At 71.3% G+C, this 115343-nt stretch carries 77 protein-coding genes and 8 pseudogenes (1 of these 85 running past the window's edge); 55 read left to right on the top strand and 30 right to left on the bottom strand.

The genetic code is table 11. The features are described 5' to 3' along the window. Positions 1-209 (top strand): annotated as a pseudogene (locus ABD339_RS00005) (MFS transporter); the annotation flags it as partial. Between the two features lie 490 nt (positions 210-699). Here the strand turns inward: ABD339_RS00005 and ABD339_RS00010 are convergent. The 3 genes and pseudogenes from ABD339_RS00010 to ABD339_RS33665 form a co-directional block, all read right to left on the bottom strand. After that, a complete protein-coding gene (locus tag ABD339_RS00010; RefSeq protein WP_344560811.1) occupies positions 700-1437 on the bottom strand; it encodes a DUF4232 domain-containing protein in 738 nt (245 codons plus the stop codon). A 189-nt stretch (positions 1438-1626) separates the two neighbouring features. Next, entirely contained in the window at positions 1627-3936 is a 2310-nt protein-coding gene (locus ABD339_RS00015; protein WP_344560812.1) for a prolyl oligopeptidase family serine peptidase, read from the bottom strand. Between the two features lie 257 nt (positions 3937-4193). Next, a pseudogene (locus tag ABD339_RS33665) lies at positions 4194-5125 on the bottom strand (LysR family transcriptional regulator). 327 nt (positions 5126-5452) lie between these two features. Here ABD339_RS33665 and ABD339_RS00030 point away from each other — a divergent pair. The 3 genes from ABD339_RS00030 to ABD339_RS00040 all read left to right on the top strand — a co-directional run bounded on the left by ABD339_RS00030 (position 5453) and on the right by ABD339_RS00040 (position 9478). After that, positions 5453-6250 (top strand): enoyl-CoA hydratase/isomerase family protein, encoded by a 798-nt coding sequence (locus ABD339_RS00030; RefSeq protein WP_344560815.1) that lies wholly within the window; start codon positions 5453-5455, stop codon positions 6248-6250. Positions 6251-6413: 163 nt separating this feature from the next. Further along, positions 6414-8081 carry an acetate--CoA ligase gene (locus ABD339_RS00035; protein ID WP_344560816.1) on the top strand — a complete coding sequence of 556 codons (1668 nt, stop codon included), beginning with the start codon at positions 6414-6416 and terminating at the stop codon, positions 8079-8081. Then, positions 8078-9478, top strand: a complete 1401-nt coding sequence (locus ABD339_RS00040; protein ID WP_344560818.1) for an MFS transporter — start codon at positions 8078-8080, stop codon at positions 9476-9478. The genes ABD339_RS00035 and ABD339_RS00040 overlap by 4 nt, the downstream gene beginning before the upstream one ends. Here the strand turns inward: ABD339_RS00040 and snpA are convergent. The 3 genes from snpA to ABD339_RS00055 all read right to left on the bottom strand — a co-directional run bounded on the left by snpA (position 9450) and on the right by ABD339_RS00055 (position 12734). After that, complete coding sequence (gene snpA, locus ABD339_RS00045; protein ID WP_344560820.1) at positions 9450-10121, bottom strand: snapalysin; 672 nt, start codon at positions 10119-10121, stop codon at positions 9450-9452. The genes ABD339_RS00040 and snpA overlap by 29 nt on opposite strands. Before the next feature lie 132 nt (positions 10122-10253). After that, the gene (locus ABD339_RS00050) at positions 10254-11792 is read right to left on the bottom strand and encodes a carboxylesterase/lipase family protein (protein WP_344560822.1); all 1539 of its coding nucleotides are present in this window, start codon (positions 11790-11792) and stop codon (positions 10254-10256) included. 30 nt (positions 11793-11822) lie between these two features. After that, on the bottom strand, positions 11823-12734 hold the full coding sequence (locus ABD339_RS00055) for an MBL fold metallo-hydrolase (protein ID WP_344560823.1): 912 nt from the start codon (positions 12732-12734) through the stop codon (positions 11823-11825). A gap of 79 nt (positions 12735-12813) precedes the next feature. Here ABD339_RS00055 and ABD339_RS34005 point away from each other — a divergent pair. The 4 genes and pseudogenes from ABD339_RS34005 to ABD339_RS00075 all read left to right on the top strand — a co-directional run. Next, positions 12814-13230 (top strand): annotated as a pseudogene (locus ABD339_RS34005) (ATP-binding protein); the annotation flags it as partial. A 71-nt stretch (positions 13231-13301) separates the two neighbouring features. Next, a pseudogene (locus ABD339_RS00065) lies at positions 13302-14588 on the top strand (helix-turn-helix transcriptional regulator); the annotation flags it as partial. Positions 14589-14813: 225 nt separating this feature from the next. Further along, positions 14814-16985, top strand: a complete 2172-nt coding sequence (locus tag ABD339_RS00070) for a hypothetical protein (protein WP_344560825.1) — start codon at positions 14814-14816, stop codon at positions 16983-16985. 5 nt (positions 16986-16990) lie between these two features. Continuing rightward, positions 16991-18631 carry an ABC transporter substrate-binding protein gene (locus ABD339_RS00075; protein WP_344560826.1) on the top strand — a complete coding sequence of 547 codons (1641 nt, stop codon included), beginning with the start codon at positions 16991-16993 and terminating at the stop codon, positions 18629-18631. Positions 18632-18747: 116 nt separating this feature from the next. Here the strand turns inward: ABD339_RS00075 and ABD339_RS00080 are convergent, their stop codons facing one another. The 5 genes from ABD339_RS00080 to ABD339_RS00100 form a co-directional block, all read right to left on the bottom strand. After that, entirely contained in the window at positions 18748-21645 is a 2898-nt protein-coding gene (locus tag ABD339_RS00080) for an NHLP bacteriocin export ABC transporter permease/ATPase subunit (protein WP_344560827.1), read from the bottom strand. 28 nt (positions 21646-21673) lie between these two features. Further along, on the bottom strand, positions 21674-23815 hold the full coding sequence (locus ABD339_RS00085; protein WP_344560828.1) for an NHLP family bacteriocin export ABC transporter peptidase/permease/ATPase subunit: 2142 nt from the start codon (positions 23813-23815) through the stop codon (positions 21674-21676). 209 nt (positions 23816-24024) lie between these two features. Beyond that, positions 24025-24831 carry a DUF2118 domain-containing protein gene (locus ABD339_RS00090; RefSeq protein ID WP_344560829.1) on the bottom strand — a complete coding sequence of 269 codons (807 nt, stop codon included), beginning with the start codon at positions 24829-24831 and terminating at the stop codon, positions 24025-24027. 206 nt (positions 24832-25037) lie between these two features. Next, on the bottom strand, positions 25038-25232 hold the full coding sequence (locus ABD339_RS00095; RefSeq protein ID WP_344560830.1) for a hypothetical protein: 195 nt from the start codon (positions 25230-25232) through the stop codon (positions 25038-25040). 507 nt (positions 25233-25739) lie between these two features. Next, positions 25740-26297 carry a hypothetical protein gene (locus ABD339_RS00100; protein ID WP_344560832.1) on the bottom strand — a complete coding sequence of 186 codons (558 nt, stop codon included), beginning with the start codon at positions 26295-26297 and terminating at the stop codon, positions 25740-25742. Between the two features lie 203 nt (positions 26298-26500). Here ABD339_RS00100 and ABD339_RS00105 point away from each other — a divergent pair, with 203 nt between their 5' ends. After that, on the top strand, positions 26501-27082 hold the full coding sequence (locus tag ABD339_RS00105) for a hypothetical protein (protein WP_344560833.1): 582 nt from the start codon (positions 26501-26503) through the stop codon (positions 27080-27082). Between the two features lie 91 nt (positions 27083-27173). Here the strand turns inward: ABD339_RS00105 and ABD339_RS00110 are convergent, their stop codons facing one another. The 6 genes and pseudogenes from ABD339_RS00110 to ABD339_RS00130 all read right to left on the bottom strand — a co-directional run bounded on the left by ABD339_RS00110 (position 27174) and on the right by ABD339_RS00130 (position 33816). Beyond that, positions 27174-27533 carry a VOC family protein gene (locus ABD339_RS00110; RefSeq protein WP_344560834.1) on the bottom strand — a complete coding sequence of 120 codons (360 nt, stop codon included), beginning with the start codon at positions 27531-27533 and terminating at the stop codon, positions 27174-27176. Between the two features lie 247 nt (positions 27534-27780). Further along, complete coding sequence (locus ABD339_RS00115; protein ID WP_344560835.1) at positions 27781-30261, bottom strand: ATP-binding cassette domain-containing protein; 2481 nt, start codon at positions 30259-30261, stop codon at positions 27781-27783. 136 nt (positions 30262-30397) lie between these two features. Then, positions 30398-30814, bottom strand: a complete 417-nt coding sequence (locus ABD339_RS00120) for a VOC family protein (RefSeq protein WP_344560836.1) — start codon at positions 30812-30814, stop codon at positions 30398-30400. A 214-nt stretch (positions 30815-31028) separates the two neighbouring features. After that, a pseudogene (locus ABD339_RS00125) lies at positions 31029-32768 on the bottom strand (AfsR/SARP family transcriptional regulator); the annotation flags it as partial. A 558-nt stretch (positions 32769-33326) separates the two neighbouring features. Continuing rightward, a pseudogene (locus ABD339_RS33670) lies at positions 33327-33539 on the bottom strand (helix-turn-helix domain-containing protein); the annotation flags it as partial. Positions 33540-33552: 13 nt separating this feature from the next. Next, positions 33553-33816, bottom strand: a complete 264-nt coding sequence (locus ABD339_RS00130) for a hypothetical protein (RefSeq protein ID WP_344560838.1) — start codon at positions 33814-33816, stop codon at positions 33553-33555. A 565-nt stretch (positions 33817-34381) separates the two neighbouring features. Between ABD339_RS00130 and ABD339_RS00135 the strand changes: the two genes are divergently transcribed. After that, complete coding sequence (locus ABD339_RS00135) at positions 34382-35134, top strand: YqjF family protein (RefSeq protein WP_344560840.1); 753 nt, start codon at positions 34382-34384, stop codon at positions 35132-35134. A gap of 51 nt (positions 35135-35185) precedes the next feature. Here the strand turns inward: ABD339_RS00135 and ABD339_RS00140 are convergent, their stop codons facing one another. Next, positions 35186-36127, bottom strand: coding sequence for an MBL fold metallo-hydrolase (locus tag ABD339_RS00140; protein WP_344560841.1), 942 nt, complete (start codon positions 36125-36127; stop codon positions 35186-35188). Between the two features lie 282 nt (positions 36128-36409). Further along, entirely contained in the window at positions 36410-37774 is a 1365-nt protein-coding gene (locus ABD339_RS00145; protein WP_344560842.1) for an aspartate aminotransferase family protein, read from the bottom strand. An 88-nt stretch (positions 37775-37862) separates the two neighbouring features. Here ABD339_RS00145 and ABD339_RS00150 point away from each other — a divergent pair, with 88 nt between their 5' ends. Continuing rightward, positions 37863-38771, top strand: a complete 909-nt coding sequence (locus ABD339_RS00150) for a LysR family transcriptional regulator (RefSeq protein WP_344560843.1) — start codon at positions 37863-37865, stop codon at positions 38769-38771. Positions 38772-38814: 43 nt separating this feature from the next. On the opposite strand, the gene ABD339_RS00155 is transcribed toward ABD339_RS00150, so the two are convergent. Beyond that, positions 38815-39480, bottom strand: a complete 666-nt coding sequence (locus tag ABD339_RS00155) for a serine hydrolase (RefSeq protein WP_344560844.1) — start codon at positions 39478-39480, stop codon at positions 38815-38817. On the opposite strand from ABD339_RS00155, the gene ABD339_RS00160 reads away from it, so the two are divergent. From ABD339_RS00160 to ABD339_RS00175, 4 genes are all read left to right on the top strand, one after another. Then, on the top strand, positions 39468-39965 hold the full coding sequence (locus ABD339_RS00160) for a hypothetical protein (RefSeq protein ID WP_344560845.1): 498 nt from the start codon (positions 39468-39470) through the stop codon (positions 39963-39965). The two genes, ABD339_RS00155 and ABD339_RS00160, sit on opposite strands and share 13 nt — an antisense overlap. Then, positions 39857-40675 carry a thiamine pyrophosphate-dependent enzyme gene (locus ABD339_RS00165; protein ID WP_344560846.1) on the top strand — a complete coding sequence of 273 codons (819 nt, stop codon included), beginning with the start codon at positions 39857-39859 and terminating at the stop codon, positions 40673-40675. Before ABD339_RS00160 ends, ABD339_RS00165 begins: the two co-directional genes overlap by 109 nt. Positions 40676-40894: 219 nt before the next feature. Beyond that, positions 40895-41776, top strand: coding sequence for an ATP-grasp domain-containing protein (locus ABD339_RS00170; protein ID WP_344560847.1), 882 nt, complete (start codon positions 40895-40897; stop codon positions 41774-41776). Between the two features lie 431 nt (positions 41777-42207). Continuing rightward, the gene (locus tag ABD339_RS00175) at positions 42208-43197 is read left to right on the top strand and encodes a LuxR C-terminal-related transcriptional regulator (RefSeq protein WP_344560848.1); all 990 of its coding nucleotides are present in this window, start codon (positions 42208-42210) and stop codon (positions 43195-43197) included. A 140-nt stretch (positions 43198-43337) separates the two neighbouring features. Here the strand turns inward: ABD339_RS00175 and ABD339_RS00180 are convergent, their stop codons facing one another. Then, positions 43338-44768, bottom strand: a complete 1431-nt coding sequence (locus tag ABD339_RS00180; RefSeq protein WP_344560850.1) for an NAD(P)/FAD-dependent oxidoreductase — start codon at positions 44766-44768, stop codon at positions 43338-43340. Between the two features lie 618 nt (positions 44769-45386). On the opposite strand from ABD339_RS00180, the gene ABD339_RS00185 reads away from it, so the two are divergent. From ABD339_RS00185 to ABD339_RS00240, 12 genes are all read left to right on the top strand, one after another. Further along, positions 45387-46082, top strand: a complete 696-nt coding sequence (locus tag ABD339_RS00185; RefSeq protein ID WP_344560852.1) for a 2OG-Fe dioxygenase family protein — start codon at positions 45387-45389, stop codon at positions 46080-46082. Then, a complete protein-coding gene (locus ABD339_RS00190) occupies positions 46079-47077 on the top strand; it encodes an AurF N-oxygenase family protein (protein WP_344560854.1) in 999 nt (332 codons plus the stop codon). The genes ABD339_RS00185 and ABD339_RS00190 overlap by 4 nt, the downstream gene beginning before the upstream one ends. Before the next feature lie 65 nt (positions 47078-47142). Beyond that, positions 47143-48531 (top strand): FAD-binding oxidoreductase, encoded by a 1389-nt coding sequence (locus ABD339_RS00195; protein WP_344560856.1) that lies wholly within the window; start codon positions 47143-47145, stop codon positions 48529-48531. After that, the gene (locus ABD339_RS00200) at positions 48512-49747 is read left to right on the top strand and encodes an ATP-grasp domain-containing protein (protein ID WP_344560858.1); all 1236 of its coding nucleotides are present in this window, start codon (positions 48512-48514) and stop codon (positions 49745-49747) included. Before ABD339_RS00195 ends, ABD339_RS00200 begins: the two co-directional genes overlap by 20 nt. A gap of 260 nt (positions 49748-50007) precedes the next feature. Continuing rightward, positions 50008-51330, top strand: a complete 1323-nt coding sequence (locus tag ABD339_RS00205) for a preATP grasp domain-containing protein (RefSeq protein WP_344560859.1) — start codon at positions 50008-50010, stop codon at positions 51328-51330. Between the two features lie 116 nt (positions 51331-51446). After that, the gene (dpgA, locus tag ABD339_RS00210; protein ID WP_344560861.1) at positions 51447-52583 is read left to right on the top strand and encodes a 3,5-dihydroxyphenylacetyl-CoA synthase DpgA; all 1137 of its coding nucleotides are present in this window, start codon (positions 51447-51449) and stop codon (positions 52581-52583) included. A 23-nt stretch (positions 52584-52606) separates the two neighbouring features. Then, entirely contained in the window at positions 52607-53485 is an 879-nt protein-coding gene (locus tag ABD339_RS00215; protein WP_344560863.1) for an enoyl-CoA hydratase-related protein, read from the top strand. A 20-nt stretch (positions 53486-53505) separates the two neighbouring features. After that, complete coding sequence (gene dpgC, locus ABD339_RS00220) at positions 53506-54897, top strand: (3,5-dihydroxyphenyl)acetyl-CoA 1,2-dioxygenase DpgC (RefSeq protein ID WP_344560864.1); 1392 nt, start codon at positions 53506-53508, stop codon at positions 54895-54897. Then, positions 54894-56243: an aminotransferase-like domain-containing protein gene (locus ABD339_RS00225; RefSeq protein ID WP_344560866.1), complete on the top strand. Its 1350-nt coding sequence runs from the start codon at positions 54894-54896 to the stop codon at positions 56241-56243. The genes dpgC and ABD339_RS00225 overlap by 4 nt, the downstream gene beginning before the upstream one ends. Before the next feature lie 163 nt (positions 56244-56406). Further along, positions 56407-57456: a methyltransferase gene (locus ABD339_RS00230; RefSeq protein WP_344560868.1), complete on the top strand. Its 1050-nt coding sequence runs from the start codon at positions 56407-56409 to the stop codon at positions 57454-57456. Positions 57457-57469: 13 nt separating this feature from the next. Next, a complete protein-coding gene (locus ABD339_RS00235) occupies positions 57470-58435 on the top strand; it encodes an LLM class flavin-dependent oxidoreductase (RefSeq protein WP_344560870.1) in 966 nt (321 codons plus the stop codon). 84 nt (positions 58436-58519) lie between these two features. Continuing rightward, a complete protein-coding gene (locus tag ABD339_RS00240; protein ID WP_344560872.1) occupies positions 58520-59890 on the top strand; it encodes an MFS transporter in 1371 nt (456 codons plus the stop codon). Positions 59891-60073: 183 nt separating this feature from the next. Here ABD339_RS00240 and ABD339_RS00245 read toward each other — a convergent pair whose 3' ends face one another. Further along, positions 60074-60544 carry a hypothetical protein gene (locus ABD339_RS00245; protein WP_344560874.1) on the bottom strand — a complete coding sequence of 157 codons (471 nt, stop codon included), beginning with the start codon at positions 60542-60544 and terminating at the stop codon, positions 60074-60076. A gap of 921 nt (positions 60545-61465) precedes the next feature. Between ABD339_RS00245 and ABD339_RS00250 the strand changes: the two genes are divergently transcribed. The 14 genes and pseudogenes from ABD339_RS00250 to ABD339_RS00315 all read left to right on the top strand — a co-directional run bounded on the left by ABD339_RS00250 (position 61466) and on the right by ABD339_RS00315 (position 84843). After that, a complete protein-coding gene (locus ABD339_RS00250) occupies positions 61466-66034 on the top strand; it encodes an acyltransferase domain-containing protein (protein WP_344560876.1) in 4569 nt (1522 codons plus the stop codon). Then, a complete protein-coding gene (locus tag ABD339_RS00255; RefSeq protein WP_344560878.1) occupies positions 66031-69558 on the top strand; it encodes a non-ribosomal peptide synthetase in 3528 nt (1175 codons plus the stop codon). The genes ABD339_RS00250 and ABD339_RS00255 overlap by 4 nt, the downstream gene beginning before the upstream one ends. Positions 69559-69680: 122 nt before the next feature. After that, entirely contained in the window at positions 69681-70646 is a 966-nt protein-coding gene (locus tag ABD339_RS00260) for a thioesterase domain-containing protein (RefSeq protein WP_344560880.1), read from the top strand. 105 nt (positions 70647-70751) lie between these two features. Continuing rightward, positions 70752-70877 (top strand): annotated as a pseudogene (locus ABD339_RS00265) (GNAT family N-acetyltransferase); the annotation flags it as partial. A 255-nt stretch (positions 70878-71132) separates the two neighbouring features. Further along, positions 71133-72728 (top strand): TIGR02677 family protein, encoded by a 1596-nt coding sequence (locus ABD339_RS00270; protein WP_344560882.1) that lies wholly within the window; start codon positions 71133-71135, stop codon positions 72726-72728. Next, positions 72725-73969: a TIGR02678 family protein gene (locus ABD339_RS00275; protein ID WP_344560884.1), complete on the top strand. Its 1245-nt coding sequence runs from the start codon at positions 72725-72727 to the stop codon at positions 73967-73969. The genes ABD339_RS00270 and ABD339_RS00275 overlap by 4 nt, the downstream gene beginning before the upstream one ends. Before the next feature lie 145 nt (positions 73970-74114). Then, a complete protein-coding gene (locus ABD339_RS00280) occupies positions 74115-78227 on the top strand; it encodes a TIGR02680 family protein (RefSeq protein ID WP_344560886.1) in 4113 nt (1370 codons plus the stop codon). Beyond that, complete coding sequence (locus ABD339_RS00285) at positions 78224-79459, top strand: TIGR02679 family protein (RefSeq protein ID WP_344560888.1); 1236 nt, start codon at positions 78224-78226, stop codon at positions 79457-79459. The genes ABD339_RS00280 and ABD339_RS00285 overlap by 4 nt, the downstream gene beginning before the upstream one ends. A gap of 286 nt (positions 79460-79745) precedes the next feature. Further along, positions 79746-80420 (top strand): rhodanese-like domain-containing protein, encoded by a 675-nt coding sequence (locus ABD339_RS00290; RefSeq protein ID WP_344560890.1) that lies wholly within the window; start codon positions 79746-79748, stop codon positions 80418-80420. Positions 80421-80572: 152 nt separating this feature from the next. Further along, on the top strand, positions 80573-81268 hold the full coding sequence (locus ABD339_RS00295; protein ID WP_344560892.1) for an alpha/beta fold hydrolase: 696 nt from the start codon (positions 80573-80575) through the stop codon (positions 81266-81268). 303 nt (positions 81269-81571) lie between these two features. Next, positions 81572-81865: a putative quinol monooxygenase gene (locus tag ABD339_RS00300; protein WP_344560894.1), complete on the top strand. Its 294-nt coding sequence runs from the start codon at positions 81572-81574 to the stop codon at positions 81863-81865. A gap of 435 nt (positions 81866-82300) precedes the next feature. Then, entirely contained in the window at positions 82301-83677 is a 1377-nt protein-coding gene (locus ABD339_RS00305; RefSeq protein ID WP_344560896.1) for an MBL fold metallo-hydrolase, read from the top strand. A 39-nt stretch (positions 83678-83716) separates the two neighbouring features. Continuing rightward, positions 83717-84079: a rhodanese-like domain-containing protein gene (locus ABD339_RS00310; RefSeq protein WP_344560897.1), complete on the top strand. Its 363-nt coding sequence runs from the start codon at positions 83717-83719 to the stop codon at positions 84077-84079. Continuing rightward, the gene (locus tag ABD339_RS00315; RefSeq protein WP_344560899.1) at positions 84076-84843 is read left to right on the top strand and encodes a sulfite exporter TauE/SafE family protein; all 768 of its coding nucleotides are present in this window, start codon (positions 84076-84078) and stop codon (positions 84841-84843) included. The genes ABD339_RS00310 and ABD339_RS00315 overlap by 4 nt, the downstream gene beginning before the upstream one ends. Before the next feature lie 22 nt (positions 84844-84865). On the opposite strand, the gene ABD339_RS00320 is transcribed toward ABD339_RS00315, so the two are convergent. Continuing rightward, on the bottom strand, positions 84866-85147 hold the full coding sequence (locus ABD339_RS00320; RefSeq protein WP_010358257.1) for a metal-sensitive transcriptional regulator: 282 nt from the start codon (positions 85145-85147) through the stop codon (positions 84866-84868). Positions 85148-85224: 77 nt separating this feature from the next. On the opposite strand from ABD339_RS00320, the gene ABD339_RS00325 reads away from it, so the two are divergent. From ABD339_RS00325 to ABD339_RS00335, 3 genes and pseudogenes are all read left to right on the top strand, one after another. After that, positions 85225-85794: a rhodanese-like domain-containing protein gene (locus tag ABD339_RS00325; RefSeq protein ID WP_344560901.1), complete on the top strand. Its 570-nt coding sequence runs from the start codon at positions 85225-85227 to the stop codon at positions 85792-85794. Between the two features lie 128 nt (positions 85795-85922). After that, positions 85923-86738: an SDR family NAD(P)-dependent oxidoreductase gene (locus ABD339_RS00330; RefSeq protein WP_344560903.1), complete on the top strand. Its 816-nt coding sequence runs from the start codon at positions 85923-85925 to the stop codon at positions 86736-86738. A gap of 103 nt (positions 86739-86841) precedes the next feature. Then, positions 86842-87369: pseudogene (locus tag ABD339_RS00335) on the top strand (aldehyde dehydrogenase family protein); the annotation flags it as partial. 101 nt (positions 87370-87470) lie between these two features. On the opposite strand, the gene ABD339_RS00340 reads toward ABD339_RS00335, so the two are convergent. The 4 genes from ABD339_RS00340 to ABD339_RS00355 all read right to left on the bottom strand — a co-directional run bounded on the left by ABD339_RS00340 (position 87471) and on the right by ABD339_RS00355 (position 91207). Beyond that, the gene (locus ABD339_RS00340) at positions 87471-88646 is read right to left on the bottom strand and encodes an MAB_1171c family putative transporter (protein WP_344560905.1); all 1176 of its coding nucleotides are present in this window, start codon (positions 88644-88646) and stop codon (positions 87471-87473) included. Next, positions 88636-89157: a hypothetical protein gene (locus ABD339_RS00345; RefSeq protein WP_344560906.1), complete on the bottom strand. Its 522-nt coding sequence runs from the start codon at positions 89155-89157 to the stop codon at positions 88636-88638. Before ABD339_RS00345 ends, ABD339_RS00340 begins: the two co-directional genes overlap by 11 nt. A 120-nt stretch (positions 89158-89277) precedes the next feature. Beyond that, positions 89278-89760 (bottom strand): hypothetical protein, encoded by a 483-nt coding sequence (locus ABD339_RS00350; RefSeq protein WP_344560907.1) that lies wholly within the window; start codon positions 89758-89760, stop codon positions 89278-89280. A 121-nt stretch (positions 89761-89881) separates the two neighbouring features. Then, positions 89882-91207 (bottom strand): MFS transporter, encoded by a 1326-nt coding sequence (locus ABD339_RS00355; RefSeq protein WP_344560908.1) that lies wholly within the window; start codon positions 91205-91207, stop codon positions 89882-89884. Positions 91208-92684: 1477 nt separating this feature from the next. Between ABD339_RS00355 and ABD339_RS00365 the strand changes: the two genes are divergently transcribed. After that, a complete protein-coding gene (locus ABD339_RS00365; RefSeq protein WP_344560909.1) occupies positions 92685-93650 on the top strand; it encodes a ParB/RepB/Spo0J family partition protein in 966 nt (321 codons plus the stop codon). A 278-nt stretch (positions 93651-93928) separates the two neighbouring features. Here ABD339_RS00365 and vanY-N read toward each other — a convergent pair whose 3' ends face one another. Beyond that, the gene (gene vanY-N, locus ABD339_RS00370) at positions 93929-94480 is read right to left on the bottom strand and encodes a D,D-peptidase/D,D-carboxypeptidase VanY-N (RefSeq protein WP_344560910.1); all 552 of its coding nucleotides are present in this window, start codon (positions 94478-94480) and stop codon (positions 93929-93931) included. Between the two features lie 88 nt (positions 94481-94568). Here vanY-N and ABD339_RS00375 point away from each other — a divergent pair, with 88 nt between their 5' ends. After that, positions 94569-95264, top strand: coding sequence for a response regulator transcription factor (locus ABD339_RS00375; protein ID WP_344560911.1), 696 nt, complete (start codon positions 94569-94571; stop codon positions 95262-95264). Continuing rightward, a complete protein-coding gene (locus ABD339_RS00380; protein ID WP_344560912.1) occupies positions 95239-96378 on the top strand; it encodes a sensor histidine kinase in 1140 nt (379 codons plus the stop codon). Before ABD339_RS00375 ends, ABD339_RS00380 begins: the two co-directional genes overlap by 26 nt. Before the next feature lie 185 nt (positions 96379-96563). Here ABD339_RS00380 and ABD339_RS00385 read toward each other — a convergent pair whose 3' ends face one another. Together ABD339_RS00385 and ABD339_RS00390 are read right to left on the bottom strand one after the other, a co-directional pair. Then, positions 96564-97685: a lipid II:glycine glycyltransferase FemX gene (locus ABD339_RS00385; protein ID WP_344560913.1), complete on the bottom strand. Its 1122-nt coding sequence runs from the start codon at positions 97683-97685 to the stop codon at positions 96564-96566. 10 nt (positions 97686-97695) lie between these two features. Then, positions 97696-99078, bottom strand: a complete 1383-nt coding sequence (locus ABD339_RS00390) for a UDP-N-acetylmuramoyl-tripeptide--D-alanyl-D-alanine ligase (protein WP_344560914.1) — start codon at positions 99076-99078, stop codon at positions 97696-97698. Positions 99079-99592: 514 nt separating this feature from the next. Here ABD339_RS00390 and ABD339_RS00395 point away from each other — a divergent pair. The 8 genes from ABD339_RS00395 to ABD339_RS00430 form a co-directional block, all read left to right on the top strand. Continuing rightward, positions 99593-100627 (top strand): D-isomer specific 2-hydroxyacid dehydrogenase family protein, encoded by a 1035-nt coding sequence (locus ABD339_RS00395; protein WP_344560915.1) that lies wholly within the window; start codon positions 99593-99595, stop codon positions 100625-100627. Then, entirely contained in the window at positions 100624-101664 is a 1041-nt protein-coding gene (vanA, locus tag ABD339_RS00400; protein WP_344560917.1) for a D-alanine--(R)-lactate ligase, read from the top strand. The genes ABD339_RS00395 and vanA overlap by 4 nt, the downstream gene beginning before the upstream one ends. Continuing rightward, a complete protein-coding gene (vanX, locus tag ABD339_RS00405) occupies positions 101661-102269 on the top strand; it encodes a D-Ala-D-Ala dipeptidase VanX (RefSeq protein ID WP_344560920.1) in 609 nt (202 codons plus the stop codon). The genes vanA and vanX overlap by 4 nt, the downstream gene beginning before the upstream one ends. A gap of 58 nt (positions 102270-102327) precedes the next feature. Continuing rightward, positions 102328-102912 carry a peptidase gene (locus ABD339_RS00410; RefSeq protein WP_344560921.1) on the top strand — a complete coding sequence of 195 codons (585 nt, stop codon included), beginning with the start codon at positions 102328-102330 and terminating at the stop codon, positions 102910-102912. Positions 102913-103590: 678 nt separating this feature from the next. After that, positions 103591-104676: a methyltransferase domain-containing protein gene (locus tag ABD339_RS00415; protein ID WP_344560923.1), complete on the top strand. Its 1086-nt coding sequence runs from the start codon at positions 103591-103593 to the stop codon at positions 104674-104676. A gap of 133 nt (positions 104677-104809) precedes the next feature. After that, on the top strand, positions 104810-105085 hold the full coding sequence (locus tag ABD339_RS00420) for a hypothetical protein (RefSeq protein WP_344560925.1): 276 nt from the start codon (positions 104810-104812) through the stop codon (positions 105083-105085). A gap of 285 nt (positions 105086-105370) precedes the next feature. Beyond that, complete coding sequence (locus ABD339_RS00425) at positions 105371-107314, top strand: ABC transporter ATP-binding protein (protein ID WP_344561568.1); 1944 nt, start codon at positions 105371-105373, stop codon at positions 107312-107314. Continuing rightward, a protein-coding gene (locus ABD339_RS00430) for an amino acid adenylation domain-containing protein (RefSeq protein WP_344560927.1) crosses the window boundary here: on the top strand, positions 107311-115343 show its 5' portion. Its footprint extends 1429 nt past the window's final position; only the first 8033 of its 9462 coding nucleotides appear in the window; it begins with the start codon at positions 107311-107313; its stop codon lies beyond the right edge, outside the window. Before ABD339_RS00425 ends, ABD339_RS00430 begins: the two co-directional genes overlap by 4 nt.

The raw sequence follows: 115343 nt of genomic DNA on the forward strand, positions 1-115343 counted from the left end.
TCATCGGCGTCGTCCTCGCCCAGCTGACCACCACCACAGGCGGCCACACCTTCACCTCCGAAAACGGCTTCCGCACCGGACTGCTCATCGGCTGCGGCGTCGCCCTGGTCGCCGCCGCCATCGCGACCGTCATCCCGTCTGCCCGCCACGGCGCACCCGACTCCGAGGAGCACGAGGCGCTGCCCGCGCCGGCGGGGGCGGGGGTCTGAGGGGAGGGCTTCGGCGTGCGAGTCTGACTTCGGGGCCGGGCACGGGAGGCGGGCTCTCCTTGCCCAGAGGGCTCTCGCCTCGCCCAGAGGGCTCCCGGGAGTTCCCGACGAAGAGACCCGGCCTCTCGATGAGAGGCCGGGTCGGGTCGAGCGCGGCCGGGCGGTAACCGGGGTCGTCTCGTACGGGGGAGGAGACGCGTTCCGGGTGCCGCACGGGGTTGCCGGCCGCGCTCTGACTGAGCCCCCCGCGCACACACCCGGGGCCCGGCCTCCGCCCGTCAGGTCGGGCCGGCGGCAGGTGTGTGCGCGGGGGCGGCAGGGCCCGCCGTCCTCCGGGGCGGTGCGGCGGTGGGCGTTCGTGCGGCCGGGTGGTTCGGTCGGTGGCCGGACGGACGCTGGTCGTCACCGTCGCGTGTGCCCGCGCGGGGGAGGGGCCCTGCCCGTCGGGCACCGGGTGGTCGGCCACGGTGCCGGTTGGGCGCCGGGGCGGTCAGTCGCCGGTGCCGGGGCTGAGGGTGCCGATCTTCGGTACGGACGCCTTGCCGGTGGCGGAGACCGGTCCGCCCTTCCACGCCACCCGGAGGGAGGCGCGCTGGTCGGGCGGGGTGATCAGCGCTGTCTTGGGGGTGACGGTGGGCACGCCCGTCATCTCGGGATTGGTGAAGGAGAGGGGCGCCCAGGCGCTCTTCCCGGCGCCCAGCTTGATGGAACGGGCGTGGCTGGTGCCATCGCGCTCCGGGTCCACGGAGACCTGCTCGTCATCGGCGTTGAGGAAGGCGAAGCCAGGGTAGCCGCGTACGGTGCAGGACTTGCCGGACTTGTTGGTGAGGACCAGCGCGAAGTTCTCCTGCCCGGCGCCGGGGTGGTTCGGGCCGATGGCCGCCTTCAGGTCCTGCGTCGTGCAGCTGCCGGCCTTGCTGGAGCCGAAGTTGGCGCTGGAGGTGCCGCTCTTGGCGGTCAGCGAGTTGGCCTCCTTCGACTCGCCGGCGTGCTGCGAGTCGCCGCCCTGCGTCTTGTGCGCGGACCCCACAGGGGCTGCGTCGCCGCCCGTCCGCTGGGGGCCGGAGGCGTTGCTGTCCTTGCCGCCGCAGCCGACCAGCAGGGCCCCCGCCGCCAGCACCGCCGTGGCGGCTCCGGCGACACGGGCTGCCTTGCGCCGTGAGTGAGCACTGGCGTGTGCCACTCCGGCCCGCTGCTCGGTGATCATGTCGTCGTGGTGCTGTGTCATGGTGACGCTGCTCCCTGCTGTTGCTTCCCCCGTCATCGGGTCGTACATACAGTTCGATGGCGGGTCCGGCGGGAAAGTTCACGGCGATCCGCAGAAACTTTTCGCCTCCTTCCGCCGCCGACGACACCGGGGTACGTCGGGGCGCCGGGGACCTCGGGGCACCGCAGGGAGCAGTACGGGGTGCGAGGGTCAGGCGGCGGGCTTCGGGACGTGACCCTCCTCGCTCAGCGTGCGCCACAAGAAGGTGTGGACCAGGGCTTCGACGAACGCGGCCTGCTTGTGATCGGCGGCGCCCGCGTGGCCGCCGCCGGTGTTCTCGAAGTAGCGGACGGGCAAGCCCAGTTCGCGCATGCGGGCAGCCATCTTCCGGGCATGCCCCGGGTGGACCCGGTCGTCGCGGGTGGAGGTCGTCAGCAGCAGCGGCGGGCAGGCGCGGCCGGCGTCGAGGTGGTGGTACGGCGACCAGCGCAGCAGGTGCGCCCGCTCCTCGGGGTCCTCGGGATCGCCGTACTCGGCCACCCAGGAGGCACCCGCCAAGAGCCGGTGGAAGCGCAGCATGTCCAGCAGCGGCACCTCGGCGACCACCGAGCCGAACAGTTCGGGGTGACGGGTGAGCATGACGCCCATCAGCAGCCCCCCGTTGCTGCCGCCGCTGATGCCGAGCCGCTGCGGCGTCGTGATGCCGCGCGCGGCCAAGTCCCGTGCGACGGCGGCGAAATCCTCGAAGGCGCGCTCCCGGTGGGGGCCGAGGGCCGCCCGGTGCCAGTCGGGCCCGTACTCGGCGCCGCCACGGATGTTCGCCACCACGTAGGCGCCGCCCCGCTCCAGCCATGTCCGGCCGGTCACCGCCGAGTGGGAGGGGGTGAGCGACACCTCGAAGCCGCCGTAGCCGTACAGCAGCGTCGGGACCGGCCCCTCCTGCCGCTCCGGCCCGACCACGAAATACGGCACACGGGTGCCGTCCGCCGACTCCGCGAAGTGCTGCCGTACGCACAGCCCCTCGGTGGAGAAGCGGGCCGGGGCCCGCTTCAGCGTCTCCACGCCGGGCGTACCGGCCACGGCGCGGCGCAGCGCGGAGGGCTGAAGGAAGCCGCTGACGTCGAAGAGGATCTCCTCCGCGCTCTCGCCCTCCTCGTCCGGGGAGGTGGCCAGCACCGAAGCGGTGGACAGCGGCGGTACCTCGCCCAGCGGACTGCGCGACCAGCCGCCTTCTTCTCCGTCGGCCGGTGGGGTGAGCAGGTGGAGCCGGGAGGAGACGTCGGTGAGGGTTTCCAGGACGAGGTGGCGCCGGGTGACGGCGTAGCCGTCCAGTACGGTGTGCGCGTCCGGGGCGAACAGCACCTCGTGCGCCCGCTCGCCCCGCAAGAAGGCGTCGAGGCCGAAGGCCAGCAGCGCCCCGGCGGGCCGCTCCAGCCAGGGCGAGCGCAAGGTGACCAGCAGCCACTCCCGGTGGACCTCGGCCAAGGCGTCCTCGGGCACCTCGATCCGTACGGGGCGGACGGGCCCCGGGGCGTCGTCGTCTTCAACGGCGTACGGCGAGGCGTCCGCTGTGGCCTCCCGCGCGGCGTCCGGTTCGGTCTCCCGCGCGGCGTCCGGTACGGGATCCGCAGGCGCGCCCGTGCTGAGCAGGAAGTGCTCGCTGTGCCAGAAGTCCAGCTGGCGGACGGCCAGATCGCGCGCGAATCCCGGGGTGGAGTCGTGCCAGGCGGTGACGGACACATCCTCGTGCGCGCCTTCGAAGACGAGGGGCGCCTCGGCGAGCGGGGTGCCGCGCCGCCAGCGGCGCACGGTGCGCGGGTAGCCGGCGGCGGTGAGCGACCCTGGGCCGGTGTCGGTGCCGACGAAGAGATGGTCCTCGTCGATCCAGCTCACCGCGCTCTTTGCCTCCGGCAATTGGAAGCCGTCCGGCACGAACGTGCGCTCCTCGATGTCGAACTCCCGCACCACGGTGGCGTCGGCGCCGTCCCGGGAGAGCTTCACCAGGGCCCGCCGCAGGCCCGGCCGCAGCACCGCCGCGCCCGCCCACACCCAGGGCACGTCCTCGGCCGCGGCCAGGGCGTCCACATCGAGCACCGTCTCCCAGCGCGGCTCCGCTGCGCGGTACTGGTCGAGGGTGGTGCGCCGCCACACCCCTCTGACGTGATCGGCGTCGCGCCAGAAGTTGTAGAGGTGCGGGCCTCGGCGCACGACGTACGGGATGCGCGCGGGGTCGCCCAGGACCTCGCGCGCCGCGCTCTCCAGCGCCTCGAACCCGGGATCGGCGGTCAGCTCGGCGAGGGTCTCCGCGTTCCGCTCGCCCACCCAGGCGAGCGCGGCCTCGCTCTCGACCTCTTCCAGCCACAGATACGGGTCCCGCGGGTCTGCGACCCCGGGGTGTGAGACCCGCGGTGGTGAGACCCGCGGTGGTGAGACCCGGGGATCTGCGACCTCGGGGTCCGGGACCTGCGGGGACGAGTGCTGCGGACCGGGGGCCTGCGGGTGCGGGGCGTCGTTCTCCATCACACCTCATTGTGACCCGCGGGCGTTGTCCGGTGCCCTGTCGGCCCCGCCCCGTGGGGTGAGGCGGGTCATCGCAGGCCGGGGGCGTTGTCCGTGGCCGGCTGCCGGTCCTGCCCTGTCCCGCCGATCGGGCATGGACTGCCCCTGTGCGCAAGGAAGGTGACGCGGCGTCAGGTCACGGGAGGCGGCGAGCACGGCGCGGGGTGTTGGCCGTCCGCCGTGGGGTGTGGGTCGGCCGCCATGGGGGTGTGGGCCGTTCACGCGGGGCGTCGGCCGCGTTGGACGTCCGGCGCGAGGCGGTGGCCGGCTGCGGCGAGACCCTCCGACACCGCCTCGACGAACGCGACGATCGCCTCGTTGTGGCGGGTCGGCACCCACACCACCGAGGTCTGCCACGCCAGCGCGGCCCCCTCCAGCGGGCGCCACACCAGGCCGTCGGGCAGCGGCGTCGCCGGGGGCTCGTTCAGGTGGACGCCGCGCCCCGCGAGGACCAGCCCGTGCACGAAGTGGGGGTTGCGCGCGTGCCGGATCGAGCCGGGCAGCAGGCCCTCGTCCCGGCAGATGAGCAGCATGTGGTCGTAGAGGCGGGGCGCCATCGCGCGCGGGAAGATCACCAGTGACGCCCCGTCCAGATCGCGCAGCCGGACCGCGCCGCCGTCCCGCGCCGCGGGGTGGTCGCCGCGCAGGACGACGCCCAGTTCCCGGCGCGCCACCGGGCCCGACTCCAGGCCCACCGTGTCCCCGGGTGGCGTACCACCCCGGCGTCCAGCTCGCCCTCGCGCAGCCGGACCAACTGCTCGTCGGTCGTCAGCTCGTGCAAGTCGATCAGTACATCGGGCACGCGGCGTGCGAAGCCGGCGGTCAGCGTCGGCAGCACGGGCGGCCCCGTGTCCGGCGGGACGCCGACCCGCAGTACGCCCGCCTCGCCGGGCCTGACCCGCCGCATGGCCTCCCGCGCGCTGTCCACTCCGGCCAGCACGGGCCTTACGTGCTCAAGGAGCAGCGCACCGGCCTCGGTGAGCTGGACCCTGGGCCGGGTGCGGTCGAAAAGGCGGACGCCCAGCTCGTTCTCCAGGTCCCGGATCCGCTGCGACAGCGGCGGCTGGGCCATGTGCAACCGCTGCGCCGCCCTGCCGAAGTGCAGCTCCTCCGCCAGTACGGCGAAGTAGCGCAGGTGACGAAGCTCCATGCGCGCACCATATCGCTGCGATATCGCGGACAGTCCCGATTGGTGTTAGCCGGATCACATGCGCGGCTGTTTGCATGGCTGCTGACGGGAAGCCCACCGGCGCTCACTCTCCCGTAACCCCTGTTCCCGCGCACGCTCGCGGCAGTTCGGCAGTTCCCTGCCGCCGCTCCCCCGTGCGCAGCCCATGCGGTACTGCGCCCCGCGTGCGGAGCGACCCCCGTGTACGGAGCGGCCCCCGCGTACGGAGCCGGCCCGCTGCCAGTGCCCGGAGTGCTCCGCCGCTGCGTGCGGAGTGCCCGGGCCCCGCGTACAGAAAGGCATGCCCCCATGACCGATACCCCCACCGTGCTCGTCGCCCGCCATCACGTCGCGGCGGCCGACAGCGAGGTCCATGTCGCCGAGGTGACCCTCAACCGGCCCGACAAGCTGAACGCCTGGACCTCCGGCATGCGCGACAAGCTGGTCGCGGCGCTCGATGAGGCGGGTGCCGACGAGCAGTGCCGTGCCGTCGTGCTCACCGGCGCGGGACGTGCGTTCTGCGCGGGCCAGGACCTGGCGGAGACGGCCGCCATCGACCCGGACGACCATGCCGCGGCCGAAGCGTGGATCGACGACTTCGGCCGCCTCTTCCGCACGGTCCGCGGCCTGGACAAGCCGGTCATCGCCGCCGTCAACGGGGTCGCGGCCGGGTCCGGCTTCCAGTTCGCGCTCCTCGCCGACCTCCGTATCGGCCACGAAGGCGTCCGGATGGGCCAACCGGAGGTGCTCTCCGGTATCCCCAGCATCACCGGCATCTGGGCCATGCGCGGCATCCTCGGCCGCGCGAAGACCGCCGAGTTCGCCCTCACGGGCCGCCTCGTGGACGCCGCCGAGGCACACCGGCTCGGGCTGCTCTCCCGCCTGGTGGAGCCGGAACAGGTCAGGAGCGAGGCGCTGGCCGAGGCGGCGCGCCTCGCGGAACTTCCGCCCGGCGCCGTCGCACTGACCAAGGGCCGCCTGCGCGAACTGGACGACGCGGGGCTCGACGAGGCGATCGAGGCGGCCAAGAAGGTGCACACCGCCGCCTACGCGACGGGGGAGCCGCAGCGCGAGATGGCCCGCTTCCTCGCCGGCCGCCGCCGCTGAACCGGCCCCGGCAGCCCGGTCTCCCCGCCTCCCGGCCTTCCGGTCTCCCGACCGGCTGTCGGTCCGTGCACGACGTACGCCGGAACGCCGCAGGCCCCTGTGCTCGTACACCTGTGCGCCCGCACGCCCCCGCCACCGCACCCGTTCCACCAGGAGGAACCTCATGACCACCAGCGTCACGCCCGCCGACGCGGTCTCCGACGAGGAGGACGCGTACCGCCGTCTCGTGGCGGAGCACCGGTGGGTCGTCCCCGAGCGGTACAACATGGCCGCCGATGTCGCCGACCGGCATCCCGGCGACAAGCTCGCCCTGATCTTCGAGGATCACACCGGACACCGTGAAGAGGTGCGCTGGCAGCGGATACAGGACCGCTCCCGGCAGGTGGCCGCACACCTGCACGCGCTGGGCGTGCGCAAGGGCGACCGGGTGGCCGTGCTGCTGCCCCAGCGCCCCGACACCCCCGCCACCTACCTGGGTGTCCTGCGCACCGGCGCCGTCCTCGTGACCATGTCGCTGCTGTGGGCCGACGAGCCCATCCGCTACCGGCTGGCCGACTCCGGCGCCACCGTGCTGGTCACCGAGAGCGCGGCGCTGGACCGGGCGGAGGGCTTCGGCGGCACCGTGGTCGATGTGGACGACCCGGCGATCGGCGCGCTGCCCCCCGAGTTCGACACCGCCCGCACGGCGCCCGACGATCCCGCCCTGATCTTCTACACGTCCGGGACGACCGGCCCGGCCAAGGGCATCGTGCACGCGCACCGCACCCTGCTCGGGCACAACGAGTTCCGCTACTGCCACGACCTGCGGCCCGGGGACGTGTTCTACGGCGCGGGGGACTGGGCCTGGTCCATGGCCAAGCTCATGGGCCCGCTGCGCGCGGGCGCCGTCCACCTCGTCCACCGCCCGGCAGGGGGCTTCGACCCGGCCGCGCTGCTCGCGGCGATGTCCCGTAACAAGGTCACAACGGCCCTGGTCAACCCCACGTTCCTCCGTAAGATGATGCAGGACGTCCCGGACGCGGGGACGCGGTATCCGCAGTCGCTGCGGGTGGTGTGCTGCTCGAACGAGCCGCTCACCCCCGACCTCATCGAATGGTTCCAGGGCCAGTTCGGCGTGACCCCGCTGGACTACTACGGATCCACCGAGTCCTACCCCTTGCTCGGCAACTTCCCCGGCGTACCGGTCAAGCCCGGCTCCATGGGCCGCCCGCTGCCCGGCTGGGACGTCGCCCTGCTGGACGAGGACGACCGCGAGGTGCCCGCGGGAGCGCCGGGGGAGATCTGCCTGCGGGCCGGCTCCAACCCACAGTTCCCGCTCGGCTACTGGAACCGCCCCGAGGCGTCGGCCGAGAACTTCGGTGCCACCTGGTACCGCACCAAGGACCAGGCCGTCATGGACGAGGACGGGTACTTCTGGTTCCTCGGCCGCACCGATGACGTCATCAAGACGTCCGGATACCGAGTCGGACCCTACGAAGTGGAGGCCGCACTGCGCGGACACCCCGCCGTCGCCGACGCCGGAGTGGTGGGCGTCCCCGATCCGGTGCGCGGCCAGGCCGTCAAGGCGTGGATCGAGCTGGCCCCCGGCCACGAGCCGGGCGACGAGCTGGCCCGGGAGCTGTCGGCCTTCGCCCGCGCGGCGCATTCCCGCTTCGCCTACCCGCGGCTGATCGAGTTCACCGACGAACTCCCGCGCTCGGCCACCGGGAAGATCCAGCGAGCCGCCCTGCGCGCCCGCGACCTGGAAGCGGCCACTTCCGGCGCGTCCGGTACCGGCACGGGCACGGGCACACCGAGCACGAGCACGAGCACGAAGGACGGGCCCAGGTGACGACAGACAGCACACTCCCCGTGCCCGCCTCGCCCAGCGGCGAAGGCTCCGGACCGCTCCGCGAAGGAGCCGGAGCGTCCGGCGGCGGCACGCGTCCCGGTGACGCCCACGCACCCCGCGTACGGCGCAAGGTCGCCCTCGCGACGGCCGTCGGCAACTTCGTCGAGTGGTTCGACTCCGGCGCCTACGCCATCATGTCCGCCACCATCGCGAGCCTGTTCTTCCCGCAGTACGACAAGACCGCTGCCCTCCTGGCCACCTGGGCCGTCTTCGCCGGCGGCTTCATCGCCCGCCCGATCGGCGCCGCCTTCTTCGGCCGCTACGGTGACCGGATCGGACGCAACCGCATGCTCGCGCTGAGCGTGCTGTGCATGAGCGGCTCGACGCTGCTGATCGGCCTGCTGCCCAGTTACGCGACGCTCGGCATCGTCGCGCCCGTCCTGCTCTTCTGCCTGCGCGCCGTACAGGGCTTCTCCACCGGCGGCGAGTACACCGGAGCCTCCGCCTTCATCATGGAGTACGCACCCGAGGGGCGTCGGGCCCGTTACGCGAGCGTCGTGCCGCTGACCGTCGGACTGGCCTCGGTGGCGGGCGCGCTGACCGGGCTGGTGATCACCTCGACGCTCGATGAGAGCGCGCTCAACAGCTGGGGCTGGCGGGTGCCCTTCCTGCTGGCCGGGCCGCTCGGCCTCATCGGTCTCTACCTGCGCAGCCGGATCGAGGACACTCCGGTCTTCCGCGCGATGGAGCAGCGGGAGGCCGTGCAGGAGGCGCCGCTGCGGGAGGCGTGGCGGGTCTGCCGCAAGCAGGTGCTGACGCTCTTCGGCTACAGCATCACCAACGCGGTCGGCTACTACCTCATGAGCAGCTACATGATCGCCTACATGTCGGAGGAGGTCGGCTACACCAAGTCGCAGGCCATGCTGGTCGGCTTCGTGTCCATGCTCGCCTACAGCGCGGCCTGCCCCCTCATGGCAGCCGCCAGCGACCGCTACGGGCGCAGGCCGATGCTGCTGGCCGCCTGCGGCGGCTTCGCCGTCGCCACCCTGCCCGTCTTCTGGCTGATCGGCACCGGGATCGCCGGGGCGCTCGTGGGCACGGCGGTGCTGGCCGTGCTGGTCGCGGTGATCGGCACCTCCAACGTCCCGGCCATGGCCGAGATGTTCCCCGGACAGCTGCGGGCCAGCGGCTCGGCGCTCGGCTACACCGCCGCCTATGTCCTGTTCGGCGGGACGGCGCCGTTCGTCGCCACCGGGCTGGTCACCGCGGTGGGAAGCCCGCTGGCCCCCGGCTTCTATCTGATGGGACTGGCCGTGGTCTCGGCGCTGGTGGTCCTCTTCTCCTTCCGGGAGACCCTGCGGCTGCCGCTCACGCGTACTTCGGTACTGGGCGAGTGACGGCCGCCGCCATCAGGCCGTTGCGCCACAGCTGATCGACCCGGGACCGCTCGCGTGCGTCGGGCTGCGCGTTGGTGCAGGAGGTGCCGGGGCCGTGGCCCGACATCAGCTCGCTGCACGGCCCGGTGTAGTGGTCGGGCAGGCCCAGGACATGGCCGGTCTCGTGGGCGGTGACGCGGGCGGAGTCGTACTGCTGGTTCTGCCGGTAGTCGAGGAAGATGTGGCCCCTGCCGTGGCCGTCGGTGCTGGCGTACGAGCCACGTGAGTCGTTGCCCTCGCGGTAGCTGAAGTCCGCGTTGGCGCCCTCCTGGATCCTGACGTTGCCGACCGAGCTGTTCCAGATCTGCGCGGAGCGGGCTATCTGCGTACGGAAGCTGGGCGCGCTCGCCGCCGAGTAGACGACGGTGACCGCCTGCGCGCCCGGGTGGGCCGCCCGCTTCCGTGCGACCGATGCCCGTACGGCGTCGAAGAACGCCCTGTTGGCCTTGGCCTCCTGCGAGGAGCCGGTGTAGCCGGTATATCCGACGCGTTCGGCGTGGTCCGGCCCGGCCGCGGGGGCGGCGGTGGCCGTGACGGTGGCGGCGGGGAGGACCGCCACGGCGGCGGCGCTCAGTGCGGCGGCCAGGATGCGGGGGTGTCTCATGGGGGGCTCCTTCATCCGTAACGGGAGGGCCGTTCGGTGGGGGAGTGTCGCGGAGCCGGCGCCGCCACGGATGATGCCAACGGCTGATAGGGCAGCGGACATCCCCCCGATGCCCACCCGCCCCACCGCTGGTCAGCTCCAGGCTCGCCCCTCCTCGCCGTGGGGATCGTCCACCTGGTGCCACTCCGCGTCGATGCGCATCGTGGCCCGGCGGTCGGTGTCGTACGGGTCCCAGCCGGGGTCGCCCGTCCTGGCGAAGCGGACCCAGGTCTCGTGGGTGTGGGCGGCGAGGCCCCCGGGAGGCGCCACGGGGCCGAGCAGTCCGCCGGGGCCGCGCAGCGAGGGGAGGTGCGCCAGGTCGAAGACGAAGGGGAGCTCCACCGCGTGGGCGGCGCCGAGTTCCCCGTCCAGGGCCGAGGAGCGCCAGGCGAACTCGTAGCCGAACGTCGCGGACCCGGGGTGGGCGGCGTGCGCGTCGGCCAGTGCCCTGGTGCCCGCTCCGAACAGTGCGTCGCCCAGGATCGCGGACCGCAACTCGCCCCAGGAAGCGCCGGGGCGGGCCGTCCGGTAGGTCTCGATGAGCCGCGCGGGGTCGGGGTGTGAGCGGGCCGCCGTCGCCTCGACGTCCGCCGCCGTCGAGGTGGAGTACCGGCCGACGGGCGCCAGATAGAGGTTGCCCTCCTCGGCGTTGGTGCCGATGAGCAGATCGACGTCGGCACCGGAACCCTCGGCGACGGACGCGGCGGGCTGGGTGTCGAGGACGAGACCGAAGGGGCTGAGCCCGGCCAACGGGTCCCGGTGCGTGGTGGTCCCGAGGTCGAGGCCCGTGAGCGCGCCCGCCGCCTCGACCAGGCGCTCGTCGGAGATCTCCGCGAAGGCGTCGGCACGGGGCCGGACGCCCAGCGCCTGGGCCGCCGCCTCGGTGACCCGGGCGGCCTGCTCGGTGGTGAACGCGCCCAGACCGCTGCCGCTCTGGATGATCGCGCGGTGGAAGCAGCCCGACGCTTCGGGGGTGGCCAGTACGCCGCCGACGAGGGTCGCCCCGGCGGACTGGCCGAAGAGGGTGACGTTCTGAGCGTCACCCCCCAAGGTGGTGACGTTTTCGCGCACCCACCGCAGCGCGGCGACGATGTCGAGCAGACCCCGGTTCGGGGGCGCTCCGGGGAGGTCGAGGAACCCGGCGATGCCCAGCCGGTAGTTGAGGGTGACCAGGACGACGCCGTCGCGGGCGAAGCCGGCGCCGTCGTACAGCGCGGACCGCGTGGACCCGGCGACGAACCCGCCGCCGTGCACGAACACCATGACGGGCAGGCCCCGCCCCCCGCCCCCGCCCACATCCCCGGCCCCGGCCTCGGGCGCCCAGACGTCGAGGGTGAGGTAGTCCTCTCCCGGGCTCCAGCCGGTGCCGAAGTAGGGGGACATGTCCACGCGCCCCAGCGAACGCCCCGACTGCGGTGCGTTGGGCCCCGGGGCGGTGGCGTCCCGTACGCCGTCCCAGGGAGCGTGCGCACGCGGTGGCGCGAAGCGGGCGGCGCCGAGCGGAGGGGCGGCGTAGGGGATGCCGAAGAAGGCGAGGGTCCCGCCCCGGCGCAGGCCCCGGACGGCACCTTGCGCGGTTTCGATGACGACGGTGCCGGGGGTGCCGGCGCTGGAGTGGTGGTGCGAGGTCATGTCTCTCTCCGGTCCGTGGTGGTCGGGGACTCAGTCCCGCTCGGCGTACGCGCTGAAAGGGGCCCAGCCCTTGACGGCGAACGCGCCGCCCTCGCGCACCACTTCCGCCGCGCCGTGCCCGCCCAGATGCGCGGGGACCACGAGCGCGTTGTGGTCGGCGGCCCAGCCCAGCACCTTGCGGCGCGTGGCGCGAGCGCCCGCCGGGTCCTCGCAGAAGCAGCTGTTGGCATCCGGTTCGAGGATCTGCGCCGGGCTGTGCAGCAGGTCGCCGATGAACACCGCGCGGTCCGTCCCGGAGGTCAGGGTCAGCACGGAAGAGCCGGGGGTGTGCCCGGGGGCGGCGTCCAGGCGCAGCGCGGCGTCGATCTGGTGGCTGCCCTCCCACAGCAGCGTCTGCCCGGCCCCGTGCACCGGGGCCACGCTGTCCTCGAAGACATTCTGGTGACCGCCGGCCTCGGGCTTGTGGCCGTTCTCCGGATTCCAGAAATCGAAGTCGTCCTTCGGCATCAGATAGGTGGCGTGGGGAAAGGTGGGGACCCAGTCCTCCCCGTCCAGGAAGGTGTTCCAGCCGACGTGATCGACATGGAGGTGCGTATTGATGACGATGTCCACGTCCTCGGGCCGGACGCCGGCCCGCGCGAGGTTCGCCAGAAAACCGGTATCGAGACGGTGCCAGACCGGCGCGTGCGGGCGCTCCTTGTGGTTGCCCACACCGGTGTCCACGAGAATGGTCTTGCCCTCGCTGCGCAGCAGCCACGTCTGGATGGCGGAATTCACGATATTGGTGTCGGGGTCCAGGAATTCCGGCTTCAGCCAGTCGGCGTTGTCGTCCCACACCTCCTTCGTGGATTCCGGGAAGAAGGTGTGCGGAGTCATGTCCACCGGCCCGTAGTATTCCCGGACCCGGGTGACGCTGACATCGCCGAGTTCTATGCGCTCCACGAGATTCCCTTTCGAAAGAACCGGAAATTTTCCCCGAAAAGAACCGTAGGAGGGGCCTGGACGGCGCGGTATCCGTCACATGACCGCACCTGCGCGCGGGCGCAGGAGGGCGGGGAGCGCGCCGCTTGTAACCTGGGCGGGGCACGGCGCGAGGCGGCCGCCCGCACAAAGCCGTGAGCCGCGATGGACGAACCCGGGAGATTCCGTGGACGAGGAGCGGATCATCGTCGGCCGGGACGCGGAGCTGGCACGTCTGTTCCACGCGGTGGCTGTGCCGTCGGGGGCCGTGTGTTCGTCGGCCGGGCCGTCGGCGGCCGAGCCGGTGGTGGTGCTCGCCGGGGAGGTGGGCACGGGGAAGACCGTGCTGCTGGACTCCACGGTGCGCCGGGCAGCGGCACATGGCACCCGGGTTCTGCGCGCCGAGGGAAGCGAGTCGGAGTCGGGCCTCGCGTTCTCCGCACTGCACCAACTGCTGCGCCCCGCGCGGGCCGACGTGGAGGAGCTTCCGGCGCGACAGCGCGCCGCACTGCACGCCGCCTTCGGTACCGGCGAGGGCACGGTGGCGCCCGCTACTACTCGGGCGAGGACGGCCAACACGCCCGTATCCAGGACCTCTTGGGCCGCCTTCCCGAGGACAGCTCGCACGCCTGGTCGCGCACCTGGGTGCGAGCCGTCTCGGACCCCTTCGCCCGCAGGTCCGAAGTCGCCGCCCTCCTCCCGCAGTTGACCGCCCGGGCCGAGGGACGGCCCGAGCGGCTCACGGCGCTCGGGATCATGGCGTGGCTCCTGGACGAGACCCCGCTGGCCGTCCGCGCCTTCGACGAGGCATTCGACCAGTGGCAGCCGCAGGACCCGCTGCCCGAGGGCCTGGGCGGCGCGGCGGCCTGGGCGTATGTGGAGCGGGGGCGGTGGGCGCGGGCCCGCGAGCTGTGCGCCCGCACCACCGCGGTCGCCTCCTCGGTGGGCCTCGACCACGCCGTGGCGTGCGCGGCGGCGGTGGATGCCACCGTGCTGGCCCTCCAGGGCGACGCGGCTGCGGCGCGCGCCCGCACCGGGGAGGCGCTGGCCCTGATCGACCCGTTGGAGAGCCGTTCCGTGGCCGTCTTCGCCCGTCGCGCGCTCGCCACCGCCGCCGTCGCGGAGGGCGCGTACGAGTCGGCCTACGGCCAACTCCGCCTGGTCTTCACCGCGGAGGGCGCCCCCGTGCACTACCACGCCTCCTACCCGGCGATCGCGGAGCTGGCCGCCGCCGCCGTGCGCTGCGGCCGGCCCGCGGCGGTCCAGGAGGCCGCCGTACTCGTCGAGCGGTGCGCACACGCGCTCGCCGGCAACGCCTCGCCGCGACTGCACGCGCTGCTGGAGCGGGCCCGTGGCCTGCTGGCGGAACCGGCGGAACCGGCGGAAGCGGAGCCGCACTTCCGCGCCGCCTTGGCGGACCCGGCCCTGGAGCACTGGCCCTTCGAGCGGGCCCAGACGCTGCTCGACCTCGCCGAGTGGCTGCGGCGCCGCCGCCGTATCGCGGAGGCGCGGGCGCCGCTCGCCGAGGCGCTGGAGGTCTTCCGGCGGCTGGGCGCACGTCCCTGGGCCGAGCGTGCGCGAGCCGAGGCGCGGGCCGCGGGTCTCGACGTCGCCGGCCCGTCGGCCCCCGACGCGCTCGCCGAACTCTCCCCGCAGCAGCGGCAGATCGTGCGGCTCGCGGCCCGGGGGCTGACCAACCGTGAGATCGGCGAGAGGCTCTTCCTCTCGCCGCGCACGGTCGGCTCCCATCTCTACCGCAGCTTCCCCAAGCTGGGCATCACCGCCCGCGCGCAGCTGCGCGACCTGGTGGACGGCCCCCTCGCGGCCGTCTGCTGACCCGGCGTCAGCCGCCACACTGATAGGGAACGGCCCTCCCGCCCGTCGGACACCGCCCTCCCGCCCGCCCCGCAACTTCCCTACAATGAACAGTTATTCCCCCGAAGAGTGGTTCGTGGTGCACTAATCTTTCCTGGCGCACCGGTCACCGGGCGTCGGCAACCGGAAACAGCCGGTCGCCGCCTGCCCGTTCCCGGGCGGGAGAGCACTCCATGGGGGGAGCCCGTGTGTGAAGAGCTGGGGTTCGAGAAACTGCTCGCTGAGGACGGCTTCTTCGCGAGCCTGCTCGGACGGTCGCCCTCCGGCGCCGGCCGGGATCTGCTGTACGGCCCCGACCTTCCGGTGGTCCTGCTCACCGGCGGTCCCGGCATGGGCAAGGGGCGGCTGCTGCGCGCGGTGCGCGACCGGTTCGCCACCAAGGTGCCGGTGATCTACCTGGACTGCGGTTCGGCCGCGTACGCGGACCGGGCGCAGCCGGAGCCGCGCGCCCGGTCGGCCGCGACGGAGGCCCTGGTCGAGGCGGCCCGCAAGCTGAACACCTGGCAGGGGACGGGCGGCTCGTTCGCCTTCCCCCGCCTCTTCTCGGGGCTCGCGGTGATCGCGACCGGCGTCGCGGAGGGCGGCCCCGAGGCGGTCGCGACGGAGGTCGAACGGTACGAGGAGATCGCCCAGAAGCGGCGCCCGCTGGGCCTGGGGCCGCGCGACTTCTGGAGCGGCGTCGTCCGCGGCACCATCCGCAACCTGCTGACCACCTTGTCGGGAGAACAGCTCGACCCCTACTCGGCGGCCGTGAGCAACGCGCTGCTGGACGCCCTTTTCGGTGGCCTGGCGCCCCGGGGCAGGGTGGAACTGGAGCGGATCTACGGCGCGTACCCCGGCGCGGCCGGTCAGCCCAAGCACGGGCTGAGCAACCTCGCCGCCGACTTCCACGACGGCGGCGACGGGCGTGAGCTGGCGGAGGGCTTCCTCTTCCGGGCGCTGCGCGAGGACCTGGAGGCGGCCTATGCCTCCGCTTCCGGCTGGCTGCGCCGCGTCGGCCGCCCCGGGCTGCTGTTCGACCACGCCGAGACGCCGCTGGGGGAGGGCCTGTTGAGGGCCGCGCTCACCGACCGCAGGAGCGGGCAGCGCGACCGCGTGGTGATCGTGGGCACCACCCGCCGGGCGGACGGCGGCGCCTTCTTGTACGGCGGTCTGCCGTCCCGGGAGGTGGAGCCCCCGATCGAGTTCCGGCCCGCCGACGGTGCCCCGCCCGCTTGGTCCCGCCCCGCCGGCGAAGGTGCCGACCGGGCTCCGCTGGCCGACGGGGCACTGCTGCTGCGGATGCCCTTCCTCACCGGGGACCAGCTGCGCGGCGAGACCGAGCGGCGGCAGACGCGCGCCGAGCCGGAGGGCGGCGCCAACCGCCGCCGCGTGGACGCCGCCGTGGCGCGGCTGAGCGGTGGACGGCCGCACACGGTGATCCGGCTGGCCGCCGCCGCTGCCGCCTTCCGGATGCCCGACGACGCCAACGATCGTGAGGTACTGGCTGCCCCGCTGCGTCTGCCCGGCGACGGCGCCTCCGAACAGCCGGTGGCCGAGGTGCTGCTCCGGGAACTGATCCTGGAGCAGTTGCCGGTGGCGCTGCCGAGCGAGCACCGCGAACAGTGGCTCGACCTGCTCACCCATCTGTCGGTGGCGCACGACGAGGAGTGTGCGGACGTCCTGCTGCGGTACCACCAGTCCGGCCACGTACACCGACTGACGGCACATCAGGTATCCACGCTGCTCACCGAAACCGGATGGCCCAGCTGCGAGCGGCACTTCATCGGGGACTTCGGACTGCGCCAGATGCTGGTGCACCGGCTCTACGGGCTGCGCCCCGGGGCCGCCGCCTGGTACGCCGACCACCACCTGCTGCGGGACCACTACACGACACGCGCCACACCCGACCAGGAGCCGTCGGAGGGCGAGGCGTTCAGCTCGGTGACGGCGCACCGGATGAACCACCACCTCGTCTCCGGCGGCGCGGACGATGTGGCCCGCCACCTGGCGGCCACGCTGCCGGGACGCCCCCAGGAGTGGTGCGCGGAGCTGCTGGAGATCGCCCAGGCGCCCTACCCCGGCGGCGCGGACGCCCGCCGGGAGCGCGCCCAGGGCCTGGTGGCGGCGGAAGGCCCGGCGCTGCGCCGCACCGTCGATCAGCTGCTGCACGCGGTGTGGCTGTGCGAGGAGCGGACCAGGCCGACCGGCCAGGAGACCGCCCGCACCCTCGCCAAGCTGCTGGAACTCCTCTCGATCATGGAGTTCGACGGTGCGGGGCAACTCGGCAGAACGGCAACTCACTGGAGCGGCCTGGCGGCCAACGAACAGCCGCTGCTGCGCTGTGCCTGCACAGAGCGGCTGGGGCGGAGGAGGTAACGGGCATGCCCAAGTGGAAGAAGATCCTCTACGCACTGCTGACCGTGGCGGCGGTGGCCGTGGCGACGTTCGCCATCCGTTCCTTCGTCCTGAAGCCGGACACCTGCGCCGAGGGGGTCGAGCGGATCGACGGGGAGTGCGTCGGCATCAACGGCCAGGGCTACGACTTCGGCACGCCGGAGATCCATGACGTGGCCAAGGCCATCGCCCGCGAGAACAAGAAGCTCGAAAACAAGCCGGACGAGCCGTACGTCACCGTGGCGATGATGCTGCCCCTCCAGTCGGACAAGGCGGCCCTGCGCCGGCAGATGCGCAGCGACCTCCAGGGCGCGTACCTGGGGCAGCGGCAGGCCAACGGCGGCGAGGGGGAGCCGCCGAAGATCCGGCTGGTGCTGGCCAACCCCGGGCGCGCCTACCACCAGCAGGGCAAGGTCGTGGACGCCCTGGTGCGGATGGCCGATTCCTCCAAGGACCGGCTGCGCGCCGTCACGGGCTTCAACCTCAGCCTCGAAGACACGGAGACGGCGGTACAGCGGCTGACGCAGCACAAGATACCCGTGCTCGGCTCCCGCATCAGCGGTGACCTGATCGCGAACAAGGACCGGGCCGACGGGTCGGCCAAGGCGCGGTTCCCCGGCCTCGCCCGCATCATCCCCACCAACCACGAGGCGGCCCAGGCGCTGGCCAACTTCACCGGCGAGCGGGGCCGGGAGGACCGCAAGACGGTGCTGGTCTACGACAAGCGCCGCGACGTCTACAGCCAGTCCCTGGCGAAGGCGTTCAGCGGGATCAAGGAGACCGGTCCGCCGGGTCCCGCCGCGATGCCTTTCGAATCCCCGGGCATCGACGAGCCGGGCTCGACCGGCAACCAGTTCACCCAGACCGCCAACAACATCTGCGACTCCGGCGCCGACACCGTGTACTTCGCGGGCCGCACGACCCATCTGCGGCTCTTCGCCCTCAAACTCGCCCAGGTGGACTGCCAGAACCGGCACTACACCCTCATCAGCGGCTCCGACGCCGCCTCGCTGCGGCAGGACATGAGCGCCAAGGACTGGGAGCGGCTGCGCGGCGAGGACGGCCAGGCGAAGGTGACGGTGCAGTATGCCGCCCCCGCGCACCCCGACGCCTGGAGCAGAGCGCTGGCCGACTGGCGCGAGGACTGGGACGCCCATCACGACCGCAAGTCCGCCAAGAAGGACCTCCCCCAGTACCTCACCGAGCCCCGCACCGCACTGGAGACCCTGAAGAAGCGCATCAGGACCACGCGGGACGAGGGCGTAAAGCTCGGCTCGGTACCGGACCTGGAGGACTCGCGGACGATGCTCGTCTATGACGGCCTCGTCACCGTCGGCAAGGCGCTGCACCTCGCGCAGCAGGGCGGCGCGAAGGAGGTACCCGGCCGCGAGGACGTCGGCGGGCAGTGGTCGCGGCTCCAGTCCCGGCACCGGGTGCCCGGCGCGAGCGGCCTGATCTGCCTGACCAGCAACGGGAATCCGTACGACAAGCCGGTCGCGGTGGTCAACCTGGACCCGGGCAGGGAGGGTCGGGGCAAGCTGAAGTTCGTCGGGCTGGGCTGGTCCACCGGCGGGCCGCAGCCGAAGAACTGCGTGATCCCCAGCGGCAGTTCGCAAGACGGTCAGTGAGCAGGCCGTAGGGCCGCTGGGGGCGTGGGCGCCGTACGGCGGGCTGTGCACGGCGCCCCCGCCCAGGGCGCGCCGTGCGCCGCTCACCGCCGCCGGTCGGTCGCCGCCGCCGTCGGTCACCGCTGGCGGCGGACCAGTTCGTGGAAGAGGCCGGTGGTGTCGGCCAGCAGGGCCGCGGGGGCGCCCTCCTGCACGACGCGGCCCTGGGACATCACGATCACCCGGTCCGCGTCCAGCACGGTGGAGAGCCGGTGCGCGATCACCACGCGGGTGGCGCGCAGCTCCCGCGTGCTCCGCGCCACCACGCGCTGCGTCTCGTTGTCCAGGGCGCTGGTCGCCTCGTCGAAGAAGAGCAGCCGGGGGCGCCGCACCAGCGCCTGGGCGATCATCAGTCGCTGCCGCTGGCCCCCGGAGACCGTGCCGCCGCCGTCGGAGAGCATGGTGTGCAGGCCCATGGGCATCGCCTTGATGTCATCGGCCACCCCCGCCATGCGCGCCGCCTCCCACACCTCCTCCAGCGGGTAGGTCTCCGCACCGCAGACGCACTCCAGGATCGAGCCGGCGTGCGGCTGCGCGTTCTGCAGCACGACACCGCACTGGCGGCGCACCGCCGCCTGGTCGAGCGCCGTGAGGTCCTGCCCGTCGTAGCGGACCTCTCCCGAGGTGGGCCGGTCGAAGCCGATGAGCAGCCGCAGCAGCGTGGACTTGCCGCAGCCGCTCGCGCCCACGATCGCCACGAACTCCCCGGGCTCCACACGGAAGGAGACGCCGTCCAGGACCAGCGGCCCCTCCTCGGAATAGCGGAAGGCCAGCTCCCGCGCCTCGATCGCGCCGGAGAGCGTGCCCGGCTGTACGCTGCCGCCGCGCACCTCGGGCAGTTCCTGGAGGACGGGCTTGATCTGCTCGTACATCGGCAGCACCGCCGCGCACGAGATGAGCGCGTTGGTCAGCTGCGTCACCGACGTCAGCAGCATCGTCATGGCCGTCGTGAAGGTGAGGAACCCGCTCGGTGACAGGGCGCCGCGTGCCGGGCCGGCCAGCAGCACGAACAGCAGCAGTGTCGCCAGCGGCAGGTACACCGCGTTGAGGACGGTGCTCAGGTTGCGGATCCGGCCCGCCCGCCGCTGGAGCTCCCGGCTGCGGGCGAACTCCTTGGCCCAGGCCGCGTACGCGAACGACTCGGCCGCCGCGACGCGCAGCTTCGGCAGGCCGCGCAGGGTCTGGAACGCCTGGTTGTTGAGCTTGTTGTTCAGCTCCACCAGACGGCGCTGCCAGCGCAGCTGCCACAGCCCCGTGGCCGCGAAGAGCGCCGCGACCACGGCCAGCACGGCGAGCGCGGTCAGCGCCAGGGGGACGCTGTAGGCCAGCAGCAGCACGAGGTTGACCGCGGCGACCGTCCCGGACTGGACGACGATCGAGCTGATGCCCGAGAGCACCCGGCGGATGGCGCTGACCCCCATCGCGGCACTGGCCAGCTCCCCGGTCGAGCGCTCGGCGAAGAACCGCGTGGGCAGCCGCAGCAGCCGGTCCCACACCGCCGGCTGGAGCGTGGCCTCGATCCGCCCCTCCAGCCGCAGCAGCGCCGTGTTCTGCAGCAGCATGAACGCCGCCGCCACCACGGCGGTGCCCACCAGCGCCGCGGCGGCCTGCGTGATGAGGCCCTTCTCCGCGTCGGGCACATAGCTGCCGAGCACCTGGCCGGTGGCCACCGGCACCAGCGCGCCCAGGCCGACCGCGACGAGGCCGCTCAGCATCAGGGTGAGCAGGTCGCCCCGGGCCCCGTACAGCACGAAGCGCAGCAACCGGCGTGCGGGCAGCGGCTGTTCGGGCAGCGGCCGGTAGAACATCACGGCGCGCGGCGCGAGAGTGGCGGCGTTCGCCTCGCCGATCCGCCAGCGGCTGCCGCTGCCGGGCTGTACCGCCTCGTACCGGCCGCGCCGCCACAGCAGCGCCACGGGGGCGCCGCTCGCGGCCCGGTGGCCCACCAGCGGGCCGGTGTTCTCCTTCCACCAGTCTCCCGACAGTTTCACCGGGCGGGTGCGCAGCCCCGAGGTCAACGCCAGCCGCTCCACCGGGTCCATGCGGTCGCGGGAGGAGAGCCCCTCGGGCGGCAGGCGCAGCGTGACCCCGGCTGCCTCGGCGACCGCGCGGCACACGGCGAGCGTGCTGTCATCGGAGCCCTGGCCCGCCTCGGCGCCGTCGCGCGCCGGCTTGTCGATGGCGGCCAGCAGCGCCTCATCGGCCTCGGCGCGTACGCTCTCGCCCGCCGCCAGGCCCGCCGCCGTACGGTCCTCATGGGCCCGCTCCAGCTGCTCGATCCAGCGGTCGAGGGTGTACAGCAGCCGGGCGAGCTGGTCCACCATGCGCTGCCACACGGCCCCGTCGATCAGCAGGTCGGCCGTGGCCTGCCCGCTGTGGGCGGTGCCGTAGCGGACGCTGCCGGGGGCGACGGGCATCCACAGGATGTCCTCGTCGCTCGGCGCCGGGTGCCCGGCGGGCTGCGGATAGCCGGGCTCCCCGTCCAGCGGCGCCTCGAACAGCACCCGCAGCCCGCGCCCCACGCCGCGTGCGAAGGCGTCGTCCAGCGGGCCGGGCGCCTCGTAGGCGGCGTACTCGTCGCGGCCGTAGGACAGTTGAGCGGTCTGCGGATGCTGACCGGTCTGGGCGTGCTGACCGGTCTGGGTGTGCTGGGGGAACAGCTCCCGCAGTGGTATCCGGCGCAGCACCCCGTCCCGCACCGGGCGGCCCACCAGCGTGTGCCGGGGGCCGGCCACCGGGCCGAGCAGCAGGGTGCCCGCCTCCAGCCGGCCGAGGAAGTGCCAGTGGCCCTGCCCTCCGGCGTCCACCGCGAACACATCCATCGCGCCTTGCGCCACCAGCCACAGCACCTGCGGCCCCTCCAGCGCCAGGCCGCTGCCGGAGCCCTGTGTCACCGCCTCGCCCAGTACGCCGAACCCGGCGACCACCACGTCCGTCGTCTCCGGGGCCGGCGGGCCCGCCTGCTGCGCGTACATACCTGGATCCCTCGGTGTTCCTTGATCCTCAGTGTTCCCGGACGAGCCGCGCGTACGGGCCCCCGGCGGCGAGCAGCGACTCATGGCGCCCCCGCTCCACGACGCCGCCCCGGTCCAGCACCACGATCTCGTCGCTGTCCCGTACGGTGCTCAGCCGGTGCGCGATCACCACGCAAGCACAGCCGCGCCGCCGCAGGTTGTCGATGATGACGGCCTCGGTCTCCGCGTCCAGGGCGCTGGTCACCTCGTCCAGGACGAGGATGCTGGGCCGCCGCACCAGCGCGCGGGCGATCTCCATGCGCTGCCGCTGGCCGCCGGAGAAGTTGCGGCCGTCCTGCTCGACGCGGCTGTGCAGGCCCCCGGGGCGGCGGGCCACATCCTCGTACAGCGCCGCGTCCCGCAGTGCCTCCTCCACCGCGTCGTCGGTCAACGACGGGTCCCACAGCGCCACGTTGTCCCGGACGGTGCCCTCGAAGAGGAAGACGTCCTGGTCCACGAAGGAGACCGAAGCGGCCAGGGCGCCGCGCGGCAGGTCCTCCAGCCGGTGGCCGTCGATGCGGATGATCCCCTCCCACGGGGTGTAGAGTCCCGCGATCAGCCGGGAGACCGTGGACTTGCCGCTGCCCGACCCGCCGACCAGCGCGATCTGCCGGCCCGGTCCGACCGCCAGCGACAGGCCGGTGAGCAGCGGCTTGTCCAGCGGGTTGTAGCCGAAGGTGATGTTCTCCAGCGTCACGTACCCGGCCAGCCGCCGGGTGCTGGCGGGCGGCTCGCGCCGGGTGTAGAGCGGGTCGGCGGGGAAGGTCTCCACGTCCTTGAGCCGGGCCACGTCGGCGGCGAAGTCCTGGATGCGGCCCGCCACCGAGTTCAGCCGGGTCAGCGGCGCGGTGAAGCTGGTGACCAGCGCCTGGAACGCGACCAGCAGCCCCGCCGTGATGGCGCCGTCCACCGCGCGCGTCCCGCCGATCTGCAGGATCAGCGCGCTGTTGAGGGTGGCGAGTGTCGGGGCGACCACGGCCAGCGCCGCGCTGGGGACGCCGAGCCGCTGTTGCACATCGAGGGTGGTGGCGTGCTGGCCCGCCCAGCGGCGGAAGTAGCCGTTCTCGCCGCCGGTCGCCTTCATCGTCTCGATGAGCTGGAGGCCGCTGTAGGAGGTGTTGGTGAGTTTCGCCCGGTCGGCGCGCAGCTTCTGGGTACCGGTGGCCCGCAGCCGGATCACCACCCGCATCGCCGCCACGTTCAGCAGCGCGATCCCCACACCCACGAGCGTCAGTTGCGGGTCGTAGGTCCACAGCAGCAGTGCGTAGCCGACGACGACCACCGCGTCCACGCCGGCCGCCGCCAGGTCCCGGGCCAGCGTCTCGGCCACGGTGTCGTTGGACTGGAGCCGCTGCACGAGGTCGGCCGGGCTGCGCTGCGCGAAGAAGGTGACCGGCAGCCGCAGCAGATGCCGCAGGAAGCGGGCGCTGCTGAGCGTCGAGGAGATGAGCCGGGCGCGCAGCAGGTTGCCCTGCTGGAGCGCGGTCAGCGCGCCGGTGAGGAGGACGGTGGCGCCCATCGCGGCGAACAGCACGCCCAGCAGCGACTCCTGGCCGCCGAAGACGAAGGTGTCGATGTAGGTACGGCTCAGCGCGGGCACCGAGGCGCCGACGACGACCAGCAGGAAGCTGGCCACCAGTGCGGCGAGCATCGCCCCCGAGGTGCCGCGCAGCCGGGCGGGCAGGGCCCGGGTGACGCTCGCCCTGCGCCCGCCCCGCCGGAAGTCCGGGGACGGCTCGAAGGTCAGCACCACACCTGTGAAGGAGGTGTCGAACTCCTCCATGGGGACGAACCTGCGCCCCCGCGCGGGGTCGTTGATGTACACCCCCCGGCGGCCGAGGCGGCGGCCCATGCCGTCGAAGACGACGTAGTGGTTGAACTCCCAGAACAAGATGGCCGGGGCCGAGACCTCGGCCAGCGCCGAGGGCTCCATCTGCATGCCTTTGGCGGTCAGTCCGTAGCCGCGTGCGGCCTTGAGCAGACTGCTGGCCCGGGAGCCGTCCCGGGAGACCCCGCAGGCGATGCGCAGTTCCTCCAGCGGCACATGGCGCCCGTGGTGGCCCAGCACCATGGCGAGCGCGGCGGCGCCGCACTCGACGGCCTCCATCTGGAGCACGGTGGGGGTGCGCACGGGGCGCGCGGCCCTCTTGGGGGCGCTGCCGGCACGGCCACGGGGTGCGCTGTCCCCACCGCGACGGCCCCGGCCTTTGCGGCCACCGCGCGCGCCGTGCTCGCCGCGACCACCGTGGCCGCCCTGCGCACTGTGCTCGCGGCGCCGGGACTGTTGGGCCCGCTGGGGCTGTTGGCTCTGTCGATTCTTCCGGGCCGGCTGGGAAACGGTCACGGCAGGAGCCAGTCGACGGGCCGCCGCGTGTCCAGGTGCGCCGCGCCGCGTACCGGCGTCGCCGAGTCGGGCGCGGACGGCGGACCCCCCTCGCGCGACCAGGCATACCCGGACTTCGTCGCCGAGGAGCGCTTGAGCCGCACCAGGACGGCCAGGGGCCGGCCCCGGCGGGTGAACTGCTGTGCCAAGTCCTTGTCTCCCAGGAAGCCGCTGAGCTGCTGCCGGGTCTGCGGAGTGCGCCCGACGGACCGCACCGTGCCGCGCAGCGTGCCGTACCGATCCGCCGGTACGGCACCGACGGTCAGATCGACGGCCGCGCCCACCGGCACCCTCGCGCCCTTGTCGGCGGGGATGTAGAGCACCGCCACCAGCGGATCGTCGGCGCCCCTGACGCGCTCGACGGTCGCCACGTCGGCCCCCGTGGTGACGACGGCGCCCACCTCGGCCGCCAGCGCGGTGACCCGGCCGCGTGCCACGGCCCGCACCGGCCGCACACCCCGGTCGGTGCGCACGCTCACCAACGGCGCGCCCTCTTCGACCGATTGCCCCGCCTTGGCGTGCACGGCGGTCACCTGCCCGGCGACGGGACTCTGCAGGAGGTAGCTGCCCTGGCTGTGGGTGAGGACGCCGGATGCGGTCAGTTTGGAGGAGACGGTTCCGGTGACGGCCCAGACGCAGCCCGCCGCCATCACCACAAGTGTGACGACGAGGACGAGAAGGCCCTGGGGGCGTGCGAAACGGACGGGAACGTCGAGTTCCTCGGGCGATTGCAACTTGCCAAGCGCCTTTTGCCGGAACTCCACGTCGTTTGTCCTTACCTTTCCTTCACTTCGCGTTCTGTGGTCGGTCACTGTGGTGGCGGCAACAACGGCGCATGACCGTAACACATAAGCCCCGGAACGAAGTTCCGGGGCTTATGCCATCTCCCCGCGCTAAGGGAATTGTGAACCGGTCCTGAATGGCGCGGGAAAGGTGTCAGTAACCGACACCCGCAGTCTTGTCCGAATGGTCAGGACTGGGCGTTGATGCCGACGCCGACACCCGGGAGACCGTTGGTGCCCACGCCGTTCACGACGTGGCCGACCAGGCCCTCGACGCCGCCCACGGTGGCGCCGGCCTCGTTCACGGCCTCGTTGACGATGCCGCCGGAGACGGCGTCCAGCTCGGCGTCGGCAAGCTCAGTGGTCTCGATCTGGTGACGCATGAATGCGTTTCCCTTCATTGCTTTCGGGTTTATGAGGGGGACTCGCCCCAGACGGCACGAAAATGCCTGTCGGGGCGCTCATCAGTCGGGTTGACGCACACCTGGAAAACCAGGCGAACGGGAACCGGTAGCGGTGGTTCCGCCCGACTGTCCGAAGAGCAGAACACGTCGGCGCAGTTGCCCGCCACTTGAAGGTCCACTCGTCTCAGGATCTCCACATGGTGCACCGCCTGTTGATGAACCGGCACACCTCGCGCCGCTTTGTGCCGCCCGGCGAAGATGCCGTACCGGCCGGTGGCAGGAGGAAGTTGGGACACCGCGCCGAATTCCGGTGCGGCCTCGGCCCGCCGCCGAGCCGCGCCGCACCGGCCACGGCTCCGGCACCGGCACCGGCTACGGCTCCGGCACCGGCTACCGGTTCCAGTACTGGCTGCCGGCACGCGTGCGCGCACCCCTGTGCACACGAGGTGCGCACAGGGGTGCGGGCGGACGGGCGGGGAGGAGGACCTACGAGGACGGGACCTTGCTGGCCCTCGTGACCTGGCAGGAGAACGCCATCCGCTGGTTGGTGCTGTGCGTCACTTCCAAGGTGGCCGTGCGGTCGCCGCCGGGCGCCACTGTCACCGTCTCGAAGTCGGAGCCGATGGGGTCGGTCGCGATGGAGGAGCTGGGTGAGCTGCCGATCTTGAACTGGACCGAGAAGCTGTAGGTGAACGAGGTGTCGGTGGACGAGTTCTGGATGTCCACGTCGAACTTGATCTGTGAAGTCGCCCGGCTGTAGCGGCAGTTCTTCCCGATGACCTCACCCAGCGCGTTGGAGTCGTACGTGGGCACGGCCGGGCTCGACGGCGCGGACGGCAGGTCGCTGCTCCCGCCGCTGGAGGCTCCGGGATCGAGGCTGGGGACGTCGCTGGGGGACATGGACGGCCCGAGCGAGGGGACGCCGGAGGGTGCCGACGGCATGTCGTCGAGGTCCCCGAGCCCGCCGAACGCCTTGTCCTTCGGGTCGTCGGCGCACCCGGTGAGTGTCGCGGAGGCGGCCAGGATGAGAGCGGCTGCGCCCATGGCGCGGCGGCGTATGTGCATATGATCCCCCGTTGTGCTGAGTTGCGTTCCGGGCATCCGAACGCCCGTGCATGCCAAAAAGCACTGGGCAGGCTACCGGATGGGCGCGGACCACCGGAGGGGCCAGACCATCAGGTGGCCCCAGCCCGCCCTGGTAGTACGTTGGGCCCGTATTTTTCTCATGCTTCACTCACGGGGGACACATGAACCAGCCCTGGCCGCCGCAGCAGCCCATGCAGCCGCCCCAGCCACCGCAGCAGCCCATGCAGCAGTTCCAGCCCATGCAGCCGCCGGGCTTCCACCCCTACCAGCCGGGATTCCCGCCGCCGCCGCGCCGGGGCGGCGGAGTGAAGGCGTTCCTGTTCGGGTGGCTCATCTCGGGCTTCGGAGCGACGCTCTTCGCCGGCCTGCTCGTCGCCAGCTATGACGACCTGTCGAAGATCGGGCTGCGCGTCATGTACGTCGTCTTCGCACTCGCACTCGCCCTGGCGGTCGGCTCGGTGGCGGGCAAAACGGGCGGGCCCAACCCGGCCACCTACGTCGCCCCCGCACTCCTGGCCATGGCCGCCACCTTCCTCGGCACGGCCAACGGCTATGTGTTCGTGCTGCTCGACGCGGGGGGCACGGACATCCTGGAGGCCATGCTGGAGCACGAGCCCGGAGCGCCCGCCGAGTTCTGGTGGAAGGGGCTGAAGGGCGGCATCGCGCTCCTGGGCCTCGCGGTCGCGGGAGGCGGCGTCTTCGCGGTGGGCAACCTCGTCGGCAAGCGGCAGCGACAGGGATAAGAACCTCGCCCCTCCCCGAACGCCCCGGCGACGGGACCCCCCACGGGGGCGGGACCCGTCGCCGCTTCGGATTCGGACTCTCCGGGCCCCGCTACGGCCGGGGGCCCGAGTGGCTCAGCACGTTGATCACCCGGCCGTCGGGGTCGCGGACGAAGAAGCGGCGTACTCCCCACTCCTCGTCCCGCAACGGGTGCACGATCTCCGCGCCGCTGTTCACCATCGCCGCGTGTGCCGCGTCCACGTCGTCCACCTCGACGCTCATGTCGGGCACGACCGGTGCGGTCTTGTCGTGGTTCATGAAGGTGACTTGCGCCGTGGGGTGGGTGGGGGAGGCGAGCGTCATGACCCAGCCGTGGTTCATGACCTCCTCGAAGCCGAGGCGGCCGTAGAAGTCCCGGTTCTCCTCCATGGCATCGGTCTGGAAATCGGGCATGGCCCGGCGGATGGACATAGGCGCTCCTGCTGACGGGGCGGACACGGTCGCGGATGAAGCGGACGCGGATGAAGCGGACGCGGATGAAGCGGATGTGGACGCAACGGACGAGGGCGGACTCCCGCCGACTGTCTCCCGAACCGGCTGCCGCCGAGCGGGACTTCGGCAGGTCCGGCCCGGGCCGCGGGCCCCGGGCCGGAGCATACGGGGCCCGTTCCGCCGGGCCGGTCGCGGGTGCCCCGCCGGTCGCGGGTGCCCCCACCGATCAGGCGCCGACGTACTCCGCGAGGTGCTCGGCGGTCAGAGTGGAGCGGGCCGCGACGAGGTCGGCGGGGGTGCCCTCGAAGACGATCCGGCCGCCGTCGTGACCGGCGCCCGGCCCGAGGTCGATGATCCAGTCCGCGTGCGCCATGACCGCCTGGTGGTGCTCGACGACGATGACCGACGTACCGGAGTCCACGATCCGGTCGAGCAGGCGGAGCAGTTGCTCGACGTCGGCCAGGTGAAGGCCGGTGGTCGGCTCGTCGAGGACGTAGACGGGCGGGGGCGCGTCCTTTTCCGCCCCGCTCGTTGCGGACTCGGCGCCCTTCCCGCGCCGGCCCGTGGCCGCGGCGCCCTGGCCGCCTACCGGCAGGGGGCCCCAGGGGAGGGCGGCCAGCTTGAGCCGTTGCCGTTCGCCGCCGGAAAGGGTGGTGAGCGGCTGGCCGAGTTTGAGGTAGCCGAGCCCGACTTCGGCGAGCCGGTGGAGGACCCGGTGTGCGGCCGGTGTGCGCGCCTCCCCGGCTCCGAAGAACTCTTCCGCCTCGGCCACCGACATCGCGAGCACCTCGCTGATGTCACGCCCGGCGAGGCGGTGTTCCAGCACCGACGCCTCGAACCGCTTCCCCTCGCACTCCTCGCAGGTGGTGGCGACATTGGCCATCATGGCCAGATCGGTGTGGACGACACCGGACCCGGCGCAGTTGGGGCAGGCGCCCTCGGAGTTGGCGCTGAACAGGGCCGGTTTCACGCCGTTGGCCTTCGCGAACGCCTTGCGGATCGGGTCGAGCATTCCGGTATACGTCGCCGGATTGCTCCGCCGCGAGCCGCGAATGGGGGACTGGTCCACCGACACCACGCCGTCCGCGGGGGAGACGGAGCCGTGGATCAGCGAGCTCTTGCCGGAACCCGCGACGCCGGTGACCACGCACAGCACCCCGAGCGGGATGTCGGCATCGACGCCGCGCAGGTTGTGCGTCCTCGCCCCGCGCACCGGAAACCGGCCGGTGGGCTCGCGCACCGTCTCCTTGAGCGCGGCCCGGTCGTCGAAGTGGCGGCCGGTGAGGGTGCCCCCGGACCGCAGTCCCTCGACGGTGCCCTCGAAGCAGACCGTCCCGCCCGCCGTGCCCGCGCCGGGCCCCAGATCGACGACATGGTCGGCGATCGCGATCGTCTCCGGTTTGTGCTCCACCACGAGCACCGTGTTGCCCTTGTCCCGCAGCCGCAGCAGCAGCTTGTTCATCCGCTGGATGTCGTGGGGGTGCAGGCCGATGGTGGGCTCGTCGAAGACGTAGGTGGTGTCGGTGAGCGCGGAGCCCAGGTGCCGGATCATCTTCACCCGCTGTGCCTCGCCGCCCGACAGCGTGCCCGAGGAGCGTTCGAGCGAGAGATAGCCGAGGCCGATCTCCACGAACGAGTCGAGGGTCTGGCCCAGCGCGGTGAGCAGCGGCGTCACCGAGGGCTCGTCGAGGGCGCGGACCCATGCGGCCAGATCGCTGATCTGCATGGCGCAGGCGTCGGCGATGCTGATCCCGGCGATCTTCGAGGACCTGGCCGCCTCGCTGAGCCGGGTGCCGCCGCACTCCGGGCAGGTGGTGAAGGTGACCGCCCGGTCCACGAACTCCCGGATGTGCGGCTGCATCGCCTCCCGGTCCTTGGACAGGAACGACTTGTGGATCTTGGGGATCAGCCCCTCGTAGGTGAGGTTCACCCCCTCGACCTTCACCTTGGTCGGCTCCCGGTGGAGGAAGTCCGCGAGTTCCTGCTCGGTGTAGTCGCGGATCGGCTTGTCCGGGTCCACGAAGCCCGACTCGGCGTAGACGCGCACGGTGAAGAAGCTGTCCGACTTCCAGCCCGGGATGGTGAACGCGCCCTCGGAGAGCGACTTGGAGTCGTCGTAGAGCTGGGTCAGGTCGATGTCGGAAACCCTGCCCCGGCCTTCACAGCGCGTGCACATGCCGCCGGTACGGCTGAAGGTCTGCTTCACCGTCTTCCGGGCCCCGCGCTCGACGGTGATCGCGCCACTGGCCCGCACCGAGGGGACGTTGAAGGCGAACGCGGCGGGCGAGCCGATGTGCGGCTGCCCGAGCCGGCTGAAGAGGATGCGCAGCATCGCGTTGGTGTCGGTCGCGGTGCCGACGGTGGAGCGGGGGTCGCCTCCCATCTGGCGTTGGTCGATGATGATCGCGGTGGTCAGGCCGTCGAGGACGTCCACCTCGGGCCGCGCCTGCGTCGGCAGGAATCCCTGCACGAAGGCGCTGTACGTCTCGTTGATCATCCGCTGGGACTCCGCGGCGATCGTGTCGAACACCAGCGAGCTCTTGCCCGAGCCGGAGACGCCGGTGAACACCGTCAGCCGTCGCTTCGGCAGCTCGACGCTGACGTCCTTGAGGTTGTTCACCCGCGCGCCGTGCACCCGGATCAGATCGTGACTGTCGGCGACGTGCGGTGCGGGCGATCCCGCGTCCGGTCTCGTGGCCTGGCTCATCGTTTCTCCATGTCTGTTTCCCCACGCGGGCGCAGCTGCCCGCGTGCCTCCCCTGCACCGTCCTCGCGCGCGGTCTGCACGGCGCGCGGCCGGACGGCATGCGGCCTCACGTCCTACGGCCTCACGCTGTACCGACTCACGCCGTACGGGACTGGGCGAAGCGGAGCATGTTGCCGGCCGGGTCGCGGAAGGCGCAGTCGCGGACGCCGTACGGCTGGTCGGTCGGCTCTTGCAGCACCTCCCCGCCCGCGTCCCGGATGCGGGCGAAGGTGGCGTCGCAGTCCTCGGTGGAGAAATTCACGCCGCGCAGCAAACCTTTGGCCAGCAATTCTGCCATCGCCTGCCGGTCGGCGGGCGAGGCGCCGGGGTCGGCGAGCGGCGGTTCGAGGACGACCCCCACGTCCGGCTGCGCGGGCGAGCCGACGGTCAGCCAGCGCATTCCCTGGAACGAGACGTCGTTCCGCACCTCCAGGCCGAGCACGTCGCGGTAGAAGGCGAGTGCCTTGTCGTGGTCGTCGACCGCGATGAAGCAGTGTGACAGCTTGATGTCCATGCCTTCGACGCTACGAGGCGGCGGCGGATTCCGCTTCTTCGATCCTGACCGGTCGGCGCGGTCGGCCGCGGTCGGCTGATAAGGCGGACAGGAGAGACACGGCAGACGCAGCAGGCATGGCAGACCTGGCCCAGGCGGCGGGGGCCGCCTCCCACCGGCCTCGCCCGCGTCGCGCCCGCGCCGCCCTCCTCCCGTCCTATTCGTCCGTCCGGCCGCGCGCGCTGAGGCGGAGGAGGTTGTGCAGCCGGTAGTGCCTGGGCCCCGCGGATTCCAGGAGCGAGGTGTCCACCAGGCTCTCCAGGAGGTCTTCGCACTTCGCCGGGGGCAGGCCCAGCAGGGCCGCCGCCGCGTCGAGGGAGATCTCGGGGGTCTCCACCCGGCCCAGCATGCGGAAGGCGCGGGCCTGCTCGGGGCTCAGCTGCCCGTAGCCGAGTTCGAAGGTGGCCCGGACCGCCTGGTCCCCGGCCTGGAGTTCGTCCAGGCGGCGGCGCTCGTCGCGGAGCCTGGCGGCGAGAGTGGAGACCGTCCAGGTACGGCGGGCCGCCAGGCGGGCCGCCGCGATGCGGATGGCCAGCGGCAGGAATCCGCACGCCGCCACGACGTCCATCGCCGCTTCGCGCTCGGCCAGCACCCGGTCGGCGCCCACGATGCGGGTGAAGAGGACCATGGCCTCCTCGGGGCTCATGACGTCGAGGTCCACGAGGCGGGCGCCGTCGAGATCGACCATGCGGGCACGGCCGGTGATCAGGACGGCGCAACCCGCCGTGCCGGGCAGCAGCGGCCGGATCTGTGCCGCGTCGCGGGCGTTGTCGAGCACGGTCAGGACGCGGCGGCCGGCCAGCAGTGAGCGGAAGAGCGCCGCACGCTCCGCCACCCCGTCCGGCACCGCGTGCTCGGGTGTGCCCAGCGCGCGCAGGAAGGCGCCGAGCACACGTTCGGGATCGGCGGGGAGGGGACCGCCGCCCTGGAGATCCGCGTAGAGCTGGCCGTCGGGGAAGAGTCCGGTGGCGGCGTGGGCGACGTGGACGGCCACCGCGGTCTTGCCGACGCCGCCGATCCCGGACAGCGCGTAGACGCCCATGGTGCCCTCGGCCTGGGCGAGCCGGCCGCTCAGCTCGGCGACGAAGGAGGCGCGGCCGGTGAAGTCGGCGACGGTGGCCGGGAGTTGCGCCGGGCGGGTGGAGGCGAAGACGGGGGCGGGCCCCTCGGCCTGGTAGGCGAGTTCGTCGTCGGCCGCCAGGATGCGCTGTTGGAGGTCGGAGAGTTCGGGGCGGGGATCGACGCCGAGTTCGTCGGCGAGCAGGCGGCGGGTGTCCGCGTAGACGGCGAGGGCCTCGGCCTGGCGTCCGCTGCGGTAGAGGGCGAGCATCAGCAGTTCGCGCAGGCGCTCGCGCAGCGGGTGTCCGGCGGTCAGCGCGCTCAGTTCGCTGATGGTCTCCGCGTGGTCGCCGACCTGGAGATCGAGGTCGAGGCGCAGCTCCAGCAGGCTCAGCCGCCATTCGGCCAGGCGCGTGCGCTGGGTTTCGGCGTAGGGCCCGGGAACGTTGGGCAGCGCTTCGCCGTTCCACTGGTCCAGCGCGGCGCCGTAGAGCGCGCGGGCTTCGAGCGGCTCCTGGCGCACCGCTGCCTTTTCGGCCCGCATGGCCAGGTCCTGAGCGATGTCGAGGTCCAGCCGGGCGTCGGGCCCGATGCGGAGGGCATAACCCCCGGACTCGCTGATCAGGAACTCGGCGCCCAGCGTCTTGCGGAGCCGGGAGGCGTAGGTGCGCAGTGCCGCCTTCGCCTGCGACGGGGGCTCCTCGCCCCAGATGGCGTCGATCAGCTCCTCGGCCGTCGCCGTGCGGCCCGCACGCAGCAACAGCGCCGCGAGCAGGGCCCGTTGCTGCGGTGATCCCATGTTGAGCGCCTGGCCGTCGCGCCAGGCCCGTACCGGGCCGAGCACGGTGAAGCCCACCCCGTCATCCCGCCACCCGGCCGCCTGCCCGTCCTCTGGCCATCCGGCCGCCTGCCCTGCTGTTCGGCGCCCGCCCGGCGGCCCCTCCGGTACCCGCACGCCGATCCGGAGGCCCTGGCCGTCCGCGCCGGACGGGGCCGCGGGGGGCGGCGGGGGCGCCGTCCCGCCGGTCGGCGGCTCTTCGGCCGGGGCCGGAGCCTCCGGCGGTGGCGCGTTGCCGTGGACGCGGTGCCAGGCGTCCACCCATGGCAGCCGCGCCCCGGCGGGGACCTCGCAGGCGGTGAGGAAGGCGGCGAACTGCTGCGCGTCCCGAGGGGCCGTCTGCCCGGTCAGGATCCGGTGGACCGTGCTGTGCGGCAGCCTGCCGAAGCCGCCCGCACGGCGCTCCATCTCCCGCATCGAGGGCCCGCCCGCCTGCTGGTGGAGCACCCGGAGCGCGACGGCCAGCCCCGGAGCGTCGGTGACGGCTTCCGGGGCCGGCGCGCGGCGGTCCTCCTCGGCGGTGCGCAGCTGTTCCTGGCGCGCCCGCAGCCGCAGCCGGAGGGCGACCTCGACCGAGGCGTCACAGCCCCGGGCGTACGCCTCGACGATCTCGGCCGTGGGTACCGAGGCCGCCGAGGCGGCCCGCTGCAACGTCGTGGCGTGCCGTCCGGTGCGGGCGGCGAGCCGCGCGTAGGTCAGACCGCGCGCGGCCCGCTGCCGGCGCAGCCACTGCGCGAGTTCGGCCAGCGCGGCATTCGATGTGCTGATCGGTTTCTCACTGCGCCCCACGGTCGCGGGTCCCTCAGCCCGGGAAGCCGACCCGCATGCCCTGTATCACCAGGCGGGCCGCCCCGCTGCCGCCGCGCAGGGTGAGCAGCACCCCGAGCGCCACGGATGCGGCGGCGCCCAGCACTTCGAAGATGGCCGACGGCGCCAGCCCGCCGGCCGCGAGCACGCTCGCCAGCACGGCGATCACGACGACGACCACGACATCCGGTGCGGACAGCCGGTGCCGGCCGACCGGCTCGGACTCGACACAGTAGGCCGAGGAGGGAAGGCGGGACATGGGAATGCCTCCTGAGACTCAGTCACCCGGCCGTCGGCCAGGGCGTGTTGCGGGCTCCATGCGTCTGTGCTCGGCGCCACGTTCACGCGTCGCCGCGTGAACGTGTCGTCACGCCGGCCGGTGCTTGCCGACACCGGTGGCGCAACTGCATCGTGCCACTCACCGGCCGCTGAAGCAGGGGCCGCAGGAGCCCGGCGTGGATTGATGCGTGAGTGTCCCGGTGGCCCCGTGCGGAACTTCGCCGTCCAGGTACCGCGACGGTGCCGGTGACCTGCGGCGCACGCACAACTGGCAGCGCGGCGCCGCGCGTTGGCGGCCGAAGATGCGGTGCCGTCCCAGCTGCGCTTGCCAATTGCTGACGGGGGCTCTGTAAGCATCATCCAGGTACGGGTCATTCCCGTACCGCTCCCTGAGAGTTGCGGGCTCCACCAACACGACCAGGGACCCGGCGGACACGCGTTGCCGCGCGTCAACCGCCCATGGGGCCGGCGTTCCCGCGTGTGAGCGCCGGCCTCCCGCCGTACCGCATGCCCCCGCGCGGCGGCGCCTCTGGCATCCTGGCGCCGTGCAGCGACCCACCGGCGTCACCCCCGTCACTCCCGACGCCCCCGACCCCATCGACCGGCCCCTTCTCACCCAGTGGTGGCTGGACCTGTGCTTCGTCCACTGGGCCGTGGACCCGGACGACGCCGCCCCGCTCCTGCCCCGGGGCACCGTCCCCGACACACATGCGGGAGTCACCTACGTCGGCCTGGTGGCCTTCCGGATGCACCGGGTCGGCTGGTTCCGGCTGCCGGGCCTGCCGTATCTGGGCTCCTTCCCGGAGACGAACATCCGCCTGTACTCGCTCGACGAGCAGGGCAGACGCGGTGTCGTCTTCCGGTCGATGGACGCCTCGCGGCTGCTGCCCGTCGCGATGGGGCGCGCCGCGTTCCGGCTTCCGTACCTGTGGTCCCGGATGCGCGTCCGCGCCGCCGGGGACACCGTGACGTACACCAGCTCGCGCCGCCTGCCGGGCCCGCGCGGTGCCTACAGCCGGATCGCCGTACGCCCCGGGGAGCGGGTGGCGGAGCCGACAGAGCTGGAGCACTTCCTCACCGCCCGCTGGGGCATGCACAACGCGTTCCCCGGTGGGGTGGCCTACCTGCCCAACCACCATCCGCGCTGGAGCCTGCACCGGGCCGAGCTGCTGGCCTGCGAGGAGAACCTGGTCCAGGCGGCCGGCCTGCCCGCACCGAGCGGCCCTCCGGCCAGCGTGCTCTGGTCACCCGGCGTTCCGGTCCGCCTGGGGCGGCCGGCCGCGCGGGGCGAGCGGTAGGACGGGTCACCCGTACCGGAGGCACGGGTGACCGGACGCTGCCCGGGGGCGTCACGCCTGGCAGGTGAGGGGACGGCCGCCGTTGTAGGCGATCATGTCCTTCAGAGCGGCTGCGGCGTCGATGGGCGCGCCCGGGGCCGCCCCGTCGATCTCGGCGTAGGCCCGGTACAGGTTGCCGACGATGCGCTCGCTGTCCGCCAGTCCGGCGTAGGGGCCGAGGTCGAGTTCGCGGGCCGCCTGAAGGGGGGAGAGCCCCGCGTCGTGCGCCGCGCGTGCGGCGGACTGGACGAACGCGCAGTAGCCCAGCACCTCCTCGATCAGCTCGGGGCCCGCGACAGGGCCGTGGCCGGGCACGATCGTCTCGGCGCCCAGCGGCGTGAGCAGTTCGGACAGGACCTGCACCATTCCGGCCACGGAGCCCTGGAGGAGGAACGGCGTGCCCCCGTTGAACAGCAGGTCGCCCGCGAACAGGACGCGCCGCTCGGGAATCCAGACGATGGAGTCGCAGGGGGTGTGCGCGGCCATCCCGACGTACCGGACCTCGCAGCGCAGGTCGTCGGACCACAGGGTGACGGCGTCGGTGTAGGTGAGGAAGGGGGGCTCCAACTGGATGTCGCCCCACTCGGCCTCGGTCCAGAAGGGGGCGGAGCGTGGCATTCCCCAGTCCTGGATCCCGGCGCGCACACCCTCGTGGCCGATGATCGTCGCGCCTTCGAAGAGGTAGTTGCCGAAGGTGTGGTCGCCGTGGTGGTGCGTGTTGACCAGCGTGCGCACCGGCTGATCGGTGACGGTGCGGATGGCGTCGAGGTAGGCGCGGGTGCGGCGCTCGGTGGAACACGCGTCCACGCTGATGACGCCCCGCTTGCCGACCAGGAAGCCCGTGTTGTTGATCCACCAGGTCCCGTCGGGTTGTACGTAGGCGTAGATGTCCGCGCTGACCTCCCGCACCTGTGGCGTCCCGGGAACGGTGATGTCGTACGGTGCGCTGCTCATGAGGACCTTTCACGTGTGAGAACACCGCCCGCCGCCGCGGCCTGCCGCTGCTTCGGGGGAGCGAACGGAATCGCGTGCCTCTTTTACCAGGTGGCGGTCGCCGTCGGGCGGGGCGGGGCGGGCGACGGCGGCGTCCAGCAGTCCCGGTCGGCCACACGAGGGCGCCCCGGGGCGGTGTGGAAACCGTCACCCCCTGAGCCGGTGACGGTTTCCACACCGCGGCCCGCCCTGCCGAGCCCCTGCCCACCCCGACTCCCGACCTCCGACCCCCGACCCCCCGGCCTACGGCCTCGCGTCGCCGAGTGCCTTGTCCAGGATTTCCAGGCCGAGCGACAACTCCGCCTCGGTGGCGGTCAGCGGGGGCGCGATCCGCAGCACCGAGCCCATGCCGGGAAGCTGGACGATGTTCATGTGCAGGCCGAGTTCGAGGCAGCGCCGGGTGACCCGCGCGCCCAACTCGTCCGAACTCCGCTTCGTCGCACGGTCGGTGACGAGTTCGAGTCCGACCAGCAGGCCCCGGCCACGGATGTCGCCGACGACCTGGTGACGTTCGGCGAGGTCCGCCAGGCCGCCGCGCAGGAACGCGCCGAGGGAGGCAGCGCGTTCATCGAGCCGGTCGCGGGTGAGGACGTCGAGGACGGTGTTGCCGACCGCGGCCACCAGCGGGTCGGCGACATGCGTGGTGAAGAAGAGGAATCCGCGCTCGTGTGCCTCCCGTTCGATCTCCGCGCTGGTGAGCACGGCCGCGAGCGGCAGCCCGGCGCCGAGCGTCTTGGAGAGGGTGAGGATGTCGGGCACGACGCCGTCGCGCTCGAACGCGTACCAGGTACCCGTGCGGCACAGCCCCGTCTGGGCCTCGTCCAGGATCAGCAGCATGCCGCGCTCCCGGCACTTCTCGTGCAGTGCCGCGAAGTACCCGGGCGGCGGTTCGATGATTCCGCCGGAGCTGAGGATCGGTTCGACGAGGCACGCGGCCAGATTGCCGGTGGACTGGGCGTCGATCAGGTCGAAGGCGAGGTCCAGCTGGCGGCGCCAGTCCAGCGATCCGTCGGCGGCGGTGAGGTCGGGGCGGTAGGCGTTGGGCACGGGAATGGCGAAGTTGCCGGGGGCGGCCGGACCGTAGCCCTTGCGGCCCGCGCTGTAGGTGGCGGACGCGGCGGCCTGCGTCATGCCGTGCCAGGACCGGGCGAACGAGACGATCTCGTGGCCCCCGGTGACGAGCTTGGCCATCCGGATCGCGGCCTCGTTCGACTCGGCGCCGGTCGTCAGCAGCAGCGCCTTGTCCAGCGGCGCGGGCAGCGACCCGGCCAGCCGCCGGGCGAGATCGACGACCGGGCGGCTGAGCATGCCGCTGTAGAGATGGTCGAGGGTGGCGACCTGCCGCTGGACGGTCGCCACGATCTCCGGGTGCGAGTGCCCGAGGATCGCGCTCATCTGGCCGGAGGTGAAGTCGAGTATCTTCCGGTCGTCCGCGGTGAACACGAAACTTCCCGAGGCGCGGTCGATGATCTCGGGGGTGAACGCCCCGCCGTAGCGGACGAGGTGCCGCTCGGCATCGGCCCAGAAGCTGTCTGAAGAGGTCGCGGAGGTACGGGAGGTCTCCTGGGAGGTCCCGGTGGACGGCGCGGTGGTGTGCGAAGCAGCCATGGCCCCGACGCTAAGCCGCGTGCGAACAGCGCGTCCATCTCACAATTTCGGCTGTCCTGTTCGGCTGAGCCGTACAAGAGTGGGGCACATGATGAATCCCTGGAGGCTGCGGCTGCTGAGCCGGCTGGACACCCTGGGCACCGTCCGGGCGGTCGCCGAGGCCGACGGCATGAGCCCGTCGAGCGTGTCCCAGCAGCTCGCCGTGCTGGAGGCCGAGACACGCACCAAACTGCTGGAGCGTACGGGCCGCCGGGTGCGGCTGACCTCGGCCGGAGTGATCCTGGCGCGGCGGGCCCGCGCGATCCTCGACCACATGGACGGCGTCGAGGCGGAGCTGCGCGCGCTGGGCGAGGAGTCGACCGGACTGGTGCGGCTGGGCGCTTTCCAGAGCGCGATCCACACCCTCGCCGTCCCGGCGGTGACCCGCCTGGCCCGCGAGCACCCGCATCTCGATGTCGAGCTGCTGCAACTGGAGCCGCACGAGAGCGTGCCCGCGCTGCGGTCCGGCGAGGTGGATCTCATCATCACGACCACGGACTTCGACGAACTCCCGCTGGGCCCCGACCTCGACCTCGTCCCCCTTGCCACCGATCCGGTCCTCCTGGTGGCCCCGGCCGACCACCCCGTGGCCCGGGGCGGCGCCGTGGACCTGGCGGCCTGCGCGAACGAGCCGTGGGCGTTCGACATGCCCCAGTCGTACATGGCCAACCTCGCGCTGCGGCTGTGCCGCCAGGCGCGGTTCGAACCGCGTGTGGTGTGCCGGTTCGGCAACTACATGCTGGCGTTGCAGCACGTCGAGGCGGGGCTGTCGATCGCGCTGCTGCCCGGCCTCGCGGTCGATCGCCGCTACCGCGTCGCCACCCGGGAACTCGCGGCCCCGGTCACCCGCACGATCACGGCGGCCCTGCGCCGTGGCGCACCACCGCGAGCGGCCGTACGCGCGGTCCTGGACACGCTGCGGCACAGTCCGGATCTGCCGCAGCCGGAGCCCGGGTGAAGCCGCAGCCCGATCCCGGGGGAGAAACCGTCCGGCCTGCCACTCAGGCGGCACGGTCGGCCAGTTCGCGCAGGGTGAGATAGGCGTGCTGCACGAGAGCCGGGCATCCTCCGGCCCCGGCGGCATTCGCGAGGGCGACGACGGCGACGCGGGCCTCCGGGCTGAAGCCGGCGAAGGCGGTGAAGCCCGGGGTCGCACCCGCGTGGAAGACCAGCCGGTGGCCGGGTCGTTGGCGGATGTTCCAGACGAGGCCCAGCTGGTCGGCGCTGCGCGGATGGCGCAGCAGGGGCCGGGAGACCTGGGCCAGCGCCTGCCGGAGCGCGGGCGCGTGCCCGCCCGCCTGTTCGCGTACGCGATCGTCCGGGTGCCCGGTGGTGCGGGCGCCGGAGGCGCACCCGGCCCGCGCGGGGTCCAGGTGCGCGGCGAGATAGGCGAGCATGTCCCGCGCGCTGGAGCGCACGGCACCGGCCGCCGGCATGCCCGGGAGGGCGAACGGCTCCCGGGGGCGCCCGTACCAGTGCCCCGTGGCCTGGTCCTGCCCGGTGCAGTCGGTGCGCTTCATGCCCAGGGGCTCCAGGACGCGCTCGGCGAGCAGCGTGGCGAAGGACGGCGCGTGCACGGCGCGGGTCAGCGCGCCAGTTCCCCCGCCTGCTGCGCCGCGCGCTGGCGACCGCCTGCTCGGGGCGTCCGGGCGCGGTGCACCTGGCACTGCCCACCGACTTGCTCGCGCGGCCCACGGGCGCCGACCTGGCGGAGCCGCTGCCCGATACGCGCGCCTTGACCCCCGCCGTCGAACCGGCCGCCGTCCGGGAGCTGGCCCGCACCCTGCGGCAGGCCCGACGCGGCGTCATCCTGGCCGGTCAGGGTGCCGAGCTCGGCGGTGCGGCGGCGGAGCTGGCGGGCTTGGCCGAGCACCTGTCCTGGCCGGTCGCCACCACCATGAAGGGGAAGAGCGCCCTGCCCGAGGACCACCTGGCCGCGGTGGGTGTCTTCGGCTTCTCCGGCTCGCCGCGCGCCCACGAGGCCGTGCTCGACCCGCGGGTGGTGGTGGACACCCTGCTCGTCGTGGCAGCGGCCTGGGGGAGATGTCCACCGGGAACTGGACCCCCGAACTCGTCGCGGGCCGCACCCTGTGCCGGATCGACATCGACCCGCTACAGGCGGCGTCCGGATTCGACGCCGACGCCACCGTGATCGGCCACGCGCGCCCCGTACTGCGGGAGCTGCCGCGCAAGTTGGACGCCGCCCCCTCCGCCTTGTCCCACACCCCGGTACGGCGGCGCTCCGCCGCGCGCACTCCGGCCGAGGGCATGCCGCTGCCCGCTTCGGCGGTGGTGGCGGCCATGAGCGAGCCGCTGCCGGGCGGCACCAAGGTCTTCGCGGACAACGGCAACTGCCTCGGCTGGCTCGGTGAGCACTTCGTCAGCCGGGCGCCGGGCGACATCCAGGTCTCGCTGAACGTCGCCTCGATGGGCTGCAGCGCGGGCGCCGCCGTGGGCGGCGCACTCGCCGCCGGCGGACGGGAGCCGGTCGTCGCCCTGACCGGGGACGCGGCGTTCGCCATGGGCGGTATGGAGATCCACTCGGCGGCGGAGCTGGAGGTGCCCGTCATCTGGGTCGTGCTGAACAACAGCGGGAACGCGATGGTCCAGAACGTTCAGGAGGGCATCTCCGCCCGCTCCGTCCAGGCGATGTACCGCACGCCCTTGAACGCGGCGGCCGTCGGACACGGACCGGGTGCCGACGGGAGGGCCGTACACACCCTCCCGGAGTTCACAGCCGCCCTCACCGAGGCGCTGCGCCGCCCCCGCCCCTCCGTCCTCGACGTCCATGTCGATCCCGGCGAAGTGCCCTGGGGGCGTTCTCCGGCCGCATCCGGGCCCTCCAGGGAGCGGCTTCCGTGACGTGACCGGCCTGACCGGCCTGACCGGCCTGACCGGCCACGTGACCGGCCTTCCCGGCATGTGACCGGCCTCCCCAGCGGCGTGCACGGCCTTCCGTGAACGGTCTGCGGAGGGCGTCCGGCGGCGTCCCCGCGGGCCTGTGGAGGCGGCCTTCCCGGCGATCATTCCGGCCGCTATTCTGCGAGCGATTTCCGGAATATGCCAGCCGAGGAGTTGACTGTGGCATCCCCCCGCATCGCACTCGTCACCTGCCCGGATGTATTGCTGGACCCCGACTGGGATCGCGATCTTCCGCTGGCTGTCGCCGGGTTGGAGAGCGCCGGGGCCGATCCCGTCGTCGTCTGCTGGAACGACCCGCACGCGGACTGGGCCGCGTTCGACCTTGTCGTGATTCGTTCTGCCTGGGACTATTTCAAGTCGGTCGAGGAGTTCTTGGCATGGGCGGACAAGTGTGCCGAGGTCACTACGCTGGCGAACTCCACGGAGGTTGTGCGGTGGAACGTCGACAAACGGTATCTCGGAGACCTTTCACGGGCCGGAGTTCCCGTGGTCGAGACTCGTTATCTGGCGCCGGGGGATGCTGTCGGGCTGCCCGACGAGGGGGAATTCGTCATCAAGCCCACGTTGGGCGCCGGAGCCCTGTTCACGGCCCGCTATCCGTCGAAGGAGCGCGAGACCGCGGTGCGGCAGGTGGCCCGGATGCACGCGGAGGGCATGACCGCGATGGTGCAGCCGTATATGCGGAGCATCGATGTGCGGGGGGAGCGGGCGCTGCATTTCGCCGGCGGGCGCTTTCTGCACGCCACCCGGAAGAGCGCGGTCCTCGTGCAGGGCGCCCCTTACGACGCGTACAAGTTCCCGCACCCCCAGCTTCGCACCTGGGAAGCGACAGCTGCCGAACTGGACGTTGCCGAGCAGGCGTTGGCGGCCGTGCCGGGGGGATCCGGTCTTCTCTACGGGCGCGTGGACGTGGTGGACGGCGACGACGGCCGGCCGCGCGTTCTTGAGCTGGAGCTTGTCGAGCCGCACTTGTTCTTCTACCTGCACCCGGCGTCGCTGCCCGTCTTCGTGGCGGCGACAGTCGAGGCGGCGGTGGCCTGATCCGGCGGCTGACAAGGAACGGCAACAGCTGGCGGCAAGAACTGACCACAACTGACCACAACTGACCGCAAAGGTGGTTGCGGCCGACCGGGCCGGGACAACGGGCCGCCGCGGACACCTCGGGGGCCGTTGTCCGGCTCCGTGCGGACCTACAAGTTCCGGACAGCGGCGGGTCACTGCCACCTTCCGCGCCGAGCGGACATGCGGTGAGATCACCGTAAAGATCAAGGGCCGGGGAGACTCTCGCGCAGCCGGGCCATCGGGGGAGTGGGGGTAATCGGTCTGACCAAGGTCGCATGACGACGATGCTGCTCGCGGAAGCAACGACCGTGAGGCTCCGCCGACCTGCCACAAGCGGGAGACCGGGCATCATCGTTCGGAACTCTGTCGTGTCGGTGTCACATCAAGACATCCCTGCGGAGGAATCCCTGGTGCTGGAACCATTTGGTATAGGTCCTGGAACAGAGGAGCTTTACTATCTGATTCTCAAACGGCCCGAGTTGGATATCCGGCAACTGGCGAAGCGGCTCGGCCGGCATGAGTCGAGAGTGCACAAGGAGATCGAGGAACTCATCGGACTTTCCTTGATCCGCCCTTCCCCCAGCGATGCGGACGGATTCCGTCCGGTTGACCCGGACATCGGCCTGGAGACGCTCATCGCACGTGAAAGGGCCGTGCTGGCCGCGCGGGAGCAAAGATTGCAGGAGTGCAAGGCGGCGGCCCGGGCCCTGGCCGCCGAGTACTCGGAGCGGGCGGGACCCGTTTCGCTGCACACCGAACAGGTCAGGGGAGCGGACCGGATCGAGCACCGGCTGGCGCACCTGCTGCGCGAGGCGAAGGAACAGGTAATGGTCTTCACCCCGGGAGAACTGTCGGGCTCGCAGACCGGGATCGCCGGCAGAGCCATGACGGAAGGAATCTCCGAGCGGGGCCTCCACATCCGCTCGATCCAGCTGGACAGTATCCGCAACGACAAGGAACGCCGGCCGCGACTGCAGCGGTTACTCGACAACGGAGTCGAGATCAGAACCGTACCCGCGCTTTCTCCGTGGGGAATCATCGTCGATCTGGAGAAGGCCGTCCTCTCCCAGGAGTGGAAGGGCAGGGTCGAGGATGTCGCGATCGTGCTGTCCGGAGCCTCCCTCGTGGCGCCGATCGCGGCCGTCTTCGAGCAGATCTGGCTCTCGGCGGCGCCCTTCAGCCTCCAGGACCAGCGGCGGCGAAGTGAACTGACGGGCACCGAACGGGCACTTCTCCAGCTGCTTCAAGAGGGCTGCACCGATGCGCAGGTCGCGCGCAGGCTGAGCGTGTCCACCCGCACCGTGGGCAGGGTCGTCGCGGAGCTGATGACGAAACTGGGAGCCAGCAGCCGGTTCCAGGCCGGTGTGCTCGCGCGCCGCCGGGGCTGGCTCGGCCCCTGAGCCGCACGGAAAGGGGGCCTGGCCACCGGCCGGCGCCCCCTCCGCAGCGCCGGGCCGGGGGACGGCGAAGCAACCCCCGGCCCGAAGACGCCCGACGAAGGCGGCCACGAAGCCACCCGGCCACCCGGCCACTTGGCCGCTCAGCGCCAGGCGGCGTAATAGCGGCGCAGCGCCGCCCACTTCTGGTCGGTCATGGTGACGAGGAACTCCGCGGGCGGAGTGATGTCCTCATCGAGCGCGTTGGCCGTGGCGAGGTACTTGTCGGCCAGGGACTGCTCGATGATGGCCGGCCATTCGCCCGTCATCGCCCACTTCCGTTCATAGCCGGTGGCGATCATGTGCGACACGGCACTGGCCACCACCTCCTCGCGCGTCCCGGGTGCGAGCGGCGCGCGCACGGGCGTGAAGTCGGCCAGCTCCCGCACCTGGCCGTTGCCCTTCTCGATCAGGTCGGCCATCTCCCGGGCGAGCAGCGGCGATTGGTGCAGCCCGTCGCGGTAGGTGCCGCTGGCCAGCCACAGGCCCGCCACGCCGGTGGCCCCGAACAGGGGGTAGCCGTCGGCGGGGATCGGCCGGTTGCCGACCTGCGTGGCGACCAGCGCCGCCTCCTCCAGCCCCGTGTGGAGCTGGTCGATCGAGCAGTCGACCAGGAACTTCAGGTCTCTGAGGTCGGCGTGGTCGCGCGGCACATCGGAAATGATGTTGGTCGCGCCCAGGTAGAGCAGCCCGTCCCCGCGCGGCACGCAGTGCAGGCCGCAGGCCAGCGCCCGGTTCGGGGTCCTGAGCACCGAGCGCGGCAGCGACCGGTCCCCGGTGCGCACGAGTGCGGAGACGCCGTAACCGCTCACCATCGGGGGGATTTTGCGCTGCACGTCCTCCAGACCGGACAGCAGGTCCACCGAATGGGCGCCCGCGGCGATGACGACATGCTTGGCGGTCAGCCTGCTGCCGTCGGCGAGCGTCACCCCGGTCACGGTCTCACCGTCGGTCAGGAGCGAGGTGACATGCTCCTCGACGACTGTGCCCCGGGCCTTGATCAGCGCCGCGTCCAGCTTCTCGAAGAGCCCTTGGGTGTTGACGGCGTGCTCCCGCGGCATGAACAGCGCACGCAGCGGCCGGAACAGCTCGTTGGGCCGCATCCAGTCGATGTCCTCGACATCGATCAGCTCGTACGGCTCCTCGTGCTGGACCAGCGCCGACTCGATCACCGCGAAGTTGGTCGAGTCGATCGCGGCCGTGCCCACGGAGTTCAAGAAGACGACCGTGCCGTCCGCGGTGATGAGTTCGGAGTTGTCCCCCGAGTAGGTGGACAGCTCGCCGAGCCAGTCGGTCCACAGCTCCCGGGCCTGATGGTCCAGGGCGAGTTTGGAGCGGCCGTGCTCGGTGGACATGAGCGGCTCGGTCACCTCCGCGAAGCAGCCCAGCATCGCACCGGCCGCCGTCGAGGCGGCGTGCTGCCGGGCCGGCCCGCCGATCCGGGCCACGTCGATCCCGCGACGGGCCAGCTCGAAGGCGATGGAAGAGCCCAGCGCCCCGTTCCCGACGACGATGACATCGTGACTGCTCAGCATGTGTGCCGCTCCTCAGCTTGTCTGCCGTGTGCAGGATCGTGAATTCTTCGCCCACCTCGTGCCCGAAAGGCCGCAGGGTGCGGCGAATTCGAGGAGAATGAAGAAAGCGGGTGGCGAGAAAAAATGCCGAACGCCGCAGCGACGGCGAACGTGCCCACTGGCCCGGTCACCGACTGGTACGGCAGCGGATCAAAGTCTGAGCTTTCGTCCACGATGTTGTCAACGGCCTATGCGGAACCCACGGATGCCGCACGGAAGGGCCGTAATGGGTGGGGATTCGAGCGGACTTCGGAGAATGGCGGCGAAAGAGGCCGGGTGCGGTGGGCCGCAGGGTACCCGGTGGCGCCGCACACCCCGTGACCAGACCCCGCAGGCACCAAGAACCCGCAGGTCAACATGGCCACACGGGAGCGAAACCGGCTGTCGCCGAACTGTCCTGAAGACGCCAGGCAGGATCAGGACAGCCCGGAACTCTTGCCCTCCATGTCCCCCGCAACGAATGATCGCCCTCGGCCCGAAACCCGCTCCGCAACTCGCGGATATCCCCTCGGTCATTTCCGGTGGAACAGGGTGCTTCGATCCGACGAGTAGTCGTTGTGCGAATACGGAGTGATGTACGTGACGTTCAATGGCCAGCACTATCAACTTGTCACTCTCGACAATTTTCCCCATGACATTCGTGACGAGTTCGCGACGCTGCCGCTCGACCAGTACTGCGACGGAAAATTCCGGTACCGCCGCTTCTCGCAGTACCTCATCCGGCATACGACGGCCTGGCAGCTCGAACTGCTCCCGCACCGGCCCTTCTGCCAGGCCACCCAGTTCAACGGGGTGACGGGCGGGCTGCTGAGGGAGTACGAACCGCTGCGGATCGACCCCGCGTTGCTGGTGCGCGCCGGAGCCGAGGCGGTCCCGCTCGACGAGACCCTCGAATGGCAGGTCGATGTCCACCAGTGGCGGGTGATCGTCAACGACGAGACACGTGGCGTCTCGGTGCCCGAGGGCCCCCACCAGGACGGGCACACCTACAGCATGATCGCCGTGGTGGACCGGCAGAACATCGGCGGCGGCGAGACACAGCTCATGACGCTCGACAGCGACGAGCCCTTCCTGAGCCTGACCCTCGGCCCTGGCGAGGCCATCGTCCTGGACGACCGGGCCATGCGGCACTACGCCACCGACATCACCACTCCCGCCGCCCAGGAGGGCCACCGCGACCTGTTCCTGCTCGCCTACAACACCTGGCCCGACCGCCGGTACGGCGAGGCATACGAGACCGACGTCCTGAACGGCACCTGGCGGGGAGGACGATGACCGCCCTCCCACAGGACTCCCCGAACGGCCTGATAGCCCCCGAGCTGCCGGGGCACAACCCCGACGACCCGGTGGAGAACGCGGTCATCAGCCGGCTGGCGGCGAACTGGACGCGGCGGGCCTCGGTGAAGAAGACCGAGCCCGACCTGGACGACCTCTTCGAGCCGCACCGCCCCGACTATCCCGAACACCTGCTGCCCTTCCGCGACCACCCCACCTACCTCGCACTGGACGAACCCGTGCGGCGGAAGCTGTTCGCCTGGGCCTGGGTGGCGTTCAACAAGAACGTCATGGACAACGAACAGCGGGTGGTCAACCCCGGCTTCGCGCTGTTCGCCTCGGGCGCGTTCGAGGGCGGCCTGAACGAGACGTCGGCGCAAGCCGTCACCCAGGCCATGGTCGATGAGCAGTACCACACCCTGATGCACCTCAACGCGAGCGCCGTCACCCGCCGGCGCCGCGGCTGGCACCTGCCCGAGAGCGCGCTGCCGCTGGCGAAGAAGGCACGCCGGCACGAGGAGCGGCTGGCCGCGGCAGACCACCTATGGCAACGGCAGCTGACCACCCTGGCGTTCACCACCGTCTCGGAGATGTCCATCAACGCCTACCTCGACCTGATGGCACAGGATGAGAACGTACAGCCGGTCAACCGCGTCACCGCCGAGCTGCACAACCGCGACGAGTACTGCCATTCGTCCATCTCCAAGGAGATCGCCAAGGCCGTGCACGCCAGGCTCGACCCGGAGCGCGCGGCGTACTTCGTCGAGGCGCTCGGCGACGGCCTCGCCGCGTTCGGCGCCAACGACTTCACCACCTGGCGCCGCATCATCCGCCTGCTGGGCGTCGAAGGCGGCGAGGCCATGATGCGGGACGTCGAGGCCGAGCCCGGCCGCACGCTCCTGGTCCAGGACTACAGCGGGCTGCACCGCCTGTGCACCGAGATGGGCGTGCTGGAGCAGGTGACCTTCGACTGGCAGTCCGTGACCGTCCGATGACCGCCCACGGCACGGCCACGGGCCCCGGCCCGAGCCGCCGCGCCGCAGCGAGGGGGATGACCCACATGGAGTGGCTGGATCCAGACGATCCGGGCTATGACGCCGCCCGCCGGATCTGGAACGGAATGCACGACCGGCGCCCCGCCCGCATCGGGCGCTGCCACGCGAGCGCCGATGTCGTCGAGGCACTGCGTTTCGCACGCTCCGCCGGACTGGAGGTCTCGGTGCGCGGCGGCGGCCACAACGTCGCGGGCACGGCGCTCGCCGACGGCGCGGTGATGATCGACCTGTCACCGATGCGGCAGGTGACCGTGGACCCCAAGCGCCAGGTCGCCTACGCGGCAGGCGGCTGCCTGCTGGCCGACCTGGATACCGCCACCACCGCGCACGGGCTGGTCTGCCCCACCGGCATCATCTCGCAGACCGGCCTGGGCGGACTCGCCCTCGGCGGCGGATACGGCTGGCTGAGCCGGCGCTGGGGCCTGACCTGCGATCACATCCTGGCCGCCGAGGTGGTGCTCGCGGACGGCTCCGTCGTCACCGCTTCACCGGACAGCCACCCGGACCTGCTGTGGGCGCTGCGCGGCGGCGGCGGCAACTTCGGCGTGGTCACCCGCTTCACCCTGCGGCTGCGCCAGGCGACCCCGCTGACCAGCCACACCGCCGTCTACGGGCTGGACCAGGCGCCCGAAGCGCTGGAGGCGTACCGCACGTTCACCGGGAAGCTCTCCGCCGACCTGCACATCGGCGGCGGCTTCAAGATCGCCGGCGCGTATCCGGGCCGGGACGGATGGCTGCCGGAGGGCCTGCGGGGCAGGCCCGTGCTGTCCCTGACCGCCGTCTGGTTCGGGCGGCCCGAGGAGGCGGCCGGCGCCATCGAGCCGTTCCTCGACGCGGCGCGCCCCGCCGCCTCGATCCGGCGCACGCCCACCCATGTGGAGCTACAGGCGGCGGGCGACCACGAACGGCCCGTCGGCAACCGCTACTACACCAAGTCCAGCTACCTGGACGACCTCACCGCACCCGTGTTCGAACAGCTCGTGGCGACCGCCGACGGCATCCCCTCGCCGCTGTCCTCCGTGCAGCTGGAATACCTGCGCGGGGCCGTCGCCGACGTCGCCGAGGAGGACTCCGCCTTCCCCGGCAGGAACGCCCCCTACATCTACACCGTGTCCTCCCAGTGGACCGACCCCGCCACCGACCACACCCACATCGGGTGGACCCGGGACGCCGTCGCACGACTGGCCCCGTACAGCTACGGCGGCGCCTATGTGAACTACCTCCAGGACGAGCCGCGCGCCAAGGTCGCCGAGGTGTACGGCGCCACCAGGCTGGCCCGGCTCGCCGCCGTCAAGGCCGCATACGACCCCGACAACGTCTTCCACCTCAACCAGAACATCCCCCCGGCCGAGGCCGACGACCGAAGGCAGGCAGATGCGCATCGCGGTGGTTGACGGCTTCTCCGCGGGCCGCCTCCTGGTGCAGGAACTCGCCCGGCTCGGAGCCGAATGCGTCCATGTGAAGACCAAGCCCGACTTTCGCGAGTCGTACACGCGCGGCTTCGCAGCGGACGCCTACCTGAAGGACCTGGGGCACGTCGCGGACATCGGCAAAGCCGCGGCAGCGCTCGGCGAACTCGGCGTGGACCGGGTGATCGCCGGAGCGGAGTCCGGAGTCGTCTTCGCCGACACCCTCGCCCACCACATGGGCCTGCCCCACAACCGGATCGAAACGGTGCGCGCGCGCCGCGACAAGGCGGAGATGGCGCGGTGCGTACGGGAGGCGGGCCTGGACACACCCTGGGGGGCGCGGGTCACCTCCGCCGGGGCGGCCGTCGCCGGATTCGTCGGCAACGGGCACCGCACCGTCGTGGTCAAGCCGCTGACCAGCGCGGCGACCGACGGTGTGCACGTGTGCCGGACGGCGGAAGAGGTCCGGCGGTACGCGGAGGAGATCCTGGCCCGCAACGACTGCTTCGGTGACCCGAACGACGCGATCCTGGTACAGGAACACCTGGACGGCCACGAGTACATCGTCAACACCGTGACCGTCGAGGGCCTGCACAAGGTGGTGGACATCTGGCGCTGCATCAAGATCAGCGGCCCCGGCGGCGAGCCGGTGTACGACTACCACGAACCGGTCCACCGCGGCGACCCGCAGGGCGAGGACGTCATCCGCTACACCAAGCGGGCCATCACGGCACTCGGGATCGTCAACGGCGCGGCGCACACGGAGGTCATGCTCACCGCACGCGGGCCCGTCCTGATCGAGACGGGCGCCCGCCTCATGGGCTCCACCCTCCCGTGGCTGCACGCCGAATACTCGGGAACCTCGCACGTCCACCTGCTGGCCCTGGCACTCACCGACCCGGAGGTCTTCGCCCGCTTCCCGGACGAGGAGCTGCGCTGGTCCCGGGAGATCCGGCAGGTCTACCTCAACAACAAGCGTGCCGGAAACTGCCGTTCCGAGCGCTGGCGCGAGTCCCTGACCTCCCTGGAGACCTGCGTCGCGGTCAACGCCGCCATCGCGCCCGGCGAGCCGGTGCCCCAGACCGTGGACCTGGCCACCGTCCCCGGATACGCGTACCTCGCCGCCGAGGACATCGAGCCGGTCGTGCGCGACTACGAGGCCATCCGCGCATGGGAGGAGACGGACCTCTACCTGTCCTAGGCACCCCAGCCTGCCCCGGCAACCCCCGCCCCGCCACGGCAACCCCGGTCTGCCGTGGGCACCCCCGACCTGTCCGGGGCACCCGACCAGCCCCGGGAACGGACGAACAACCCGCCCGGCGCCCGCACGTGGCCACCGTCCGCCGCGCCGCCGGCCACCGGGCCCGCCCCGGACCGCCGGCACCGGGCGGGCGACACCGCACCGCCGCCACTCCGGCCGCTCGGCCCATCCGGCCGACTCACCCGAAGGAGCCACCCCGCATGGCACGACTCCTCATCGCCAACTGCTTCACCGACGAACTCGCCGGCGACTCCGTACGGCTGCCGCAGGCCCACCTCCAGACCGCCGCCGCCTCCTCCCACCTGCTGCTGTGGTTCGCGAGGGACGGCGACACCGTCGTCCTGCCCGTCGAGCCCGAGCCCGAACTCCTCGCGTATGTCACCAAGATGACCCGCACGGACGCCGCCACTCTGCGGCTGCTCGTGCCGCCTCCCGGGCAGTCCGGCACCGCACTGCTGACGGGGGAGCGCCTGGGCGACGCCGAGTTCCGCGAAGAGCTGCGCAAGACCCTCGACGGTGAACCGGTCGAGACGATCCTCTCGCTCACCCCCGACGCGGCCGTGGCCTCCCTGGCCCGGTTCCTCGGCGCCGAAGACGCCGTACCCGGCTACGGGTTCGTCAGCCAGGGCGGCGGCACCCTGGTCAACAGCAAGGCCGCCTTCCGCGCCGTCGCCGCGGGGGCCGGGGTCCCGCTGCCGGAAGGCGCGGTGTGCACCAACCGGCAGGACGCCGAGGACGCGATCATGGAGCTGCTCGACGCGGGCCATCCGGTGATGCTGAAACGGGACTACGCCTGCGGCGGGCTCGGCAACGAGATCCTCACCCCCGTATCCGGCGTCGAACCGGTCGGCGCCGGACGGATCCTGGAGGTCCGCGACCGCGCCGCCGTGCGGGAATACCTCGAAGACCGGTGGCTGTGGCTCACCAACCAGGAGCACTACCCCGCCGTCATCGAACGCTACTTCCCCGACAGCCGGGCCATCTTCGTCGAGTACCTCATCGACGACCACGGCGCCGTCTTCTCCCAGCAGGGCGAAATGCTCTCGGCGCCCGTGGCCAACGCCCAGGTCATCCCGTCCCCGCAGCTCGAAGCGGGACCGCTCGCCGTCCTGGCGACCGCCGGCGGCCGGCTGTGCGAGTCGCTGCGCTCGCTGGGATACCGGGGCTTCTTCTGCGCGGACGCCATCGTGACCCCGGACGGGGACGTCCGCTTCACGGAGTACAACGGCCGCATCACCGGCTCCACGCACATCTACACCGTCATCGGCGGGCACGTCGTCGGACCCGACTACGCCAAGGACCGGATCCTCGTGGAGTACTGCGGCTGGCCGGTGCCCTCGTTCTCCGCCGCGGTGGAACGCCTCGACGAGTCCGGCCTCGCCTACGACGCGCAGACCCGTACCGGCGTGGTCATCGCCAAGGCGTACAGCCATGCCGACGGCACCATCCGCTACTGCGTCGTGGCCGAGGACCTCGCCGCCGCCGGTCGCATCCACGACCGGGTCGAGTCGCTCTTCGTCTGAGCCGGGCGCGCCGCGCGTCCGGGCCGGGTGCTTTCCGTGTCCGGGCCGGGCGTGCCCCGCCGCCGGGTCCGCGACGCCGTGGGAGGGGCGGCGACCAGCCGAGAGAAGGAGAAGTCATGCCAGGCACACGCCCCGACCGCGCGGGGCCCCGGCTCGTCGCCGTGGGCAGCGCGACCCCGCCGACGTCCTACAGTCAGCAGGAACTCCTGGAGATCTTCAAGGTCGAGGACCCGCGCATCAAGTCCCTCTTCCTGAACGGCGGCATCCAGCGGCGCTACCTGACGCTTCCCCCCGAACTGGCCGACGGCACCCGCCTGTCGGAGACCCAGGGCGACCTCCTGCGCAAGCACGCGACCAGCGGAGTGTCGATCGGCGCGGAAGCCGTCCACAAGTGCCTGAAGGAGGCGGGGGCCGAGCTGAGCGACATCGGCCACCTGTGCTGCGTGTCGTCCACCGGATTCCTCACCCCGGGATTCAGCGCGCTGCTCATCAAGGAGCTGGGCATTCCCGTCACCTGCTCCCGCCTCGACGTGGTCGGCATGGGGTGCAACGCCGGACTCAACGCCCTCACCTCGGTGTCCGGCTGGGCGGCGGCCAACCCGGGGAAGCTGGCCGTCATGGTGTGCGTCGAAGTGTGCTCGGCGGCCTACGTCTTCGACGGGACGATGCGCACCTCGGTCGTCAACAGCCTCTTCGGCGACGGCGCCGCGGCCATCGCCCTGACAAGCGACGGCGAGGACGGATCCGGAACCGGAGCCGACGCCGGGGCCGCAACCGGAGCCGCCGTCGGCACCGGCACCGGAATCGCGGCCGGCCCGCGCCTCACCGGCTTCGCCAGCCAGATCATCCCCGAGGCCGTGGACGCGATGCGCTACGACTGGGACCAAGAGCACGGCAGATTCAGCTTCTTCCTGGACCAGGACATCCCCTACGTGGTCGGCGCCCACGCGGAACGGACGGTCGGGCGGCTGCTCGCGGCGGCCGGACTGCGCCGCTCCGACATCCGCCACTGGGTGATCCACTCCGGTGGCAAGAAGGTCATCGACGCGGTGCGGATCAACCTGGGCCTGACCCGGCACGACACCCGGCACACCACGGATGTGCTGCGCGACTGCGGCAACCTCTCCAGCGGCGCCTTCCTCTTCTCCTACCAGCGACTGCTGGAGGAGTCCGTCGTGGCCCCGGGCGACAACGGGGTGCTGATGACCATGGGCCCGGGTTCGACGATCGAGACGGCGTTGCTCCGATGGTGATGCCGCGAGGAAAGGAGGACGAGATGGATCTGCGCCACAGGGACATGTCCGAGCATCCCCAGGCTCCCCGTCCGCGGTACGCGCCCAGCACGCTGGACGTCTCCGTCGAACGGCCGCTCGCCGCGGTCACCGCCGAGATCGAGGCGGTGTGCGACCGGGCGGAGGACGCACCCGGCACGCCCGTCGTGCTGCTGTTCACCGCCGCACCCCGCCCCGGCCCCGGCGCGGACGGGCATCCCGGGTGGCCGGGGCCCGGCACCGGCATCCGGCACGTCACCCGGTGGGAGAGGGCACTGCGCCGCCTCGAACGCGTGCCCGCCGCCGTCGTCGTGCACGCCGCCGGCGGCTGCGCCGGACCCGCCCTCGACCTGCTCCTGGTCGCCGACCACCGCATCGCGGCCCCGGACCTGGTGCTGACCCTGCCCGCGCAGGGCGGCCGGATGTGGCCCGGCACCCTGCTGCACCGCCTGGCCAACCAGACCGGCACACGCAGCGCCCGCCGCCTGCTGGCAGCGGCGCCCGGCCTGACCGCCGAACAGGCCCTGGCCCACGGCCTGGTGGACGAGATCGACACGAACAGCGCCGGCGGCGCTACCACGAACGGGGACATGAACGCGGACGCCAACGGCGGCCCGGACGCGAGGGACGGCTCCCACGCGAACGGCGACGGGGACAGCGGGCCCGGCTCCGGCGCCGTCCGGCGCGCGGTCTCCCGCTTCGCGGCCGTGCGGGGCGCGGAGCTGGCCGTACGCCGCCGTCTCCTGCTCGACGGCCCCAGCAGCGACATCGACGACGCACTCGGCGCGCATCTGGCCGCCTGCGACCGCGAGTTGCGGCTGCGCGAGGATGCCGACCCGGCCGACCCGGCCCTCCCGGCCACCCCGGGCAGGCAGCGGCCATGACAGACCGGAGGACAGCGACCATGACGGACGCGGCGGCGACGCACGCGGACACGACGACAGCCCCCGGACCACCGGGCGCCGTCACCCAGTGGCACGCCGGGCTGCCCCGCCTGGAAGGAACGCTCCCGCAGGACGCGGACGCGCTGACCCGCCACCTGCGCGCGGGAGAGGCGCTGCTGGCCGCGCTGCCACCCGCGCCGGAGCGGGAGGAGGAGCAGCGGCGCCGCGCGGCGGACATCGTCACCGCCTCCCGGGCCCTGCGAGAGCGGTTCATCGCCCGCCACGCCGAGCAGGTCCACGACGAACTGACCGACGGCCGGAGCCGGTTCCCGCGCCTGTCCGAGCTGGCGTTCGCCGCGGCCGAGCGCTACCCCGGGCTCGTACCGGACCGGGCACAACTGGCCGCCGAGCGCGCCCTGGCCCAGGAGCACAAGGAGGGCCGGGAGATCGACCAGGGCATCTTCTTCCGCGGCCTGCTGCGCTCCCCGGCCATCGGCGCCCACCTGATGGCGTCGATGCGCGCCGCCACACCCCGGGCCAGGGAACTGCTCGACGACTTCCGCCGCTCGGGACATGTGCGGCTCACCACGGTCGATCTCGAACGCCGCGACGGCGCCGGATACCTGACCGTGCACAACGAGCACTGCCTCAACGCCGAGGACGACCAGCTGATCGCCGACATGGAAACCGCCGTGGACCTGGTCCTTCTCGACGACTCCAGCCACGTCGGGGTGCTGCGCGGCAGCGTGATGACCCACCCGCGCTACCGCGGCAGGCGGGTGTTCAGCGCGGGCATCAACCTCAAGCAACTGCGGGACGGGCGCATATCGTTCGTCGATTTCCTGCTGCGCAGGGAACTCGGCTACGTGGCCAAGCTGCTGCGGGGCCTGCTCCTCGACCCCGCCGCGGGCGACGCCCTCGGGCAGACGGTGGAAAAGCCCTGGATCGCCGCCGTGGAGGGCTTCGCGATCGGCGGCGGCATGCAGCTGCTGCTCGTCGCCGACCGGGTGATCGCCGCCGAGGACGCCTTCTTCAGCCTGCCCGCCGCGAAAGAGGGCATCGTCCCGGGAGCCGGCAACCTGCGCCTGACCCGGCTGACCGGTGCCAGGCTGGCCCGCCGGATCATCCTCGGGGGCCACACCCTCCAGGCGAGCGACCCCGAGGCGCGGCTGCTGTGCGACGACGTCGTGCCGGCGGAGCGCATGGACGAGGCGGTGGAGGCGGCCGTACGGGAACTCGACAACCCCGCCGTCCTCGCCAACCGGGGCATGCTGCACCTCGCCGAGGAGTCCCCGGACCAGTTCCGCGCCTACCTCGCCGAGTTCGCCTACGTCCAGGCCGTGCGGATGCACTCCGCCGACGTCCTCGGCAAGGTCGGGCGATTCGGGCGGACCCAGGAGGCGTCGGCTTGAGACACCCCCGACCGGCCGAGTTCAAAGAGAGCGACCTGCACGCGGCGCTCGCCGAGCCCGAACTGGACTCGGTGCGCTTCCTGAACGAGATCATGAGGCGCCACCCCGACGCGATCTCCTTCGCGCCGGGCGCCCCGCACCCCACCCACCTCGACCGCCTCGACCTCCACGCCCACGTCGAAACCTTCCGCGCCCACCTGCGGGAACGACACGGGCACAGCGCCACGGCGGCCAACCGGCTGCTCATGGAGTACGGCCCCAGCCGCGGCATCATCAACGACCTGGTCGCCGGGGCGCTGCGGCTCGACCACGGCATCGACATCCCCGACGAGGCCGTCGTCGTCACGGTCGGGGCCCAGGAGGCGATGCTGCTGGCACTGCGCGCCCTGTTCGCCTCGGCCGACGACCTGCTGGCCGTCGTCAACCCGTGCTACGTCGGCATGACCGGCGCGGCCCACCTGCTGGACATCCCCCTCGTCCCCGTCGCCGACAACGACAGCGACGCGGGCGGCATGCCCGACCTCGACGGGCTGGAACGGGCCTGCCGTGCGGCGCGTGCCCAAGGCCGCCGGGTCCGGGCGCTGTATGTGGCGCCGGACTTCTCCAACCCGTCCGGCACCCTCCTCGACCTCGCGACCCGTCGGCGCCTGCTCCGGCTCGCCGACCAGGAGGACTTCTACCTCCTGGAGGACCTCGCCTACGGCTTCACCGCCGACTCCGCGCACGAACTGCCCACCCTCAAGCGCATCGACGAGAGCGGACGGGTCCTCTGCGTCGGGACGTTCGCCAAGATCTGCCTCCCCGGCGCGCGGGTCGGATTCGTCGTCGCCGACCAGCCCGTACGCGGCGCGGACGGCGCGGGCCGGATCCTCGCGGACCACCTGGCCGCGCTGAAGGGCATGGTGACGGTGAACACGCCGCCGCTGAGCCAGGCCGTCATCGGAGGCATGCTCCTGACAGCGGGTGGATCCATGGCCGCCATCGGCCGGGAGCGGGCGGTGACCTACCGGCGCAACCTCGCCCTGCTGCTGGAGGCACTGGACCAGCATGTCCCCGCCGCCCCCGGCCCTTCGCCCGCGGTCACCTGGAACCGCCCGGCCGGTGGGTTCTTCGTCCGCTGCCGCCTCCCCGTCCGGGCCGACGCGGCGCTCCTGGAGGAGTGCGCCGCCGCACACGGTGTCCTGTGGACGCCCATGTCGGCCTTCTACGTGGGCCCCGGCGGCGACAGGGAGATCCGGCTGAGCTGCAGCTACCTGGACGCCGACGAGATCCGGGAAGGAGCCGCGCGGCTCGCCCGCTTCTTCCGGACGCTGAGCGGACCGGACCCGACGCCGCTTCCCGGGTGACACGCACCGGCCGGACGCACCGGCCAAGCGCCTCGGCCGCCCTAGCCGGGCACTCCCACCGGGCCGGCACCCGCCGAACCCGGCGCCACCCGCCGACATCCACCGTCACCCGCCGCCCTCCACCGCATGCCGCCGCCAACCACCGACAGCAGAGGACCTGCCGATGACCCCCAGCCCTGACCGCTCCCAGCTGCTCGACCGCTTCCACACCATCGTCAACGGCCCCGCCCTCTTCAACGCCCTGGTCGCGGGCGCCGAACTGGGCCTCTTCGAACACCTTTCCCGACACCCCCAGGCAGAGTTCAAGCAACTGTGCGAAACCACGGGGGTGCCCGCGCACCAACTGCGCGTCCTGCTCTTCGCCCTGTGCTCCACCGGCCTGGTGCGCCGCGAGGGCGAGGGCTACGTCAACTCCGACGTCGCCGAGGAACTTCTGGCGCCCCAGGGCGAGGACAGCTGGCGGGACATCCTCGTCGGCTGGCAGCGCGTGTACTACCCGGCCTTCGCCCGGATGACCGAGGCGCTGAAGGCCGGCACCAACACCGCCCTGGACGACTACCCGGGCACCGAACCCACCTTCTACCAGCGGCTGGCCCACAGCCCCGACGTCGAGTCCGTGTTCCACGCCGCCATGACCGCCTTCACGCTGCGCTCCCTGCCCGGCCTGCTCGACCACCTCGACCTGTCGCAGACCCGCCACCTCCTCGACGTCGGCGGGGGCGACGGAACGACCTCCAAGCGGCTCGCGGAGAAGTACCCCGGCTGCCGCTTCACCGTGTTCGACACCCCGAGCGTGGCCGAACTCGCCGACCGCGCCATGCCCACCAGCCTGGGGGAGCGGGTCGCCCTCTGCCCCGGCGACCTGTTCACCGACCCCTTTCCCCAGGACGTGGACCGCGTGCTGTTCAGCCACTGCCTGGAAGTGTTCTCACCCGAGCAGATCGGCTTCCTGATGGGCAAGGCGTTCGACGCCCTGCCCCCCGGTGGACAGATACACCTGTACGGGTTCACCGCCACGGACGACGAGCAGACCGGCATGTACGGCGCCCGCCTCTCCCTGTACCTGAACGTCCTGGCCACGGGCAGTGGAATGTCCTACCCGGCCGCCGACTACGAACAGCAGCTGGCCCAGGCCGGGTTCACCGGCGTCCACTCGGTCACCGGCCTGCCCTACGAACACACCCTGACGACCGGCGTGAAGCCGGGCGAGTGAAGGGGGTCCGCCCGTGCGCTACGGCATCGTCATCCTTCCCGAAGACCGCTGGCCCCTCGCCCGCGCCAAGTGGCGCCTGGCGGAGGAGTTCGGGTTCGACCACGCCTGGACCCACGACCACCTGATGTGGCGGTGGCTGCGCGAGGAGCCGTGGTTCGGCTGTCTGCCCACCTTGACGGCCGCCGCCGCGGTCACCTCCCGCATCGGCCTCGGCACCCTGGTGGCCACCCCCGAATACCGTCATCCGGTGACCTTCGCCAAGGAGATGATGACGCTCGACGACATCTCCTCCGGACGGCTGCTGTGCGGCCTCGGCTCGGGCGCCGGGGGCCACGACGAACGGGTCCTGGGCAACCCGCCACTGACTCCCCGCCAACGCCACGGCCGCTTCGAGGAGTTCGTCGAACTCACCGACCGGCTGCTGCGCAGCCCCGAGACCGACTACCAGGGCAGCTGGTACACGGCACGCGGTGCGCAGATGCGCCCCGGCTGCCTCCAGCGCCCGCGCGTACCGCTGGTCCTCGCGGCAGCCGGCCCCAGATCGATGCGGCTTGCCGCCCGGTACGCCGACATCTGGCTCACCAACGGGACCCCCGGCCGCTTCGACGCCCTGCCCTACCAGCAGGCCCTCCCGCTGCTGCGACGCCAGTCGGCCGCCGTGGAGGACGCCTGCGCCGAGACGGGACGCGACCCCGCCACGCTGCGCCGCATGCTGGTCACCGGATCGACGACCGGCGGCGTGCTCGCCTCGGCGGCGGCCTTCGACGACGCGGCCGGCCTCCTGGCCGAAGCAGGCTTCACCGATCTCGTCGTCAACTGGCCCCGCGACTCGCACCCCTACAAGGGAGAGATGGCGGTACTGGAGCGGGTGGCGGAGAAGCTCAGGCGCTACAGCGGCCCACCGGCCCCGCCGACGCCACCCGCCCCGGACTCCTCCCGCCGGTCCGCGCCGCCCCACCACACGCCAGAGCATGTGTGATCAGATGACGTCCGCTCCCCCGACCGACCGCCCCCACCACGAGAATGCCCCCATGAACTCCTTACCGCAGCAAGGGGGTGCGCGATGAAGCCGCTGGGTCTGCTCATCGATGTCACCCCGCTACGGCGATACCCCGCCTTCCGCCGCCTGTTCGGCGGGCAGTGCATGACCCTGCTCGGCAGCCAGGTCACCCAGGCGGCCGTGCCGTGGCAGGTGTACGAGATCACCCACTCCTCGGTGAGCGTGGGGGCGGTGGGCCTCGCCGCCCTGCTCCCCATGGTCGTCTTCGGGCTGTACGGCGGGGCCGTCGCCGACGCGATGGACCGGCGCCGCCTCGTCCTCCTGGTGGCGTCCGGCTCCATGCTGGTCAGCGTGCTGCTGGTCGTCCAGGCCCTCGCGGGCTGGGACAACCTGTGGGTGCTGTACGGGTGCGTCGCCGTGCAGGCGGGCCTGTTCGCCATCGACCTGCCGGCCAGGCGGGCGCTGGTGCCCCGCCTCGTCGAGCCCGACGACCTGCCCGCCGCCAACTCGCTCCTGTTCCTGGTCTTCTCCCTCGGCGTCATCGGCGGCCCGCTGATCGGCAGCGCCATGGTCGCCCTGAGCGGCTACGGCGCGGCCTACCTCGTGGACATCCTCGCCTTCGTGGTGGCCATCTCCCTGCTGCGCGGACTGCCGAGCATCCCGCTGCCGGACGGGGGGCGCCGCGCCGACCTCAGCTCCGTCGTCGAAGGGCTGCGCTTCATCCGCAAGCGGCCCGTGGTGTGGATGTGCTACGGCCTCGACCTCGTCGCGACCGTCACCGCGATGCCGACCGCGCTCTTTCCCGCCCTGGCCGTGGAGCGCTTCCACGGCAGTACCGAGACGGCCGCCTATCTGACCGCCGCCCTGGCCACGGGCACCTTCCTCGGCACGGTGTTCAGCGGCTGGCTCGGCGCGGTGCGGCGGGTCGGCATCGCGTCGATGATCGTCGTCGTCGGCTGGGGAGTGGCCCTGGGAGCGTTCGGACTGGCCAAGGACCTGTGGCTGGCACTGCTCCTGCTGGGCGCCGCCGGCGCGGCCGACACCTTCAGCGCGGTGCTGCGCACCTCCGTCCTCCAGCGCGAGACCCCCGACGCACTGCGCGGCCGGACATCAGGGGTGCTGACCATCGTCGGAGCCGGCGGCCCCCGCCTCGGCGACGGCCGCGCGGGCTTCGTCGCGGGCGCCATCGGCCCCGGAGCGGCGGCGGTCGTGGGCGGCGTCGCCTGCGTGGCCGCGGTCCTCGCCCTGGCCGCCGCGGTTCCCTCCTTCCTGCGCTACCGCCTCACGCCGCAACAGGACGGGGAGGCCGCGCCGGACGGGAAGGCTGAGCAGGACGAGCGGGAGGAGGCGGCCGGGCAGGACGGAAAGCCGGGTCCCGTGGGGGAGACCGGGGGACCCGAGCCGGTGCGGGGGAGCGAGGCGGAGGCCCACTGATCCCGCGCGCGGGGTGAGGGGGACAGCGTCGGGGCTCAGGTGCCGGGGCATCCGGTGCGCGCCGCGTCGCGCAGCCGCCCCGGCACCGTCCTGGCCGCCCCGGCACGGGAGCCCCGGTGCCGGAACGGCGTTGTAGGTCCGGTCCCACGGAACCACGGAGTCGCGGGTCCGGTCCGAGGTCGCTCAGTCGAAGACGAAAGCGCCCGGGTTCTGCGGGGAGGTGGCGTCGCAGGTCACGGTGAAGCCCAGCACCGTGATCTTCAGCGACTGGCCCTCCAGAGTGTCACCGGAGGCGACCGTGCCGTTCATCGGGCCGGTGGAGACCGGGCTGCCGGCCGGGAGAGCCGGGTTGGCGTTCCCGGTGAACTGCGTGGTCCCGGACCCGTTCTTGCTCAGGGTGAGCGTCGAGGAGACGGAACCGGCCGCCACATCGATGGGTGAGGTGATCGCGTCGGTGGTGACGGTGATGGCCGCGGCGGTGCCGTCCTGGGTTGCCGTGAGGGTGGCCTCGCCCGAGCCCCATGTTCCGCAGTCGAAGGAGATCGTGGCGGTCTGCGGCTCCACCGCGTAGGCGCTCGGTGCCAGCGCGAGCGTGCCGGCGACGGCTGCGCCGATGCCCAGGGCCATGCCTGTTGCGAGTCTGCCGTGTCTCATGAAGTTCCGCCTTCATGTGGGGGTGGTGGGTGGGTGCGCACACCCCGAATCTGATGCTGGTCAGCTTCCGGAAGCAGCCCCATTGAGGCACCGCGATCTTGAGAGGGCAAGGCCGATCCCAGGATTTCCCGGCATGTCCGAATCAGGTCCTCGCCCGTGCCGCAGGCCGGAGTCGCAGGCCCGTGCCACTGGCTTGTGCCGCCGGGTCCTGTCGCTGGGTCCTGCCGGGCGGGTGCGCACTGCTCCTCCTGGTCCGGGACGGTTCGTCCCTGAGGAGGGCCCGGCCGTCGCGGGTGGGGGTGTGGGTTTCGGACAGGCGCCGAGTTTGCGGATAAGTCCTTCTCTGCCCCTTTGTACTCCTTATGCGAACGTGACCGGAAGGAAATGTTCCTGGTTTTACTTGACTGCACCACGGATGCTGGACCAAGCTGATCTTGTGAGTTTTCGACGCGTCGCAAAGCCGCCGCAACACGGCTGCGAAAGAACATCGGATGAATTCTCCGTTACGTGTCCTGGATTTCCGCGGACATCGGACCGGGAAGTTCTCATCGTGGTTCGAAATTCGCCTCCAGTGATCATGAAATGATTTCGGCGTCAGAGGATTCTGTTATGCGACCGGCACGGCATCGTTCCTGTCTCGCTTGCGAATAGTTCACCCGCCCGTTTTTCATTCCGGGCCGGCCCTGGAGCAGGTCCGCGGATGAATTCAGCAGAATCGTCCTGTCGTCCGGTCCGTACGCCGGGGCCCGTTCACGGAGTGCGCCCAGGTCCGGTCACCGGCCTGTGTCACAGCGTTTCCGCCCGGCGGGGCGCATGTGGACCCGCCGCTGACCTCGGGCGTCCGGTGCGGCGCTGACGTCGGGCGTTCCGGTGCGACACGCGGTGTTGCCGTGTGCCACCGTGCTTCCAGGAAAGAGTCGCATGACAGCCAAGGGCAGTTCTTATTCCGGTCCTGACGGAGTCCAGGCCGTACGTCGATGGCTCATCAGCCGAGTCGCCCAGCTCTCGGGTATCGCTGAACCGGCCGTCTCCGGAGAGGAAAGATTCAGTGCATACGGCCTGGATTCATTCGCCCTCACCGGTGTTTTGCGCGAAGCCGGAAAAATGGTCGGGCGGAAGCTTCCCTCGACGCTGGCGTGGCGCTTTCCCACTCCATCGGCGCTGGCCGAGGCAATTGTGGAGGGCGGCAGTGCGACGCGCGCCGAGCCGTCGGAAAAACCTGTCGGCGGGGAATCCGGCGAACCTGTCGCTGTCGTCGGCATGTCCGGGAGATTTCCCGGGGCGAACAATACGGCGGAATTGTGGAAACTGCTGAACGAGGGCGGTGAGGCGGTCGGCGACGTGCCGCCCGACCGTTGGCGGAATGACGACTGGTACGACCCGGACCCGAACAGCCCCGGCCGGACCTCGACCCGGCGCGGAGGCTTCCTGAAGGACGGGATCGCCGGTTTCGACCCGCTGTTCTTCAGGATCTCGCCGGCCGAGGCCGTGCACATGGACCCCCAGCAGCGCCTCATGCTCGAACTGGCGTGGGAGGCACTCGAAGACGCCGGGACCGTGCCCGGTCACCTGCGGGACAAGCCGGTCGGCGTCTACGCGGGAGTGATGTGGAGCGAGTACGCCGGGATGCTGGCGGCCCAGCCCGGACTGCTGGGGGCTCACAGCGCTCCGGGCGGGGACACCAGCGTCGTACCGGCCCGCGTCTCCTACTTCCTCGGACTGCGCGGCCCCAGCATCGCCTTCAACACCGCGTGCTCGTCCTCGCTGGTGGCCCTGCACACCGCGCGGCGGGCCCTGCTGGCGGGCGAGTGCGAACTGGCCCTGGCCGGCGGGGTGAACCTGATGTGCTCGCCCTCCTCCACGGTGGCGATGTCCCGGTTCGGGGCGATGGCGCCGGACGGACGCTGCAAGGCTTTCGACGCGGCGGCCGACGGATACGTACGCGGTGAGGGAGGCGGGGTCGTCGTCCTCAAGCGCCTCTCCCGGGCCGTGGCCGACGGCGACCGGATCTACTGCACCCTGATCGGCAGCGCGGTCAACAACGACGGCTTCAGCAACGGGCTGACCGCGCCCAACCCCGTCGCCCAGGAGGACGTCGTCCGGGCCGCGTGCGCGGACGCGGGCGTGGACCCGGCCGAGGTGGATTTCGTCGAAACGCACGGCACCGGCACCGAACTCGGCGACCCCATCGAGGCCGGGGCGCTGGGCGCGGTGTACGGGCCGGAGCGCGAGCCGGCCCGGCCGCTGCTGCTGGGCGCCGTCAAGACCAACCTCGGGCACCTGGAGGCGGCGGCCGGTATCGCCGGCTTCGTCAAAACAGCCCTGGCGCTGCACCACCGCCAGGTGCCGGGCAACCTCAACTTCGAGGAGCCCAGCCCCCACATCGACTTCGACGAGCTGCGGCTCGCCGTGCCCACCAAGCCGCAGCCGTGGCCGGGACCGCGGGACAAAACCCCGCTGGCGGGCGTCAGTTCCTTCGGCTTCGGCGGCACGAACTGCCACGTACTGCTCTCCGGCGTCCCCGAACAGCCCCGCCGCCGCACGGTCTCCCACCTCCCCGCCGCCGAAGGGGAGGGCCCCGTCTTCGTGTACGGCGGCCAGGGCTCCCAGTGGCCGGGCATGGCCGCGCGGTTCATGGCGGTGCCGGCGTTCGCGCGCGCGGTACGGCGCTGCGACCGTGCGTTCGCCCCCTACCTCGGGGGCTCGCTCACCGACGTGCTGACCCGTGGCGGGCACCGGCTCACCGACACGGCGTGGATCCAGGCGTCCATCTTCACGGTGCAGGTGGCCCTCACCGCGCTGTGGGACTCATGGGGGCTGCGTCCGTCGGCGGTCGTCGGGCAGAGCATGGGAGAGGTGGCCGCGGCGCACGTCGCCGGGGCGCTGAGCCTTGAGGAGAGCGTCCTGGTGCTGGCCACCCGCACCCGTCTGCTCCAGCAGGCGGCGGGACGCGGCACCATGGCGGTGGTGGACCTGCCCGCCGAAGCGCTGCGGGAACTCCTCGGCGGAAAGGGCGACTTGGCGGTCGCCGTGGTCAGCAGCCCCGGCCGTACCGTCGTCTCGGGGCGCCAGGTGGAACTGGCCGGACTGCGCGGAGAGCTGGAGGCACGCGGCGTCGAATTCCGTCCCATCGACGTCGATTACGCTTCCCACGGCCCGCAGATGGAGCCCCTGCTGGCCGATCTGGAATCCGAGCTGGCCGGTCTGACGCCGGGACCGACGCGGGTGCCGATGTGGTCCACAGTGACCGGCGGCCGGATCGACGGCAGCCACCTCGACGGCTCCTACTGGGCGCGGAACCTGCGCGAGCGGGTGCTGTTCGCCCCGGTCCTCGCCGAGCTGGCCGAGCGGGGCGCGCGGCAGTTCGTCGATGTGAACCCGCACCCCGTCGTGCAGCGGGACATCCAGCGCTCCGCGGGCGAGCACGCCACGGTCCTGGCGTCCTGCGTGCGCGGCGAGAGCGGCACCGAGGCGTTCGCCCGCCTGGCCGCCGTCGCCGGGGAAGTCGGCCACGACCTCTCGGGGCCCGCGCCGGCGACCCTTCTCACCCTCTCCGCGAAAACCAGGGAGGCGCTGCGCGAGGCCGCCTCCCGCATGGCCTCCCACCTGCGCAACGGCCAGGAAGAAGACGGGCTGGAAGGAAACGGACCGGAGGGAAACCGTCCGGAAGCAAACGGACCGGGAGCAAACGGGCCCGAAGGAAACGGACCGGGCGGCGTTCCGGACGGCAACGGCCCGCACGACGGCCACGCCGGTGGGTACGACACCCTGTACGACACCGCCTTCACGGCGGGAGCCCGCCGCACGCACCACGGCCGACGGCTGGCGCTCGTCACCGCCGAAGCCGGGGAAGCCGCGCGGATCCTCGACGGATACGTCCGCGGCGAAGCGTCCCCGGCGCTGTTCGAGGGCACGGCCGGTCGGGAGGCGCGCACCGTCTTCGTCTTCCCCGGACAGGGCGGGCAGCACCCGGCGATGGGGACCGAGCTGTACCGGACCGAGCCGGTCTTCCGCGCGGCAGCACACCGGTGCGCCCAACTCGTCGCGGCGGAGAGCGGCGTGGACATGACGCCCTGGCTGTCGGGCGCCGAACCCCTCGACACCAGTTCCTTCACCGCCGTGCAGCCCGCCCTCTTCACCCTGGGAGTGGCGCTCGCCGCGCTGTGGGAATCGTGGGGGGTGCGGCCCGACGCCGTTGTCGGGCACAGCATGGGGGAGGTCGCCGCCGCGTATGTGTCCGGCGCCTTGAGCCTGCCGGACGCCGTACGCGTCATCTGCCGCCGAAGCGCCGCGCTGGCCGGTGTCTCGGGAGCCGGCAGCATGCTCGTCACCGACCTCGACGAGGAAGCGGCCCAGGAGCTGGTGCGGCGCCACTCCGGAGAGCTGGAGATCGCGGCGCTCAACGGGCCCGCCGCCACCGTGCTGACCGGCTCGACCGAGGCGGTACGGGCGGCGGAGGCGGTACTCGGCGAACAGGGGCGCTTCGCGAAGGTGATCGCCGTGGACGCGGCGGCCCACAGCCGGCACGTCGAGCCCGCCATCCCGGGCCTGCGCGGCTCGCTCGCGGGCGTGACCCCGAAGGAGTCCGCCGTCCCCTTCGTCTCCACGGTCACCGGCCGCGTACAGCGCGGCACGCTGCTGGGCGCCTCCTACTGGGCGCGCAATCTGCGCGAGCCCGTCCGATTCCGCGACGCCGTCACCGACCTGACCGGATCGGGGCCCGTCTGCTTCGTCGAGCTGGGGCCGCACCCCGTGCTCGCCCCCGCGGCGGACGCCGTGGCCGGCCCGGCCGGGGGCCGGGCGGTCCCCGCGCTGCGCAAGGACACTTCGGAGCACGAGGCGCTGCTCGGCGCCCTGGCCGCCGTCCATGTGCACGGCCAGGCGCTGGAGTGGGACCGGCTGCCCGTGCCGCCCGGAGCGCACGTCGCCCTCCCCGCCTACCCGTGGCAGCGCCGTCCGTACTGGATCGGCGGCGCCCCGGAGGCACCCGGGCCCGAAGCCGCGGCGATGGGCCCGGCCGGCCCCCTCGAGGCCCTCGCCCCCGATCCGGCTCCCGGCCGGGCGCCCGGAGACGGTACGGAGCCGGGATTGTCCGCCCGTATCGCCCAGGCGTCAGCCGAGGAGGCGCTGCCGCTCCTCGAACGCCGTCTCGCCCGGCAGGTGGCCCCCCTGCTAGGAGTGCGGCCCGACGCGCTCCCGGCGGACCAGGCCCCGATCGCGTTCGGCCTCACTTCGCTGGTCGCCATGCAGTGGCACAACGCGATCACCGCGGACCTCGGCGTCGAGGTACCCGCCTCCTCACTGCTGCGCTCGGCCGACCTGCGTTCCCTCGCGCAGGAGGTGCTCTCCGCCCTGAGCGCCCGCGACGCCGGGACCGGTTCCGGTACCGGCCCTGGCCCCGAGAGCGGCAGCGACAACAACAACGAGTCCGACGCGCGAAGCGCACCGCACCGCGAACCGATCGACGCCCCCACGGAGATCCTGCTGTGAACACCCCCATCGACTCCTCGTGCGCCGCCGTCCTGAGCGACGTGGTGGCCGGCGGCTGCTCGCTGTCCGTCGCGGAGGGCCGGCTGCGGCTGACCGGTCCCACCTCGGCCGTCAACGAGCTGCGCCACTCCGTCGTCGAGCGGCGCGAGGACCTCCTCGCCCAGCTCGCCTCGCGCCGGGCCACCCCCGCGTCCGGTATCCAGCGGCGCCTGTGGTTCCTCCAGCAGCTCGACCCCTCCGGCACGGGCTACACCTTCAGCTTCGTCCACCGCCTTACGGGCGCCCTCGACCCCGGGCGGCTGGAACGCGCGGTCAACGCGGTGGTGGCCGCCCAACCCGGCTTGCGGGCAGGCTTTCTGGACGGCACGGGCTCCCCGGTCCAGCTCGTCGAGGAGAACGTCACCGTGCCGCTGACCGTGCTGCCGCGACCGGCGGCACCGTCAGCCGGTGCCCGGGACGGCGGGGCCGGTGGGGCCGGTGGAGACGATGGGGACGGTGGGGACGGTGGGGACGGTGGGGATGGTGGGCACGGTGGGGACGATGAGAACACAGCCCTCGCCCGGCTGCGGGCCGAACTCGTCCAGCCGTTCGACCTGGCCCGGCCCCCGCTGCTGCGGACCGTCCTGCTGCCCCAGGGGGACGACGAGTGGCTGTGGGGGGTCACCTACCACCACCTGATCTCGGACGGCTGGACGCACGGGCGGTTCCTGAACGGCGTGAGCGACGCCTACTCCGCGGACGGACCGGCCCCCCAGCCCGCGGCGGACTACTCCGAGTACGTCACCCTCGATGTCACCGAGGCGCGCGACGACCCCCGCAGGAAGGCGAACCTGGAGCACTGGAAGGACCGGCTCACCGGCGTCCAGAGCGGCGAGGTGCCCGCCGACCGGCCACGCCCCGCGCTGCGCACCCACCACGGCGGGCGGACGGACGCCAGGCTCGACGCGGAAACCACCGGCCGGCTCCGCGAACTGGCCGTCCAGGAACGCACCACGCTCTTCTCCGTGCTGCTCGCGATCCACGCCACCGTGCTGGCCGCCCACACCGGTCAGGACCAGGCGGTCATCGGCACCCCGCACGCCAACCGCCCCGGCGAGCGCTTCCACGACACCGCCGGCTGTTTCGTCAGCACCCTCGCCCTGCCCGTGGACCTGTCGGGCGAGCCCACCTTCCGGCAACTGGTCGCCCGCACCTCCGAGGAGACGGCCACCGCCTGGGACCACTGCGACTACTCCTACGAGCAGTTGGTGGAGGAACTGGCGCCGGAGCGGGACACCAGCCGCAACGCGCTGTTCCAGACCTTCCTCGCCCTTCAGGACGCGCCGGCCCGGCTGGAGCTGCCCGGCCTCACCACCGAGGCCGTACCGTTCGACTCCGGCGTCGCCCAGTTCGAGCTGGAGTTCCACCTCACCCCGGCCGACGACGGTTCACTCGGTATAGCGCTGCTCCATAACCGCGATCTCTACACGGACGAGACGGCACGCGCGCTGCTGCGGCGCTGGCGGCTGGCCGCCGAACAGCTCGCGGCACACCCCTCGCAGACCGTGCACGGCCTGCCCCTGCTGACGGCCGAGGACCTGCGCACGGTCAACGAGGCCAACGCCACCGCCATGCTCTGCCCGAAGGGGCAGGTGGACCGCCTGATACGGGACCAGGTCGGACGCAGCCCCGGCAGCGTCGCCGTCGAGTGCGGTGACAACCGGCTCACCTACCGCGAACTGGAGGATGCGGTCGAGGAGTTGGCCGCACGGCTGCGCGCCGCCGGAGGCGCGGGCGCCCGCGTCGGTGTGGCACTGCCGCGCACCACGGAGCTGGTCGTCGCGCTGCTGGCGGTGTGGCGCTGCGGGGCGACCGCCATTCCGCTGCCGCTGGACCTGCCGGCCGAACGCATGCGGACCCTGGCCGCCGACAGCGGCATGACACACGCCTGGACCACCGACGCCACGGGGCGCCATCTTCCCGGTGACGTCCACCAGTTGGACGCCTCCGCCACCCCGCCGGGGCCCGCAACACCCCAGCGGGGCCAGGCAGGCACGGACGAGCCGGACGCCGCCGACAGCGCGGGGGCCACCGACAGCGCGGGGGCCACCGACAGCGCTGAGGTCACCGACAGCGCTGAGGTCACCGAAGAGAGGCCCGCGTACATCCTCTTCACCTCTGGTTCCACCGGAAAGCCGAAGGGTGTCGCGGTCGGCCACCACGCGCTGGTCAACCTCCTCACCAGCATGACCGCCACCCCCGGACTCACCGCCGAGGACACCCTGGTGGCGGTGACAGCGCCGTTCTTCGACATCGCCCTGCTCGAACTGCTCGCCCCCCTGCTGACCGGCGCGCGCCTGGTGATCGCCACCGACGAGGAGACCCACGACCCCCGCCTCCTCGCCCAGCGCCTGGAAACCGCCGAGGCCGACGTCATGCAGGCCACCCCCTCGACATGGCAGATGCTCCTGGAAGTCGGCTGGCAAGGGCGGCCCGGCCTGACCGCGTGGTGCGGCGGCGAGCCGCTCAGCCGCGACCTGGCCGACCGGCTGCTGACCCGGTGCGCCGGGGTGTGGAACCTCTACGGGCCCACCGAGACCACCATCTGGTCCGCGCGCTGGCAAGTCCTCCCCGGCACGGGCCCCGTCCTCATCGGCGAGCCGGTCGGCAACACGACGCTGCACGTACTCAGCCCCCACGGCACACCCCTGCCGCCCGGGCCCGCGGGCGAGCTGTACATCGCGGGCGACGGGCTGGCCGAGGGCTACCTCGACCAGCCGGAGCTGACCGCGTCGCGCTTCGTGACCGTCGAGGACGAGAACGGCGAGCGGCGGCGGGCCTACCGGACCGGCGACATCGTGCGCCGCACCGGCGACGGCACACTCCGCTACCTCGGGCGCGAGGACCACCAGTTGAAGGTCCGCGGCCACCGGCTCGAACCGGAGGAGATCGAGCACGCGCTGCGCACCCACCCCGCCGTCCTCGACAGCGTGGTGCTGCTCGCCGAGGGCGAGCGGCTGATCGCCCACATCCAGCCCGAGCCCGGCTCCGCCCAGGCGCTGGATCCCGCCACGCTGGCCGCGCACGCGGGCACCCTGCTGCGGCCCGCGCTCATTCCGCAGCACTTCGTCCTGCACGACCAGCTGCCCCGTACGGCCAACGGCAAGACCGACCGCCTGGCCCTCTCCCGTACGGCCCTGCCCGAGGAAGGGCGCCCGGTGCACTTCGAGGCCCCCCGTACCGAGATGGAACGCCTCGTAGCGGACGTCTACCAGCAGGTCCTCGGCCGCGAAGAGGTCGGCCGTACCGACGATTTCTTCCGCGCCGGCGGTCACTCCCTGATCGGCGTCCGGGTGCTGCACCTGATCGAGGAGGCGTCCGGGGTCCGGATCCCGCTGCACGTCTTCATGCGCGACGCGACGGTCGCGGCTGTCGCGTCGCACCTTCCCGACGTGGCCCAGGCCGAGGACGAAGCCCTGATCGAGGCCCTGGCCGCACTCGAATCCCTCACCGACGAGGAGGCCGAGGCCCTCCTGCGGGAGTAGGCCCCCGGCCCCACGGGAGCCGCAGACCCCCGACCCCACGAGAGCCGCGGGCCCCGCGATGAGACCACCGAGCGAAACAGTCCCCACCCCGGCGGCCTGCCGCCACTGCCAAGGAGAACGCAATGAGCACCGTGAACGCCCGTGTCACTGCCCTGTCCGAGACCAAGCGCAGGGCCCTGCGCAGGCTCCTGGCCGAGAAGAACGCGGACATCAGCCTGCCGCGCGCCGACAACTCGAACGTGAAGACCCTGCGCGAGGGCACCGGCAAGCGGCTGTTCCTCTTCCCCGCCACCGAGGGCAGCATCGGCTACATGAACGGCTACCTGCCGCACATCCCCGAGGACTGGAGCGTCTACGGGTGCCAGACCCCGGGCCTGGACGGCGAGCAGCAGCCCCTGAGCACGGTGGAGGAGATCGCCGCCCACAACATCCGGCAGATCCAGCTGATCCAGAGCGAGGGGCCCTACTACCTGGCGGGCAACTGCATGGGAGGGCTGCCCGCGTTCGAGACGGCGCGGCAGCTCCAGGCCGCCGGCCACCAGGTCGGACTCGTGCTGCACCTGATGCCGGTCTTCGACCGCCCCTGGACGAGCATGCCCTGCGCCGAGGCACCGCAGATGCGCGGACTGATCGACTACGGCTTCATCATCGGACGGCTGCTCGGCAAGCCCGTCGAACTGCCGCTGGATGAGATCGCCGCGGCCCCCGAGGAGGAGCGGGCCGAGATCGTCGCCGGCTTCCTCGCCGGCCAGGACGGCCTCTCGGACGTCAGCCGCGAGGTGCTGCGCCACCGCGTCAGCGTCTACCAGGCCAACCTCAACGCCATGTTCGCCTACCAGCCCGAGGGCGGCTTCGACGGCACCCTCCGCGTCCTGGCGGTCGGCTCCTCCGCGCGCGGCGAGACCTACCTGGACACCAACGCCCCCTACGCCGCCGCGATACGCGGCGTGGACGCGGCCCAGGTCGATACCACCCACGTCGATGCCGAGGCCAGCGCGCTCTTCGACTGCGCCGAGCCGCACATGAGCGTGATCGGCGGCTTCCTCGACGACATCCTCGGCGTCCCCGAGACGGTCCCCGCGAAGTAGCCCGGGCAGCCGGAAGAACCCCCGGCGCCCCGGTGCCGATGGTCTGACGGGGAACAGCCCGAACACGGCAAGAGGCCCCCGGCCGCCTTCGCGGCCGGGGGTCGCACCCGGACCGCCGACGCCCGCGCGATGCGCCTCGCGGCGAAGCCGGGGTGCACCGAGGCGGAGCGGTTCGACGAGTACGGCGCCGAGCAGTGGTTCGGGGTGTGGCCCCCCGGCCACGCCGCCCGCCCGGCCACGCGACCAGCCCATGTCCGGGCCCTGACCGATGCCTCGCGCAGGCGGGTCGAGCGGGGCGAAGCCGTCCCCGAGCCGGTCCGGGTACGGCGATCGCGCGCGGCCGGGCACCAACCCCGACGAGAATCTCTCCTCCCACCCGCGGGCTCCTCAGCGGTCGTTCGCGTACACCGCGTGCGCCTCGCTCGTGCGTACATCCGGCGGAACCGCTACCGCACGCGGGCCCTTGTCGGGAAGAATGACCGATCGATGAGCACACCGTCCCCACCGCCGCGCCCTGGCCACGGCTATGGGCCGTTCGCCCACCTCACGGCTCCCCACGCCGCGCTGTACCGCGCGGTGGTGCGCGTCTTCCTCACCGCCAAGGAGAAGTTCGCGGTGCATCTGCGGCCGGAGGATGTGTACGCGGGGCTGCCGCCGGAATCCCGGCCCGCCGACCTCGATACCGTCACCCGGGCGCTGGTCAGCCTGAGCGGCGAGGAGTGGGGCAATCTGCGGGCCGACCCGGATACCGCGCGGGTCACGGCTGTCGAGGACTTCTACCGCAGGCGCTTCATCTACCAGCTCACCCAGGCCGGGGAGGCGGCGGAGGAGGCGCTGGCCGCCTACGACGAGGCGCTCGGGCGGCGCGGTGCGCTCCAGGCCGTGGCCCTGCACGACATCGTCACTCAGCTTCGGGCGCTGCTCTCGCTCGCCGGACAGGATGCCCCGGACCCGGCCAAGACGTATCTCACGCTGGACGGTCTGACGAGCCGGTTCACGGCACTCGCCGAGAACGCGCGCGCCTTCATGGGGTCGTTGCAGCGCACCATCGACCTGCACGGGGTCGAGGTGGAGGCATTCCTGGCCTACAAGGATCAGCTGATCCACTATCTGGAGCGGTTCGTCCAGGACCTGATCACCCTTGGCAGCACCGTCGCGCGGCTCATCACCCAGCTGGACCGGGAGGACGGCGCCTGTCCCGATTCTCCGAGCAGGGTGGACCCCCTGCTGCGGATCGCCGCCGGGCGCGAGGCCGCCGACGCCGCGCCCGAGGAAGCAGAGCGGGCTTTCGATGCGGCATATGCCCGGTGGACGGACCGCTGGCAGGGACTGGCGGCGTGGTTCCTGTCCCAGGACGGGCGCCCCGCGCAGGCCCGGCTGTTGCGGACCCGGGCGCTCGGCGCCATCCCGCAACTGCTCGCGGTCGTACGGACGCTGAACGAGCGGCGCGCGGGCCGCTCCGACCGCTCGGCCGACTTCCGGACGCTGGCCCGCTGGTTCGCCGAGGCGCCCGACGACGCGGCCCGGCACCGACTGTGGCGCACCGCGTTCGGGCTCTATCCGGCCCGCCACCTGAGCGTGGACGCCGACACCCTCGCAGCGCGCACCGCCGACCCCACACCCCCCTCCACCCCATGGGCGCGGGCGGAGCCGCTGCGGATCAGCCCCCAACTGCGCCGCACCGGCAGCTACGAGCGACGCGGCAAGGCACGCCGAGTCGAGGACCGCTCCCCGGCACGGCGGCAGCTCGCCGAACGTGCCGCGAAGGAGGCGGAGCAACTGGCGGCGGCCCGCGCCCGGCTGGCCACCGGCGGGCGGCAGATCCGGCTCTCGGACCTGGGCGAGCTGGACCCGGACGCTTTCGCGCTCTTTCTGCAACTGCTCGGCGACGCGCTCGCCACCTGGCGTCCCGATACCGTCACGACCACGGCCACCAGCAACGACGGCGCCATGGAGATCCGGCTCACCGCGCTGGGAACCGACGGCGCGCCACCCGCCGAAGTGCGCACCCCCCAAGGGGTCTTCCGCGGCCCTGACCACCTGATCCACATCACCGACCTGACCGGGGGCGAGCGCGCGTGAGCGGCGCGGAGGTTCTGGAGGGGCAGCACGCTGCCGAGACGCGGCGCGCGGCCCGCGCGCTGCTCAACAAGCCCCTGCTGCTGGCGACAGGTGCGTCGGCCGAGGAGTTCCGGCTCGTACGCAAGCACGCCTCCGAGCTGCGCGCCTGGTTCGACCGCAACACCGGCTGGCCGCTGCGCGTGGACGCCGGGAGCGCCCGGCTCGGCCGTACGCCCGCGCACCATGACGACCCGACCCACCCGGCCCGCGAGGTGACGCGGGCTGCCTCGCCCTTCACCCGTCGCCGCTATGTGCTGCTGTGCCTGGCCCTCTCGGTGCTGGAACGCGGCGAGGCGCAGGTCGCGTTGGGGCGGCTCGCCCAGCACGTGGTCCTGGAGGCAGCCGATCCGCGGCTGGCCGCCGCCGGAATCGCGTTCACGCTGGAGCGGCGCGACGAGCGGCTCGACCTGGCGGCCGTGGTCCGGCTCCTGCTGGACTTCGGGGTGCTGCGCCGGGTGGCAGGGGATGAGGAGGCGTACGTCAGCGGTACCGGCGATGTGCTCTACGACGTGGAACGCCGAGTGCTGGCAGGGCTGCTGGCCGGCCCGCGCGGCCCCTCGACCGTGCGCGCCGAGGACTTCGAAGAGCGGCTGGCCCAGCTGTCGGCCACCGCCGAGCTGGACAGCGACGAGTTGCGATTCCGCGCGATCCGCCAGTCCCTCACCCGCCGCCTGCTGGACGATCCGGTCCTGTACTACGACACGCTCACGGATACCGAGCTGGGCTACCTCACCCGCCAGCGCGGCTTTCTCACCGCGAGGATCAACGAACTGACCGGCCTCGTCCCCGAGGTGCGGGCCGAGGGGATCGCGATGGTGGACCCGCACGACGAGCTGACCGACGTGCGGATGCCCGAGTCCGGCACACACGGGCACATCACGCTGTTGCTCGCCGAAGACCTGGCCGCCGCCGGAGGCCCGGTCCCTTCGGCCGCGCTGGAGCGGCGGGTACGGGAGATGGCCGCCGAGCACGGCGGGTTCTGGTCCAAGGGCGCCCGCGAGCCGGGGGCCGAGCCGGAGCTGGTCCGTCGGGCACTCGCGAAGCTGGAAGCTCTCGCTCTGGTCACCCGCACCGATGAGGGTGCCGTGGCGCGCCCGGCACTGGCGCGCTACGCGGTGGGCGGGGCCGTCGTCCGGGAGCCAGGCACCCGCGGAATCGTCCCCGGGCAGCGCCGCCCGGCCGGCCGGCTGCCCGCCGACTGACACCGGCCCATCGACCGGCACCCGCCCATCGACCGGCACCCGCCCATCGACCGGCACATCTGTCCACCGACTGCTCGTGCTCTATCGACTGCTCGTGCTCCGTCAACCGACTCGTGCTCCGTCAAACGAAAGGCATCCCGCTTCCTTGACCGCATTCCCGTCCCCGGCACGCACCCGCTGGCAGCCGCTGCGCACCGGCTTGGTCGATCTCTTCTACTACGACGCCGAGGAGTTCTGGTTCCGCGACGGCCGCTTGCTGTTGCGCGGCAACAACGGCACGGGCAAGTCCAAGGTCCTCGCGCTCACCCTGCCCTTCCTCCTCGACGGTGACCTGTCCGCGCGCCGCGTCGAGCCGGACGGCGACCCGGGCAAGCGCATGGAGTGGAACCTGCTGCTCGCCGGCGCTCACCCGCACTCCGAGCGGCTCGGCTATACGTGGGTCGAGTTCGGCCGGCGGGACGAGAGCGGCCAGGAGCACTTCCGCACGCTGCTGTGCGGCTTGAAGGCGGTGGCCGGACGCGGCATCGCGCGTCACTGGTTCGCGGTCACGGACCAGCGGATCGGCGCCGACCTCAGCCTCCTCGACGCCACCGGCACAGCACTGGGCCGGGACCGGCTGGCCGAGGCGCTGGCGGGCAGAGGCACGGTCTACGACCAGGCGCGGGCATACCGCCGCGCGGTGGACGAGGCCCTCTTCAGGCTGGGCGAACAGCGGTACGCGGCCCTGGTGGACCTGCTGATCCAGCTCCGCCAGCCGCAGCTTTCCAAGCGGCCGAACGAGGCGGCGCTCTCCCGCGCGCTGACCGAGGCGCTGCCCCCGATGGACCAGGCGGTGGTCGCCGACGCGGCGGACGCCTTCCGCTCCCTGGACGAGGAGAAGGAGGAGCTGCGCGCCGCCACCGAGGCCGAGCGCGCCGCCTCCGCCTTTCTCGACCACTACCGCCGCTACGCCTGCGTCGCCGCCCGCCGCCGTGCCCGGCTGCCCCGGCAGGAGCACAACCGTTACGAACATCTCGGCCGCGAACTGACAGCGGCACAGGACGAGAAGCGCACGGCGGAGGCCGCACATGCGGAGGCGGCCGTACGGCTGGCTGCGGCGGAAGAGGCCGGCACCCGCCTGCGCGCCCAGGACGCGGCGCTGCGCGAGGGGCCCGAGATGCGCGACGCTCGCGAACTGGAACGGGCCGCCCAGCAGGAGGAGCGGACACGCGAGACGTGCCACCGGGCCGAGGCCGACCGAGCGCACGCCGAACAACTGCGCACCCGCGCGGACGGCAGGCTCGGCACGGCCGAGAACAGGCTGGCGGCGGCCGAGAATTCGCTGGCCGCAGCGCGGTCACGGGCCGGCGACAGCGCCCGTGCAGCCCGGCTGGAAGCCCCGTACGTGCACGAGTCCCGGCAGGAGTCACCGGAGCCCGGACTGCGCCGGGCAGCGGAGGAGTCCCTGGAGCGCGGACGGCGCGCCGTGGCCCATGTCTCTGAGCTGGCGGAGGCCGCCGGGCGCGCGGACGCCGAGCGCCGCGAGGCCGCACGGCGTGCCGACGAGGCGGAGAGCGACCTGTCCCACACCGTGCAGCGGCAGGAGGACGCGCACACGGCGGTGACCGCAGCGGGCAGCACGCTCGTCACGGAGGTACGGAACCACCTGGCAGGCTGCGCCGAGTTGGCCGTTCCCGACGTCGTCGGCCTGCTGGACCGGCTCCAGGAGTGGACGGACCGGCTCGACGGACCGTACCCGGCGCAGGCCGAGGCCGCGGCGGTACACCGCGTCCGGGCCGGAGAACTCGCCGACGCGGCAGCCGCGCTGGCCCAGCGGCGGGCCGCGCTGGAGGAGCGGCGGACCGGGCTGGCGGACGAGCTGGCCGGCCTGGAGGCGGGCGGCCAGCGGGGCCCCGAGCCTCCGCACAGCCGCACACCCGGCCTGCGGGAGCGGACACCGGGCGCCCCGCTGTGGCGGCTGGTGGACTTCCGCGACGAATTGGGCGAGGCCGAGCGGGCCGGACTCGAGGCAGCCCTGGAGGCATCGGGGCTGCTGGACGCGTGGGTGCTTCCCGAAGGAGTCGCGCTGGAGGCGGACGGCCACGATGTCCTGCTCGCGCCCGGCGGCCCGGTGCCCGGCCGCCCTCTGTCGCAGGCGCTGCGCCCGGCCGTCGATCACGGCGACGCCCGCGCCGCGGCCGTCGGCGAAGACGCGGTGGCCCGGCTGCTCGCGGCAGTCGGCCTGGACGAAGGGACGGCGGAGGGCGACGGGATCTGGGTCACCACGGACGGCCGGTTCCGCAACGGCGGCCTGACCGGAAGCTGGGCCAAGCGCGCCCCCGCGTACGTGGGTGAGGGCGCCCGCGAGGAGGCCCGGCGCAGCCGCATCCGGGAACTGCGCGACGAACTGCGCGGCCTGGAAGCGGAGACGGACGGCCTTCGGGAGCAGGGCGAGCGGGTCGCCGCCCGACGGGCGGCACTGGACGCCGAGTTCGCTGCCGTGCCGGAGGACGCCTTGCTGCGGCAGGCGCACGCTCGCGCCGCGGCAGCCGCGGACGCCGTACAGCGGGCCCGCACGAAGCGCGACGAGTGCGCGGCGGCCCTCACCGAGGCGGCCGAGGAGAGCCAGAGCGCCGACACCGCACTCCACGAAAGCGCCCGTGACCTCGGTCTGCCGGCCGGCCCGCAAGAACTGGCCGGGGTGCGGCAGGCCCTGGCCGCCCACGAGGTGGCGCTCGCCGCGTACTGGCCCGCGTTGCGCGAGCGCACCGACGCGGTGCGCGGAGTCGGCGACCGGCAGGCGGAAGCGGCAGAAGCCGCGGAGCGCGCCGCCGAGTTCGGCCTGCGGGTGGCGGAGGCGGCGCGCGAAGCGGCCGAAGCCGAGGAGCGGCACGCGACCTTGGGCGCCACGGTCGGCGCGGCCGTCGCCGAGCTGGAGCGCCGCCTCACCGAGACGGCGGAGGCACTGCGCACCTGCGAGCGCGACCAACGCACGGCACGCGAGGCGGGTGCCGCGGCCGACCGGAGGGCGAGCCGCGCCGAGGGACGCATCGAACAACTGGAGGCGGACCTCACCGTGGCGGTGGCGGCCCGGAAGGAGGCGATCAGCGCGCTCCAGCGGTTCGCGGGCACAGGGCTGCTGGCAGTCGCACTTCCGGAGGCCGAGCCACCGTCCCCACCGGATGGCGAACCGTGGGCCGCCACCCCGGCCGTGGCTCTCGCCCGTACGGTCGAATCCGCGCTCCAGGCCGTGGACGACTCGGACGGGGCCTGGGAACGCGTGCAGCGAAAGCTGAGCGAGGAGCTGAAATCCCTCCAGGACGCCCTCTCCCGGCACGGCCACTCCGCCTCGGCCCGCATGGTCGAGGACGGCGTCGTCGTGGACATCGTCTACCAGGGCCGCGAGCGCGCCGTGCCGGAACTGACCGCCGCACTGGCCGAAGAGGTGGTCGAACTCCAGCGCATCTTGTCCGCGCACGAGCGGGAGGTGCTGGAGACCCACCTGCTGACGGAGGTCGCCGGAACCCTCCAGGACCTGATCGGCGCCGCCGAACGCCAGGTACGCGGTATGAACGCCGAGTTGGAGGAGCGCCCCACCTCCACCGGCATGACCCTGCGCCTGACCTGGCGCCCGGCCCGCAGGACGGGCAAGAGGCGGGGCGCGCCCGAGGGACTGGCCCGGGTCCGTGATCTGCTGCGGCAGTCCGCCGACGCCTGGTCGGACGAGGACCGCGCGGCGGTGGGAGCCTTCCTCCAGGAGCGGATCGCGGAAGAAGCGGCGGAAGGCACCGGGAGCTGGCTGGAGCATCTGACCGCGGCGCTGGACTACCGGGCGTGGCACGAGTTCGCCGTCGAGCGCCACCAGCAGGGCCGCTGGGTCCCCGCCACCGGGCCCGCCTCCGGCGGCGAGCGAGTGCTCGCGGTCTCCGTGCCGCTCTTCGCCGCGGCATCGTCGCACTACGCATCCGCGCAGCACCCGCACGCACCCCGGCTGGTGACCCTCGATGAGGCATTCGCCGGGGTGGACGACGACTCGCGCGCCAAGTGCCTCGGGCTGCTGCACGCCTTCGACCTGGACGTGGTGATGACCAGCGAACGCGAATGGGCCTGCTACCCGCAGGTCCCGGGAGTGGCCATCGCACAGCTGGCCAGGGTCGAGGAACTGGACGCGGTGCTGGTGACCCGATGGGAGTGGGACGGGCACGCGCTGGCCCGGGGTGAGGAACCGGAACGCCCTTGGGAGTCGGAGGAGGACGCGCAGGAGGGACTGTGGGCATGACCGGCGAGGGCGACGGAGGAATCGACCTTCCCCGGCTGCGGAGGCTCCTGGGTGGGCCGGAGACCGCCTGGCTCGTGGCACGGATCAGGCGACGCCTCGCCCGTGAAGAGCCTCTGACCGGCGCGGTCTCCCTGTCCGCACCCACGGCGGGCCAGCGGGAGGCGGTCGAGCGGCTGCTGGGACGGGCGCCGGGAGGCGGCGGATCGCTGTCCGTACGGCTGGAGACGGTGGACCGGATACTGCGCCGTTCCGGAGCGAGCCCAGCCGGGCTCGCCGCCGCCGTGACCGAACTGTCCGGTCCCGTGCACCCGCTGCGCGCCACCCGGGAGTCGCAGGAGCGTGCCTGGGAGCGCGCCTACGCACCCCTGGACACCCTGCCCGCCGAACTCGGCGCCTGGGCGGCGCGGTTGCGTACCACTGGCACCGTACGGCGGCTCGCCCGCACCCCTCAGACCGCTCGTGGCCTGCTGGAGGCTGCCGTCGCCGCACTGCGGGACCTCCCCCTCGCACCGCCGGTCGCCCTCCCCGTCTTCGCCGCCCGCACCCTCGGCTCAGCGCACGCACTGGACGACGGGACACCGCTCGCCACCCTCGTGCTCTCAGGTGCCCGCGCCCTGAGCGGCACCCCCAACGGCCAGGGCGCCCCGTGGCGGCGAGAGGTATGGCAGTCGGTGGGACTGCTCAAGGACGACGTGTCCTCGACGGTGCTCGTGCTCAACCTGCGCGGCACACCGGCACTCGACTGGCACGCCGACGCGGGGGAGCCGGCCGTTTTGACGCTGCGGCAACTGGCGCGTCAGCCCACCTTGCCCCAGCCTGCGGACACCGTCCGCGTCTGCGAGAACCCGGCCGTCGTCTCCGCCGCGGCCGAGGCATACGGCCCGGCCTGCCGGCCCTTGGCCTGTCTCCAGGGCCAGCCCTCCGCAGCCGCCCTCACCCTGCTGCGCACACTCCACGCCGACGGCACGACGCTGCGCTACCACGGCGACTTCGACTGGGGCGGCCTGCGCGTCGCCACCACGCTTCTGGGCCAGGTCCCCTGGAAGCCATGGCGCTACTCGGCGCCGGATTACCGGGAGGCCGCAGCCCGCACCCCCCGCGCACCGGCACTCACGGGCCCTCGGGCCGACTCCCCCTGGGACACCCGCCTGTCGGCAGCCTTGTCCGAACTGTCCGTCCGGATCGAGGAGGAGTCGGTCCTGGACGACCTGCTGCCCGACCTCGCGCCGTAGCGGCGTGCCGCCGGCCCGAGCGAGATCCCCGCTGGTAGCCACCGGATCGCCGGACCTGCGTGCACGGTAAGCCGCAGGTTGTTGCCCCGGCACGAGCACGGGCCGCCGCCGCCGTCCGGTCCCGGCTCGGAGAACTCCCCGTCGCCGCGAGTGATTTGCCAGCCCAGCAAGCTTACTTGCCGATTCTCGACGCGTGGGCGCAGGCTTCATCTCAGGAAGCGCCTGGCCGGCAGCCCGGAGCCGGTGCCTCCTGGTCGCATCGCCTTACCGACAGAGGAGGCCGCAGATGGACGATCACCATGTCGTGATCATCCCGATCGAGATCGACGAGGAGAAGGAAGAGGCGTATCTCGACGCCTGGCAGGCTGCCGCGGAGGTGATGGCGGCCCAACCCGGTTTCCTTCGGACGTACATGTTCCGCACGATCGTTCCGGGAAGCAGGTTCACCCTCGTCAACGTGGCGGAATGGGAGTCCACCGCGCACTGGGAAGAGGCGATGGACGTCTGCCCGATGATGGGGCAGACGATAGCCGTCGCCCATGCCTCGAACTACGAGGCGATCCGGACAGTGCTGCCCGCCACGCGGCGCGACGCTCGCACGCCCGCCGATCTGTCCCCCGCCGAGGCGCATCGCCGCGTCGTGAACGGGGAACTCACGCTGGTCGATGTCCGCGAGGACGACGAATGGGCAGCGCGTCACCCGGACGGCGCCGTCCACGCCGCGCTCGGCACGCTGCCGGCCTCGCTGCCCGGGCCGCCCGACCGCCCGCTGGCCTTCATATGCCGTACGGGCGCGCGCAGCGCGCGGGCCGGCGCGCAGGCGATCCGCGCGGGCCGGTCCTCCGTCCACAGTGTGGCGGGCGGCCTTGAGGCATGGGAGGCGGCGGGGCTGCCGGTCGCCCTCCCCGGCCGCGGGGACGTGCTGGACGACGGCGACCGTGCCGAGACCGCCGCCCGCTGAAGGCATCGGTGAGACCGTCCGCCACGGGAGGACCCGCACCGCCCGACGGCGGTTGTGCCGTCTCAGGGAACCTTGAGCGCCTTCACCGGAGTTCTGGGGAAGGAGCCGGCCGGTGGCTTCCAGCGGAAGGCAACGCCAGGGACGGAGTGACAATGCGGGTCGTGTTCGTGCACGGGGCATGCGTGCGGGACGGGTCGTGGTGGTGGCACCGCACCGCCGGGCTGCTGCGGGAGCGAGGGGTGCTGAGCGTGGCCCCGCCGCTGCCGAGCTGCGGCGAGACGGGCGTGCCCGGCGGGGCCGCCGGGCAGGGGCTGTCCGAGGACGTCGCGGCGGTGCGGGAAGCGCTGCTGGACGGCGACGAGCCGACCATTGTGGTCGCTCACAGCTACGGCGGCATCGTCACGGCGGAAGCCGCCGCGGGCGTCGGGTCGGTACGCCATCTGGTGCTGGTCTCCAGCTACCTTCCCGAGCCCGGGCAGAGCCTGTCGGATTTCGGGGACGCCGACCCCGCCCCGTTCCTCGACGTGGATCCCGGGGCGGGCACCTTCGGCGTCCGCCCCGAACTGCTCGTGGACACCTTCTTGCAGGACTGCGACCCGGAGGTCCAAGCGCGGGCGGCGGGCCACCTCGCCAGGCAGAGCGTGCGGGTGACCGGGGAGCCGGTCGGGGCAGCCGCGTGGCAGCAGGTGCCCTCGACGTATCTCGTCTGCGCCCAGGACCGGGGCACCCCGCCGCGCCTGCAGCGCGAGTTCGCCCGCCGGGCCGGCAGCGTCGTCGAACTCGACGCCGGCCACCACCCGTTCCTCTCCCGTCCCGCCGCGGTCCGGGATCTGCTGCTGGGCCTGTGACGATCGCGTGGTGTGCGCGGCGGGCGGCGACCGCACGCGCCGCCGCCCCGGAGCGTGGGCCGCGTCCGGCAATCGGGGGGCCGTTGACCGGGCCTCACCTGCGACCGCCGATGCGCTCACCGGCGAACGATCCGCTCACCAGCGAACACGCTCGTCAAAAGAGAGCCCGACGTGATGGTGCGGCGCCACGGACCGGGCGATGAGTTCCGTGGATGCCGGAAGTCCGCAGCCGTGGGTCGCAGCTGTTCGGCCGGCCCTTGCCGGGGGCTACGTCCCCGGGACGAGAGAGAAGGGAAGAGCGGCATGTCAGTGATCGTCGCCGGAAAGTTGTATGTGGATCCCCAGGACAGGGACCGCTTCATCGAGGGGCACCACCCGATCGTCGAGGCGGCCCGCGGTCGCCCTGGCTGCCTCGACTTGTCCATCTCGCCCGACCCGATCGAGCCGGGCCGTGTGAACAACTTCGAGCACTGGGAGTCGCAGGAGGCCCTCGACGCCTTCCGGGCGGTGGCACCGCGCCCCTCCGTGTCCGTCGCCATCACGGGCGACCAGGTACTCAAGCACGAGATCTCGCATACCGAGCCTCCCTTCGACTGACGGATCCCACCGGTGGATGTCGCCCCCGCCCGCAGTGCAACCGTCCGGTGCGATCGTCCGGCGAGGGCGCTGTGGCGATCCGATCCGGAAGGGCGCCCCGGCCGCGTGTGACGCGGCCCGATGAGATCGGCTCTGAGCCGGCTCGCACCTTTGGGAAGAGGACGTTCCGTAGGCCGTCCCCCGCATGCGCGGGGATCTCGCGAACGGGTACCTGTCTGTCCCCACCGTTTGGGGGTGTGCCTGCTCTGCCGTGTCGCGAGGTCCTCGCGGCGGGTTGCGGGCGTCGAGGATCAGGCAGTCCGCCATGCCGGGGCAGAGCCCGGCTGTGACGCCGCCAGGGGGGTACCCCGCTCAAGAAATACCCCCCTGGGTATAACTGTTAGAGTGAAAATCGGATACCCCCCGGGGTAAACCGTCCGAGAGGAGTCATAAGCCGTGTTCTTCGTCGACACCCTGGAGTTCGAGGGCCTGGGCAACCGCAGCTACCTGGCCGGCGGACCCGCCGCCGCGCTGGTCATCGACCCGCCGCGGGACATCGACCAGGTCATCGCCGCCGCGGCCCGCCGCGGGGTGCGCATCGCTTTTGTGGCCGAGACCCACGTGCACAACGACTACGTCACAGGCGGCCTGGAGCTGGCCCGCGTCACCGGCGCCCAGTACCTGGTGCCGGCCGGGGCGCACGTGGCGTTTGCCCGCACCCCCGTCGCCGACGGCGACACGGTGACGGTTGACGAGGGACTGGTGCTGCGAGCGATAGCCACTCCCGGCCACACTCCGCACCACACCTCCTACGCCCTGACCGAGGACGGGCGCGGTGTGGCGGTGTTCACCGGAGGGTCGCTGCTCATCGGCGCCGTGGGCCGCCCGGACCTGGTCGAGCCGCGGTTGACCGAGCAGCTGGCCCGCGCCCAGTACGCCTCCGCCCACCGCCTGGCCTCCGAGCTGGACGACGAGGTTCCGGTGCTGCCCACCCACGGGTTCGGAAGCTTCTGTTCCTCCTCCCAGGCCGAGGGGGACTCGACCACGATCGGCAAGGAGCGTGAGACCAACGACGCGCTGACCCTGGACGTGGACACCTTCGTCGCCCAGATGCTCGCGGGGCTGGACGACGTACCCGCCTACTACGCGCACATGGGTCCGGCCAACGCCGCGGGTCCCGCGCCGGTGGACCTCACCCCGCCGAGGCGTGCGGACGCCGGGGAGATCGCCTCCCGGCTGGCCGCGGGGGAGTGGGTGGTGGACCTGCGCAGCCGCATGGCCTTCGCCGAGGGGCATGCGGCCGGCTCGTTCAACTTCGAGGGCGAGGGCAAGCTCGCCACCTACCTGGCCTGGCTCATCCCGTGGGGCAAGCCCGTCACTCTGCTCGCCGAAACTCCGGAGCAGATCGCCGCCGCGCAGCGGGAGCTGGCGCGGGTGGGCATCGACCGCCCGGCCGCGGCTGCCACCGGTGATCCGGCCGGCTGGGTCCGTGAGGGCGAGCAGCTCGCCTCCTTCCCCCGCGCCCGCTTCGCCGACCTCGCCCATGTCCGTCAGCGCGGCGACGCAGTGGTCGTCCTTGACGTGCGCCGGGACTCGGAGCGCGGGGGCGGCTTCATCGAGGGCTCGGTCCACATCCCGGTCCACGAGCTGCACGGGCGCACAGGCGAGGTGCCGGAGGGGATGGTGTGGGTGCACTGCGCCGGCGGGATGCGCGCGGCGATCGCCGCCTCCCTGCTGGATGCCGCCGGCCGCGACGTGGTCGCCATCGACGAGGGATTCGACGCCGCCACCGAGGCGGGACTGCCCCTCACCCGCTCCGAGGGCACCGACTGACACGCCCTTCCGCGCCACCCGCACGAAAGTGATCACACCATGTTCTCGCTGCTTCGCCGCGGCCCCGGCCCCGGCCCCGGCCGCCTCGCCCCCCAGCCGGCCCCTCAGCGGACCAGCGACGGCACCGCCGTCCTCCTGGACGTACGCGAAGCGCCGGAGTGGAGCGCCGGGCACGCGCCCGGCGCACTGCACCTGCCCCTTCACCCTCTGGCGGCAGGGGCGCCCCTCCCGGCAGCCGCGCAGGGCAGGCCGGCGGTCACGATCTGCCGCTCCCGGCAGGCCGCCAAGCCGCTGGCCGGACGCGGTGTCCAGGCCACGGACGCCACCGGCGGCATGACCGCCCGGGCGCGTGCGGGGCTGCCGGTCATCGGTCCGGGCGGCAGCAACGGGGTCATAGCGTGAGTGAGCTGATCCTGGCGCTGACGGCGGGGGCGGTGGTCGGGCTCGCGCTCGGCGCCCTCGGCGGGGGCGGCAGCGTCCTGGCCGTCCCGGCGCTGATCTATCTGCTCGGCTTCACCCCGGCCGCCGCGACCACCGCCGCCCTGATCATCGTCACGGCCACCTCGCTCACCGCCCTGTACGCACACGCCCGCACCGGCGACGTGCGCTGGAAAGCCGGTGCCCTGTTCGCCGCGGCCGGACTCCTGCCCGCTGCCGCGGCGGGAGCCGCGGCATCCCGCCTGCCCCAGCCGGTACTGACCGCGGCGTTCGCCGTCATCGCCGCACTCGCCGCCGTCAGGATGCTGCGTCCCAGCCGCACCGCCACCGGCCCGGCGGCCGGCGAGGCAGGGCCGGCCAAGGCCGCCGGGACCGGTGCGGGGCTGGGCGCGCTGACCGGTCTGCTCGGTGTCGGCGGAGGCTTCCTCGCCGTGCCTGCCCTGGTCACCGTGCTGGCATTCGAGATGCAGGCCGCCGTAGGCACCAGCCTCCTGGTCATCTCGGCGAACTCGCTGGCTTCCCTGGCCGCCCGCGGCGCCACCGCCGCCGGCGTCAACTGGGCGGTGATCGGCCCCTTCACCGGGGCGGCGATCCTGGGCGCCTGGGACGGCAAGCGCCTGGCCGCCAAGGTCACCGGCACCCTGCTGCGGCGCACCTTCGCCCTCGTGCTCCTGGCCGTGGCAGCCTTCATGCTCATCGACGCCTCACCTGACGAGCCGGACGGATGATCAGGCACCACGGCACCACGGCTCAGGCCAGGGAGAGGAACAGCTTCTCCAGCCGGGTACGCATCTGCTCCCGGTCGCCGGAGGCGGCCATGTCCGCGTCGGTCAGGCAGTGCTGCAGACCGGTCGCGATGATCGCGAAACCGGCCTTGTCCAGAGCCCGGGAGGCCGCGGCGAGCTGGGTGACGACGTCCTCGCAGTCCCGCCCCTCCTCGATCATCTTGATCACACCGGCGATCTGGCCCTGCGCCCGGCGCAGCCGGTTGACCACCGTCTTCAGTTCCTCGGCTGCCATGGCCAGTTCCACAACCCACACTCCTTCCAGATACCCCTGCGGGTATCCTATCGAAGGGGGCAACACGAACCAAGCAAAGGAAGATCCCCGTGGCACCCACCACCACCGCCCTCACCGCCGAGCAGGCCGGCGCCCGCCTGCACGAGCTGACCGTCATCGACGTGCGCACTCCCGGCGAATACGCCTCCGGCCACCTGCCCGGCGCCCACAACATCCCCCTCGACCACCTCGATACCGCCCTGCCCGCCCTGAAGACCGCCGCAGACCGCGGCGACCTCCTCCTCGTGTGCGCCTCCGGCGCCCGCGCCGGCCAAGCCTGCCGGCGCCTGGCCGGCCAGGGCATCACCGCCGCCACCCTCACCGGCGGCACCACCGCCTGGACACAGCTCGGCCACCACACCCACCGACCCGCCGGCGCCCGGACTCCCTGGGCCATGGAGCGCCAGGTCCGCCTCGCCGCCGGAACGCTGGTCCTGACCGGCCTGATCGGCGGACGACGTTGGAACGCGGCCCGCTGGCTCTCCGCGGGCATCGCCGGCGGTCTGGTCTTCTCCGCCCTCACCGACACCTGCGGCATGGCCAAGATCCTCGCCAAGCTCCCCCGTAACCAGCCCAAGGCCACCGACCTGGACGCCACCCTCGCCGCCCTGACCGGCTGACCCCTGGCCGCAAGGCGACCGCCCCGGCCCGGGACAGCTCCGGCTGCACCCGGTCGGCCCGGCGGTGCCGGCGCTTCGTATGCTCGCCCTGCGGGGAACCGGAATCCGGTCTTGGGAGGCGAACGGCCATGTCGGAACAGCGTGTTGTCCTGGTGACGGGCGGAGGATCGGGGATCGGGGCCGCCACCGCCCGGCTGCTGCGCGCGGCCGGGCACCAGGTCGTGATTTCCGGGCGGCGGCCCGAGCCGCTGCGCCAGGTGGCCAAGGAGACCGGAGCGCTGGCCCACCCGTCCGACGCCGCTGATCCCGAGGCTGTGCGCGAGCTCGTCGAGACGGCGGTGACGGCCTACGGGAGGCTCGACGGTGTGGTGCTCAACGCCGGAATCGGGCGGGGCGGCGCGGTCGGCGACACCGCGGCCGAGGAGTGGGAAGAGCTGATGCGGACCAACCTCACCGGCCCGTTCCTGCTGCTGCGTGCCGCGTTGCCGCATCTGCTGGCGGCCCGTGGCGCGGTGGTCGCGGTCGCCTCGGTCGCCGCGCTCCGCAACAGCCGCGGTAATGCCGCCTATGCGACGTCCAAGGCGGGGTTGCTCCACCTGTGCCGTTCCCTCGCTGTCGACTACGGGCCGCAGGGGCTGCGGGCCAACGCTGTGTGCCCCGGCTGGGTGCGTACGGAGATGGCCGACCAGCGGATGGCGCGGTTCGCGGCGGAGGCGGGGCTGGCAGGCGGCGCCGAGGAGGCGTACGAGGAGGCGAACCGGCTGACCCCGGCCGGGCGACCGGGCGATCCGGGGGAGGTCGCCGAGGCCATCGACTGGCTGCTGTCGCCGGCCGCGTCCTACGTCAACGGGGCCACCCTCACCGTCGATGGCGGGGTGACCACGGTCGGCGTCGGCGGTGCCGCTTTCGACTACCGGGTCGAGGCGCGCACCCCGCGCCTGTAGCGGACTGCCGGACAGCCATACGGATTCCGCGGTTGTGTGCCGCCACCACCCGACGTATGGAGGAGCATATTTGTGAACGCACACGATGAGGTCTTCATCTCGGATCGCTGTGGAGGAGGTTGCGTCCTACGTTCCCGGCGACCCGGCTGATCTCGACTGCCGCCTGGGCCCTGTGGTGAGCGGTGCCCGGCGAGAGAGAGTCCGCGACAGTATCCGTCGTGGCGTGGCAGAGGGTGCCCGTCTCGCCGCGGGTGGGCCCGAGGCCCCTGACGGACGGGAGAAGGGACACTACATTCGCCCTACGGTCTTCGCCGACGTCACTGCCGGGATGAGCATTGCCCGCGAGGAGATCTTCGGCCCTGTGCTCTCGTTCATGAGATACGAGGACGAGGGGGATGCTCCGCGCCTCGCCAATGACTCCGACTACGGCATGGCGGGGGCCGTCCGGGCAGCCGAGGAGGCTGAGGCGATCACCTTTGCGCGTTCGATGCAGTGCGGTCAAGTGACGGTCAACGGCGGGGCGTACAACCCGCTCGCTCCCTTCGGCGGCTATAAGCAATCGTGCATCGGGCGGGAACTCGGCACGCACGGGCTCAAGGAATTCCTACAGACCAAGTCGCTACAACTCTGACAGCGATGACGTACCTGGTGACGCCGCCGGCGGGTATGCCCCGCCGGAACGCCCCCCCCGGAACGCTGGGTGCGTCTCTTCCCGCCTGGTCGGGATCGCGATCAGTGCTCGCTGTCGGATGTGTTCGGATGGGCCGCGAAGTTCCGTGCTGGGGCCGAGACATAAGCTCGCGCCATGTCGAGGAGGAATGCCTTCTCGCTGTCGAGGTCGCCTTTGTCGAAATTGACGAGACTGCCGGCGGACTGCTGGTGAGGCAAGCCGGCGAGCTTGGCGCTGCGTGCCTCTGTCATCACACACGCGAGCACCGTCGCATCGGCCTTGGCGTGAGCGACACCCACAGCGGCCACATGACGGCGCGCGCGATCCCACGTACCAGCGGCGGCATGGTCGTTGAGGACGAGGATGGCATCCCGGGTCTCGATGATTTTGCGGTAGGTCAGCAGCCGCCAGGATGCCTGGGGCCACACGATTTCGAGCAGCCGGTGGCGGGGTCTGAGGAACGCGACGTTCGGCACGGCCTGTACCAGGTCGCGCCACAGCGGCCACAGGCGCCAGATGGTGCGGATCTCCGCGACGGCGCCCCGCACGGCCCACAGCGAGGGCGCCAAGAGGGCGATCGCGCGGAGCAGCCCGTGCAGGTCCATGACGTACGGGAGGTACGGCAGCAGCTGATCGGTGTGGAACAGCAGGCTGATGAGCTGGCAGAACCAGAAGAGGCAGGAGAGCGCGGTGCCGATTCCGAACGTCTGCAAGCTCGTCTTGAGGACGCGGTTGGCCGTGCGTCTGCTGTACTGGCGGCACAGTGAGGTGCAGGAGACGTCCGCGATGAGATGGACCAGGACCAGGACGAGCCAATAGGGCGTGGTGGGAGTCGGCGCACCGTGGCCCGTTACGGCGTGTTCCTGGTGGGGTGGGGCCAGGGAATCCAGGATCAGCAGGGACACCATGGCCAAGCCTGTCCCAGAGCACACGCCCAGACGTGATCGGCCGCCGGCGGCTGCCGAGACGAAGTACAGCACCGCGCCCGAGGAGAGCACTCCGATCAGGTTCCGTGCCAGGGCGATGGCATGGACCCCTCCGGCGGCCTGGATGGCGAGCTGGGGCGCGGCGGGGAGCGTGAGCGTCATGGCCACCGTGGCGGTGGCCACGGCCAGCCACAGCGCGCGCTGTTCAGGGGTGCGTCGGGCGGTGAAGCCATGCAGCGCCAGAGCCAGCCATAGGCAGCCGACACAGAGGTAGTTGAACCAGCTCAGGATGGTGGAGGGTTCAGCGTCCATCCGTGGCACGCGCCCCCAGCGCCGCTTCCAGCCGGGCCAGCACGCCGTGCGGGGCTCTGGCGGCGGACTGCGAAACGCGGATGCGCAGCAGACTGGCAAGCATCTCCGCTTCCTGCTCCTGACGGTTGGTATAGCTGGTGCGGCCGAGCAGACGTTGCACCAACTGCGGGCTCAGGTCGGGGAGAAGGGCCTGGGAGACCTTGCCGTGGTCCAGGTCCGTGCCGTGGTGGTCGAACAGCATGTGCCCGATCTCGTGCAGCAGGATGTGCTCCTGGTGTACGCGGCTGGTGCGCTGCTCGAAAAAGATGTGGTCATCGGTCTCTGTGGCGAGCCATACGCCGCAGATGCTGTTCTGGGCAGTCTGTTGCGGCAGCGGGTGCAGATGTAACGGACGTTGACGCTGGGCGGACAGTTCCTGGCATAAAGTATCGATAGCGAAGGGGTGCGGCACGCTGAGCTGGTTCAGGACAGACTCGCAACGCTGTTGTAGTCGACCGTACTTCTTCAGCATGCGTCTCCCAATCGCCTACTGCGGAAAAGGCTGGTTGCTTTCGAGGTGTATGCGACCCAATATGCCGGTGGCATCACAACGGGCACGGCCCGCCCAGGTATTCAGGCGGGGAACGCTGCCTCAGTCGTGGGATCCGGCTGCGGGGGGATTCGGGTGACTGACCGCAGAGAGGTTTTGCAGTTTGCGTGCCTCGTCGACCATGGTGAGCAGGGCATCCAGACTGGCAGGTGAGAGCCCGTCGGCACGCAGAGCCAGACTGCGGATCTTGGTGTCGCGCAGCGCGGTGGCCAGCGTGAGCTGGGCGTTGACCCGTTCCGACACCTCGTCGTTGAGGAAGTATTCGGGTGGTACTCCGAAGAACTGCGCGAGAATGTCCAGCTGTTCCAGCGTGATGTTGCGCTTCTTCCCGGTGGCCAGTTCCCACAGATAGGTGGCGGAGATGGTGCCTCCGGTCGTCTCGCGGATCTCCTTGGCGAGCCGCGCATAACCGGGACGGGTACGTTCGTCGGGATAGAGCGTGTCGATCAGCTTGGTGAGGCGCTGTTCGAGTTGCAGGAGCAGCGGACGGTCGTCCTCGCCGCGTGCCGATCCAGTACTGGGCATCTCTCGCCTTCCTAACAGAGGCCCCCCAGCGGAGGCAGGAGCTGATCCGGCGTCTGCCAAGAAAGAAAGAGTCTAGCCCGGCCAATGATGTTTTCCCATGCCAACTACTCTGCCGCATTGGTCACCTTCCGGCGGGGCCTGCGGTCGCCGTGGCAGCGGGGCGGGCAGACACCAGAGCCAGCAGGCAGCAGGCTGACAGGACGGCCAGAAACACTTGGTAGAGCGCCACCAACCATAACGAGCCGTGCCCCGCTGCGACCAGGGCCTGGGCCAAGGCCGGCGCAGTGCCCCCGAACACCACACCGGCCAACTGCTGGGACAAGGAGATCGCGGTGTAGCGCACCCGGACGGGGAAGGCATCGACCAGCAGGGCGGCGACCACCGCGTAGACGACAGCGCTGGCGGACTCCAACCCGCACACCGCCAGCGCGATGCGGGCCAGGGAACCGCTTCCCAAGGCCAGGACGGTGAGCGGAACCGCGAGCAAGTACAGAGCCAGCCCCAGGGCGCAGATCCGCGTAACTCCCCAGCGCTGGGCGGCTACCGCAGCGACGGGCTGGACCAGGAACCGGGCGACGGCCGCGCACAGCACCACGCCCAGCACCTTCTCCCGGGGGAAGCCGGCGTGCACGGTCGCCCAGGACAGCACGAAGGTGCCGGCCAGATAGGTCCCAGCGACCGGAACGGCGCAGGCCCCGACGCACACCGCCATCTTCGGGAAGTACCGCTGCACAGTGTCACGCACCGGGGCGGACGCCACCCGCCCCTGCGCCGACAGTCCCTCGAACTCCGGGGATTCGGGCACCTTCAGCCGTATGACCAGGCCGACGGCCATGAGGGGGAGGGAGAGCAGGAAGGGAGCCCGCCAGCCCCACGCCAAGAATTCGCCGTCGCCCATTCGCGAGAACGGGAGGAAGACGGCGCTGGTCAGGATCGAGGCCAGCGGGGTCCCCTGCTGCACCATGGCCGTCAGAATCACCCGGCGCCCCCGCGGCGCGTGCTCACCGGCCAGCAGCACCGCACCGCCCCACTCGCCGCCCACCGCGATCCCCTGGACGAGCCGCAGGAGGCACAGCAGCACCGGAGCGGTGATGCCTGCCTCCTCGTAGCGAGGCAGCAATCCGATGCCCGCGGTAGCCGCCCCCATCAGGACAAGTGTCACCACCAGGCTGTGTTTTCGCCCGAGCCGGTCTCCTAAGTGGCCGAACAGCGCCGCACCGACAGGGCGGCCGAGAAAGCCGACCCAGAACGTCGCGAACGATGCCAGCAAGCCGGTGGCCTGCTGTGCCCCGGGGAAGAACAACTCGGGGAAGACCAGGCTGGATGCGGTGGAGAAGACGAAGAAGTCGTACCACTCGACCGTGGTCCCCACCAGGCCGGCGAGTCCCGCCTTGTGGGCGGGGGACAGCCGGGGGCGTCCCGTGGGCGTGCGGGGTAACTGGTGCATCAGGCTCCAAGAGATCGCTGCGAAGGGCGGATTGTCCGTCACGGGAACAAGGCTCTGATCAGCAGTACGCGGAAGGGGCGACCGGTGCGACAGGGCAGCTGTGACGCCTGGCTCGATTCATACTGTCCACTTCAGCGGATGCTTGGCGGCCCATCATCCGCCAGGCGGCGTGCGCTGTGAACAGGGGGCACACGGTGCACCAGCGTGATGAACCCGGCCCGCGTGAGGTTGCGGTGCTCGACGTCGTCACCCTGTCGGCGGACAAGCGCTCGGGCCGGCGGCGCGGCCGGCCGCAATTCCTGCGGATGCGCGGGATCGCGTCCAGGGGAGGTGTCACCTGCGTGACGTCATGACCGTTTCCGCCGGTCAGGGACGCCGCAAGGCCCGGACACCGCACGGAGTGCTCCGTTCCGGCCGGTGATCAGGAGGTGCTTGCTCCCCGGGCGGGCGTGGTGTGACTGCTTTGCGACAAGTCGAGCATCCGCTTCAGCGGATGAGTTGACACCTTATTAGCCGCTGTCATAGCTTCGATGACCGGCGACGCCAGCTGATCCCGGGCTGTCAGGGATTGCCGCTGGGCGCGTGCACCATCCTCACGAGCAGAACCACCAAGCAGTATCTCGTGATGCTCTCAGCACGTGAATCTACACCGGGGGTGTCGTTGCGGAACACGGTGCGAGCGCGAGAAAGAATGCTCAACGGCTCTACTGATACCCGGAGAGACAGAAACTGCGCCAGGGCGATGGAGTTGGAACCCGCTGCCGACGCCCTCCCACCGCTCCCACCTCTTCCACCGCGCATGGGAAGCGGAGCTGAACTCTCCTCGCTGGGCCGTACGGTGCAGAAGGCCGCTCAAGAACGTGGTGGTCGCATGGTCTTGACGGGCGGCCCGGGCATCGGTAAGAGCCGACTTCTGGAAGAGGTCGCCGCCCGCGTGGAGCCCGCAAGCCCGGAACTGGCCACCCATCTGTTGGCAGTTCGCAATGCCTTGGCGACCGGTGACCAGCAGGGCATTCCTACCGGCGACACCACATGCTGCCGACCGGAGCGGGCATATGGCGAGGTCGCGCGATCACATATGTCCGGCCGCGGCCATGGCGGACGGCATCGTGGCGTCCAACCGCCGAGGTCGGACAGCTGGATGGTGCGGTGCCTCGAAGGAGACGGCCCGCGAGGCCCTGATGACCGGCGGCAGCCCAAGAACAGGCGTGCATACCCGGGGCACGGGTAATTCGCGAACATGGCTCCCTTTGCGCCTTCCTGTGAAAATCTCGCAACATCGGTATTCAACGGAAATCCTTGAGGTTCGAGTACCTTCACATGGTTCCTGTGTGGGTCCGTGAAGTGTGTGCGGTTTGCCCTTCACGGGGAAAATTCTGAGTCTGCGTCATCGACATCGATCGGACACGTAGTGGCAACGACGCTTCTGTACCGCACCGCAACGTTGACCAGAAGAGATTCGAAAGGGAGAGTTTAAATGGATCCGACGAGCGTTGACATAGTCGCTCTCCCCGTCGTCGAAATCGAATTGTCCCGCCTGTCTTCCGTGGCCTCGCCTCGGACCTCGGGTGAGGACCCGGAGCACATTGAGACACTGTTATCGACTGAGGGAGAGCTTCCGCCTATTCTCGTTCACCGGCCGACGATGCGGGTGGTTGATGGCCTGCACCGACTGAAGGTGGCGCAACTCAGAGGCGATACAAAAATAGTGTCAAGGCTCGTCGACGGCACCGAATCGGACGCCTTCGTCCTGGCCGTCGAGGCGAACATACGGCACGGATTGCCGCTCTCGCTCGCTGATCGCAAGCGTGCGGCCGTCCACATCATCGGGACACATCCGCAGTGGTCCGATCGGCGGGTGGCCTCGGCGACCGGCATCTCCGCCGGCACGGTGGCCGACCTGCGCAGGCGCGGCGGAGACAGCGGAACCGAGGCAAGGATCGGGCGGGACGGGCGCATCCGTCCGGCCGACGGCTCGGGGCGGAGGAGACTCGCTGCCGAACTCATCCGCAGTGATCCAGGTCTTTCGCTCCGGCAGGTCGCCAAGCAGGTCGGCATCTCCCCGGAGACGGTCCGGGATGTGCGAGGCCGACTGGAGCGGGGTGAGAGCCCGGTCCCGGACGGGAGCATAAGGCTACGGGCCGAGTCGCATCCGCTGCATCGCACGGAACCGGGCTTCGCCCGCACAGTGGGCCGAGATCGTCTCGCGATGCTGGAGCGGCTCAAGGCCGATCCGGCGTTGCGGCTGAGCGAGACTGGCCGAATCCTGTTGCGCATGCTCACCGTGCACTCCATCGACGGGCAGGAGTGGGAACGGATCTTGCATAACGTCCCGCCGCACTTGTACAGCGTGGTCGCCGAGTTCGCCAGAGAGCACGCCCGGGTCTGGACCGGATTCGCCGACAGCCTGGATAACTGGGCGACCAGTTTGGCCGCAGAATGATCGCGTTCGGCGGTGTTCTGCCGCGGGCCACGCCCTTCACTACGAGTCCGGCTCATGTGCGCGGGTGCCCAGGCCGTACTCGCTGGAGACTTTGACGAGCACCGAATGGTCCCAGCAGCGCCGACTTGCCGATATCGACGGGGCCTTGAACGAAGAGCAGCCTGCCGCCTGTGCACAGCGCCTCGTCGAAGGCGGCGAGCTCCGCCTTTCGCCTGACGGAGGCACGTTGCTTCGCGGCCTGGAGACGCTCTTGCGGGCGCCCGGCATGCCGCCACTGGTCAACGAGCTTGCACAGCATTGCGGATCTCCTGGGTCGTTGGCGGCAAGCCGGCCTCCGAGCGGTACTCGAAGTGCCACCATTCGTTGTCGTAGATGCGGTAGAGGTGGTAGCGGGCGCCGTGTTCCTCAAGCCAGCGCGCGCCTTCGAGCGGGCGCACATCCAGCGCGGTGCCCTTGACGTGCCTGGATTCCGCCGGTGGCAGCACGAGCCTGCGGGCCGCGGCCGGTGAGCCGACGCGGCGCACCTCCTCGTCGAACAACCGTTGTTGGGCGAGGGGATCGCGGTATCCCGAGGTGAGGCCGATGAGCTGCCCGTGGCGCCAGAGCGCCTCGGCGCGTGCGGCGGTGAATGCCGCCCTGGCGCCGTCGGTGAGCCCGGTGAGATCCTCGGCGGGAAATCGGAGCCCCAGCGCCCAGTGGCAGGCCAGTTCGCGGGCGCGGCCGGGATCTCGGAGGAACGCGACGGGGAGCAGGAGCACGGCGAGTACCACCGCGAGTACGGCGAACAGCCGGTCGCGTGGCCGAAGTGGGATAGTGTGTGGTTCGCTCATGCCTCCAGTCGAAGGGGCGTGATGTTGTCGGCTCGTATCCCCTTTTCGATATGCCGACGATATGGCACCGGCTCGTAGCATTGAGACTATGCGCGTGTTAATCGTCGAGGACGAGCCCTACCTGGCAGAGGCAATCCACGATGGGCTGCGTCTGGAAGCGATCGCGGCCGATATCGCCGGTGACGGTCATACCGCTCTGGAACTGCTGAGCATCAACACTTACGCCATCGCCGTCCTCGACCGGGACATCCCCGGACCTACCGGCGACGAGATCGCCAAACACATCGTCGCCTCCGGCGTCGGCATGCCGATCCTCATGCTGACCGCTGCCGACCGGCTCGACGACAAGGCCACCGGATTCGAGCTCGGCGCCGACGACTACCTCACCAAGCCCTTCGAACTCCGAGAACTCGTACTCAGGCTCAGAGCACTCGACCGCAGGCGCGCCCACAACAGACCACCTGTGCGAGAGATCGCGGGCCTGCGTGTGGATCCGTTCCGCCGCGAGGTCTACCGCGATGGCCGCTACGTCGCGCTCACCAGGAAGCAGTTCGCTGTGCTCGAAGTCCTCGTCGCTGCCGAAGGCGGTGTCGTCAGCGCGGAAGAACTGCTGGAGCGGGCGTGGGATGAGAACGCGGACCCGTTCACCAACGCGGTGCGCATCACGGTCTCGGCGCTGCGCAAACGCCTCGGCGAACCCTGGCTGATCGCCACCGTGGCCGGGGTCGGTTACCGCATCGACACAGGACCGGACGCCGATGACCGAGGAGCGGAGCGTGGATAGGCGTCAAGGGCTGAGCGTCCGCCTCAAGCTCACCCTCAGCTATGCCGGATTCCTCGTGATCGTGGGCGCCGTGCTGCTCGCCGCCGTGTGGGTCTTCCTCCTGCGGGGAAGGTCGAGCAGCCTGAGCTTCCCCGATCGGTCCGACTTCCTGCGCGCCTTCGACCCGAGCAGTTTCGGCCCGGTCGTCTTCGTCCCGGCGGGAATCCTGGTGCTGGCATTCCTGCTGGTATTCGGTCTCGTGGGCGGGTGGATTCTGGCCGGCCGGATGCTCACCCCGCTGATCCGCATCACCGACGCCACATGCAAGGTGGCGAACGGGCCGCTCTCCTACCGGATCCGCCTGCCGGGCCGGCGAGATGAGTTCCGCGAACTCGCCGACTCGTTCGACACCATGCTCGCGCAACTCGAAGCCCACGTCACGGAACAGCAGCGATTCGCGGCCAATGCCTCCCACGAACTGCGCACGCCGCTGGCGGTCACGCAGGCGCTTCTCGACGTGGCCCGCAACGATCCGAACCACGAGATCCGCGAGCTTGTCGAGCGCCTCCGCGTGGTCAACACCCGGGCCATCGACCTCACTGAAGCATTGCTCCTGCTCAGCCGCGCCAACCAGCGGTCCTTCACCAGGGAACACGTCGATCTGTCCCTCATGGCGGAAGAAGCCACTGAAACGCTCCTTCCGTTGGCGGAAAAGCGCGGCGTCACCATCGAAACCTCCGGCGACATGAGCACCACCATCGGCTCACAGGCGCTCCTGCTGCAGATGACCACCAACCTTCTGCACAACGCGATCGGCCACAACCTGCCTGAACAGGGTGTCGTATGGGTGAATACCCTCGCCCACCCCAACACTGCGGTGCTCACTGTCGAGAACACCGGTGAGAAGCTCACCCCGCAGCTGGTCTCGACTCTCACCGAGCCGTTCCAGCGCGGCACCGAACGCCTGCACACCGGCCACGCAGGCGTCGGCCTCGGCCTGGCAATAGTCAAAAGCATCACCCAGGCACACGACGGAACCCTCACCCTCACTCCCCGCCCTGCCGGCGGGCTCCGCGTCACGGTGCAGTTACCCGCGGCGTCGGCGCACACACAAACAGCCGGCGATCAGAACTGACGAACGTCCGGATCTCGCAGGAGAGGCGCGACTCGAACGAGTGGCCCGCTTCTGTCATCGCCCGGTCCGCTGATCGCTGAGACGGCACGTGCGCTCGGCGGGCACGGCCACCCGGACCACGCCGGTCGCTGCTTCCATGCCCGCTTCGCGTCTCGCCCGCCGAGTTGCGCAACCGACAGGCGGCCTCAGCCTCGACGGGACATGTAGACGGTGAATGCCTTATAGAGCAGACGGTTCAGCGGCAGGTCCCATTCGCCGAGATACTCCACGGCTTCGCCGCCGGTGCCGACCTTGAACTGGATCAGGCCCAGGTGCGGGGCGTTCTGGTCCACGGTGTCGGTGATGCCGCGCAGGTTGTAGACCGTACATCCGGCAGCCAGAGCATCAGTGATCATCCTCCACTGCACGGCGTTCGACCCGCGTACCTCCCGTTTGGCCGTGGCGGAGGCGCCGTAGCTGTACCAGGCGTGTCCGCCGACCCGGATCCAGATGGTGGCGGCAACGAGGTCACCTTCGTGGTGGGCGAGGTAGAGCCGGATCCGGTCCTTGTCCTCGGCCAGCAGCGCCTCGAACATGGCCGGGAAGTAACTCAACGGCCGCGGGGTGAAGTGATCACGTTTCGCGGTCTCCAGGTAGATCCGATAGAAGTCGGGCAGGTCCTCGACACCGCCCTGGGTCACGATGACGCCCGCTTTGCCGGCTTTCTTGATGTTGCGCCGCCAGAGCTGGTTCATCCCCTTGAGAAGCTGATCTTCGTCCTTGCCGGCCAACGGGACCTGGAAGACCCAGCGCGGCTGCCCGGCGGAGAATCCCTCCTCGTCTTCCTTCGGCGGGCGCCAGCCCAGCTGCCGGAGCTGGCTGTGTGCCCGGGCCGCGACGTCGTTGAGAGTGTCCGGCGGCACGTCGCTCAGCTTGGTCAGCTCCGGGTCGGCGATCGCCGCCTTGACCGTCGCGGCACTCCAGGTGCGGGCCACCAGCGTCGTCCCGATGCGGATGGCGAAGGCGCCGGAGCGCTTCAGGTGGACGACCAACGGATCGAGCCAGGCGGCCAGATCGTCCGAGGCCCAGTCGATCACCGGCCCTTCGGGCAGGTACGCCAGCGACGTCTTGAACCCGGGCAGCTGCCGGTACAGCACCAGGCCCGCGCCCACCAGTTGACCGCGGTCGTCGAACCAGCCCAGCGACTCCGACACCCACTCGGTCTTCACCGACGCCCAGGCCGGGGTCTGCAGGAAACTCACCGCCGACCGGGTCGCGTTGAAGGCGGCGTGATCGGCCGCCGTGATGGTCCGCACCCGAAATGCCACAGCCACACTCCTACCTGTCGTCCATGGGTCGATCTGCCGGCACTTCGCGGGGCCCGGATGCGAGCGCGCCGGCGACCTCGTCGAGGCGTGCCCCGCGGGACGCCTTGACGAGCACCACATCGCCGGCAGTGAGCCGGCCGCGCAGCCACTCGACGGCCGCGGCGTTGTCGGCCAGCGCCACCGCCCGCTCTCCGGCACCGTCGGCGAGCGGGCGGGCGCCGACCGCGACCACCACGTCGGCCCGGCAGGCGGCGTACTCCCCGATGGCGCGGTGCTCGGCCTCGCTGCCGTCGCCGAGTTCGAGCATCTCGCCGAGGACCGCGATGCGACGCCCGCCCTCGATCGCCGCCAGCGTGTCCAGGGCGGCACGGGTCGTGTCGGGGTCGGCGTTGTAGGAGTCGTCGAGCAGCGTTGCGCCGCCGACGAGGTCACGAAGCTCCAAGCGCCACTTCGACAGCGAGACCGTGGGCAGCGCCGCGGCGGCCACATCGAGGGGGAGGCCGGCCGCCAGCCCCGCCGCCGCGGCAGCCGCCGCGTTGAGCGCCTGGTGAGTGCCCACGAGCGGCAGCGCGACAGGAGCCGAGGCGGCGGCGGTCCGCAGCGTGAAGGACGGCCGGGCGAGCCGGTCCAGCACCACGTCGAGTACGCGGACATCGGCGTCTTCCGCCCGGCCGAAGGTCAGCACCGGGCGGTCGGTGAGCGAGCGCATCGCGACCACCCGGGGATCGTCGGCGCACAGGACCGCGGTGCCACCGGGCGCCAGACCCCGCACCAGCTCACCCTTGGCCCGGGCGATGGCCTCGCGCGACCCGAGATAGCCGAGGTGGGCCTGGCCGACGTTGAGGACGACACCGATGTCGGGCGCGACCAGGCCGGTGAGTTCGGCGATGTCCCCGATGCGGCGGACTCCCATCTCAAGGACGAGGAACCGGGTGGCCGCGCTGGATCGCAGCATGGTGAGCGGCATGCCGAGTTCGTTGTTGAACGAGCCGCTCGTGGCGATCGTCGGTGCGGCGCTCGACAGCACGGCGGCCAGCAGATCCTTGGTGCTGGTCTTGCCGCGGGATCCGGTCACCCCGACGACGGTCAGCCCGTCGCGCAGCTGTGCCACGACGTGGGCGGCGAGCGCCTGCAACGCGGACTTGGCGTCCTCGACGACGACGGTCGGCAGTGCCGTGGGCCGGGAGCCGAGCACGGCGACCGCGCCGGCCCGGCCGGCCTGGACGGCGTAGTCATGGCCGTCGGCGTGTTCGCCCGCGAAGGCGACGAAGAGGCCGCCCGGCTCGGCCTGGCGGCTGTCGAGCACGGCAGGGGCGGTCACCGTCACCGCGCCGTCGCCCTCGACCGTCCCGCCGACGACTTCGGCGATCTCGCCGAGGCTGAGCGGGATCACGCCCGGACCGCGCAATGACCGGCGAAGCGCAGCAACGACCGGCCGCCCGCTATGGCGGCGAGCGGGGGCGGGCCGGTGAGGCAGGGGATGACAGAGGTCGGTTCGCTGGAACTCATGCCTTCTAGTCCAGAGAGCATGCTGTTGTCGGCGCGTATGCAGTTTTCGATACGCCGACGATATGGTGCGGGCCGATACCCCGCGAGAGCATGGATGTGGCCGGCCGTCCGCGCGGGCTTCGACCGTGGGATCGACCGGGCCACCCGGCAGTTCGGGCATCAGGTCCGGCAGCGGCGCTGCCGACCCGCTCAAGCGTCGCTTCGGGAGCGCCCAGAGCTCTGAGGGCGAGACGGCAACGTGTTGTGCATTCGCCCCGCCGTATCCGCTACGGACCGGGGAATCGTCCTTGGAGATCAGGACGAGGATCGTCCTGCGCTTGTAGCGGTCGGCAACATATCGTCGGCGTATCGAAAACTGCATACGCGTCGGCAACACCACGTTCTCTTGTCTGGAAGGCATGAGTTCCAGCGGATCCACACGAGCGGCGGCGTGCCGCTCCCGAGTGCCGGCGGCGTCGTCCTCACGGGCTGTCTCGACAACGGGAATCACCGTCTATGGATGCGACCAGGACGAGGCACTTCTCTTCCGGGAAATGGCGCCTGGCTTCGGCGTGGTGCCGACCCTCACGACGGAAGCGGTATCCGAAGCCAACACGGGCCTGGCATTGGGGAATCGATGCATCAGCATCGGCCACAAGACGAAAGTCACCCGTGCCACCCTGAGCGCGCTGAGCCGCGCCGGTGTGGAGTATCTCTCCACACGAAGCGTCGGATGCAACCACATCGACGTGAGCCACGCGGAGAGCGTCGGTATCTCCGTCGGAAACGTGGCGTATTCTCCCGACAGCGTTGCCGACTACACGCTGATGCTGATGCTGATGGCTGTGCGCCACGCGAAGGCCACCATCCGTCGCGCCGATGCTCATGACTACCGACTGAGTGAGACACGCGGCAAAGAGCTGCGCGACCTGACTGTCGGAGTGGTCGGCACGGGGCGTATCGGCACAGCCGTCATCGACCGGCTGCGAGGCTTCGGCTGCCGCGTGCTGACCTACGACAATCGCCCTAGGAGCTCCACCGATCACGCGCCGATCGATGAGTTGCTCCGGCGCAGCGACATTGTCACGCTCCACACCCCGCTCACCGCGGAAACCCGCCATCTCATCGATCGCCGGCGTATCGAGCAGATGAAACACGGCGCGTTCATCGTCAACACCGGACGCGGGCCGCTCATCGAGAACGAAGCCCTTCTTTCGGCATTGGAGAGCGGCAGACTGGGCGGCGCGGCGTTGGACGTCCTCGACGGCGAGGAAGGAATCTTCTACACCGACTGCCGGAACAAGCCCATAGAGAACCCCTCGCTGTTGCGACTACAAGAGCTGCCGAACGTTTCCATCAGCCCACACACGGCCTATTACACCGACCACGCGCTCCGTGACACCGTCAGAAACAGTCTCATCAACTGCCTCGACTTCGAAAGCGGGAGAAAATGAACAGGTTGAAGATCGGCATCATCTTCGGAGGCTCTTCCGAAGAACACCCCGTCTCCGTCAAGTCCGCCCGAGAGGTCGCAAAGAACCTCGACACCGGTAAATACGAACCGTACTGGATCGGAATTACGCAGTCCGGCGCCTGGAAGCTCTGTGATTCCCCTGACGCGGACTGGGAGAACGGCGGCGCTCGTCCGGTCATGCTGTCGCCCGACCGAAGCGTCCACGGACTGCTCGTCCTGGAGCAGGGACGATTCGAAGTGATCCGTCTGGACCTCGTGTTGCCCGTCCTGCACGGCACACTCGGTGAAGACGGCGCGATCCAGGGCCTGTTGGAGATCGCCGGCATCCCCTATGCCGGCTGTGATATCCAGAGCTCTGCCATATGCATGGACAAATCCCTGACCTACACCGTCGCCAAGAGCGCGGGAATCGCCACGCCAAATTTCTGGGTGATCGCGGGGGACGAGAAGATCGATGCCCATCAGCTTCCCTACCCCGTCTTCGTGAAGCCGGCCCGTTCGGGCTCATCTTTCGGCGTCACCAAAGTTGCCGGGGAAGAGGATTTGCCGAGTGCGCTGGACGACGCACGACAGTACGACTCGAAGATCCTGATCGAAGAGGCCGTGGCCGGGAGCGAGGTCGGCTGCGCGATCCTGGGGGAACCATCAGCCCCGATCGCGGGCGAAGTGGACCGCGTGGCCCTCTCGCACGGATTTTTCAGGATCCACCAGGAGGATTCACCCGAGACTGGTTCGGAGAACTCGACGTTCATCGTTCCCGCCGACATCCCCGAAGAATCGCGGCGGTTCGTCCAGGAGAGCGCCAAGACCATCTATCGCACACTGGGCTGCCAGGGGCTTGCCCGCGTGGACATGTTCCTCATGGAGGACGGTCAGGTGGTACTCAACGAAGTCAACACCTTGCCCGGCCTGACCTCCTACAGTCGCTATCCCCGGATGATGACCGCCTCGGGACTGCCGCTTTCCGACGTGATCGACCGGCTCGTCTCCATGACACTGCACCGGAAAAAGCGATGAACGACGACTTCGTGTACCTGGACGAGCTGGTGCCCGGCATCCGTTGGGATGCCAAGTACGCCACCCGGGACAACTTCACCGGGGAGCCGGTGGACGGGTACCTGGCAAATCGGATAGTGGGCACCAGGGCTTTGTGTGCAGCCCTGGGGCAAGCGCAAAAAGAAGCCGCGTCCCTCGGCTTCGGCCTGCTTGTCTGGGACGGCTACCGCCCGCAACGCGCCGTCGACTGCTTCCTGCGTTGGTCACAGCAGCCGGAGGACGGCCGGACAAAGCAGCGCCACTACCCCAATATCGACAGATCCGAGCTTTTCGACAGGGGATATGTGGCCGCCAAGTCGGGCCACAGCCGCGGCAGTACGGTCGACTTGACGCTCTACAGCCTTGCCACCGGAGAAAATGCTCCCATGGGCGGCTACTACGACCTCATGGACCCGGTCTCACATCATGGGGCAAAAGGGATAACGTCCATCGAAGCGGCAAACCGCGAGCATCTTTGCTCCATCATGGAGGACTGCGGATTTGCTCGCTACCCCTGCGAGTGGTGGCACTACACGCTGAAAAGCGAGCCTTATTCAGATGTCTATTTCGACTTTCCCGTCACATGATGGAAGCCTCCCTTACGTCTCACAGTGGGGGAGCCTCGACCGGAACGACGAGGTCGTCATGCGGCGTGCCGCACCATCGGGTCTCGACGTCTCCCTGCGGCGCACCGACGCATCGCACCTGCACGACTGGGCCTCCGACGGATACCACTCACACGAGGAGTACCTGTTCTGGTCCCGTAAAGTCTGCGGCTTGGCATGCCTGCAGTCCCTGCTCCATGGCTGGACGGACATCCGACTGCCGATGCGTGAACTCCTCGCGCTGGCCCTCGACTGGGGCTGCTACGTGGAGGAGCCCGGAGGCAAGGTCCAAGGACTGCTCTACAGGCCATTCATGGCCTGGGTCAGCTCACAGTTCGGATTCACATGCCAACTGGTCGAACACACACCGATCCAAGCCTCCGCCCGAGCGGTTCGCCCCGGGCAAGTCCTGATCGCTTCCGTATCTCCTGAGATTCGCGACCCGAGCACCTGTGAACCGCGAAGGGGAGGGCATCTTGTGCTGGTTCACGCGGTCCACGGCGACATCGTGCGGTTCCATAATCCGTCCGGCTACTCCCACAACGCAGACTCCGCGGCGCTGCCCATGCACGTATTCGAGCGCTTCCATGCGGGGCGAGGAATCCTGGTCAGCGCGGCCCTGTGAGGCCGGTCGGGGCGAACCGGCACCGCGCGCCGCGAAGCGCGCGCGACGGAGTATCCGCTGAACAGCCAACAGCCCGCACCAGGGGCGGGCGTGGGGAAGAGCGTGGCCCCACGGCCCGGCGCCCCTGAAGGCGCGGCCGGGCACCAGGATGCCCTGGCCCCCGAGGTACACCGGGCCGGCCAGGGCACGTTGGTGCGCCGCAGGCGCGCAGCGACGGCCGTCCTCGCGGGCGACGCGACTCCGGCGCCGGTGAGTTGGCGTCAGCGCCGGTGAGTTGGCGTCGCCGCTTCAAGCTGGGGACCCCTTGGACGATTGACGGCCTGCGGCGGGACTGCCACGGTAACTGCCGAAGATCCGCCAGGACTTCAGACGGGCGACGCCGCGCTCGACCGTTACCCGGCCGGACCAGGGCCCCAGGGGCAGGGTCTTCTCGGGGGGTGGCGAGTTCCGCACGGGCCAGTGGCGAGTTCCCGCACGGGCGGGTGGGTGCGGGCGGCGGTACCTGCCGTGAGCCCGGCCCCACAGCGTGGGGGAGAGCCACCGCACGCCTGGCACTCCGTCCAGGGGCGAAATGGGCGTGAGGCGCCCCGAACCACGGGCAGGAAACGCACTTCGCCCCTCCGCCGGTGACGAGCGCCGGAGACCCGGTGTCGGAAAACAGCGAGGAGTGGATGCACCATGCCAAAGAACGGGCTGTTCACCTCCACGGTGGTGCTGTCCGCCCAACCCGACCGGATGTGCGTAAAGGCGCGTGAGGCCAACCGGGAGGAAGGCTTCCCACTCTCCCTGGACATGCTGCTCATCCTGGAGATCATGCTCCACGAGCATGATCTCGCCGCGGCGGAAGCCCAGTTCACCGCGGTGCGGAGGGCCCCGCTGGCGGCCGACGCGAAAGCCGCTGTGGATGAGCTCTGCTACAGCGGCAACACCTGCTCGATATCCGTCCAGCGTGGGTCTTTGATCGTGCGCGATGACCAGAAGAAGACCCCGGTAGCGGACCTGACCGCACAGAGTCGTTCGACCGGGCAGATGCTGCGGGCGCTGGGAATACGGCGGAACCTGGATCACGGTCCAGAAGCCCCGAATTTCCGCGAGCTCTTCACGGAGCTGCAGGAACGTGGCCTCCTGGTACCGCACGTCGGTGGGATCGACTGGGGCCAGCTGCGCAGGCTGACACCGATCTGCCCGGCGTTCGGAACCTCCCGGGGCACCCCGATCGACCGTTACTACCTGAACCGGTTCATCACCGAAATCCGCGATGTCGTCCAGGGAGACGTGGTGGAGATTGGCGGAGAGGACGGCAACAAGGACGTCTATGGTTTCACCCGCGCGTCCGGATACCGCGGTCTGGACATCAAAGAGGGCCCGGGAGTCTCCCTGGCCGGTGACGCGGCGGATCCAGACATCATCCCGGCGAACTCCCTCGACAGCATCATCGCCTTCAACGTTCTGGAGCACACCGCGCGCCCGTGGCAGGTGGTCGACAACATGTGGCAATGGCTGCGACGGGGCGGAACAGCGTATTGCATGGTCCCCAGTGCCCAGCGGCTGCACGGCGCGCCCGAGGATTACTGGCGGCCACTTCCAGCGGCGCTGCGGGAGATGTTCGGCGCCTGGTCCGAACAGACCGTGCACCAGTACGGCAACCCGCTCAGTGCCATCGCGTCGCTCATGGGTATCGCAGCCGAGGAACTCGACGCCGTGGAACTGAGCACGCACCACCCCGACTATCCCGTGGCCAGTTGCATCGTCGCAAGGAAGTGAGTCCGCGGCGGCCTGGCACCCTGCCGAGCCCCGGCCATCGCCGGTGCTCGGCGGTGCTCGGCGGCTGAGTTTCCGCTCGCGGGTGGGGTGCCGCCTGAAGGCCGCCACGGCCAACGGCCCGCGAGCGCCGCCGGTGTCCACCAGCCGGGCTGCGGCCCCGCACTCGGCCATCGCCGCCAACGGCCGTGACGGCGTACAGCTCGCGTTCCCCCTCGCGGCCATGAACCGGACGGTCGCCACGGGGTCCCCGGCAGCGGGTCCCGAACGGGTGGACCGACCCACGTCCACTGCCCCCGCCTGCCAGGACGAGGCCGGGGGCGGCCTCGCGCGAGGCGGTCAGCAGACCCGGCCCGCGTTCACGTGCGGGTGGACGACCGCACTGGTGCGGATGTGGGTCGAGGACGGATGACCAACGAGACCGCCGGCAACACAATGAAGACGTCAGCCGTCATGATCAACAGCCCTGGGGCCTGACGGAAGCGGGATCACTCCACGGCGGCAGGCCGACGAGTCCCGGGGCGGACGGGTGGTCGTGGTGGTCACCCGTGCCGCGGCGGCCGTGCGGCACGGACACCGGCAGCTGCGTCCAAGTGCCCGAAGTCTTCAGTTGGACTCACTCGTGGACATCGACTCGATTCAGCACGATGGAGATCGCTGACTTCGTGAGCCGTGTGAGAGGGGCACCTGCGTGGAGATGGTGTTGCGCTTCCAGGGGGTGAAAAAGAGCGATGAGGATCCCGATCCCTGGCAGACCACGATCCACCCGGGGACGGTGCGCCGAGTGCTCACCTACTTTCGCCCGCACATCCGCACGGTGGCACTCTTCGTTGTCGTCGCCACGATGGAGGCGCTGACCGTCGCGGCATCTCCCTTGCTGCTGAAGGAACTCGTCGACAACGGCATCGTCAAGAACGACCGCGGGGTCGTGATCTCGATGGCGTGCCTGACCGCCGGGCTGGCCGTGCTGGGCGCGGTGTTGTCGCTGGTGTCCGCCTACATCTCCGGACGGATCGGGCAGGGGGTCACCTACGACCTCCGGGTTCAGGCACTCGACCACGTGCGGCGACTGCCGCTCGCGTTCTTCACCCGCACCCAGACGGGGGTGCTGGTCGGTCGGCTCCACACCGAACTGATCATGGCGCAGCAGCAGTTCACCGGCTTGCTGATGGCGGCCACCAGCGCGGTCATGGTCGTGGTGGTGCTGGCGGAGCTGTTCTACCTGTCATGGCTCGTCGCCGTCATCACGCTGGCGCTGATCCCGATATTCATCGTGCCCTGGGTTCGCGTGGGCCGGCAGATACAGCGGCGCACCCGGCGGCAGATGGACCAGAACACCGGCCTCGGCGGACGGCTCCAGGAGCGGTTCAACGTACAGGGGGCGATGCTCTCCAAGCTCTTCGGCCGTCCGGACGAGGAGATGGCCGAATTCGCGGACCGTGCCCAGAAGATCCGCAAGGTCGGCGTGAACCTGTCCGTCTGGGGCCGGATGGCCTTCGTCATGATGACGCTGATGGCCTCCCTCGCCACGGCGCTCGTCTACGGAATCGGCGGCGGACTCGTCCTCACCGGGGCCTTTCAGCTCGGCACACTGGTCGCCATCGCCACCCTGCTCGGGCGGCTGTTCGGGCCGATCACCCAGCTGTCCGGGATGCAGGAAATCGCGCAGACCGTCGTGGTGAGCTTCTCCCGGGTCTTCGAATTGCTCGACCTGAAGCCGCTGATCCAGGAACGCCCCGACGCGGTCGCGCTCGCGAAGAACGTGGCGCCGGACATCGAGTTCGAGAATGTGTCGTTCCGCTATCCCACCGCGGACGAGGTCTCGCTCGCGTCGCTGGAGCATCTGCGGTCCGATCGCGAGCGCGGGGAGGTGACGCCGGATGTCCTGCGCGAGGTGAGTTTCCACGTGCGGGCCGGAACCCTCACCGCGCTCGTCGGCCCGTCCGGCGCGGGGAAGAGCACCATCACCCACCTGGTGTCCCGGCTGTACGACCCGAACTCCGGAGCCGTTCGCGTCGGCGGGCACGACCTGCGGGACCTCACCTTCGACTCGCTCCGCGACACGGTAGGGGTGGTCAGCCAGGACGCCTACCTCTTCCACGACACGATCCGGGAGAACCTTCTCTACGCTCGCCCGACCGCCACCGAGGACGAGCTGATCGAAGCATGCAAAGGAGCCCAGATCTGGGGCCTGATCGCATCCCTCCCCAGCGGGCTCGACACCGTCTCGGGCGATCGCGGCTACCGCATGTCGGGCGGGGAAAAGCAACGACTGGCCATCGCCCGGCTGCTGTTGAAGGCACCCTCGGTCGTCGTGCTCGACGAAGCCACCGCGCACCTGGACTCCGAGTCGGAGGCCGCCGTTCAGCGGGCACTCAAGATCGCCCTGCGCAGCCGTACCTCGCTGGTGATCGCCCACCGGCTGTCCACCATCCGCGAGGCCAACCAGATTCTCGTGATCGACGACGGGCGGGTCGCCGAGCACGGGACGCACGAGGAGTTGTTGGCCGAGGGCGGCCTCTACGCCGAGCTCTATCACACGCAGTTCGTCAAGCCGGGAGCCGACGGTGCCGAGCCCGCCGAACTCGGGGCCGGGCCGGGACCGGACAACGCCCAGGTGGTTCGTGAAGGAGAACGATGAATTCCACGCAGGCCGCACCGACGGTGCTGGAACTGTTCGCCTCGCACGTGGACCGCACGCCCGACGCGGTGGCCGTGGTGGACGGTGACCGGATTCTGACATACCACCAACTCGACGAGCGGGCGGGCCGGTTGGCCGGGCGCCTGATCGGCCGGGGCGTCCGCCGTGGCGACCGGGTCGCGGTCATGATGGACCGTTCGGCTGACCTGCTGGTGTCGCTGCTCGCCGTATGGAAGGCGGGGGCGGCGTATGTGCCGGTGGATGCCGCCTATCCAGCCCGGCGGGTGGCGTTCATGGTGGCGGATTCCAGGGTGTCCCTGATGGTGTGCTCGGCCGGGGCGCGCGACGGCGTACCGGACGGGATCGAGTCGGTCGAGCTGGACGCCGGCACGGACGAGGGTGCGTGCGACGCGGCGGCCGTCACGGTGCGCCCGGGCGATCTGGCCTATGTGATGTACACCTCCGGCTCGACGGGCACCCCGAAGGGGGTGGCCGTCCCGCATCGGAGCCTCGTGGAGCTGGTGGGGAGTTCCGGCTGGGCGATGGAACCCGGCGAAGCGGTCCTCATGTACGCGCCGTACGCCTTCGACGCGTCCATGTTCGAGATCTGGGTGCCGCTGGCGTGGGGCGCCCGGGTGATGATCGCCGGGCCGGGGCCGGTGGATGCCCGGCGCATGCGGGAGTTGGTCGCCTCCGGGTTGACGAGGGCGTATCTGACCGCGGGGAACTTCCGCGCGGTGGCGGAGGAGTCGCCGGAATCCTTCGCGGGGCTCCTTGAGGTGCAGACCGGTGGTGACCTGGTGCCCGCGCACGCGGTGCAGCGGGTGCGGGACGCCTGTCCCCGGGCGCGGATCCGGCACCTGTACGGCCCGACCGAAGCGACTGTGTGGGCGACATGGCATGTGCTGGAGCCGGGTGACGTCATGGGTCCGGCGTTGCCGATCGGACGGCCGCTGCCGGGCCGCCGTGCTCAGGTGCTCGATGAGTCGCTGCGGCCCGTGGGGCCGGGCGTGGTCGGTGAGCTGTACCTCTCCGGTGCCGGCCTTGCCGACGGCTATCTGAACGCGCCGGGTCTGACGGCGGAGCGGTTCGTGGCGGATCCGTGCGCACCCGACAGCGCCACCACGGGGGGTGGTGGCCGGGTGACGGGCGGGAGGATGTACCGGACCGGGGACCTCGCCCAGTGGACCGCGGACGGTGAGTTGCTGTTCGCGGGCCGGGTCGATCACCAGGTGAAGATCCGCGGGTTCCGGATCGAGCCGGGCGAGATCGAGGCCGCGCTGACTGCTCAGCCGGGCGTCCAGGACGCCGTGCTGGTGGCCATCGACGGCCGCCCGATCGGTTATGTGGTGGCGGATGGGGACGCGGATCCCGCTCTCATCCGCGAGCGTCTGGGGGCGGTACTGCCGGAGTACATGGTTCCGGCCGCTGTGATCGTGGTGGACGCGCTGCCACTGACCGGCAACGGCAAGGTGGACCGGGCGGCGTTGCCCGCGCCCGAGTTCGCGGCCAGTGCTACCGGCCGCGAACCCGTGACCGAGGCGGAGCGCGCCCTGTGCGCTCTTTTCGCCGAGATGCTCGGCCTGGAACGAGTCGGCGTCGATGACGGCTTGATCGAGTTGGGCGGAGATTCGATCGTCGCGATGCGCATGGCGGCACGTGCGTACAAAGCCGGCCTGCTGGTGACACCCGCCCAGATCCTGAGGGAGCAGACCCCCGCACGGCTGGCGGCCGTGGCGCGTGCCGTACTGGCCGACCGACCCGACGACGGGCCGCTGATCGCCCTGACAGCGGAAGACGAGGCCGAGTTGGCCACCGCCGTTCCGGGCGCGGAGGAGGTCTGGCCGCTGGCACCGCTGCAGGAGGGGTTGCTCTTCCAGTCGACCCTCGATGACCAGGGTCTCGACATCTACCAGGTGCACTGGATAGTGGAGCTGAACGGACCGGTGGACGCGGCCCGGCTGCGGGCCACGTGGGAAGAGGTTTTCGCTCGGCACGCCCAGCTTCGGCCGAGCTTCCACCGACTCCCGTCGGGCAAGACGGTGCAGGTCGTCCACCCGCACGTCACCCTGCCGTGGCGGGAGGTGGATGTGAGGGGTGCGAGCGATGTCGAGGCGGCCGTCGATGCCCTGGTCAGGCGGGAACAGGAACAGCGGTTCGACCTCGCCGAGGCTCCACTGGCCCGGCTGGTGCTGATCCGGACCGCAGAGGACCGGCACCGCCTGCTGGTCGTCATTCACCACACCCTGATCGACGGCTGGTCGGTGGCGGTCATCCTCAACGAGGTGGCCGAGGCGTATACGGCCGACGGGCAGTTCCCGGAACGAGCGGGTTCCGCCTCCTACCGGGACTACCTGGCCTGGCTGGAGCGGCAGGACAAGGATGCGGCACGTGCGGCCTGGCGGGCGGAGCTGTCCGGTTCGGACGAGCCGGCGCTGATCGCGACAGGGACCGCTGCGGCGGACTACGCCCAGCGCGTGGTCCACCTCTCGACGGATCTTCACACCCGGCTGATGCGGCTGGCCCGCGACCACGGGCTGACGCTGAACACGGTGGTACAGGGCGCGTGGGCGATGGTACTGGCGCGACTTCTGCGGCGGACCGACGTGATCTTCGGCGCCACGGTCGCCTGCCGCCCCGCCGCGCTCCCCGGTGTGGAGTCGATGCCGGGCATCATGATGAACACGGTGCCGGTCCGGGTGCCACTGGATGGCGGGCAGTCGGCCCTGGACATGCTCACCGACCTGCAGCGCCGACAGGCGGCCCTGATCCCGCATCAGCATCTGGGGCTGCCGGAGATCCAGAGGTCGGCCGGCCCCGGCGCGGTGTTCGACACGCTGCTGGTGTTCGAGAACTATCCGCGCGACTTCGCAGGCCAGTTCACGTATCTGGGCACGGTCGAGGGGACCCACTATCCGCTGACCCTCGGCATCATCCCGGGCGACCGGTTCCGGATCCAGCTCAGCTACTGGCAGGGGCAGGTGCGGGAGAGCGTTGCCGAGTCGGCTCTGAAGTGGTTCGTCGATGCGCTCGCCACGCTGGTCGCCGATCCCTCCGCACTGGTGGGGCGGACCGGGGTGGGCGAGGGCCCGGCGCATGGCGCGGAACCGGCGTTGGTGGTGGGGAAGTCATTGCCCGACTTGGTGAGGCGGGTGGTGGCTGAGCGGTCGGATGACGTGGCTGTGGTGGATGGTGAGGGTGAGCTGTCGTTCGGGGGGTTGTGGGAGCGGGCGGTGGGATTGGCCACTGTGCTGCGGGCCCGTGGGGTCGGGCCGGAGCGCCGGGTGGGTGTGGTGGTGGAGCGGTCGTCGTGGTGGCTGGTCGGGATTCTGGGCGTGTCCTTGGCGGGTGGTGCGTTCGTTCCGGTGGATCCGGAGTATCCGGCGGAACGCGTGCGGTGGATTCTGGACGATGCCGAGCCGGTGTCGGTGGTGTGTGTGGGCAGGACCCGCCCGGCGGTGCCGGACGCGTTCGCGGACCGGCTGGTGGTGATCGACGAGGTCGATCCGGCGGGGGGCTCGGACGCGGGGTTGCCGCAGGTGCGTCCGGGCGACGCGGCGTATGTGATGTATACGTCGGGATCGACCGGGGCTCCCAAGGGCGTCGTCGTCCCCCACGCGGGCCTGGGCAATCTGGCGGCGGCCCAGATCGACCGGTTCGGTGTGTCTCCGTCGTCACGGGTTCTTCAGCTCGCGGCGCTGGGCTTCGACGCCATGGTGTCGGAGGTGTTGATGGCGTTGCTGTCCGGGGCGAGGCTGGTCATGGCGCCGGCGCGGGATCTGCCGCCGCAGGTGTCGTTGGCCGAGGCGCTGGAGCGGTGGCATGTCACGCACGTGACGGTTCCGCCGTCGGTGCTGGGTACAGCCGACGCCTTGCCGGACGAGCTCCAGACAGTGGTCGTGGCGGGGGAGGCGTGCCCGCCGAGCCTGGTGGATCGCTGGTCGGCGGGGCGGCGGCTGGTCGATGCCTATGGGCCGGCCGAGGCCACGGTATGCGCCGCGATGAGTGCGCCGTTGGCGGCGGGCCGGGATGTGGTCCCGATCGGAACGCCGATCGCGGGGGGCCGTTGTTATGTGCTGGATGCGTTCCTGCTTCCGCTGGCGCCGGGGATCATCGGTGAGCTGTATGTGGCCGGAATCGGACTGGCCCGCGGCTATCTGGGCCGTGCGGGGCTGACGGCGGAGCGGTTCGTGGCTGATCCGTTCGCTCCCGGCGACGCGGCGGCGCACGGCGCCACCATGGGGGATGGCGGCCGGGCGACGGGCGGGAGGATGTACCGGACAGGGGATCTGGCGTACTGGACGAGCCAGGGCGAGTTGGTGTTCGCCGGGCGGGCCGATGACCAGGTCAAGGTCCGTGGATTCCGGGTCGAGCCCGGCGAGATCGAGTCTGTTTTGTCCGACCACCCACGGGTCTCCCAGGCAGCGGTGACCGTCCGCGCGGACCGACTGTTGGCCTATGTCTCACCGAGCGATATCGATCCGCGGGCGGTGCGGGAGGGTCTTGCCTCCCGGCTGCCTCAGCACATGGTGCCTGCGGCGGTGATAGCGCTGGACGCGCTGCCGGTGACGGCGAACGGGAAGATCGACCGGGGTGCGCTGCCTGATCCCGATTTCGCCGCCGGGACCGGGGGACGGGAGCCGGTCACGGAGGCCGAGCGGGTGGTGTGCGACCTCTTTGCCGAGGTGCTCGGTCTCGACCGGGTCGGTGTGGACGACAGCTTCTTCGAGCTGGGCGGGGATTCGATCCTCTCGATGCAGCTGGCGTCGCGGGCGCGGCATGGCGGTGTGACGTTCTCCTCGCGGGATGTTTTCGAGTGCAGGACGCCGGAGCGGCTCGCCCGCCTGGCGGCGGACTCGCCGCTGCCGCACAGTGATCCTTCCCCCGCGGCCGATGGTGTGGGTGTTGTCGGGCGGACGCCGGTCATGCGGATGCTGGGCGACGGGGTGGTGCGGGCACGGTTTGCCCAGTGGGTGGTCGTGGGCGCGCCCTCGGATGTGGCGGAGGACGTGTTGGTGGCGGGGCTGGCGGCGGTGGTGGACGCGCATGACATGTTGCGGCTGCGTGTGCGGGGGGAGTCGGGGCGGTTGGTGGTGGGTGAGCGTGGGTCGGTGAATCCGACCGGGTCGGTCACGCGCGTGGAGGTTGCCGGACGTTCGCTGGATGAGGTCGTGGAGGAAGCGGCGCGGGAAGCGGTGGAGCGGCTGGATCCGGTGGCGGGCGTGGTGGTGCAGGTGGTGTGGGTGGACGCGGGGCCGGGTCGGCCGGGGCGGTTGGTGGTGGCGGTGCATCACCTGGCGGTTGACGGGATGTCATGGCGGGTCTTGCTGCCGGATCTGCAGGCGGCCTGCGAGGCGGTGGCCGCCGGGCAGGATCCGGTGGTGGAACCCGCGGGGGTGTCGTTCAGGCGGTGGGCGGGTCTGTTGGAGGAGTGGGCGCTCTCCCCGGAGCGGGTCGGCGAGTTGGCGGCGTGGAAGGCGATCGTCGGTCAGGAGGAGCAGCCGGTCGGTGCGCGTGGGCTGACCGCGGGCCAGGATGCGGGCGGTGCTGTGCGCTCGCGGTCATGGACGGTGCCGAAGGCGGAGACCTCGGTGTTGGTGGGGCGGGCTCCGGTGGCCTTCCACTGCGGGGCGCATGAAGTCCTGCTGGCCGGGCTGGCCGGCGCGGCGGCGCGGTGGCACGGCGAGGACGCGCTGCTGGTCGATGTGGAAAGCCATGGCCGCCATGCCGTCGAGGGGATGGATCTGTCCAGGACGGTGGGCTGGTTCACCAGCGTGCATCCGGTGCGGCTGGATGTGGCGGGGATCGACCTGGCGGATGCGCTTTCCGGTGGCCCGGCGGCCGGGCGCCTGCTGAAGGCGGTCAAGGAGCGGTCGCGGGCGGTGCCCGGCGATGGGCTCGGCTACGGGTTGTTGCGCTATCTCAACGCTGAGACCGGGCCGGTTCTGGCGGCACTGCCGTCGGCCCGGATCGGGTTCAATTACCTGGGCCGGTTCGTCACCGGCGACCAGAGCGGCGTGCGGGCATGGCAGTTGGCCGGGGACATCGGCAGTTCGATGGACGCGGGCACCGGCTTGCCGCACGCGGTGGACGCCAACGTGATCGTCCAGGACCTGCCGGACGGTCCGGAGCTGATGCTCACGCTGGAGTGGCCGGCCGATCTGCTCGACGAGGCCGAGATCGAACGGCTGGGCAGGGGATGGCTGGACATGCTGTCCGGGCTGGCCCGTCAGGCGGAGAATCCTGCCGCGGGCGGGCACACCGCATCCGACTTCCCTCTCGTCGGCCTGGACCAGGGCGAGATCGAGGCCCTGGAAGCCGAACACTCGGCTGCCGGCGGATTGGCCGAGGTATTGCCGCTGTCGCCGTTGCAGCACGGGCTGGCCTTCCACGCCGGCCACGTCGGCGACGGCGTCGATGTCTACACCGCACAGGCGGTGTTGGATCTGACAGGCCCGCTGGACATGCGGCAGCTGCGGAAGTCGGTACGCGGGCTGCTGGATCGGCACACCAATCTGCGTGCCGGATTCCGGCACAGCGCCACCGGGACCGCGTACCAGGTGATCGCCGGCACCATGGAGGTGCCCTTGGCCCTGGTGGACGTGACGGAATCGGCAGATCCGCAGGCCGAAGCGGTGGCGGTGGCCGCTGCCGAGCGAACACGGCCGTTCGACCTTGCCCGGCCCCCGCTGCTGCGGTTCGCAGTGATCGCGGTGGGCCCGGACCGGTACCGGCTGGTGCTGACCTCGCATCACATCCTGCTCGACGGCTGGTCGATACTGCTGCTGCTGGATGAACTCTTCACGCTCTACCGCAACGGGGCGGACCCGTACGCGCTGGCGCCGGTGACGCCGTATCGGCAGTACCTGGCCTGGTTGAGCGAAACCGATCGAAACGCCGCAATCGCCGCATGGCGCAACGCTTTGGACGGCTTGCCGGAGCCGACTCTGGTCGCGGCGGACCGGCCGGCGCCGGTTCAGCTGTCCGAACAGATATGGACCGCACTGGACGAGGTGTTTTTCGACGCTTTGACGGCGAGGGCCCGCGAGTTCGGCGTCACGGTCAGCACGCTGCTGCAGGCGGTGTGGGGAGTGGTGTTGGCGGCGATAACCGGACGCGACGATGTGGTGTTCGGGTCGGTGGTGTCCGGGCGCTCGGCCGAGCTGCCCGGGATCGAGACCATGGTCGGACTCTTCATCAACACCGTCCCGGTCCGGGTGAGGATGCAGCCGCAGCACACCTTCACCGAGCTGGTGCGGCGATTGCAGGGCGAGCAGACAGCGCTGCTGGATCATCACCACCTCGGGCTCACCGACATTCAGCAGGCCGCCGGGCTCGGGCAGCTGTTCGACACCCTCTTCGTCTACGAGAATTACCCCAGACCTGCCGCGATCGATGACGGAGCCGCCGACGCGGAACCGGATCGGCTGAGTGTGCGGGGCGTGGCCGACGCCGATTCCACCCACTATCCCCTGGCACTGACGGCCATCCCGGACAACGGCCTGCAGCTGCGGCTGGAGCGCCAGCCGGCCCTGGTCACCGCCGCGCAGGCCGATGCCGTGCTGGAGCGGTTCACGCGGGTACTCGAAGCCGTGGTCTCCGCTCCGCAGCTGCCCCTGTCCGCGGCGCCGATCTTGTCCGATTCCGAACGGCAACAGCTGCGGGCGTGCAATGACACTGCCGCGGAGGTACCGGCACAGACGCTGCCGGAGTTGTTCGCCGCGCAGGCCGCCGCCACCCCCGAGGCGACTGCGGTGGTCTTCGAGAACCAGTCGCTGACCTACGCCCAGCTCGACGTCCGTGCCAACCAGTTCGCCCACTGGCTCATCGACCACGGCGTCGGACCCGAGGACCGGGTCGCGGTCATGTTGCCCCGCTGCCTGGAACTGGTGGTCGCCGTGCTGGGCGTCACCAAAGCCGGCGCCGCCTGGCTGCCCATCGACGCGAACTACCCGCAGGCGCGCATCGATTACATCCTCGCCGACGCGCAACCGGTGGCCGTGGTGGACGAGTCGGTGGTGCGTGAGGT

Origin of the sequence: Streptomyces axinellae, from assembly GCF_039532135.1 — a bacterium.
GTDB classification, from domain to species: domain Bacteria; phylum Actinomycetota; class Actinomycetes; order Streptomycetales; family Streptomycetaceae; genus Streptomyces; species Streptomyces axinellae.

Coding starts and splice junctions, on each gene's coding strand:
- ABD339_RS00150 (WP_344560843.1), top strand. CDS start 37,863: ATGATGAATCCCTGGAGGCTGCGGCTGCTGAGCCGGCTGGACACCCTG.
- ABD339_RS00015 (WP_344560812.1), bottom strand. CDS start 3,936: ATGGAGAACGACGCCCCGCACCCGCAGGCCCCCGGTCCGCAGCACTCG.
- ABD339_RS00345 (WP_344560906.1), bottom strand. CDS start 89,157: ATGCTGAAGAAGTACGGTCGACTACAACAGCGTTGCGAGTCTGTCCTG.
- ABD339_RS00180 (WP_344560850.1), bottom strand. CDS start 44,768: ATGCTGAGCAGTCACGATGTCATCGTCGTCGGGAACGGGGCGCTGGGC.
- ABD339_RS00250 (WP_344560876.1), top strand. CDS start 61,466: ATGACAGCCAAGGGCAGTTCTTATTCCGGTCCTGACGGAGTCCAGGCC.
- ABD339_RS00095 (WP_344560830.1), bottom strand. CDS start 25,232: ATGCGTCACCAGATCGAGACCACTGAGCTTGCCGACGCCGAGCTGGAC.
- ABD339_RS00145 (WP_344560842.1), bottom strand. CDS start 37,774: ATGGCTGCTTCGCACACCACCGCGCCGTCCACCGGGACCTCCCAGGAG.
- ABD339_RS00230 (WP_344560868.1), top strand. CDS start 56,407: ATGACCCCCAGCCCTGACCGCTCCCAGCTGCTCGACCGCTTCCACACC.
- ABD339_RS00140 (WP_344560841.1), bottom strand. CDS start 36,127: ATGAGCAGCGCACCGTACGACATCACCGTTCCCGGGACGCCACAGGTG.
- ABD339_RS00080 (WP_344560827.1), bottom strand. CDS start 21,645: ATGTACGCGCAGCAGGCGGGCCCGCCGGCCCCGGAGACGACGGACGTG.
- ABD339_RS00120 (WP_344560836.1), bottom strand. CDS start 30,814: ATGGACATCAAGCTGTCACACTGCTTCATCGCGGTCGACGACCACGAC.
- ABD339_RS00165 (WP_344560846.1), top strand. CDS start 39,857: ATGTCCACCGGGAACTGGACCCCCGAACTCGTCGCGGGCCGCACCCTG.
- ABD339_RS00300 (WP_344560894.1), top strand. CDS start 81,572: ATGTCAGTGATCGTCGCCGGAAAGTTGTATGTGGATCCCCAGGACAGG.
- vanX (WP_344560920.1), top strand. CDS start 101,661: ATGAACGACGACTTCGTGTACCTGGACGAGCTGGTGCCCGGCATCCGT.
- dpgA (WP_344560861.1), top strand. CDS start 51,447: ATGCCAGGCACACGCCCCGACCGCGCGGGGCCCCGGCTCGTCGCCGTG.
- ABD339_RS00425 (WP_344561568.1), top strand. CDS start 105,371: ATGGTGTTGCGCTTCCAGGGGGTGAAAAAGAGCGATGAGGATCCCGAT.
- ABD339_RS00245 (WP_344560874.1), bottom strand. CDS start 60,544: ATGAGACACGGCAGACTCGCAACAGGCATGGCCCTGGGCATCGGCGCA.
- vanY-N (WP_344560910.1), bottom strand. CDS start 94,480: ATGAGCGAACCACACACTATCCCACTTCGGCCACGCGACCGGCTGTTC.
- ABD339_RS00395 (WP_344560915.1), top strand. CDS start 99,593: ATGAGTTCCAGCGGATCCACACGAGCGGCGGCGTGCCGCTCCCGAGTG.
- ABD339_RS00195 (WP_344560856.1), top strand. CDS start 47,143: ATGGAGTGGCTGGATCCAGACGATCCGGGCTATGACGCCGCCCGCCGG.
- ABD339_RS00350 (WP_344560907.1), bottom strand. CDS start 89,760: ATGCCCAGTACTGGATCGGCACGCGGCGAGGACGACCGTCCGCTGCTC.
- ABD339_RS00375 (WP_344560911.1), top strand. CDS start 94,569: ATGCGCGTGTTAATCGTCGAGGACGAGCCCTACCTGGCAGAGGCAATC.
- ABD339_RS00100 (WP_344560832.1), bottom strand. CDS start 26,297: ATGGGCGCAGCCGCTCTCATCCTGGCCGCCTCCGCGACACTCACCGGG.
- ABD339_RS00190 (WP_344560854.1), top strand. CDS start 46,079: ATGACCGCCCTCCCACAGGACTCCCCGAACGGCCTGATAGCCCCCGAG.
- ABD339_RS00010 (WP_344560811.1), bottom strand. CDS start 1,437: ATGACACAGCACCACGACGACATGATCACCGAGCAGCGGGCCGGAGTG.
- ABD339_RS00330 (WP_344560903.1), top strand. CDS start 85,923: ATGTCGGAACAGCGTGTTGTCCTGGTGACGGGCGGAGGATCGGGGATC.
- snpA (WP_344560820.1), bottom strand. CDS start 10,121: ATGAGACACCCCCGCATCCTGGCCGCCGCACTGAGCGCCGCCGCCGTG.
- ABD339_RS00205 (WP_344560859.1), top strand. CDS start 50,008: ATGGCACGACTCCTCATCGCCAACTGCTTCACCGACGAACTCGCCGGC.
- ABD339_RS00110 (WP_344560834.1), bottom strand. CDS start 27,533: ATGTCCATCCGCCGGGCCATGCCCGATTTCCAGACCGATGCCATGGAG.
- ABD339_RS00035 (WP_344560816.1), top strand. CDS start 6,414: ATGACCACCAGCGTCACGCCCGCCGACGCGGTCTCCGACGAGGAGGAC.
- ABD339_RS00105 (WP_344560833.1), top strand. CDS start 26,501: ATGAACCAGCCCTGGCCGCCGCAGCAGCCCATGCAGCCGCCCCAGCCA.
- ABD339_RS00115 (WP_344560835.1), bottom strand. CDS start 30,261: ATGAGCCAGGCCACGAGACCGGACGCGGGATCGCCCGCACCGCACGTC.
- ABD339_RS00285 (WP_344560888.1), top strand. CDS start 78,224: ATGACCGGCGAGGGCGACGGAGGAATCGACCTTCCCCGGCTGCGGAGG.
- ABD339_RS00380 (WP_344560912.1), top strand. CDS start 95,239: ATGACCGAGGAGCGGAGCGTGGATAGGCGTCAAGGGCTGAGCGTCCGC.
- vanA (WP_344560917.1), top strand. CDS start 100,624: ATGAACAGGTTGAAGATCGGCATCATCTTCGGAGGCTCTTCCGAAGAA.
- ABD339_RS00355 (WP_344560908.1), bottom strand. CDS start 91,207: ATGCACCAGTTACCCCGCACGCCCACGGGACGCCCCCGGCTGTCCCCC.
- ABD339_RS00415 (WP_344560923.1), top strand. CDS start 103,591: ATGCCAAAGAACGGGCTGTTCACCTCCACGGTGGTGCTGTCCGCCCAA.
- ABD339_RS00260 (WP_344560880.1), top strand. CDS start 69,681: ATGAGCACCGTGAACGCCCGTGTCACTGCCCTGTCCGAGACCAAGCGC.
- ABD339_RS00295 (WP_344560892.1), top strand. CDS start 80,573: ATGCGGGTCGTGTTCGTGCACGGGGCATGCGTGCGGGACGGGTCGTGG.
- ABD339_RS00215 (WP_344560863.1), top strand. CDS start 52,607: ATGGATCTGCGCCACAGGGACATGTCCGAGCATCCCCAGGCTCCCCGT.
- ABD339_RS00130 (WP_344560838.1), bottom strand. CDS start 33,816: ATGTCCCGCCTTCCCTCCTCGGCCTACTGTGTCGAGTCCGAGCCGGTC.
- ABD339_RS00340 (WP_344560905.1), bottom strand. CDS start 88,646: ATGGACGCTGAACCCTCCACCATCCTGAGCTGGTTCAACTACCTCTGT.
- ABD339_RS00075 (WP_344560826.1), top strand. CDS start 16,991: ATGCCCAAGTGGAAGAAGATCCTCTACGCACTGCTGACCGTGGCGGCG.
- ABD339_RS00200 (WP_344560858.1), top strand. CDS start 48,512: ATGCGCATCGCGGTGGTTGACGGCTTCTCCGCGGGCCGCCTCCTGGTG.
- ABD339_RS00050 (WP_344560822.1), bottom strand. CDS start 11,792: ATGACCTCGCACCACCACTCCAGCGCCGGCACCCCCGGCACCGTCGTC.
- ABD339_RS00310 (WP_344560897.1), top strand. CDS start 83,717: ATGTTCTCGCTGCTTCGCCGCGGCCCCGGCCCCGGCCCCGGCCGCCTC.
- ABD339_RS00240 (WP_344560872.1), top strand. CDS start 58,520: ATGAAGCCGCTGGGTCTGCTCATCGATGTCACCCCGCTACGGCGATAC.
- ABD339_RS00030 (WP_344560815.1), top strand. CDS start 5,453: ATGACCGATACCCCCACCGTGCTCGTCGCCCGCCATCACGTCGCGGCG.
- ABD339_RS00365 (WP_344560909.1), top strand. CDS start 92,685: ATGGATCCGACGAGCGTTGACATAGTCGCTCTCCCCGTCGTCGAAATC.
- ABD339_RS00290 (WP_344560890.1), top strand. CDS start 79,746: ATGGACGATCACCATGTCGTGATCATCCCGATCGAGATCGACGAGGAG.
- ABD339_RS00270 (WP_344560882.1), top strand. CDS start 71,133: ATGAGCACACCGTCCCCACCGCCGCGCCCTGGCCACGGCTATGGGCCG.
- ABD339_RS00410 (WP_344560921.1), top strand. CDS start 102,328: ATGCGGCGTGCCGCACCATCGGGTCTCGACGTCTCCCTGCGGCGCACC.
- dpgC (WP_344560864.1), top strand. CDS start 53,506: ATGACGGACGCGGCGGCGACGCACGCGGACACGACGACAGCCCCCGGA.